The sequence below is a fragment of the Parabacteroides sp. PF5-6 genome (assembly GCF_029504695.1).
In the GTDB taxonomy this organism is placed as follows: Bacteria; Bacteroidota; Bacteroidia; order Bacteroidales; family Tannerellaceae; genus QVMG01.
Genome location: NZ_JAQFIN010000012.1, coordinates 1 through 104,434, shown reverse-complemented (window position 1 = coordinate 104,434; position 104,434 = coordinate 1). Strand labels below are relative to the sequence as shown.

The window sequence follows — 104,434 nt, the reverse complement described above, 5'->3', positions numbered from 1 at the left end:
AGATGACCGCAGATAAAGTTGTAAACAATAATAATCTGCGGTCATCTGTGCTTTATCTGCGTTATCTGTGTGCTATAATAGGATTAAGGGATGAGTTCTTATGAGTTCCTATGAGTTCCTATGAGTTCCTATGAGTTCTTATGAGTTCCTATGAATTCTTATGAGTTCTTAAGCTCTTATGAGTTCTTATGAGTTCTTAAGGGAGGGATTGCTTTTGAGAAATCGGGGGGAGGTGTTGGTGGATTAAAAGAAGATAGTTATATTCGTCCTCTGAAAGAGAGAGAGAATGGAGTCTATAAATACCTGTAATTGTATCTAATTATGAAAGCGTGGATGCTGCCACTGTGTGTAGGATTGATCTTATCAGTAAAGAGTATGGCACAAGAAGTTCCTGTTTTGTTGTTTCCCGGTGGTGCTCCGGGAGAAACTACTTCATTCATAGAGAGAGCGGATAGTGAGGGTGGGCGGACAGGCGGTGAGTCTGTGCTTCGCATCACGAATGTCGGTGAGCCGACGATCACGATTTATCCGGCTCCGGAGGAGTTGTCGAACGGTTCGGCCATGCTGGTCTGTCCGGGAGGCGGTTACAATATTCTGGCTTATGATCTGGAGGGTGATGAAGTGTGCGAATGGTTGAATGAGATCGGCATTACGGCTGTATTGTTGAAGTATCGCGTGCCTCGCCGGGAGGGTTTGGAGAAACATGCCGCGCCATTGCAGGATGCCCAACGGGCGATGAGTTATATCCGTGCGCATGCCGAAGAATATAATATCAATCCGAACAGTATCGGCGTGATGGGTTTCTCTGCCGGCGCGCATTTATCTGCGATGTTAAGCAATACGTTCGAAACGCGCACGTACCCTGCCTCGGATGCGATCGATAAGATCAGTTGCCGCCCCGACTTTTGTCTTTTGGTCTACCCGGCTTATCTGGATGGGGAGAAATTCCAGCTTGCACCGGAGTTGAAGGTGACAGCCGATACCCCTCCGACGATGCTTATTCAGACGGAAGATGATAAATCCTACATCAACAGCAGTCTTTTCTACTATTATGCTTTGAAAGAAGCCGGCGTTCCCGCCTGGATGCATTTGTATAGTTCGGGAGGACACGGTTATGGTTTGCGCGATACCGGTTCTCCGGTGAATGCGTGGCCGGTTCGTGTGGAAGACTGGTTTGTGGAGCTCGGCATTCTGGAAGAATAATTTCAAAGGCGGGGCGTATAAGATAAATATCCGTCATTGAGTTTAAACTGCTCGTCTTCATCGGTCAGAAAGCGGATCGCGGTCAAGACTTTTTCTTCCGTAAAGGAGAGTGTATGCACTATTTCTTTGACTAACCGGGGCGCTTCGGCGAGCGCTTCACTTAATTGATTGCGGATACTGTTGAATTCGTAATGGGTCAGTTCCGGACTTTTCCGGGTTAGGCAGACATCACATATCCCACAGTCATTTGCTTCTTCTTCTCCGAAGTAGCTCAATAACAGCCGGCTCCGGCAATAATTCTCTTCGGCGATATATTCCAATACTTTGTTTATTCGTGTTTCGAAACGTTCCTTACGTTCTTCGTAAGCGGAGCGTTGTATGCGCACGTGTTTGATCTCTTCGCGTGTGTGGGTGTAGATGATCAAAGGCGTTCTCCGTTGTGGGATATAATTGACAATGCGGTATTTGGAGAGCCCCGTCAGGATGTCGTAGACTTGCTGGGGTGTCGCCTGTGCCCGCGTGGCAATTATTTTTTCATCGATATACACATAGTCGGAGAACAGGCCGGTGTAGGAGCGCAGAATGACTTGTATCACATCGTCGGTCAGTTTGTCCTGATGAAGATGTCTATAGAGTTCCTCCCGGGTGGCAACGAATAAGAGGCGGGACGCATTGTCTATTTCTTCGGTATATTCGATATAACCGGAGAGTTCGAGTATCTTAAGCGCGTGGTGTGTCTGCAATTGCGAGAAATGGAATGCGATACAAAACTCCGTCAGGGAGAAGTCGTGCACCGTTTCCAGTCCATAGCCTACCGCGATCTGGTAGTAATTACCCAATGCTTCGTAGACGCGGTAAATAAATTCTTTGTCGGGGAATTCATCCGCCAGTCTTTTCTTTAGCTTCGCGCTATCCATGCCCGAGCAAAGGGCAGTGGCATAGGCTTTCTGTTCGTCGCGTCCGGCGCGTCCGGCTTCCTGGAAGTATTCTTCCAGAGATCCGGGCATATCGATATGCACCACGACGCGCACATCCGGTTTGTCTATCCCCATTCCGAACGCATTGGTCGATACGATGATGCGTGTTTCCCCGCTTTTCCATAGGTTCTGCCGGATATTTTTCTCTTCCCGATTCAGTCCCGCATGATAGAAGTCGGCTGTAAACCCGGCTGCCTGTAGTGCCAGGGCGATCTCCCGCGTGCGTTTGCGGTTGCGCACATATACGATCGCGCTGCCTTCTACGCGTTGCAGGATATAGATCAGTTGATCGATCTTATTGTCCGTTCGCCGGATCGAGTAGGATAGGTTGGGGCGGAAAAAGCTCTTCTTCAGTACGTTTTTCTCTTTGAACTTCAGCTTCTCCTGGATATCATCGATCACATCGGGCGTTGCTGTTGCCGTCAGGGCGAGCACCGGCACATCGGGCAGTTGCTCGCGTATGTCCGCGATTTTTATATAAGAAGGGCGGAAGTCGTATCCCCATTGCGAGATACAATGGCTTTCATCGATGACCAATAGGTTGATTCGCATCGCCTCGAGTTTAGCCTGAAAGATAGGGGTTGTCAGGCGTTCGGGCGAGACATAGAGAAATTTGTAATTGCCGAAGATACAGTTCTCCAGTTGGGTGATGATCTCCTGGCGCGACATGCCGGAATAGACTGCCGTTGCTTTGATACCGATCCGTCGCAGGTTGTCGACCTGGTCTTTCATCAGCGCGATCAAAGGGGTTACCACCAGGCAGGTCCCTTCCATAGCCATAGCCGGCACCTGGAAGGTGATCGATTTACCTCCGCCTGTCGGCATAAGCCCTAATGTATCTTTTCCCGAGCAGACTGCGTGTATGATCTCTTCCTGCAGGGGTCGAAAAGCGGAGTACCCCCAATAGGTCTGGAGTATTTGATGGTAAATGTCCACCTTATTCTGTATCGTCCGTCTTGATATCTTTGATCATCAATTGAATATTGGTATTCCCGTTGTAGGTATTCTCTTCCACGGTATAACAGATATGGAACGGCTGCATGGTTTTGATATAATCGTTGAACGTATGTTTGCCAAAGGCGATCGCGTGGACCGGCGCGTTGGTGGTGTCATCGATTAGTTCAAGTTTAATGTGTTCCATCTCTTTACCGACCAATTTGCTCGTGCCGTAGTCTTTGACCTGGCGTGAGCTGAATACCGGTTTCTGGTTATCCGGGCCAAAAGGATTCATCTTCTTCAGGTCGTTCATCAGTTTCGCGTTGATATCGTTCAGATTCAGTACGGCATCAATGTCGATCTGGGGTGTCATCTGTTCGGGAATGATTTCTTCGGCGGCCAGTTCGAGGAAGCGCTGGGTGAATGCCTCCAGGTTTTCTTCGCGGAGCGAGAGTCCGGCGGCGTAGGTATGCCCACCGAAGTTTTCCAATAGGTCGCGGCAGCTTTCTATGGCTTTGTAGATATCGAATCCGGTGATCGAGCGGGCGGAGCCGGTAATCAGTTCGGACGATTTGGTCAGTACCACGGCTGGCCGGTAGTATTTCTCCGTCAGGCGCGAAGCCACAATGCCTATCACTCCTTTGTGCCAGTCGCGGTTGTAGACTACTATCGCCTTACGGTCTTCAATATCGGTGAATTCATCGATCACGGCATTCGCTTCGTCGGTGATCTTCTTGTCCAGTTCCCGTCTTTCGTCGTTGTATTTGTTGATATTCTCGCTCTTTTCGCGTGCGGCAGCCCGGTCTTTGGCCAATAGGAGGTCGACAGCTTCTTTGCCGTTCTCCATGCGTCCGGAAGCATTGATGCGCGGCCCGATCTTAAAGACAATATCACTGATGGTGATGTCTTTACCGGTCAGTCCGCAGATATCGATGATGCCTTTGAGCCCCAGGCTGGGATTGCTGTTGAGCTGTTTCAGTCCGAAATAAGCCAGTATCCGGTTCTCTCCCGTAATGGGTACGATATCGGACGCAATACTGACGGCCGTCAGGTCGAGCAGTTTCTCCAGATCGGAGAACGGGAAGCTGTTGCTTTGCGCAAAGGCTTGCATAAATTTGAATCCTACGCCACAGCCTGAAAGATGTTCGTAAGGATAGGTCGAGTCGGTGCGTTTGGCATCCAATACGGCGACAGCATCCGGCAGCTGATCGTCGGGCATGTGGTGGTCGCAGATGATAAAATCGATGCCTTTTTCTTTGGCATACTCAATTTTATCGATCGCTTTGATTCCGCAATCCAGCGAGATGATTAATGTGACACCTGTCTCCTTTGCGTAATCAATACCTTTGTAGGAGATTCCATATCCTTCGTCGTAGCGATCCGGAATATAGTAGTCGAGTGCAGAAGTGTAGGTACGTAAATACTTATAAACCAAAGAGACGGCAGTCGTCCCATCCACATCGTAATCCCCGTAAACCAATATTTTTTCTTTATTCCCCAGCGCCATATTCAATCTGCGGACAGCTTTGTCCATATCCGGCATCAGAAACGGATCGTGCAGGTCGTTCAGGTTGGGTTTAAAGAATTTCTTCGCTTCTTCTACAGAAGTGATACCCCGCTGAACCAGCAAGAGGGCAACTACCGGGCTGATCCCCAGCCGGGTAACCATCTCGTCTCTTTTATGTAGCTGTTCTTGTGTAGGGGCTTGCAAATTCCATCTGTTAGTCATTATATATTATTTTTTCTTTTTTTCTCTCTCTGAGCTTCAATTCCGTGTCTTTCTTTCCTCCGGGTTTGAACCGGGACCTTTTACCGGCAAATTAGAATTGAACTCGTAAAAGTAAACAATAATCGGGATATTTCTGCACGATGCCGTTCTTTTTTCGCAAACACCCGCCTGAAATTCCGGAAACACAGGGCGGGATTTTGAGTAAGAGGTATCTCTAAAATATTTATGAGGTACCTCTTAGTCAGTTTTGAGGTACCTCATAATCGATTATGACGTACCTCATATTTTCTTTTGAGGTACCTCTTACCAAAAACTCCTTCCCGTGTTTTGCCAAAGGGAGTGAGAGACCGACAAAATATCACCGGGGAGTTTCCGTTCTATTGCTATAAGTTTCGTACATTTGTGCACCTATCGTCGCATCCGGCTCCTCTGGTTGTTTTTTTGCGGGCCATGGCGGGGCGTTCCGATAGGCTTTAATTATAGAGTAACGGATATGACAGAAGATATTCAAAAGGCTTATGAAGTTTTGAAAGCCGGTGGTTTGATTCTTTATCCCACGGATACGATCTGGGGAATCGGATGTGATGCCACGAACGACGCCGCCGTGCAGCGGGTGTACGATCTGAAGAAGCGGACAGACAATAAAGCCATGCTGGTGTTGATCGATAATGCGGTGAAGCTGGAAACGTATATATCCGAAGTGCCGGAGATCACCTGGGATCTGATTGAGGTGAACGATAAGCCGTTGACGATCATCTTCTCGGGGGCGAAAAATCTTTCCCCCAAGCTTCTGGGCGAAGACGGCAGTGTGGGCATCCGGGTGACACAGGAAACGTTCTCGCGCCGTTTGTGTGAGCGTTTTCGTAAGCCTTTAGTCTCTACATCCGCCAATATAACAGGCGAAGCATTCCCGTCGAATTTTCATGAGATCGCGGAAGAGATCCGCAACGGGGTCGATTATATTGTCAAATACCGGCAGGATGACCGAACGGAGGCACAGCCTTCTTCCATCCTGAAGCTGAGTGCCGGCGGAGTGGTTAAGGTGATCCGATAGCAATGAATAAAAAGACACAGGTAAAGAAGTATATACTGACCGATTTTATTACCGCATCCATCATCTGGGTGTTGTTTAATATAATAAGATACGGGCAGGTAGCCGCCTACGAAGGTTTTACCTCTTTGCAATCTTTCTTATTCTCCTACCAAGTCATGAAAGGGCAGATCCTGATCCCTTTCCTTTGGCTGGCGCTTTATTATTTTTCAGGTTACTACAACAAACCGATCGGCAAATCCCGCCTGGGTGAATTTTTCTCCACTTTTGTTATCGTCATTATCGGCGTTGTCTTTATCTTTTTCGCCATTGTACTGAATGATCTGCCCCGTTCGTTCGAGATTTACTACGAATTGTTTTTCTCGCTCTTGCTCCTGCAGTTCTTTCTGACCTATATTCCCCGGCTCGTTATCACCCAACAAGGCATCGCCAAGATCAAACGAAGAGAATGGTCGCAGCATCTGCTTCTGATCGGTACCGGGAAGAAAGCGCAAAAGACGGCGGAAGATCTTTACAACCTAGGATACACCATTGCCGGGTTTGTGTCGGAGAACGGCACCGACCAGGCAGCGATCGAGATCGACCGCGACCTACTGCTGGGAACGGTTGAGCAGTTGCCCGATATCATGATATCCAACCGGGTGGACGAATTGGTGATTGTCGTCGAGAAACCGGATAATGAGGAATATCTGGCCATCCTTTATTCCCTTTACCGGTATAAACGGCCGATCATGGTTTTGGCCGACAACTCCAATATCCTGAACAAGGTACATATCAAAACCATCCAGGGCATTCCGCTGGTGGATGTGACCGATAATAATTTTTCATCAGCCGAGAAGAATATCAAACTGTTCATGGATAAACTCTTTTCTCTATTGGCCTTGATCCTTTTGTCGCCCCTTTTCCTCGGCATGGCCTTGCGGGTGAAGAAAAGTTCGAAGGGGCCTGTGTTCTTTAAGCAGGAACGGATCGGTTATATGGGCAAACCGTTTACGATCTACAAGTTTCGCACGATGTACACCGATGCGGAAGAGAACGGCCCTTTGCTTTCCGTCGAAAATGATCCCCGCATTACTCCCTACGGCGCCGTTATGCGTAAATACCGATTGGACGAATTACCGCAGTTCTGGAACGTATTGAAAGGCGATATGTCATTGGTCGGACCCCGGCCGGAACGGAAACATTTTATCGATCAGATCGTAAAAAAAGCACCTTATTATTATCTGCTTCACAATGTCCGTCCGGGAATCACCTCGCTCGGTATGGTCAAGTACGGCTATGCTGCCGATGTGGAGCAGATGATCGAACGGTTGAAGTTTGATATGATTTACTATGAAAATATGTCTTTGGAATTAGACTTAACGATATTAGTGTATACGGTAAAGACCGTATTAACAGGAAAAGGTATTTGAAATGGAGCAACAAGGTTGGTTTTATCGGTTTTTATTGTGGCGGGAGAAGAAGATCAAAGAGAAACATTTTATTCTGATCCTTAGCTTTATTGTCGGACTGCTTACGGCGGCGGCGGCTATTGTGCTTAAAAATACGATTCACTTTATTCAACATCTATTGACGGGTAACTTCACGGCCGACGGAGCCAACTGGCTTTATCTGCTCTATCCGGTCATCGGGATCTTATTGGCCGGATTGTTCGTTAAATATATTGTACGCGATGATATCAGTCATGGAGTAACCAAGATCCTTTATGCCATTTCGCAACGGAAAAGCCGGATAAAGCCTCATAATACCTGGAGCTCGTTGGTTGCCAGTTCGGTAACCATCGGTTTCGGCGGATCGGTAGGGGCGGAGGCCCCGATTGTATTGACGGGTGCTGCCATCGGATCGAACCTGGGTCGCCTGTTCCGGATGGAACAGAAGACATTGATGCTGCTGGTAGGATGCGGCGCCGCCGGTGCGATTGCCGGAATCTTCAAAGCGCCGATCGCCGGATTGGTTTTTGTGATCGAAGTATTGCTTTTAGACCTGACGATGACCTCTATCATGCCGTTATTGATCACTTCGGTCACAGCCGCTTCGGTTTCTTATATCTTTACCGGCACGGATGCGATGTTTAAATTCTCGCAGACCGAAGTGTTCGAGCTCGCGCGTATCCCTTACGTCTTATTGTTGGGGGTCTTCTGCGGATTGGTCTCCCTTTACTTCACCCGGGTGATGAATAAGGTGGAAGGCGTCTACCGCCGGCTGGGCAGTTACTGGAAGAAGTTCCTCCTGGGTGGTGCTACGTTGAGTATCCTGATCTTCCTCTTCCCGCCGCTCTATGGCGAAGGCTACGATACGATCGGCTCGCTGCTCAACGGGCAATACGATCACCTGATGGATGCCAGTTTGTTCAACAGTTGGAACGACAGCTACTGGGGAATCCTGGTCTTTCTCTCGCTGATCCTGCTCACCAAGGTGTTTGCTTCGAGCGGGACGAATGCCGGTGGCGGTTGCGGGGGGATCTTCGCACCGAGCTTGTATCTGGGTGGGATCTCCGGCTTTGTCTTTGCCCATACCTCCAATTACTTCCCTTTCACGCAATTCGTTTCGGAGAAGAACTTTGCCCTGTTGGGCATGGCCGGGGTGATGTCGGCCGTTATGCACGCGCCATTGACGGGCGTGTTCCTGATTGCGGAGCTGACGGGGGGGTACGATCTCTTCCTGCCGTTGATGATTGTCTCGATCAGCGCGTACCTGACCATCCTGGTGTTCGAGCCGCATAGCATCTACTCCATGCGTCTGGCACAGAAGGGCGAACTGTTGACGCATCACAAAGATAAGGCGGTATTGACGCTGCTCGACCGCAACAGTGTGATCGAGAAAGATTTCCAGCCGGTTTCGCCGGATATGTCGTTGGGCGATGTGGTGAAGGTAATCGCCAAGAGTAGCCGCAATATGTTCCCTGTTGTAGACGATAAAGGCATCCTGGTCGGGATCGTTTTGTTGGATAATATTAGGAACATCATGTTTCGGCCGGAGCTTTACAATCGTTTCCATGTGACGAAGTTCATGGTGTCGGCGCCGGGGCGTATCGAACTGGATATGCCGATGGAACAGATCATGAAAATCTTCGACGATACCAAAGCCTGGAACCTTCCGGTGGTCGATAGCGAACGACGGTATATCGGCTTCATGTCGAAGTCGAAGATCTTTAATTCTTACCGTGAAGTATTGGTGGATAACTTTTCAGAAGATTGATCATGAAGAAAGAAGAACTACGTATTGTATATATGGGCACCCCGGAGTTTGCGGTCGGGAGCCTGCGTGCCTTGGTGGAAGGAGGCTATCATGTGGTCGGCGTGGTGACCATGCCGGATAAACCCGTTGGGCGACACGGCAGTGTGTTGCAGGCCAGTGAGGTGAAACAATATGCGTTGTCCGTGGGGCTGCCCGTCCTTCAGCCGGTCCGGTTGAAAGAAGAATCTTTTCTCGAAGAGTTGAACGCCTTACAGGCAGATCTGCAGATCGTTGTTGCTTTCCGGATGCTGCCGCAGGTGGTATGGGATATGCCGCCTTTGGGCACATTCAACCTGCACGGCTCACTGCTTCCCCAATACCGGGGCGCTGCGCCGATCAACTGGGCAATTATCAACGGCGAAACAGAAACCGGGGTGACTACCTTCTTCCTGACCCACGAGATCGATACGGGAAAGATCATCCGGCAAAAGACGCTGACGATCGAAGATACCGATAACGCCGGAACGGTTCACGACCGCTTGATGGCGATCGGTGCCGAACTGGTGGTCGAAACCGTTGATCTCATTCTGGACGACCGGATCGAAACGACCGCGCAGGAATCTTTGTTTGCCGATCCGGAAGAGCTGCATGCGGCGCCCAAGATCTTCAAGGAAACCTGCCGGATCGACTGGACGCAATCCTTGAAGCAGATCTATGACTTCGTTCGTGGGCTCTCGCCTTATCCGGCCGCCTGGACCGAACTGACGGATGAAGCGGGGAAAACCTTTGTGTTGAAGATCTATGAAACGAAGAAAAACTTTACACCCCATAATCTGCCGGTCGGCACCCTGCGGACCAACGGAAAGAATATACTGGAGATCGCCGTTGCGGATGGTTTCCTGCAACTCCTGTCTGTACAGCTGGCAGGAAAGAAACGAATGAATACCTCTGATTTCCTGAACGGATTCAAATCGATCGAAACCTGCAAAGTCATCGGATGAATCCGGTAAAGAAATACCTGTATATAGGTTTGGGTACCTTATTCCTCGGATTGGGTACAGTGGGTATTTTTCTGCCCTTGCTTCCGACGACTCCGTTTTGGCTGTTGACCTGCTGGTTTTATATCCGCAGTTCCGAGACGTTGTATAACCGGGCGATGGCGAATCGTTACTTTGGCTCCTATATTCGTGCGTATGTAGAAGATAAATCCATCCCTCTGCGGGGGAAAGTTATCTCGCTGAGTGTGATGTGGCTGACAATGGGGTGTTCGGTATTGTTTTTTGTACATGCCTTGTGGGGGCGAATCCTCCTGATCGGGATCGCTGTAGGCGTCACCTGGCATATTCTTTCTTTCCCGACCCGGAAGGAAGATAATAAAAAGTAAGATTATCCGTTATCTTTATAACTTTCAAATGAATAGGATATGAAACGTGCTTTTGTCATCTTGCTTTTCGGTATGATTGTGTTGTATGCCCGTGAAGGCTACGATACCTGGTTCTCGGCAAATCATATCAAAGAACGGATTACCGGTATCCTGTCGGATATCGCAAAGGAGGTGACCGCTATCCCGCTGCAATCCGCCAATGGTAAACCCATGGAAAAGGTGCGGGATATCAAGAAAGACCGGAACGAACTGTTCCTGATCAGCGAGGATATTCTTTATCACTACAATAAGGATGGACGGTTCGTCTGCCAGGTGACCGATCCGGGAAGTATAAAAGTAGCCGGTTATCTGGTTAATCCCGCCAAAAGCGAATTGATCGTACTGGGCAATGTGGATGATATCTTTTATTATACGTATGAAGGAGAACTGATCGAAACGAAAAAACTGGTCAGCAACCTGCCCGATCGCCGCATCCTTTCCATGGCATTACACAATAATCGCATCCTTTCGATGGAGGAAAATACGTATGTCCATCCGGATACGCAAGAGGTTTGGGTGGAAAAGGAACTGGTGACCTACGATACTTCTTTTCAAAAGATCGAATCGCACAAACTGGCTTTTGCCGATTTGGGACGGACGCAGTATCTGTTGACGCTGTCTCAACCCCAGTTATGTATCGATCCGGATACCGGACAGCTGCTCGTTTACAATTCGCCGAAGGATCATGAATACCTCTTGCAGGACACCCTGCGGCTGGCCTCTTCCCTGAAGCAAAACAAAAAAATAATCGATGAAGAACGTATTCCGGTAGTTCCCATCAGACCGCTCGGACGTTTTTGGTTCTCTTCCTCTTCCAACCCCGAAGATGAAACGATGAATTTCACTTTCTGTTATGACCGGCAGACACAGGCGCATAAGAAATTGAAAGATGGCTTTGCCGATGATTTTTATGAAACGGGAACAGTTGCTAACCTGCAGGCCATGGATCTGTATAGCCAAACCTTTTGTTTCACTCAATCGGGCGAAGGCACAAAAAAAGCATTTCCGGATAATTATCACTCTGGAAATGCTGTCGTTTTTATCGTGAAAATGAAAGAAGCTTAGGCGTTAAGAAGGTCTTCTCCGGGGGTTCCTCCCTCTGCCTTGTCCTTTCGGCGGGATTCGCCGGCCTCTGCCTCTTACCGTATGTTTTTCCGGCTCATAGAGTGGGGCGGGACCGAGGGAAGGATCGATCGGTATCTTATATACTTCTTTTTCCAGGAAATTCTCAATCCGTTTGAACGCTGCCTGCTCTTCGATCGAAACGAAGGTGATGGCCAGCCCGACACCGTTTGTTCCCCGGGCCGTACGGCCGATGCGGTGCACGTAATCTTCCGGATCGTGCGGGATATCATAGTTGACTACCAATTTGATATCGTTGATATCAATGCCTCGGGCAACCACATCGGTGGCAACCAGGATGTCGATGCGTCCGTTCTTGAACTCTTTCATCACCTCTTCCCGTTGGGATTGCTCCAGATCGGAATGCATGGCGGCGACATTAAACTTCAATCGTTTCAGCGTTGCGTTGAGCTCCTTTACTTTCATCTTCGAAGAAGAGAAGATTATCACGCGTTGGGGGCGACTGTCCTTGAATAGCTTTTCCAGGATCTTGATCTTCTGCGGTTCGTAGCAGACATACGCCGTTTGCATGATGGATTCAGGCGGTTTGGAGATCGCGATCTTTATCTCTTCCGGCTCTTTGAGGATCGTCTTGGCCAGCGTACGGATCTTGGGCGGCATCGTTGCCGAGAACATGATCGTCTGGCAGGTCGGCGGCAGCAGTTTCTGGATCATCATGATGTCGTCGTAGAAACCCATGTCGAGCATCCGGTCGGCTTCGTCCAGGATAAAGAAAGAAGCATGGGAGAGGTCGACCGTTCCCATCTTGATATGCGAAAGCAAACGTCCGGGCGTAGCGATCACAATGTCTGCTCCCATCTGCATGCCCCGCTTCTGTTGTTCCCAAGCCACACCATCCGTTCCGCCATAGACGGCTACAGCCGAAACCGGCAGGAAGTAGGAGAAACCTTCGATCTGTTGATCGATCTGTTGGGCAAGCTCGCGAGTCGGAGCCATGATCACCGCATTGACAAAGTTCGCCGGATGGGTCCCTTTGCTCAGTTCATTGATGACCGGCAATACGTACGCAGCCGTCTTGCCCGTACCCGTCTGGGCACAAGCGATTATATCTTTTCCTTCTAAAATAACCGGGATCGTTAGCTCCTGTACCGGAGTCGTTTCCTGGAAGTTCATCGCATCAAGCCCGTCAAGCACATCGTCTTCGAGCTTCAATTCGTCAAATCTCATGTCTATTGTAATTTCACTGTAAAGATAGATAAATCTTAGGACAATTAAGGATTTCTGACTTTTGTCTTCTTAAAAAGCTTATTTTTTTTCAATAAATGCTTTTTTTTGATGATTTGTTTGTTTTTAGGAGAATTAGATAATACCTTTATCGGTAATTTGCAAAGTGAGGTTTTTTAGTAACAGTTTGTGCGTTATGGAAAATAATGAAGAAAAGGATATTCTTCAGTCGGAAACTAAAAATACAATAATGGATAACGGAAATAATCCTCAGGGCCATAAGAATCATAGTGGTACGGAGGAAGACACAAAAGAGGCTTTAAGAAGGCTGCGTCTCCTTTCTAAAATTGCGTTCAAGGCAAATGATATTCATGCTTGTTCATTGAAGATTAATCCGGATACTAAGGATAACTACAGAGACACGATTGTCACGATGTTATACCATTGGGATTCGGAAGAAGAGTTATCGACCTTGGTCACCTGGGATCATTATATTTCCGTGCTCGATCCGGAGAGTTTGCCCGTTTTCTGGGAAAACTTTTATAAGGTCGTTCGGGGTGAGGAACAGGAAGTGAAGTTCGAAGCTTTTGTTAAATTCCCGGAATTCTCCCGCTACTTCTGGCGCGACTATACGATGTCGATCTATGAACGGGATGATCAGGGGCGCCCAACGGTTATCCTGACCTGCTCTTCGGATATTCATGTGCGCAAATCGCATGAATTGAATATGGAAGAGATCATCTCCAATATGGAACGGGCCGATAAGATGAAATCCAAGTACCTGGCGGATATGAGCCATGAGATCCGTACGCCGTTGAATGCTATTACCGGTTTTGCCGAACTGATGGCTTTTACGGAAGACGATGAAGAACGCATGGGTTATTACGATATTATCAAAACCAACAACCAGATGCTGATGCAGCTGATCAATGATATCTTAGACCTTTCCAAGATTGAAGCCGATGTGGTCAAGATCACGTATGAGCCGGTGGATGTCAACGATCTGTTGGATTCGGCGTATGCTTCGACCCGTCTGCGCATGCCGCCGGGAGTGGAACTGATCATGGAAAAAGGCGGGAAAGAATGTATGTTCGGTACCGACCCGGTTCGTTTGCTTCAGTTGATTACCAATCTGGCGAATAACGCGATCAAGCATACCAAAGAAGGTTCGATCACCATCGGATATAAGATCCTTCCGGAGGATAAACTTGAATTTTATGTAAAAGATACGGGCTTTGGTATTCCCGAAGAGAAACAGCGACAGTTGTTCGGCCGCTTTGCCAAGGTAAACGATTATGCCGAAGGCATTGGTCTGGGCTTGGCGATCTGCCAGGGCCTTGTGGCCAAGATGGGCGGTACCATAGGCGTGAAGTCGGAACATGGCGTCGGCTCGGAATTTATCTTTACCTTACCATCACATGAAACCACTTTAGAAGAATAAACGGATTTACCTAATTAGTTTTTATAGTAACGGGTGTATATTTGATTATACAACCCGTTTTCTTTTATCCGGCGGAACCAAGTGTTCAGGCTGTCGCACAGGACGGGAGAGTCTTTGCGCACGACCCACGACTGGAGCTGGGTGAAGCTGATGTCGGTCTGGATATCTATTTCCGGTAGTTGCTGCTTGGCGCGTAATGCGATTTGCTGATCGCAAACGGCGTAGTCGATATCCCCATGCGCCACCATACTGATCAGTTGTTCCGAGGCATAGAGCGGTTCTTCCCGGATATAGATCGTATCGCCTATTTCCTGTTCCAGGTTCCTCAGCCGAAGAAGCGCCGGGGAGTTCTGGGGAATATATAACGTCTTTTGAGCCAGATCCAACTGGTTGCGGATAGGGGGGAGACCGTCATTGTTTGAAGCGTTTCTTTGCACCAATACCTGTTTGTTGAGTACGGTTGGGTCGGTGAAGAGATAAAGATCTTTCAACTCCGTGGTCACCGGGATATTGCGGGCAATGATATCGCAATCCTGCCCGGATAATGCTTCGAAGCTTTTGGAAAGGCTCATCTCCAGGTGGATTTCAACCTCCAGTCCGGTCAGTTCCGAGATCGCCTGAGCCAGTTCGTACTGAAAACCTTCGATGGTGTCGCCGTTGATATAATATCCTGTCTGGTTGTATTCGGTGATCATGCGCAAAACGCCTTCTTGCCGGATCTGTTCAAAGTCTCTCTCCGCCGGAATACTTTTCTTCTGTGTAAATAATAAGATACACATACCCAATACCACGACAAACAGTAAGGCAATATACAGGGAAAGAAGTTTCTTCGTTTTCATCCGGACTTAATTATTGAAATTCACAGAGATACCAAACTTCAATACGAAAGGATTCAATGGGTAATGCGCAAAAGAGAAATGTTCGGGATCGAGGAATTTGGTTCCCAGGTTATAAGCCGTAATGAAGAAGCGGGCTTGTTTCAGGTGTAAGTTCGCATAACCATTGATCAACGGGTAGCCGCCGATCTTTACTCTCCGGTCGTCATCGGCCTGCAATTGGAACTGCTGAGTGGCCGGCTCGTAATAAGGGGCGTAGTAAGAGGAGAAGTAATGCGCGTCGGCACCTAACTGCAAGGTCAACACCTTAGCCAGCTTCACCGTGAAATAGATATTCGTATATAAACTCCATTGCGGCAGCGGGATCACGTCTTCATTGCTGCTGTATTGATAAGCCGCTTCGTTCTCCCAGCCAAAGGCGCGGTAGTATAGATCTTGCTTGAGCCGGGCGCTAATCACCTGAAGGTTTTTCCCGTCATACTGCTCGGGTGTTCCGGCTTTCCCATAGTAGATATGATTCTGAATGCTGTTTACTCCTGCGGAAAGAAGCGTGCGGGTTCTTTCGAGATGGATGCTTCCGCCGGCATAGATTTGCTGTTCGTTCTTGAAATTGTTGTCCCACCAAAAGTAACGCGAATGGTTATGGCGCGTGTAAAAAGCCGGTGTTACGTTCTTGACATATCCTTCAGCCTTTATCACGGCGTCTTTCTTCAAGAAGGGGAAACGGGTTTGCAGATCGCCGGTCAGGCGGAACTCGCCCAAATCATCGCCGACGATACAGAGTTCTCCCCGGGCATTGTAAGTGAGTATGCTTCCCTGCCGCTTGGATAGTTCGGCACCGACGTAGGTCGACAGTTCATCGTACACCGTATAACCGGGATAATACAGGGTGGTCGGTAGCGACAGGATATACATATTTTCATCGTAAGTCATTCCGGGAGGCAGGTCCATCATCTTGAACCGTCTTTTCTCTACGGTGACAAAAGCCGACAAGCCGAACTTCACCCAATCCTGAAAGCCTTCCCTGAGCGATATCGCTAACGTATTCTTTAGATTCCATGCCGAAGGGCGGTCCTGCAATTCTTTGGAAAGGCCATAGATCCGGTCGTAGCTGCCATCCGCAGCCGACTGGTTGCTGGTATAGAAATGCCGCCGGTTGTCTTCATACTCTAACGTATGGATGATGCTGGAGACGGGCACGAACTTCTCGATCGGCTCGCCCTCTTCATCCGTTTCCGCCAGTGTGCGGTAGAATCCTAAATTGTAACGGTGGGTCAGGAAATATTGTTTCCCGCGTATCCGGTTGAATACATTGCTGTAGCGGACGGGGAAACTTTTGGTGTCCAATCCCAGCTTGCCGTCCTGGTGTGCATCCGGATCGGTCACGTAGGTGTCGTCGGTCAGCCCGCCGTTTTCGTGACTGATGAAATTGTAATTGCTCAGATAGCCCCGGAGTTCATAGTTGTCGCTGAGGTAATTGCCGAACAGGCGGTAGCTCAATAATTTATTCCCCGTGGAGTTGTAGTGTCCCCGGCTATAGATATAGTCCATTTCCGCACCGATATTGATCTGCTTCCCGAAGTTGAGGGTGAGGACGCCATTGAGCCGTTCTTCCTTTTTCTGGTCGGAACCTCCCATGGTATAGCTCACATTCGTATAAGGGATCTTTGTGTCATAGAAACAGGCGTTCTCCGGTGTGGTGATATAGTAGTCGTATCCTTCGGCGAAGATAAAGTCGCGCATTTCTTTCCGTTCACTGAAAATGCGGCTCTGGGCGGGTGAACCGATATTGGCGAGATAACCTACGGAGAGCGATCGCCCTTCGACCAGGGTGCTGTTGGCGAAATTCAGGCGGTTGGTATCCATCGGCACGATGTAGGCTTCTCCCAGGCGGGGGCTGAGGTTATAGGCCACAACGCCTTCTCTTTGTACGGAGTCGGTCAGCAGGCTATCCGGTATTTCAATATCCGAATGTGATAATCTGGATAAGGAGAACGAACGTCCGTCGTCACCTCCGCCACCACGGCGGGGAGGTTGTTGGGCCAGAATAGTCATACAGAATCCGGCCAGAAAGAGGCATATAAAGAGACTCCGCTTCATGGGGTGCAAAGATATAATAAAAGGGCGTTCCCACGAAAGAAACGCCCTCTCTTTATAATCTTTTATGTAAATCCGATTTATACTTTTTGTATGATTTCCATCCCTTTTTTGATCGCCGCTTCGTTCATCGGGATCAGTTTGTGATGGCGTTCGGGAAGCGACTTCTTCAATCCCAGCAGTACGTTTTCCAGTTCGACCATCGGAACGATTTTCAATAAACCGCCCAGGATAATCATGTTGAACGCTTTCTCGTTTTTCATCTCCGTGGCCGCGTCCATGGCATCGACCTGGTAGACGTTGATATCGGTCCGTGTCACCGGTTTGTGAATCCCATAGCTATCGTAGATCAGGATGCCTCCGGGTTTCACCTTGCTCTCGAACTTATCCATCGACGGTTGGTTCAATACAATCGCAATGTCGTATTCATTCAGGATCGGCGAGCTGATCGGCTGATCGCTCAGGATCACCGTTACATTGGCCGTTCCGCCCCGTTGTTCCGGTCCGTACGAGGGCATCCAGGTCACTTCTTTACCTTCCATCAAACCGGAGTAAGCGAGTATCTTTCCCATCGAGAGCACACCTTGTCCCCCGAAGCCTGCAATAATTATTTCTTCTTTCATATCCCTATTCCTTCTTCTTTATTTTTTAAGTCTCCTAAGGGGTAGAAGGGGAACATATTTTCCACCATCCATTTGTTGGCCTTGTCCGGCGTGGTTTTCCATCCCGAGGCGCAGGTAGAGACGAATTCAACGACCGAAGTCCCTTTTTTATTCATCGCGTTCTCGAATGCTTTGCGCAATACTTTTTTGGCTTTCTTGACTGCCGCTGCCGTATGCACGCTCTGGCGGGTCACCAGGCAGGTGCCTTCCAATTTGGCCAATAGTTCGCCGATCTTCAGTGGGTGACCGTTCAATGCGATACTGCGTCCGTAGGGCGTAGTCGAGGTCGGCATGCCTTCCAGCGTGGTCGGCGCCATCTGTCCGCCGGTCATTCCGTAGATCGCGTTGTTGACAAAGACAATCACGATATTCTCCCCGCGGTTGGCCGCGTGGATTGTTTCAGCCGTTCCGATCGCCGCCAGGTCGCCGTCGCCCTGATAGGTGAAAACCATCCGGTCGGGATTCAGGCGTTTGGCTGCCGTAGCTACGGCCGGCGCGCGTCCGTGAGCCGCTTCGATCCAGTCGATATTCAGATAGTTATAAGCAAATACCGCACATCCAACGGGGGATATGCCAATGGTTTTTTCTTCCAGTCCCATCTCGTCGATCACCTCGGCAATCAATTTATGGATCACCCCATGACTACATCCGGGACAATAGTGCATCGGGTTGTCATTCATTAATCTGGGTTTGTCGTAAACCAGATTCTCCGGGCTTATTATTTCGTTAAGTTCCATATTCTATTGAATTGAAAGTTGAAAATTGAATCATCCGATGTAACGGAGCACATAGTGAATAAGGCGAAGAACCACCGCTGCTCCCGCCAGTCCCATGAACCAGCCACGCCCATCCAGGGCAAAAAAGCAAACGACAGCCGCAATGGCCAAGATCATAAACAATACGGTTAGTAATTCGTCAAGTCCGCTACCTCGTTTCATCTTTTCAAATTTTATTGATTGATTATCGTTTCTTTTAATGCCTCCAGAATTTCATCCGGCGTGAATATGATACCACCCAGACGACCGTAATGTTCCACCTTTATTTTTCCGTTGACGGCCAGGCGTACGTCTTCCACCATTTGTCCGGCGTTCAACTCTACCGAAAGCATACCTTTGACCTTATCGGCATACGCCGCAATCGCTTTCGTGGGGAAAGGCCAGAGTGTGATCGGGCGCAAAAGACCCAGTTTGATGCCTTCGGCGCGCGCCAGTTCCACTACTTTCTGACAGATACGGGCCGAAGAACCGAAAGCGATCAATAGGTATTCCGCATCGTCGCACTGGAACTCTTCGTAGCGTACTTCATTCTCTTCAATTTTTTTGTATTTGGCCTGGAAACGCAGGTTATTCTCTTCCATCATTGCCGCGTCGAGTTCGAGCGAAGTGATGATATTCGGTTTGCGATCGGCCGTTTTGCCGCGGGCAGCCCAGGGGTTTTCCTGACGGATTTCCTCTTCTGTCTTGCGGGCGCGATAGGGGGGAAGCACCACCTTTTCCATCATCTGGCCCACGATACCATCGGCCAGGATAATTGCCGGATTGGCGTATTTGAAAGCCAGGTCGAAGCCGAGCCCTACGAAATCGGCCATCTCCTGTACGGAAGACGGAGCCAGTGTGATCAACCGGTAGTCGCCATGACCACCACCCTTAACGGTCTGGAAATAGTCTGCCTGGCTGGGTTGGATCGTTCCCAGACCCGGACCGCCGCGCATCACGTTCACGATCAGACAGGGCAGGTCGGCACCGGCCAGGTAAGAGATCCCTTCGAGTTTCAAACTGATACCCGGGCTCGACGACGAAGTCATCACCCGTTTACCTGTAGCCGCTCCACCATAGACCATATTGATGGCTGCCACTTCACTCTCTGCCTGCAGAACAACCATTCCCGTTGTCTCCCAAGGCATTTCGGCCATCAATGTTTCCAGGACTTCCGACTGGGGAGTGATCGGATAGCCGAAATAACCATCCGTACCATAGCGGATTGCCGCGTATGCGATGGCCTCATTTCCCTTAAGTAGTTTTATTTCTTCTGACATTGTCTTTGTCTTTGTTTTGTTGTGTTTGTGTTTTGTGTTTCTCGTTTGTGTTTTTCGTTTTTCGTTCTCGTCTTTGAATTGTCAATTGTTAATTGTCAACCAACGGTCGCTTAGCGAAGCGTAAAGCAATTATCAATTATCAATTCTCTTCTTGTATATGGTCAGGCAACCGTCCGGACAAACCTGTCCGCAATTGGCACAACCGATACAGTTCTCCGGGTTCTTCATGTAGACATAATGATACCCTTTGTTGTTCACTTCACGCGGGTGCAGCTCCAATACGTCCGATGGGCATGCGACAACACAAAGGTCGCATCCTTTACACCGTTCGGTGTTCACCACAACCGCTCCTTTTATTTTCGCCATAACTTAATTGTGTTTTTTTTAACGTTAACTCTATTCGTATCTTTCAAACGCACAAATGTAACGAAATTCTTTAGTATAAACTCCAAATTTTTTGTGACTTTATTTTTATTCTCCGCAGATTTTTGGCGTTTTGATCTGTTTTTACCCTTTCACCTATGGGTTTAACCTTTGTTTGCTTACAAAATGTAATTGAAGCCGGGCTCCAGGGGAGAATTGGGGATTCCTTCCCTATGCGAGGCTTGCCGAGCCAGCTCCCCTCTTGAGAGGGGTTGGGGGTGTGTGACGAGCCGTAGGCGAGCAAAAACAAATCTAAAAGTCCTATTATGCTTTTGAATACCAGATAGGTATTCTGGTTTATTTGTGCTCGCTCCGCTCGTCACACACCCCTAACCCCTCTCGAGAGGGGAAGCGTTCAGGCTTCGCCTTCACGCGGCGCAAAGCGGTAAAACACCTTCACCTTTCTTGCCAAGCGAATGGATTTTGTGGAATTATAAACCATTGAAAATGAAGTATTAATATTCTCTTCAGAAACTTCCGGTAGTTTGCGCGCAAACTACCGGAAGTTTGTCGACAAAATATTAGTAGTTTGTGCGCAAAGTACCGGTAGTTTGAAAAAGGGAGCTGTGGTAGGTTTCAAATCGGGTGAAACTTGAATACCTCGCATGGTTTGGGGCGGATTTGATTTTATCCCTATAGTTCTTATGGGAAAAGTAAGTTTTATTTGAATAATATTTAGTTTCGCTTTGATAATATTAAAAATATACTTACGTTTGTGTAAATAAAATGAAACTAAGATGTTGCCATGTAATTGTCCCAGTTGTCAATCGCAATTGAAGGTGAAAAGCCTGATTTGCGAGAATTGTAAAACGGAGGTGATAGGTCTGTACGATTTTCCGCCTCTGGCGAAGTTGTCGGTTGCCGAACAATCTTTTATCCTGAAGTTTGTGAAAAATAGCGGAAGCCTGAAGGAAATGGCCAAAGAGTTGGGATTGAGTTACCCTACGGTGCGCAATCTATTGGATGAAATAATTAAAAAAATTGAAGGTTATGAACAGTAAACCGATTTGGAGATAAGTTGCTGTCTAAAAAAACACTTTAAATAGATACATTATGAAAAATAAGAGTTTATGCTTTGTCTTGTTACTGTTGGTCTCTTTCTCTGTTTCGGCGCAACTGTTGATTCCGGAAGAGCCGGTTACCTTGCAAACGGCGACCGGTGAGATCAAAGGCACATTGAAAATACCGGTGGCCGATCGGAAGATCCCGGTGGCTTTGTTGATTGCCGGTTCGGGCCCGACCGATCGGAACGGGAACAATCCTCAGATGCAAAATAACTCCCTGTTGATGATCGCCGACGGCTTGTATCAAAAAGGGATCGCCTCATTGGCTTTTGATAAACGGGGCATTGGCGAAAGCCGCGCGGCCGGTGGAGAAGAGAAAGACCTGCGCTTCGAACATTATATTAATGATGTAAAAGAATGGATCGATTTGCTCTCCAGAGATAAACGTTTCTCGGAGGTTGTTGTGATTGGCCATAGCGAAGGTTCACTTATCGGTATGGTGGCCAGCCGGAATAATCCGCGGGTGGACAAATATATCTCTCTGGCCGGAGTCGGTGTCAAAGCCGGTGATATCCTCCGCGAGCAGCTCACGCGCCAATTGGCCACTCAGCCGGAAACCTTGAAAGAGACGGTCTTCAGCTATATCGAGCAGTTGGAAAAAGGCCAAACGATCGACGATGTGCCGGCTTACCTGCATATGCTTTTCCGCCCGAGCGTTCAGCCCTATATGATCTCCTGGTTTCAGTATGATCCGCAGAAAGAGATCGCCCAACTGACGATCCCCATTTTAATCGTGCAGGGAACGACCGATATCCAGGTCGGCATCGACCAGGCGGAGCTCCTGGCCAAAGCCAACCCGAAAGCCCGCCCACTGCTTCTCGAAGGCATGAACCACGTACTCAAAACCTGCGATACGACGGACCAGCTCAAACAAATGCCAACTTATACCGATCCCAAACTGCCTCTGCACAAGGATCTATTGCAAGCGATAACGGATTTTATTGAATAAAATGAAAAACGATCATGAAAAAGCATCTGTGTATTTTGATTTTTGCCTGGCTCGTAGGGGGGCAGGCGGGGGCGGCTAATTATTTGTTGGAGGCTGAGAGTTTTGCCCATAAAGGGGGCTGGGTGGTGGATCAGCAGTTTATGGATCTGATGGGGTCGCCTTATCTGATGGCGCATGGGCTGGGTAGTCCGGTGAAGGATGCGTCGACCGGTATCTCGTTGCCGCAGGCGGGGACGTATTTTGTTTATGTGCGGACCTACAATTGGACTTCGCCCTGGCACAAAGGGGAGGGACCGGGGAAGTTTCAGGTGGTGATCGACGGTGAACCGCTTGCGGCGACGGTTGGTCATCAGGGTAATGCCTGGACGTGGCAGCCGGCCGGACGGATCCGGGTGGACAAGGCGCAGATCACGGTCGGCTTGCACGATCTGACCGGCTTCAACGGGCGCTGTGACGCGCTCTTCTTCACGACGGATGCCCGCGAGCTTCCGCCCGATGAAGCGGAGGCGCTGGCGGCATTCCGGAAGAAGCAGTTGGGCTTGCCGGCGACGACGCCTGTGGCGGGAACGTACGATCTGGTGGTGGTCGGCGCGGGGGTGGCCGGTATGAGTGCGGCCATTGCGGCGGCTCGCCTGGGCTGTCGGGTGGCATTGATCAACGACCGTCCGGTATTGGGTGGCAACAATAGCTCGGAGATCCGCGTGCATCTGGGCGGGCGTATCGAAGCGGGCACTTACAAAGCCTTGGGTGATTTGCAGAAAGAGTTTGGCCCCCTGAAAGGCGGCAATGCACAGCCGGCCAGTCAGTATGAGGATGAAAAGAAAGACCGGATCATCGCCGCAGAAAAGAATATCACGCTCTTTGCCAACTACCGGGCGATCGCCGTCGAGATGAACGGCTCGCGTATCCGTTCGGTTACGGCCAAACATATCGAGACGGGTGAAGAATTGGCCTTCCGCGCCCCGCTGTTTTCCGATTGTACGGGCGATGGCACGATCGGTTATCTGGCCGGTGCCGACTGGAAGATGGGACGCGAGAGCCGGGCGGAATTCAATGAGAGTACGGCGCCCGAAGTCGCCGACCGCATGACGATGGGCTCCTCCGTGCAATGGTATTCGGAGGATGCCGGCGAAGCGACGGGCTTCCCCCGTTTCCAGTATGGGGTGGAGTTCAACGAGAAGAACTGCGAGAAGGTGCCGATGGGCGAGTGGACGTGGGAAACGGGCATGAACCTCGATCAGATCCACGACTTCGAGCGGATCCGCGACTACGGTCTGTTGGTGGTCTATTCGAACTGGAGCTTCCTGAAGAATGGGTTGCGCGAGAATGATCCGTTTCGCAACCGACGGCTGGAGTGGGTCGCCTACGTCGCCGGCAAACGGGAGTCGCGCCGCCTGATGGGCGATCATATCCTGACGGAGAACGACCTGGTCGACTTCGTGAAATACCCCGATGGCTCGGCAGCGACCACCTGGACGATCGATTTGCATTATCCCGATCCGAAGAATACGGAAAACTTTCCCGGCACGGAATTTAAATCGATCGCCCGGCATACACCGATCCATCCCTATCCGATCCCGTACCGTTGCCTGTATTCGCGCAATGTGGACAACCTGTTTATGGCGGGCCGCAATATCAGTGTGACCCACGTCGCGCTGGGCACCGTCCGGGTGATGCGTACCACCGGCATGATGGGTGAGGTGGTCGGCATGGCCGCTTCGTTGTGCCGCAAGCATAACGCCGAGCCGCGCGCGATCTATCAATACCACCTCTCCGAGCTCCAGCGCCTGATGCAACAGGGCGTCGGCAAAGCTCCCCTTCCGAACAATCAAACCTACAACGAAGGCAGTACTTTAGGGGAGAAATAATCTCTTCTCCGCCCGCTTTTTATGCCAGTCCGGCGGAGAACATAAGATAGAGGTACCTCTGATTTTGTTTAGAGGTACCTCTAAATCGTTTTTGACGTACCTCAAAATCATTTTTGACGTACCTCAAAATTGTTTTTGACGTACCTCTTAGCAAAAAAACGAGCCGGACTGCAGATAATTCTTACCTTTATGCGGAAAATGGAAGGAAAGAATCATGAAAAAAGAACGGTTAACCTATTGTATATTCGGAGTTTTGATCCTATCGGTCCTGTGTATGAGTTGCGGGAGCGATCCGGCAGATGAGGTCGTGCCGGAGCCCGACCGGAGCGTGAAGAAAATCGAGACATTTGGTTTTGAACCGGCTGTCAATGCCGGACTGTCCGGCAAGCTGGAGGGCGTTTTCCTGCAGGATGCGAAGGTGATTGCCATTACGACTCCGTTATGGCTGGATAACCTGAAAGCGCTGAAGCCGACATTCAAAGCCGTAGGCACGGTCAAGGTGGATGGGGTGGAACAGATCAGCGGAGTCTCCGTGCAGGACTTTAGCCGGGAGGTGGTGTATACCGTGACGGCCGAAGATGGCTCAACGCGCGCGTACACGATCCTTTTCCGCTCGCCGCAGACCACGGGGCTTCCCGTTCTGCGCATTGAAACGCAAAACCGGCAGGCGATCACCAGTAAAGAACACTATATCGATGCCGACATTCTTCTCTACGATCCCCACGACGAAAAGAACAACCTGCAGACCACAACGGAGATCCGCGGGCGGGGCAACACCACCTGGGGCATGCCCAAGAAGCCTTATCGCCTGAAGTTCCATAAAAAAACCTCCCTGTTCGGGCTTGCCGAAGAGAAGAGTTGGGTGTTGTTGGCCAATTACCAGGATCCGACCCTGATCATGAATACGGTGGCGTTCGAGCTGGGTCAACGCTTGGGATTGCCTTTTACCAATCATTATCATCACGTGGAACTTTATCTGAACGGGACGTATCAGGGCAGTTATATGCTGACCGAGCAGGTACAGGTGAAGAAAAGCCGGGTGAATGTCAGTGAGACGGAAGGTTTCCTGGTCGAGATGGATCAATACTACGATGAAGATCCGAAGTTTCGGACCAACCGGCTGGGACTGCCGATCATGATCAAGTCGCCCGACCTGGGCGATCATCCCGGGCTCGACCTGTCGTTTGTCAGCGCGGCGATCCATGCACTCGAAGCCGCCTTGTTCGACGAGGCTTTTCCGGCAAACAACTACCGGGAGCTGATCGATACGGAGGTGATGATCAACTATATGCTGGTCAATGAATTGATGCGTAACGTCGAAGTCAAACACCCCAAAAGTATCTATTTGTATAAAGACAAAGGCGGCAAGATCGGTTTTGGCCCGCCCTGGGATTTCGACTGGGCTTTCGGCTGGGAAGACAATCATTATCAGTATTTCCAGCTCTCCCAGGCCGGGACGCTCCTGATGCGCCCGGGGTATAGCTGGGACGGCTGGACAGGCCATCAGTTCTTCTGCCGTTTCTTCGACGATCCCGCGTTTCGGGCCGAATACAAAGCCCGGTGGAACGCAGTCTACGCGACACAGATCACCCCGATGGCCACGTTTATTGAAGCCATGGGGCAAAAACTGGAAGGTTCGGCGCTTCAAAACGGCACGGTCTGGGGAGCTACCGATTATCAATCGCAGATCGATCAGATGAAGCGTTTCTGGAACGAACGGGTCAAACAACTGAATACACAGATCAATGCCTTTTGATCGCTTACTCTCGTCTCTTTTGTTTTATTTCAGATACTCTGCCAGGCTTGTCGGCAGATAGAATGTATCATTGGCGTCGACATAGACAATTACGGAGTTCAGACGAATCTCTTCCTGAGCCTTGCGCCCCACCTTCACGATGTTGGTGAACGGGGTGATGGTCAGTTGTTTGTTTTTATTCTTCTTGTTCTTGACAATCAGGGTCGGTGAGTCTTTCTCATGCTTCGATACCATTATTTCGCAGGTGTAATCGCGGAACACATCCGTATGGCGGGCAAAAACCTGGTGGCTCAATTCGTCTAACGTCACCGGAAGGCCGACGGCCTGGCACATATACTGATTGAGCTCCACATTGGTGCGGCGTCCCATCGGCGGTGTGCCTTTCGGATGGTACGAAGCGATGAAAACCTCTTCGCCCGTATGTCCGCCCGTGGTGAAACCAAAACAAGTCTTGGAAGTCAACAGCTTGGCCATGAAAGAAGTCAATGAACCGCTGTAGAGCGACGGCTCGATCCCTTCGGAAGAGCGCTCTTCGGCGGGAACCGGACTGTTTTTGTAATCTTTGATATGCGTCAAAGCGTAGAGTTCATCTTCGGACAGCTCAAAGCCGGCATACGTGCGGAAGATGTTCTGCACCTCGGAATAAGGTTCGCTATTCACTTTCCGGGCGAAGCCTTCAGCCGTCAGTTTGTATTGAGAGAACTGGTGAAACAGTTGATCTTTGGTCAATTTATCGTATCCGCCGCAAGCATATTTGCCCAGGCTGAATCCGCTATTGCCATGATCGGGCACGATAATCACCAGGGTCTCGCCGTCCTGGCGGGCAAACTCCAACGCGGCGCCACAGGCCCGGTCGAAAGCCAGGAAATCGGTACACATACCCACCGGATCGTTCCCATGAGCGGCCCAGTCGACCTTACTGCCTTCAACCATCAGGAAGAAGCCGTTTTCGTTGCGCGAGAGCTTCTCGATCGCTTGGCGGGTCATCTCTTCGATCGACGGTTGCTCGTCCGGATTGCGATCGATATCATACGCCATCTCGCGGTCGCCATACAACGCCCACATCTTATCATTCTTGTCGGCGCGCATACCCTGCAGGTTATTGCGGTACACCTTGTAACCGTTGGCCGTCAGGTATTCCTCCTGATCGTCCGTGAGCAGGGAAACACCACCGCCGATCACCACATCCAGGTCGTTATGCACCATCTGGGGAACGATCCAATGATAATTCCCCCGGCGATAGCTGTGCGCCGAGCAGTCGGCCGGCGTAGCATGGGGAAACTCACAGGTGAAAACCAGGCCGGTAGCCTTCTGCTGGGTCATCTTCATCGCTTCCAGTACGGTCACCAGCGGCTGGTAGGCGCGTGCCGGATCCATCGGGTAGATATCATTCTCCGGATCGGGCAGGGGATGAGTAGATACATAGCCTGTCCGGCTCGGATAACCGGTCATATAACAGGAAGTGGTAGGCGCGGAGTCACCGATGGGCGCGTTCGACGAGAAGGTGCTGACCGTACCCGACAGGTAAGGGTCGATATGCAGATTCGGCTTGTCCGGATTCGTATACCATTGCAGCCAGCGGGATACGGAGACAACGGGCAACGAGCACCCGTCGGGGATCATAACGATCAGGTTCTTGACCGACTTAACCTCTTCCGGTCGGTTGGCCTGTGCCGGCAGAATCACAATCGCCAACAGCAGGAATAATAGCGTTACTCTTTTCATCATACTTGTCTTTATTTCGTTTTTTTATAAGATATTTATTTGTTCGAAAGGAAGTTGAACAATCGCTTCCTCGCAAACCGTCAGTTTCTCCAGCCCCGCTTCCGTCACCCGGAAGCTATTCTCAATGCCCACAGCCCCGACGCCCGGAATTACGAACTTCGGCTCCAAAGCAAAGACCATATTGGGCGCCAACACCTCTTTCGAGCGGGGGGTAAGGACCGGCAACTCATTGATCTGTATCCCGATCCCATGCCCGACAAACTTAGCCTGCTGCCGGGTACCCATAAAGAATTGACTCAACCCCTCTCTCTCCACGATGGCCAATGAGCGGTTGTACAACTCGGCGCACGGGGTGCCGGGACGGCTGATCTCTTCTATCTCCTGTTGGATATTCAGGGCTACCTGATGGGCACGGTAAGCCTCCCCGGGCAGCTTGCCGACGGAGAACACACGGGTCATGTCCGTAATATAAGGTGTGTAATTCCCGGCCATATCCACCATGATGGCTGTCCCTTCTTTCAGGGGGGTGCCGTTTGCCCCGATAGGCAGTGAGGCATTCGGCCCGCCGCCGCCCAACGCAAAGTCGAAAGGGGAGGGGGTCTCCGCATTCTCACCGGCCAATAGGCTCCCCATAAAGATATCCATATTGCTGCCGAACGTACGGAAGAGTCCCATCGAACCGTTCCGGCGCATGCGGGCCTCTATCTCGTATTGCAATTCCAGATCGGTCATTCCCGGACGGAAACAGGCGGGGATTTCGGCATACGTCAGCGCATGTTGCCTGGCTGAAAAACGAAACTGCTCGATCTCCCAGGGCGTTTTGATGCTGCGGATCTGGCGGAGGACTTGCGTCGCGTTCCCGGTCTCCCGGGGCTGGAACGCCGTTTGCAGGCGTATGTACGTATTGTAGGTCAATTCGTCGGCCTCCAACAGCAGCTTTTGTGGCATCGGTATCTGCAGCTCGGCGAAAAGCTCCGGCATCTGTTCCGGTTTGCGTATGTACCTTACCCTTTCGCCCGTCAGCCCGTTCGGACGCAAAACAAAAAACCACGGAGCGCCTTCAGCCGGAAGATAAAAATAACCGTTAAACACTCTTCCTGTCGCATAAAACAGGTTTACATCCATATGTAAAAGGCATCCGTCAGCGTTTATTTTCAACAGGGCCTCTTGCAACCGGCTCCATTTCAGTTGCAGGTCTTCTTTTAACTCTTTTTGTATCATCATCGGGTGTTTGTTTCTACAAGCCCCCAAATTTAGTGCATTTGAATCATAGAAAAGGTTAAGAAAGCTTTCAATACCAAAAAAAGAGGCTGCCCCGCAACCGGAACAGCCTCTTTTTTTGATTTTATCGATTGATTAGAGCGGAAGTGTTCCCCCCACCAAGATCACCACGAGCAATGCCAGGATCGCATACAACTCAGGGAATACAGCCATTACCATCGTTGCACTGAACACATTATGTCCGGCGCCTACCGCCTGGATACCGTTGGCACAAACCTGTCCCTGACGGATAGAAGAGAAGAGAGCGGCAAATCCCATCATCGCGCCGACGCCTAAAATCGCGCAAGCATTGAACATACTCATTTCAGGAATAAGGAACTTCTGCAACATAAAGTAAGCCACGAAGCCATACAACCCCTGTGAGCTCGGCAAGGCGCTGAGCGCGATATACGTACCCATCGCGTCCGGGTTCTTTTTCATCGCTCCTACTACCGCGTTACCACAAATTGTCACACCATAAGCACTACCTATAAAAGATAGTCCCGTCATCAGACCGATACCAATGTAAGCTAATAATACTGGTTCCATAACTAAATCGTTTTAAATTATTTATTGTATTTATATTGTTTCTTAATTCGTAGTCATTCACTCGCTTTGCGACTCTTTTGACTACTTAACTACTTAACTCCTTTGACTCCTTTTAAACTACGCTTTCTTAAAAGGTACGTAGGCCTTGCCTCCGCCTTCAAATTCTGAATTCTTATAATACTCGACAAAGACCAGACGGATCGGATGCACCAGTGAGCTGATCATGCAGAGTCCGAAGTTTAAACTGTGTCCTACCAATAGGATCAACAGCATCGCAATGAACTGTGCCACGCCCGGCAGGCTTTCCGTCATGGAGACCGCCAGCGAGTTGAAGACACCGCCCAGGATCGATCCCGTCAGCCCCACGGCAAACAAACGGATGTACGACAATACATCGCCCAACAAGCCGAAGACCATATTGTAGGTATTCCACAAGCCGGCACCGAAGTTCAAGAGAATGTTCTTGCCCGGCGTATTGTACAAGAGCGCGATCACAAGGCCCAGCGCCGCTATCCCATACAAGGTATAGACAAGCGGTTCCGGCAAATGCACCTCCAGCATCGGAAGGCCGAACACACACGCCAACGCCGCAATCACAAACACCCAGGCAAAAGAAGCCAGGCTATACTTGAAGCCGCGCTGCACCTTTACCTTATACGCGCCGATCGCTTTGGCGTAGACAATATGGATGATCCCGATAATGATCGAGAGGGTCATCAGGTTGTCGCTACTCAGGAAATAGTCCTTCACGGCGGCAAACTGCGGAATATCCACCAGGGCAATACCAAAGAACGAGCCGGTCAATGCACCGACCACTACCGTCATGCCGCCCAACCATTGGAACAATGTCAGGAAAGGCCGGACGCCTTCGCTCGCTTTGCGTTTGAGGAACGTACACAATAACAGGATCAATAAGCCATAGCCGCCGTCGCCAAAACAAAGTCCGAAGAACAGCATAAAGAAAGGCGCCACGAATGGTGTCGGGTCGAACTCCTTGTAATTCGGCAGGGAGTACATCTCTGTAATCGGTTCGAACAATTTCGTATAGCTGTTATTCTTTAGTTTGATAGGGATCTTATCGTCGTCCTGTATCTCGAGCTGTTGATAGAAGAAACCTTCTTTATCCAGCCCTTCTCCCATCGCTACCGCTTTATCTTCGGTCACCCAGCCTTCGAGACACATCAGTTTGTCGTCGGCCTCACGTCCGGTCTGCACAAGCGTATGCGCCAGGTTGAACTCATCCTGCAGGATCTTATCCAGCTCCTTAAGCGTATGGATCTCCGCGGCGGCCATCGCCATCATCTGCTCATCGGCCTGCCGGATCTCTTCATTGATCTGCTCGCGCTGCCGGTGCAACTGCGAGAGTCCCACTTCCGGCATCTTCGCCCGCTCGGCATCGATATCGGCCGGCGCCTTCCCTTGGGTGACGGTCACGAAGTAGGTCACCGACTGGAAGTTATTCACCAGAAAAGCATTATACTCTTCGCCCCACGAAGGTTCGTAACGCGAGGTCGGACAAGAGAAGAACGAAACCACATAGCCTTCTTCGCGCAGCCGGTGAATGGTCTGCATATCGAAGTCGCCCCAGAGCTCCATATAATCGAGGTCTTTCAATACGGCCTGCCGCTTGGCCAGTAACCGTCCTTTCACTTCCTGCTGCTCTTCGATCGCTTGCGCCAACGCCATGCCTTCGATTTTATCGATCTGGCGGGCCGGTGCCGGTATGACCTCTTTCTGTTCACCGTTCAGCTTCTCGAGCATCCGGATCAGTGTACTCACCCGCTTGCGTTCGGCCAGCATCTTTTGCAGATTATCAAAATCGGCAATCGATTGGGTCTCTTTCACATGCACCACACCCAGGTCGCGCAAGACCGTGAGGAAGCGGTCGTATTCCTTATGATACACCATAAAGGCATATTTCTTCATCGGGACAATCATAATACTTCCTCCTCTTTTTGTTGCCGTTTCTCCAGGTTCGTTCGCATGATCTTCTGTGAAGCTTTCGAAAGACTCTCTTCGTCTTCCATGTAACGCTTCACTTTCCGGATCGCATCTTTATATCCCGGGATCTGTACCTTCTCAAAAAGGTTCACTTTCTGAGTAGTTTTCTTCCGGGCGTGTTCTAATAACTCCAGCTTCATCCCCGCGAACTCCGCTTCGATACCTGTGCGGGCCAATTGTTTCAACAATTCGATCCCTTCGGTATACCACGACGGGGTATTGAAAAGGCTATAAGGCTTGATCGCAAACTGAATATCATCCAGTACGGGAACCATCACACCGGCGAATTTGCGAGACGAAAGCGATACATCTTTCACCTCGATCAATTCGGGCGTAAACTCATTCCATAGAGCGACCATACTCTGATAGCCCAATATCTCATTCTCGAGCTGAAGTTCCAATGCCTTCGCTTCATCCTTGGTGCGTTTCACCTCCACACGCAACGCGCTCTCCTTACTTTTGATCGTAGGAAGCGAACGCTCACGCATCTTCAGGTTCTTCTCCAACTGCTGAAGCGATGTTTTGTTATATTGAAACTTTATTGCCATACGTTACAATTTGAAAATGACATTTTCAAATTGACAATTGACAATTGATAATTGACAATTGACAATTAAATGTCCATTTCGTATTTCAACTATTTTGCTCATTTTTATATCCTGTTTCATCTTCCAATACTATTAATTGTCAATTGTCAATTATCAATTGTCAATTTCGACAAGTATTGGAAATGCTTCATTTCCAATACTTGTCAACCAGCTCCTGCTTGATATTCACCTCCGTGGGTTTGAAGTATTCGCCAAACAGACCCCAGGCGACATCCAACATCTCGGTCGTATTGAGGTTGACGTCGATCGCCAACAGTTTATCGGAATATTCTTTGGCGAAAGCCAGCGTACGGTTGTCGTAGTCCGTCAGGTCGAAACCATTCTCCATCTTCGTCTTCGCATTGGCGGCATCGGCATACAGACGTACGGCAGCGTTCATCACCTGCGGATGGTCTTCGCGTGTCTTCTTGCCGGTAACCAGCTGTTTCAAACGGGAGAGGCTTCGGAACGGGTCGACGATTACCTTACCGATATCACTGTCGCGACGCAGATAAAGCTGTCCTTCGGTGATATACCCTGTATTATCGGGCACCGCATGGGTGATATCCCCACCGGAAAGCGTAGTCACAGCAATAATCGTGATCGAACCCCCATCGGGGAACTGCACCGCTTTCTCATAGATCTTCGCCAGATCCGAATAGATAGAGCCCGGCATCGAGTCTTTCGACGGGATCTGGTCCATACGGTTGGATACGATCGCCAAGGCATCGGCGTAGTTGGTCATATCGGTCAGCAAGACCAATACCTTCTCGTTCTTTTGCACCGCAAAATATTCGGCTGCCGTCAACGCCATATCAGGCACCAGGATACGTTCCACCGAGGGGTCTTCCGTGGTATTGATAAAGCTCACGATACGGTCGAGTGCTCCGGCATTACTGAATGTGTTCTTAAAGAACAGGTAGTCGTCATTGGTCATCCCCATCCCGCCCAGGATAATCTTATCCGACTGGGCACGCAAGGCCACCATCGCCATCACCTGGTTGAACGGTTGGTCCGGATCGGCGAAGAACGGGATCTTCTGTCCGGTTACCAATGTATTGTTCAGGTCGATACCCGCGATACCCGTGGCAATCAGTTCCGAGGGTTGCTCGCGGCGTACGGGGTTCACCGAGGGACCGCCAATCTCCACCTCTGTCCCTTCCGGCACAGGGCCACCGTCGATCGGTTCACCATAGGCGTTAAAGAAGCGTCCCGCCAGCTGGTCGCCCACCTTGAGTGTCGGCGCCTTGCCCATAAAGACCACTTCAGCATTCGTACGAATACCTTCCGTGCCGGAGAACACCTGCAAGGTCACTTCATCACCCATAATCTTTACTACCTGAGCCAGCTTGCCGTCGACCGACGCCAATTCGTCATACCCTACCCCTGTTGCCTTCAACGAACAGGTAGCCTTTGTAATCTGGGTAATCTTTGTAAATATCTTTTGAAAAGCCTTCATATAAAAACTTTGTTTTTAAGTTGAAAATTGAAAGTTGAAAGTTGAAAATGAATAGAACTTCACTAAGCATCTTCTTACTTTAATCTCTAATTTTCAACTCTCAATTTTCAACTGAATAAGTTCAGAGAGTTCCTCATTGAACGTATTAAATTTCTCACTCTTAAACTCCGAGTAGTTCATCTGTTTCAGGATATTGATCATCTTCTTGAAGTAGTCGGACACCTCGTTGAAGTTCTCAAAATGGAATTCCTTATTACAGATATCCACGATCTTGTCCAGCATATATTCCTGGCGTTCCAGGGAGGTGACCGAGTCGATCTCATCGAACGCGTCCTGTTGCAGGATCACAAAGTCGATCAATTCGGATTTCCAGAAGATCTCATGGTATTCAACCGGCACACCGTCGTCCCCAAGGATATTGATCTGTTCGGAGATCTCTTTCCCACGCAACATACGGGTCTTACATTCGTTCACCTTATCGATCCAGGTCGGAGAGATATGCTTCGCTATATATTCTTGAAATTCGGGATACTCCAGGTATTTGGAATAACTGTCGATCGGATTTACCGCCGGATAACGCTTCTTGTCCGCACGATCCTGCTCGAGGGCATAGAAACAGCGGGCTACCTTCTTGGTGTTCTCCGTCACCGGTTCTTTGAGGTTACCTCCCGCGGGAGATACCGTACCGATAAAGGTGACCGAACCGGACTTGCCGTTATTCAGTTCCACATATCCGGCGCGCGCATAGAAGTTGGCGATGATCGCCGACAAGTCCATCGGGAACGCATCCGGTCCGGGAAGCTCTTCCAGCCGGTTCGACATCTCACGCAACGCCTGTGCCCAGCGCGAGGTAGAGTCGGCCATCAGTAACACTTTCAATCCCATGCTCCGGTAATATTCCGAAAGGGTCATTGCCGTGTACACGGAAGCCTCACGGGCTGCCACCGGCATATTCGAAGTATTGGCAATAATAATGGTACGTTCCATCAGTTTACGCCCTGTATGCGGGTCGGTCAGGTGTGGGAACTCGGCGAAGATCTCCACCACCTCGTTCGCACGTTCACCGCAGGCGGCGATAATCACGATATCGGCTTCCGCCTGTTTCGAGATCGCGTGCTGCAATACGGTCTTTCCCGTACCGAACGGACCGGGGATAAAGCCCGTACCGCCTTCAACGATCGGGTTCAGCGTATCCATCGTGCGCACACCGGTCTCCAGGAGTTTGAACGGACGGGGTTTTTCTTTATAACAGGTTACGGCTTTCTTCACCGGCCAGCGCTGGATCATATTGACTTTGATGTCTTCACCCTGCGCGTTGGTCAAGACGGCGATATCATCCACAATGGTATATTCGCCTTCTTCCACGACGCTCTTGACCGTGTATGTTCCTTCAAAGACAAAAGGAACCATGATCTTGTGGGGCTGGAAGTTCTCATCCACCTCACCCAGCCAATCACCGGCAATCACCTTATCGCCGGCTTTCGCCAGGGGTTTGAAAGCCCATTTCTTCTCGTTATCCAAGGCGTAAGTATAATCCCCGCGTTTGAGGAATACGCCTTCCATCTTATCCAGGTCGTTCTGCAACCCGTCGTAGTTACGCGAGAGCATACCCGGTCCCAAGGTCACTTCAAGCATGTGGCCTTCAAATTCAGCTTCATCGCCTACCCGCATCCCGCGTGTACTTTCAAAGACCTGAACGAAAGCATTCTTGCCGATCACTTTGATAACCTCCGACATCAGCTTCACGCCATCGACGGAGATATAACAAATCTCATTCTGGGAAACGGGTCCATCTACCTCTACGGTAACCAGATTGGATACGATCCCCTTTACTATTCCTTTCGTAGCCATTTATTATTTATTTAGTATTGTTCTTTTTAAATTCACCTAACGCATTATCACTGCCTTTTTTCATGCCGCCGATCAGTTCGCGGAAAGTCTTTTCACCGGCTGCCCGGTCGAGCGAGGTCCAGCGTTCGATCATCTCCAGCTTCAATATATAGGCAAACACACTCTCGACATCAAAGGTCTTAAAGAATGTCTCGTCGTCGAGCCAATGCCACTTCAGCTGATCCAGCCGCTTCTCCCGCAACAATAGGTCGGTCTCTTCCGCTATGCGCTGCAGTTCGGGCAGATAGTCTACCGCGTCGCCCAGACCGAAATCCCGGGCATTCGACGTGCGCAACACTTGGGCGATCTCATTGTCACCGACAATATACAGTGCTTTATCCAGACCGTACTTACGGGCGGTAATAGCCGTCAATACGTTGTTGATATTCAGGTTCAATTCATACCAATAGGCAATGAAGCGGTTGGCGTTACGCATGGCGTAGTCGTAATAACGCCCCGCCAGACGGTCTTCCCAGGAGATTTGTTGGCCCGCTACCACCTCTTTGTCTTCCTCTGCCAGATAGTCCCGCAGGAAAGCGATCATATAAGGCGGCAAGGCGTTCTTCGCCAACGGCTCCTCTTCGCGCAAGGCGGTAAGCACCGCTTTGAAGTCGGCATCGGCAAACTGTCCGCGCGCGTCCCGTATTTTCTGCGGATGCAACAACAGATCCAGCAGGTTCTGATTGTCGTAGCGCAGGAAGAACAGATCGAGCAGCTTCCGGTCTTTATCCGTCAGCACGTCTTTCAACTCTTCCCGAAATTCATCGACAGAGAAGGGGATCTTGCTATCATCCAGAGAGATGTTAGGAAGTCCCGCTATTAAGTAATAATACTTACCCATATCAGAACAACATTTCAATCAGTTGGGGACGGAGAAATTCGGTAAAGAATGTAACAAACTCTTCTTCTCCAAAAGTAACCTTATACGAACCGTCGGCAGGCACCACCGTGAAAGAGGCGGCTTTCCCACTGACCTGTTCTATTTTAATTCCTTTATTCAGTAGTTCTTTCGCGTTCGCTTCGAAATAGGCGGTCAGTTCCTTGGCATTCGCCGTCTGAACCGTCAACGCGCCGGTCTTGGCCCACTCCCGAGCCATCTCCAGAATAACCTTTTGCATAAAATCTTTATCGGTCACGGCAGCCTTCACGTTCGAAGAGGTGATCTCTCCGGTGATCATATTGGTCACTTCGCTCTTCAAAGCCCCTACGGCCTGGTTGGCAAACAGCTTTAATTCCGCTTCCGTATTCTTTTTCAACTCAGCCGCTTTCTTCTCCGCCTCAGCAAGAATCTGCTTGGCCTCGCTCTGCGCACCGGTAAGGATAGACTCTTTCTGGGATTGGGCATCCTCGATAATGCGTTTCGCTTCTTCGTTACCCTTCTCTACACCCTCACGATAAATCTTGTCAGTCAGTTCCTGAATCTTTGTATCCATCTCGAATATATTAAATGTTATTAGTCGTTTAAAGCTCTTGAGCGCCTTTGTTTTCCTTTCTGCTCTTTCCCAAGCAATTAGAAAGGAAACGCCTACAAAGTTAATCGTTTTCACGAATTAGCCTAAAAATATTATTACTTTTGTTTGGTCAAAAACAACGCAAACATGTTCTCAATTCGAACTGCCGATCCGAATGATCGCTACCTGATTAATGAATTAGCCTCCCAGGTGTGGGGCAACACTTACGGACATATACTCTCCAAAGAGCAATTAGACTATATGTTCAATATGATGTATGCCCCGGAGAGTATAGCCCGCCAGATCACAGAACTGGGGCACCAGTATTTCATCGTTTCCCACGATAATATCCCCTCGGGATACCTCTCCATCGAACAGCAGGATGCCCACACCTATATCTTCCAGAAGATCTACGCCCTGCCCCGGACACAGGGCACCGGCATGGGCCGCTATATGATCGAACAGGGCATTGCCTACCTGAAAAGTATCCATGCCCAGCCTTTCTCGGTCATCCTGTATGTCAACCGGGAAAACCCTGCCTTGGGTTTCTACCGGCACCTGGGCTTCGAGGTGATCGACACGCGCGACCACCCTATCGGCAACGGATATTATATGAACGATTATATCATGTCGATCAATATATCCGAGTGACCACCGGCACATCTTTCGGAATACTATGCGGATTTTAACCTAAAAACCATACGCCTTTGAGGGGAGAGTAAAAGGGTTCAAAAAATTACTCGCGCGAGTAATTTCATTTACCCGCGCGAGTAACTCAAAATATCCCCTGGGCTTTGTTTTCGACTTATGGGAAACATTGGGGATCTGTGGAGTCGAATTATCTGTGACCAATAGTAAACTTACAACATCTCCACCACCTGCCGCTGTTTGTTGAAGAATTGCAGGCGTTCTTTCTCGCCGCTCTCGGAGATCAGGACCGAGGAGGCTTTCTGGGTATTGATCCAGTTTTTCATGCGGGCACAAACCAACGGATCTACGGTGTACATCGACCGCACGACAAACGCATTCAGGAAATACACCCAATGGTCGCCCGAATGCATATACGTATGGGTGGTATGGATATTCATCGAAGCGGTGTAAAACTCAAAATGATTGCCGGTCTCCTGGTATCTGCCTTGCGCCACCTGGGCTTCCAGGTCGTCGAGCAGTTGAAACAAATCATCCCGAAGCAATTGGGTGTCTGTCGAATTGATCAGGTCGATACTCTCATAGTATTTGATGTCGCGCACCAGGTTGGGTATGATCCGGATATCCCAGATGTAGAACGTGTTCTTGAATCTCTGGAGACTTTCGCCTTCGATCCGCTGCAAGGCCTTAAACCGGTCGTTGATCTCAACCGTCTCGAAACGTTTGAAATCATTCAGATCCGTATAATAACGCCCCCATTTGAACAGGAAGAACCGGGCAAGCTGGTCGTAATGGATAAAGAAAGCCCGGTTTAAGATACCCAATGCGGCACCCAATTCCGAGTCTTCCCCATTGACAAACTTCTCCGAACAGAACAACTGCTCTTCCAATAGGTCGTATATGATGCCGTTCTCATCGGTGATAAAAGGCATCTCCAGTTTCATGGTTTTGTAATCTCTCTCTCGGACATTATCGATCAGCTCGTCCAGTGAAATCGCGAACCGTTTGGCTATACTCCCCAACTCATCGACCGAAAAACGGACATCCTCACGCAACCGCCGGTAGATCGACGTCTTATCCGTATCGAGTAAGTCCGCCAGAATATCGGCTAATTCGGATCGGTTGGGGAATCTTTTGTTCAGCGTTTCTAAAAAAATAGTATTTAGCTTCTTATTTTTCATAGCAAAGCACTTTTTATTACACATCCCTTACTGACAAATATAAGTATTATTCTTTTGATAAGCAATACTTTAGTTCTAAATAAATCATAATATGCCACAAAAAAAAATCCCAAGACAGAAAGTGCCACAACTCCGGCCTGTAGCCTTTCACTTTTGTACCCAAGAGGAAAAAAACGGTTGTTTTAAGGCAGTATTTGTATTTCAAACGCTGCAAAAATGCACATTTCAATCTCAAAAGAGGATATCTCCGGATTACCGTTGTTTTTTGCCACAAAAGAAGGTGCATTTTTGTCTTTTTAATGCTTGACTGGCCTCTTACTTCTCTCTAATTTCGCTATGAAAAAGAAAAAGTAATTCGTGATGACGAAAAACAATGAAGTCATAACGCAACCTCTGACCGTGTACTTCATCGCGTAAAGTATAAATAAGAATAGTGCAAACCGGATAGGCTTCAATAAAAAATGAATGCTGTGATCAAAAGATGGAATATACTATTGTTGTTGCTTTTACTCTCCGTCGCCGGAAAGATAGATGCACAAAAGGTAGCCGAAAAAACGAATCTGTTTTACTGGGCGACCGGCACGCCGAATATCGGTGCCGAAGTGGCCTTGTCCAACCGGTGGACTTTTGATTTTTCGACCGGATACAATCCCTGGGAACTGCCCGACGAGATGACCCTGCGCCATTGGATGGCCCGGGTCGAGCCGCGTTTCTGGCTATGGAAACCTTTTATGGGCCATTTCATCGGTGCCCATGCGACATACGCACAATATAATATAGGTAATATCTCCTTTATTCCCGGATTGGAAGAATACCGTTACAAAGGCAACCTCTATGGCGGTGGCCTGACCTACGGATATCACTTGGTATTGAAAGGCCGTTGGGGCTTGGAATTCTCCGTCAGCGCCGGCTATCTGCAGATTGATTATGATAAGTATTCCTGCACCGGATGCAGCGAACTGGTCGATCAGGCCAGCCGTTCGTATATCGGCCCGACTTGGGCGGGGGTGACGCTGGTGTATTTTTTGTATTGAGGAGAGGAGTGGTCAGTAGTTGGTAGTTGGTAGTTGGTAGTTAGGAGATAGGAGATAGGAGATAGGAGATAGGAGGAGAGAAGAATAAAAAAAGATAAGGAGATAATAAAGATAAAAAAAGAAAAAGATGAAACGCTATTACATATATATAATAATAACACTGTTCTGGGTGGTTGTGGCTACGGCCACGGCACAGCAGGAGGCGGAGCCGATCCGGATCACCGATGTGGTGTTTAAGATCGACGACGACAGCCTGCAGCTCAACTGCCGGATCCAGCTGACGGGCATAGAGATCAAGACATACCAGTCGCTCGAGTTAGCCCTGGCCATCGAAGCGGGAGAGAAGAAAGCCCTGCTGCCGCCGATCGTCTATGCCGGACGCCTCCGCCACCGCTACGACGAACGCCGGCGTAACCTCTACGGACAGATAAACGCACTTAAGCCCTACCAGGTCTATACCACGGTCCGAAAAGAAAACGTCTACACGCTGGACTATCAGGCAAAGATCCCCTACGGCCACTGGCTCGACCAGGCCGCCCTCACCTTGCAACAGACATTCGAAAGCAATGGCTATGTGATGAAGGATAAGCAGGTGCTTAGTGATAATTTAAGGAATTAAAGAAAAAAGCAAAAAGCTCTTATGAATTCCTATGAGTTCCTATGAACTCCTATGAATTCCTAAGCCCTAAAAAAAAACAACAATGCCCTCTCGCCCCAACATATTACTCCTCCTTATCGCAGGCCTCTTCTTGACTGCCTGCTCTAACGAGACATTGCTCCATACCGACCTGATCCCCCCCGGCTCATGGGGTGAGGATGTTGCCGGCCTGGTGGTGCACCTGGGCACGGTCCGCACGCGTGCCGACGAGCGTGTGCAGCCGCTCGACGGGGAGAATGCGATCCGCTCCGTCGCCTGCTTCGTGCGCACCCGCGACTACGGCAAGCCGGGCGACGACGACTACCGCCAGGGTGCTTTCCGCTCTTATCTACTGACCGACGACGATATCACCGACAACGGCGACGGCTCCTTCACCACCTCCCTGCGTGTCAAGAGCCCCAGCTTCGCCGGCAAGAGCGAGGTGGCGGTGATCGCCAACTACCGCGAGAACGGTCTCACCGACGCCTTGCAGCGTGTAAAGACCTGGGACGATCTCTATACCCTGGTCTCCGCCGAGACGACCGCCGATGGCGTACAGCCGCCCTTGTTGATGCTCGGCTATAAAGAGGTCACATTGATCCAGGGACTGGCCGTGACCGAGACGATCCACCTGCAGCGCCTGGTCGCCCGGATCGATATCGTCAATGCTGCCGCCAACGCACCCGGTAAGCCGTTCCTGTTGACCTCCGTCGAGCTCATTAACCCCAAGAAATATACCTTTATCGTCGAAGGCAACGAGAACAGTTACGATATCCCCGTGCGTCCGACGGGCAATAAAGAATGGCATTCCGACGACAACATCCATATCCACGGCCTCTACACCTACGAGGCCGCCAATGACGGCTCGGTGCCCCATACCGCCCTGTTGATCAAAGGCACACTGGGCGGCGAGCCCTATACCAAACGCATCGAGATGATGCAGGACGGACAGATCATCCCGCTCACGCGCAATACCTGCTACCGGTTCCGCCTGGCGCCCGCCGACGAAGGGCTCGAGGTGGAGTGGTCGCTTGCCGTCAGCGAATGGTCGGAAGGAACGACCATCCCCGTGCAACCCGTATTCAAACGTCCCGAATACAAAGATATCGCCTTCACCGACGATGAGGGACAGCCCAGCGCGCGCAGTTTCTGGAACGAAGAGACGCAGACCGCCTACCTCGACGACCTCGACGAAGGCTATCGCATCACCTTCGTGGTCAATAATATCCAGAGCACCGAGCCCGAGGTGATCCTGCTCGACGGCAGTTGGGACGAATTGGGACTGGAGACGCCCGAAGCGCGCAAAGCCTTTGTGCAGAAGCTCGAAACTTACCTCGAAGAGGGACAGTTGCGCGAGCTCTACGAAGTGACCTTCCCGCAGAAACCGCTCGAGAACTTCGAGATCGAGATACGTATCGAGAACGGTGCCAAGCCCGAGCTCTTCACGAGTTTCCGCCTGCTCTTCGCCCCCGACTATACGTGTGCGATCGAAGACCTGCATTTTGTCGATGGCTACGGCAACGATATTAGTGCCAATACCTGGTTCCCCGACCGGCTGACCTGCCTGATCGACCACGTGCAGCCCCACGATGCCATCTGGTTTGCCGTACGCTCGATCCAGGGCACGACCTACTACCTGGGCATCACCGAGGACGGACTCGACGACCTGGGTGTCCACTCGGTCGATGACCTGATCTATAAGTACCATACCGAAGTCGACGGTATCTATACCCTCGACTACTACGGGATAGTCTTCCCGCAAGCGCCTGCCGCCGATGTCCATGCGGAATTGCATCTATTGAATGCCGCCAACCTCGACTACGGCACGTCGCTCACGCTGACGACCAACCATACGATCTACCCCGGTACGAACACCCGTGCCGTGCGGATCGACAACCTCTACTGGGCGCCTGTCAACGTAGGGCAGACCCTGCTCGAGACGGATTCGCCCTCGACCGCCTCCACCGGAAACTATTTCCAATGGGGCCGTAACAAAGCATTCACGCAAAACCCCGAACCGGCGAGTTCCTGGGGACCGTTCTCCCTGGCCTACGCGACCACGGGTGCCTACAAAGACAAGTTTATCTATAACACGATGGCACCGTTCGACTGGCTTACGTCGAACTCCACCGACCAGAATATCCGCAACCCCTTCTGGAGCAACGCCGCCAATACCCCCTGTCCCACAGGATGGCGCCTGCCGACACAGGCCGAGTTTATCCGCCTGCGCGACAGCCGCGACGGCTCCGTACAGGGCGAGCACAAGAAGTCGCGCCGGTATATCATCGGCGACGACTACCAACCGCTCTATTTTCCCTATATGGGGAACATCCGTCCCAACGACGGCAAGATCAACAGCGCCCCCCTCTTCCGGGATATCGCCCTCTGGGCTGCCGATGGCAGTGGTAAGCAACAGGGATACGCCCTGCATATTAATAGCGACCTGAGTATCACGGTTACTGCGGACTATCCGGCCTCCGGCTATGGGCTGCGGTGTGTGAGGGAGGTATTGATGGAATAGAGCACCTTATGAACTCATAGGAACTCATAAGAACTCATAAGAACTCATAAGAACTTCTGACTCCTATAACTCCTATGAATTCCTATGAATTCCTATGAGTTCCTATGAATTCCTAAGAACTCCTAAAAAAAAGAAATTATGACCTACAAATTAGCACTCACAAACAACGGCCTACAAGCCCAAAAGCTCCTCCGCCCAGCGAAGGACAAAATAGCTTATGCGTATGAAAAGAGAAAAAAATAGTTTGCAATTATCCCTCTTCCTATGGCCTGTACACCATCGGAACCGCCTGCCGGCCCCGATGCAAAAGCCGCCCTGGAAGATCCTCTGTTGCGAAGGCACGATCCTGATCGCCACTTCGGAGCAGCGAAGAAGACTAAGTAGTCAAAGTAATTAAAGTAATCACTACTTAATTACTAATGAGTAAAATATAAAATAACGACCAAGGTGCAAATTCCTATGAGTTCCTATGAATTCCTATGAGTTCCTATGAGTTCCTATGAATTCCTAACAAAAAAGAAATGCTAAAAAAATGAAACTGTCAACGACATCCTTTCTCCTCTTACTGGTCGGAGCCATCCTTGCCTCCTGCCAGCATGTGTCTATCCACCCCGATACACCGGCTCCCGATCCGTACGGTCCCCACGATGATCTCATCGCCGGGCTGACCTTGCGCTTTGGATCCGTCCGTACGCGTGCCGATGTCGTCGAAGTATTAGACGGAGAGACCGATATCCAATCGATTGCCTGTTTCGTGCGCACGAAAGACTTCGGAAAGCCGGGCGAGCCGACCTACCGCCAGGGTGTGTTCCAATCGTTCTTCTTCAAAGACGACGAGATCACCGACGAGGGGAACGGCAGCTTCTCTATCGACCTGGATATCCAAAGCCCCAGCGTAGCCGGCAAGACCGATATCGCCGTCATTGCCAACTACCGCGAGAACGGTCTGGAGACTGCCTTACAGCAAGTGGCGCAATGGCATGAACTTTTCGAACAGGTCTCCGCCCCGGTGACTGCCGCGGGTATCCGGTCGCCGCTGTTGATGTTCGGTTATAAAGAAGTCGCGCTCTCCCATACCGTGGAGACGACCGTGACCCTGCCCGTGCAACGCCTGGTCGCCCGCTTCGATATCGAGAACAAAGCAGCCGACGCGGCAAAGAGACCGTTCCTGTTGAAATCCGCCGAGATCATTCACCCCAAACAATACAGCTTCTTGATCGGAGGCAACGATGAAGCATACAATATCCCTGTGTTCGATGGTCATTTCCAGGCCGTCGATTGCGCGGACAATAAAAATATCAAAGGGCTCTACACTTACGAGACCGCCAACGACGGCTCCGTCGCCCATACCGCTCTCTTGATCCGCGGCACACTCGACGGCAAGGCCTACAGCAAACGCATCGACCTGATGCAAGACGGCGAGATCATCGCCCTGGCACGTAACACCCGCTACGCGATCACACTCACCCCGGCTGCCGACGGACAAGGGGTCGACTGGTCGTTCACGGTCGACGACTGGTCGGAAGGCACCGTCATCCCCGTCAAGCCCGATTACCAGCAGCCGATCCTGGGAAATTTCACCTTCGAAGATGACAAAGGAGCCCTGACCACGGCAAACACCTGGCAGGAAGACACCCGCACCGCCTTATTGAAACAGATAGCGGCCGGATATAAGATACGGTTCACCGTCGACAGCCCGCAGAACACCCGCGTCTCTATCTCTTTCCCCGAAGGCACCTGGGCACAGATGGGCATCACCACCGATGCCGAAAAACAAGCGTTTGTGCAACGGAGCGCTTCCGCTTCCAACGGTTTATTGATCCAGGAAGAGTATGTGATCGAATTCCCTGCCTTTATCGATGAGTTTGTCGCCGAGGTACGGGTCGAAAGTGCCACCAACCCCCGCTATTTCGAAACCTTCCGCTTGGTTTCCAACCCGACGTATCTCTGCGTCCTGGAAGATGCCTGGATGGAAAGTGCGACAGGCGTACGGATAGAAGATGGCTGGAACAATTCGACGAGAACCTTCCGCTTAGATGACAAGCCCAAGAATAAGATCCGGTTCACGGTCAAAAGCACCGGCAATGCCAATGTCAGCCTCCAGCCCGTTTCCGGTAATATCAATGCCTTGGGGGTGACAGAGACAGATATCCGATTAGTCTCCCAACGCACGACAGGCGACTACACGGTCCAGGAGTTCGAGCTCGGCTTCCCGGCAGCGATCATGGAGGACGTGCAGGCGAAACTAATTATCTCAAGCTCAAATAATCCGCTGGGCTACGATATTGTGATCGTGCTCGATAACCTGCCCGGCCGATATGGCGACGACGGGCTGGCGGGTGTACGCTTCGGCACCACCTATTGGGCGCCGCTCAATCTGGGCGCGACCACCACCGACAATACCAACCCCTCGACCGCTTCCACCGGATACTTCTACCAGTTCGGACGCAATACGCCGTTCACCCAGTATCCGGCGCCGGCAATAGAAGAAGGACCTGTCGGCTGGGATAAACGCCATACCACGATCTTTTATTATACGCCGGAGATTGCTTCCAAGTACGACTGGGTAAGAGATTACGGAAACGAGCGGGCTACCCGCGACGCCTTTTGGCTCAGCCCGGCAAACACCCCTTGTCCCCAAGGCTGGCGATTGCCTACCCGGACGGAAGTCCTTCAGTTTGTAAGCGCGACCAAGAGTAATTACGCGTTGGAAACAGAGCAGAAACGCTGGCGTTTCACCGGCGATGATGGAAAGACATTGTATATCCCCCAGACCGGATGGATCAATTACAAAGACGGAACGGTTAAATCGCCGGAAGAACCCCAGACCCGGTTATGGGCGTGCGAAGCTTACTTAGGCCGATACAACTACGCGTATGTTCTTTTGTTGGAGGGTAGCGATAAGATACAAAATAATAATATCGTTGCGGCGCAGGGCAATGCTGTTCGGTGTGTGAAGAGGGTTGGGGATTAGGGAGTGAAGGATCTTAAGGAGTTTGAGGGGTTTAAGGAATTAGAGCAATTAAGGCAAAAAGATATTACTGAAGTATAGTAAACAATAAGTTCAATTAAAAACAAAAAGAAAATGAAACATTATTTAGTAACATTTCTGCTCCTGGCGGGAGCTTTCCTATCCTCCTGCCAGGACGAGCCACTCGGCCAGGGGCCGGAGGGACCAGTAAGCCCGGTTGGTCCGGGCAGTAATGATATGGCTGGGTTAACCTTGAAGATCGGATCCGTACGTACGCGTGCCGACCAGGTAAATATATTGCCGGGAGAGCTTACGGTGAAGTCGATCGCTTGCTTTGTGCGCACCAAAGACTTCGGCAAGCCGGGTGATACAGGCTACAAACAAGGGGTGTTCCTGCCGTATTTTATCGACGATGAAAACGATATCGAAGATAATGGCGATGGCAGCTTTGAGGTCAACCTCGAGGTGCAAAGCCCCAGCGTAGCGGGAAAGAGTGATGTGGCGGTGATCGCCAACTACAAAGAGAACGGACTGGAGGCAGCCTTGAAAACTGTCACGCGATGGGATGATCTTCTGCAATTGACCACCCCTGCCGCCACCGCCGCGGGCATTAAGCGGCCGCTCTTGATGTTCGGTTATAAAGAGGTGACACTCTCGCATACGGCAAAGACCACCGAATCGATCAGTATGGAACGCCTTGTCGCCCGATTCGATATCGAAAACAAAGCTTTCGACGCGCCGAAGAAACCGTTCCTGTTGCAGTCGGTCGAGGTGATCAACCCCAAGACACAGGCTTACCTGGTTCCGGGCAATGAGGATACGTATAATATCCCGGTTTTGGAGACGGGTTTTACGAAGGTCGACTGCATCGAGCATAAACGCGTCGAGGGCATCTATACCTACGAAGCCGCCAACGACGGATCGGTTGCCCATACGGCATTGTTGATCCGCGGCACGCTCGACGGGGTCGCCTACGCGAAACGCATCGACCTGATGAAAGACGGTGAGATCATCGCCCTGGCACGCAATACCCGTTACCTGATCACGCTCAATCCCGCCGCCGACCAATCGGGTATCGACTGGTCGTTTACGGTCGACGACTGGTCGGAAGGCACCGTCATCCCCGTCAAGCCCGAATACCAGAAACCCGTCGCCAGCAATATGACCTTCGAAGACGCCGCCGGCCAGCCGGTTGCCGCCAATACGTGGGACAATACGATGAAAGCCTGCCTCCTGGGCTCGGTCAATGCCGGCGATAAGATCAAGTTTACGGTCGATAACCTGCAGAACACCAATGCCGTGATCTCCTTTATAAACGGCGACTGGGCAGACCTCGGCATCACCGACCAAGCCGGCAAAGACGCCTTTATCACCAGCAACGCGAGCATTGAGAGCAAAGCCACCGTGGTCAAAGAAGAATATACCATCACCTTCCCGGCGGCACCCACCACCGCTTTCGAGATGGAGATCCGCCTGGAAAGCAAAACCAAACCGGGTTATTACGAAAGCTTCCGCTTAATCTTCCTGCCCGAATTCGATTGTATGATTGAAGCGCCGAAATTATTAAGTGCAGCCGGGGGGGATGTCACAAATGGCAACTGGCATTTACCTTCTAAAACATTCTTTGTCGACCGTCCGGAAGGCAACTTTAAGATCACCTTTAAGGTCAAGACCTTCCATAGTTCGAAGGCGGAGTTAACGGTAACTTCAGGAAACCTAAGCTATCTGGGCATTACCGCCTCGGATATAAAAGTAAAAAAGACAACAAAGGAAGGCAATTATGTGATAGAAGAGTATGAGATTGTCTTCCCCGAAATGGTGAATTTTTCGGTAGAAGCCGAGGTGAAGATTGCCAATGCGATTAAGCCGGAGAAGTTTGATAAGTTTATACTGAAGAGGGTTGTCGAATACTATCCTAGCCCGAGTATACTTGGCGTGCGTATCGGTAATCTCCTTTGGGCACCGGTTAATGTCGGCGCCACCAGCGTGGATAATAGCAATCCGTCACTGGCTTCCACCGGAAAGTATTATCAATGGGGAAGGACGAATAATGGGTTTGATATACATGGGACGTTTACTACAACGCAGGGACCTACCGCCTGGAGCAACCGGGAGAATGGTACTTTTTATTATACTGGCGGCTCTGCCACCCAAAACGACTGGCTTACAAACTCCGGTACCGACCACGCCACCCGCGACGCCTACTGGAGTACCCCGGCCAATACCCCCTGCCCCACCGGCTGGCGCCTGCCGACCAAGGCAGAAGCCGATCAGTTTCAAACGGCAAGACAACGCAAAGCCGTTCGGGAAGACGCGCAAAAACGTTGGAAGGTCACCGGCGACGATGGACAGGCGTTATACTTTCCGCAGACGGGGCGGATCATGAGCAGTGACGGAAGTGTCAGCGACCTGATTAAGTATCCCAATTGTTATTTATGGACCTCCGAGAAGTATCCCGACACCAGCTCACGAGGCCACTTCTTCTCTCTCAATGGTGCGAATAATGTAACCGTCAGCACCTACTACGTCTCTTACGGCTTCGCCCTGCGTTGCGTGAAATCCCTTTAAGGGAATCCCCCGATTCGCTTAGCGAAGCGAATCGATAGCGGAACGGATATCAAACGCATTTCGTTCCAGGCATTTTGACAAGCTGGAACTTTTGTTCCACCCCCTCTTTTTTTGTGGAACTTTTGTTCCTCCCAGGAGAAACTTTTGTTCCACCTAAGAGAAACTTTTGTTCCATGCCGGAGAAACTTTTGTTCCATGTAGGGGAAACTTTTGTTTCATGCAGGGAAATTTGGAGCATGATCTCTAAGGGTGGAAAAAAGGAGGGTATCCTGGGATGATGAAATGATGGTATCTAATGATGGATGAAAGGATGGTATCTAAAGCTCCTCTCCTGGACAGGAGAGGGGGACCGCCGCTTGCGGTGGTGGAGAGGTTGTCTTTGAAATATTGTCTTTGAAAAGTCTTTTAGGAACAACCGCCCCACCGCTGCAAGCAGCGGTCCCCCCCGCCTGACCAGGCGGGGAGCCAAGATAGTCCAATTGATATAAACACAGTAGAGAAACAACTGATTAAAGAAATAACTGATTAAGAAACAAACAAAAAAAATGAAACATACAATATTATTCACCACAATCCTTGCCTTGTTATTGTTGGCTTTTGCCTGCAGCGAAGGGCAGGAAGGCCCGCTCGAGATCCTTCCGGCGGGCGATGGCACGGCATTGCTCTCGATGCGTATCGGCGATATCCGTACCCGTGCCGATGAGAATGACTTCACCGCCGAAGCGGCAGAGAAAGAGATCCGAAGCCTCGCCTGCTTTGTGCAGACATACGGCGTAGGCGACGAAGACGCGCCGGAATACAAGCCGGGTGCTTTTGGCAAATATTTCTCGACCGAAGACCTGCAATCGCCCATGGGCATGGAAGAGGCATTAGTGAAAAAGAGCGAGGGCGTGTATAGCGTCACCGTGCGCGTACGCAGCGAAGGATTTAATACCGAGAAAGGCTCGGATGTGATCTTTATCGCCAACTACCAGCATACGGATCCGGCACTCGACCTGACGGAAGACCTCAAGAAACTCGAGAGCTGGGAAGAACTCGAAGCGATGCTGACCAAGAAGGTGACCCAGTCGCCCGGCGCGCCGCTCCTGATGTTCGCCCAGCAGAACGTGACCCTGGTCGAAGGCAAGAACCATATCAGTACGGCAGCGATGAAACGTATGGCCGTGCGCCTCGATGTGGAATATGTCGAGAAACTGTTGGATCCGGACGCTACGAAGAAATTCAACCTCACCTCGGTACAGCTGGTCAACCCCAAAAACAGCTCGTTCCTCTTGCCACACGATGAAGACGAGGTGGACGCGCTGGAGGTGGCCGCTACCTTCCCGGTGGTGACACCCACGACGGAGAAACCTGATGAGATCAAACAGATCTATCTCTATCCGGCATCGAACCGCAACAATACCGAGCCGACACGTATCCGCGTCAAAGGCACGTACTACAATACGAACCTGCCGATCGACAAGACGATCGACTTTGTGGACGGCGAAGGCAACAGCCTGCCATTGGTGCACAACACACGCTACGCCTTGCAATTGATGCCTACGGGCGACAATAAAGACCTGAACTGGACGTTCACGGCGGTAGACTGGAGCGACGGCCGCACGATCGAAGTCAACGCGGCACAGGATCCGGTGGTATTGAAAGATATTGAGTTCACGCCGGCGCAGACCACACGCTGGGATGCTGCCAAGCGCGCGTTCGATATCAACGACCTGGCGGAAGGTGCCACGATGAAGTTCACCGTCGAAGGCAATAGCCCGACGACCTTCGATGTGACGTGCCTCTATAACAAGACAGCCTCTTCGATCGGTATCACCGACGCGGCAGGTCTGCAGGCGATCGTCACGCAGTCGCCCGCCGAAGCGAAGATCGATCCCGCGACGCAGAAGACGACTTTCTCGCAAGCCTACTCCATCGCTATCCCTTCACAGGAAGGGCGCGAACAGGTGCCTATCGAGATCAAAGTATATATCCGCGACGCGGCAAACTACAACAATGCCGACTCCATCATCTTCACCTCCCTGCCCGACTATAACGGCATCGCCGGCCTGAAACCCGTGAAATTCGCCGGCCAGTATTGGGCACCGGTGAATGTAGGCGCGACAACGACGACCTCAGGGGATAACCTCGCGTTTATGGGGTATACTTTTCAATGGGGGAGGAATGGGACGAAGTTGGAAGTGCCGACTACCGGATCACTAAGCAATATGGTGGAAGGGCCGGTTTCTTATGCGAAGGCGTCCACAGATTATAAGGATAACTTTATTAGCACAGTAGCAGAAAACGACTGGTTGATTGCCGAAGATGCCTACAAACCTACTCGAGATTTGCTCTGGAGTAAGAATGTAAATGATAGTCCTTGCCCGAAAGGCTGGCGATTGCCACGAGTGGATGAGTTAAAGAAGATTGTGGATGCCAAAACACCGGGTGTACATGAAGTGTCTAATCTCCGCTTTGTAATTCAGGGCGATGAGGCAGGCACAGAGCTGATCTTACCATTGGCAGGATGGTGTACCCGAGATGGGGCTTCATTTTCCAGAGGTGCCGGCGGTTTGTACTGGGCTTCGGGCTTATCCGCTAAAGGTAAAGCCGGCCGGATATTAATCAATCCAAACGGTACGACTGTAATTGACTATGGCTTCCCGGTTGCGACACAGAGTATCCGCTGCATCCAGGAATAGCTCCTCTCCCGAGGGAAGAGCATAAGAGATATGCGCAATGATGGTATTCTGGCTCCTTGCCTGGCCAGGCGAGGGGGACCGCTGCTTGCAGCGGTGGAGTGGTTGTTTTTTGAAAAGGTATTTGTGAGGTAGTTTTTAGAGAGACAACCTCTCCACCATCGCAAGCGATGGTCCCCCTCTCCTGTCCAGGAGAGGAGCCAAGATAGAACCTATCCTATGAAGCCATAGGAATATAAAGAAAGAGGGCAGCCCCTCATTGTTAATTGATAATGGATAATTGATAATGGAGAATTATTAATTGCCAACCAACGGTCGCTTAGCGAAGCGTAAAGCAATTATCAATTAACAATTATCCATTATCAAGTTGTCACTGGAGAGAAATTTATAAGAGTATTCGGAACCGGCCGGTAACAGGAAAGGCATTGCCTCCCGTTGCCGAAAAGTTCCCGCGATCATGAAAAGGATAAGATACATAGCTTCACTATGGATTGGGGTGGTAGGGATGATCCTGACACTACCTACTTCATGTGCCGTCGATACAGAGGTATTGACCTGCTCTTATAATGTCGAACTGGAATATTGGTACACCCGCGAATGGACCAAAGAGGAGAATATGGTGGCGAACTATATCTACCGGATCAACGAGTATGTGTTCGACCAGAGCGGACTGCTCTATCAGATCAATGAGTTGCCGGTCGGTAGTGGCAAACGGGCGTTTGTCTCGACCCTGACGCTGCCCGATGGAGAGTACACCGCTGTGGCCTGGGGTAATCTCTCGCGCCTCGAACAGGGGTGGGAGCCGGAGATCGGCACCACCACACTCGAAGAGGCGCGCATCCGCCTGTCGGCACCTTATGCCACCGAACAGGCGGCATGGGGCGATACAGAGGAACACGGCAATATCGATCCGCTCTATTATGGGTACACCACCTTCTCGGTCCGCGGAGACAAGCCGCAGCGCCTGCGCGTGGGCATGACGCACGCCCACCTCTTGTTGGAGGTCGTCGTCAAATGGGCACGCAACGCGCCTGCCAATACACGCGACTTCAGCCTCGAACTGCGCGATGTGCCGGCGGTCTACGGGTTCTTCCCGGAGTATACCGAGTCGAAAAGCGCGGCATCGACCAACCCCATCACCCACCGGATCCCCGAAGTGATGGAGAAGGGCACGGGGCATACGCGCGACTATCGCCTGAAGGCAACGATGGATATCGCGCGCGCGCTCAAAGCGGAGTTTGTCACCAATCGACTGACCGACCAGTCGCACCCGCTCTTTACCGTTTATGCCGGTGAGCAGCAGCTGATCAAAGATCTCGACCTGGAGAAATACTTCCGCACCATGCAGCTCGGCCTCAGCCGTAACCTGCGGCAGGAGTTCCGCATCCAGGTGATGATCTATGACGATCGGGTGGAGGTGTCGCCGATGGTCTTCTCCGATTGGGAGAATGGCGGCACGATTGGGGGGAATGTTTAAGGAATTCTTAAGAGCTCATAAGAACTCCTAAGGACTTCTAAGAGCTCATAAGAACTCATAGGAACTCATAAGAGCTCATAAGAACTCATAAGAGCTCATAAGAGCATAAGAGCTCATAAGAACTCATAAGAGCTCATAAGAACTCATAAGAGCTCATAAGAACTCATAAGAGCTCCTAAGAACTCATAGGAACTCATAAGAGCTCATAGGAACTCATAAGAGCTCATAAGAACTTATAAGAACCTTATGAACCGCCCCTTCTCTTATGAGTTCCTATGAATTCCTATGAATTCCTATGAGTTCCTAAATAGAAAGAAAAGAAAAGAAAGAAAAGAAAAAAAGAAAACAACAATTTCTAATTAAAAACAAAAAGAAAATGAAACAGAAACTTGCATTAATCGCCCTTTCGGGCTTATTATTCGCTGCTTGCAGCAATGATCCGGCAGACCAATTGTTTGTGCCGGATGGGGAGAAAGAACTGGTCTATCAGTTCCCCGGCATCGCCGCGGGAAAGGTGGTGCCCTATACCCGGGCGGATATCGCTACCGAAGCGGAGAACAAACTGGCGACACTCGATATCTATGTGTTCAAAGGCAATGACGACAATGCCGTGTTGGAACGTATCTACCACAGCAAAGAAGGCGACGATGCCGAAGACAATAAATTCGTGATCACCAGCAACGGTGAGGTGGTGAGCGCCAAGATCTCCGTGCCGATGGCCGATGATAACAAAGCGAAAGTGTTCTTCTTTGTCGGCAACGGACGGGATATTATCTCGCTGAATACCGCCAAAGCGAACGTGACCACCCTGGGTGCCTTCAAAGACTTTAGCGTCAACCCGCTGACACCGGCCAAGCCGATCACCGCTCCGCTGTTGATGACCGAGGTACAGACCGTAGCCGATATCACGACCCTGAGCGGCGCGCAGACGGTGAACCTGACCCGCCGCATGGCACGTTTCGACGTGAGCAATATCGCCCGCGACTCGAACTTCGAGATCGAAGAGATCCTGATCTTCGGCGCACGCCCTTCGACACGACTCTTTAAGAACGCTTCGGCAACCGATCAGACGGAGACCATCGCCATGAACGCGATCGACTTTACGAAGATCACCAACGCCAACAAAGGCGAGAGCCAGAGTGTGTTCTATATCTACCCGACGCTGAACCTGGGCGCGGATGGCGCGAGCGAAACGGAGCTCTCCCTGGTCGGTAAGGTGACCGGTACGCAGACACAACAGGTCTATCCCGTGAAGTTTATGGCTCCGAAAGCAGATGATCCCGATGAGATGGAACACCTGAAGATCGCCGCCAACCACCGCTATATCATCGAGATCCAGAAATCGGGTATCTCCGACCTGGCAGCTACGCTGAAGGTGGACGAATGGAAAGAAGGTGCCGGCGTGGTCTCTCCCGTTGAGCCGGGCACGATCCGGGTATTGGACGAAGACGGTCAGGTGATCGCCGACAATAAGATGGCTGTCGACGCGGCAGGCGCTACACTGACACTGAAGGTCGAAGCCACCAGCCGCTGGACGGTCGATGCCGTACCGACGGAGATCGACTGGATCACCGTTTCGGGTGTCGACGCGACCGAGGTAGGCACCGGTTTCACCGTCAAGGTAGAAGCTAATACCACCGGCGCCGCCCGTTCCTATATCCTCTATGTGCGTAACGCCGCGGAGAAATCTATTCTGCAGCCGGTGATCATTATGCAGGAGTAAAGCAGAAGCGGAAGCTTCTGCTAATTATGAATGATGAATTATGAATGATGAGAAAAAGGAAACAACCCAGTTCTCATAATTCATAATTCAAAATTCATAATTGACTAAGGATTACTAACCCTTGAATATCTCTCCAGAAGACGGTTGTCCGGAGTTCGCTCCGGCAACCGTTCACTTCAACCTTCTTACTTCTATCTCCTTACTTCTTACTTCAAAACAACTCACTTCAAACTTCTCACTTATGACTGATCAATCTTCTTTCTCCAGCCGATGGCTAAAATATCTGTTTAGCTTTGTCTTCTTTTTTGCCCTGTTGTTTACCTTTGGCGATGATGCCCATCCGGCTATCGAATACAAAAGACAAAAAATAGACCTTAATCAGGAAGTAGGTGGGCAGGATTTTATTCCACAGCTTAATACATGCCCCAAAGGCCTAAGCCGGATCATGGATTGGGAGGTGCCGGTTTAAGGGAAAGGGGTGTAAGGGGTGTAAGGAAGGGGGTTAAGGCTCGTAATCCAGGGGGAGGGTGTCGCCTATGCGGGTTTTCGACATGCTGCCGGAAACGACAAGGTCACGCACATCGTATATGTTGCCGTAAGCGTCGGAGTGGTAGGTGTTCGATTTGAATTCGAAATAGGTCGGTTCCTGCTTGTGTAAGACTGTGATCACGACAGAGGAGCTGTCGGCATGCGGCGCAAACGTATCCTTATACTCATAGTATTTCGGGTGGATACGGATAATTTTCGTGTCTTCCGCTTGCGGGTCATTGGTTACTATAAAGAGCTTTTCCGGCGGAACGGAAGGGATGGTGTAGGGGGACTTCTTTAGTTTTTTATCAATCAATAAACGAAAGAATTCTTTCGACGAACCATTGTAGGCCCTTTCCCGTCGTTTCTGTATGGCTAAATTCCCCTGGCTGACATCCTGATAGGAGGTAGGGCCGAGGTATAAGACCCGCTTAAAAGCTTTGTTCCACAAACTAACCTCGTAATACTCCGCTTCGAAAACCAACAACTCCATCGAAATGATATAACCCAGGTATTTATTCTCGATCACAACCGGAGCGTCGCAAAAGGCTTTTAAGGTTTTATTGGGCCGGTCGTAATGGAAGTAAATATCGTTTTCGTTACGGATGATACAGGAACGTCCGGCTTTGCTCGTGCCCAGGAACTGATCTTTGAACGCCCGCATCATCTCCTTGCGGCTAAACCTCGGTTTGTCGCCTTTCACCAGGACTTCGCTGATCCGGTTTTCTTTTTCATTCAGTTCGATCACCGCAGGTATGCTTTCGAAAGGTTTCTCGGCGACGAATGAATGATAGGCCACATGACTGATAATCAAGCGGGTGTTTACCCTTTTGTTTACTTTCAATTCGAAATTCCCATCCGCATCGGTAATGGTGAAGTAGGAGGTACCTTCCAGATATACATTGGCATTGATCACCGACTCTTTCGTCTGCTTATCAAAAACAGTTCCCTTTAGTACCTGTGCCGTCACAGATAAGAAAGGGAACAAAAAGAGGACGCAATATATCAGAAGCTTTCTCATATTGCGAATATACACAAATTACTTCTCAATCAAAGCGATAACCGGATTATCTTCTTCATCGACACGTTTGAGGTGTTCGATTTCGGGAGAAAGTTTAGCTGAACCGTGTTTTTCGAACCATTCGACGACTTCCGTTGCTTCGATCAGCCCGCCATATTCGCCTCGCGAAGAGATCGTTTCGGGACGCAGGGGCAGGAAGCCGGTCAGGTCGTCCAGGATGCCTTCTTCGATGCGTCCGATGCGAACCTCACCGGTTGTTTTGTTGTATATGGCGTTGAAGGCTTTCCGTTTGTCGTCGGTATATATATGTTGTACGAGGCGCAGAATCATCAGTTCCCGGCTGTCGAGGATCTGGGTGACCATCAAGGCGTGATCGTGTTCGGTATTGAACCGTTCGGCATAGGGCCAGTGGTACTTACCCAGGTCTAAGACATAAGCCGGTTCGAGGGCATAGTTGTTCACCCGGTAGATCGTATCATTATGTTCGGTCTTGAGATATGCCTGATTATCGACCGCCCACATCCGTTGCAGATTCATGAGATGGATATAGGCCTTGCCCGGCGCATCCTTGAAGTAGATCATAATCACTCCGGCGCCGGTGGAGCCGTACACCTCGCGGTTGTTCTCGCTTTTCAAGACGGAGATCGACGCGATATTGCCGGCATTGTAATCCTGATCCTGCTCGTGCAACACCAGGGTATGCAACACACTGTCTTCGGTAAAGAACTGCACATTCTCCGTGCCTTCGCCCAGGAAATCGCTCGTATGCGCGACGGTGGTTTTTTTATCCAAAGCGACAAACGAACCGCTGGTTGCCATGCCTTCGGGTAAGGTGAATTTGCGCTGGAACTGTCCTTTCAGGTCATACATACACCAGGAACGATGCCAACTGTCCAGGCAGATCGTCCGCGTCAAAGGGTTCACCCAGCCGTTGGCGTTGCGATAGCCTTCGGGATCTTCGCCATGATGTCCGACGGTAGTCAGGAAACGCCCGGTCTGTTTGTCGAACAACAGGCATTGTTTCGCGGTGGTCACCATAATCTGATCGTCCAGGATGGTGATATTCGCTCCGTTACCGATCACACTCTCATCGGTGGTTTCCAACGCCACATAACGTACCTTGGAGAAATAGTCCGAAGCCTTTAACGTCTGCTGATCGGAGAAGGCGGAGGCGATATCGATCCGGTTATCTCCTTGCTCTACTGCCGGAGCGCATGCCCCGAATAATAACACACACAAACCGCTGTTAATCCACTTTTTTAGCTGCATTCTTTTTCGATGTAATTATGACAACCCCATGTTTTCCTTTCTCTCCATAGCTATCTGCTGCCGCCTGATCTTTCAATACGCTTATACTCTCAATCGTTTCCGGGGCGATTGCGTGCACACTTTCCACTTCCACGCCATCCAGGAGGATCAGCGGTTTAGCGTCTTTGTCCCAGAACGGCTGCATTCCTTTTTGAGCTTCTTCGATCGCTATCTGTTTTTCCTTTATCATCTTCTCGATCTCCGGTTGTTTCTCTTTCATATACAGTTCGATCTCTTTTTGTTTTTCCTGGATCAACCTATCGATCTCCGGTTGCTTTTCCTGCATGATCTTTTCGATCTCCGCTTGTTTATCAGCAAACATAAGAGCGATTTCTTTATTAACTTCCTGCAGCTTCTGCCAGTCGGCTTCGGAGATTTTGTTTAATTTTTGCATCCCCATCTTGGTGGTATCGATAGAAAGCAGCGTTCCTTTCAGGTCCAGGGTCACTGCCAGATCATTCAGGTTGGTCTGCAGATTCTCCATTTGCAGATCCAGCTCTCCCCATTGAATATCATCCAACTTGATACCATCCCATTGAATATCATCCCACTTGATACTATCCCATTGAATATCATTCAACTGAAGATCACCCAGTTTGACACCATCCAATGGAATATCGAAGACGATTTGCGGTTGAACGTCGGCTTTTACCGTCACCGTATCCGTCGCCGTGACCGTTGTTTCTACTTTTTTCTGCTCCGGAACTTCTTTAATCGGAACAATTTCACTAATTTTGACCGAAGAAATCTTCTCTAACTCCTGAGAGATTTCCGGACGGGCAAAGGCGGCGACTGCCAGCGCTGCCAACGGGAGTACGAACGCGTACTTCAACCGGGCCCATGGATTGGATTTTTTTTTCATCATCATAAGAATTCGCTTTTTAAGTGATTGGTGATTAAAGCTGTTGGCCATAGAAGTGAAGCGCTGTGAACCAACAGCTTTTTTAATTAATAATAATTGATACCGTTTGGCATCGATGCCTTGTTGTAACACTTTTTCATCGGCTTCGTACTCATGGATGTTCTGCAATTCCTGCTTGAAGAGCCAGATCGCGGGATTGAACCAATGAAACAAAATACAGATCTCCGTGAGTAGGAGATCCAAAGAGTGGCGCGATTGGATATGCGCCATTTCGTGGCTGATGATTTCCCGTCCCCCTTCTTCCCGGTCTTTCCGGGAGATCACAATCCATTTCATCCAACTGAAAGGCGCCACCGGATCGGAGGTAACCACCAATCGGATACCGCCTTCCAGGCGTTCTTCCGTTTTGCCCCGTCGCAGGATGCGGAATATGCTGACACACGAACAGAGAAAAGCGATGCCGCAGATCAGACTGCCCAACAGATAGCCCCACAACACGAGGCGGATCCACAGGGGCGTGACCGTCACCGCCTCTTCCGCGCCCAACATCGTGGCCATCATTAGGAGCGTCTCCAGGTCCAATAAGGATTGTTGCACCACCACCGGCTCTTCGACCGAGAATGTCACCAGCGGGATCACGACCGATAAGAGAATCAAACACAGAATCCCGATCCGGTTGAAACGGTGGAAAGTCTCTTTCGTCACCAACAGCCTGTAGAAGAGGTAAAACAACGCCAGGCAAAACGACGACTTTACGATATAGACAAAAAAGGCACCCATAATTTATTCGTTTCCGCGTTCGACCTCATCCAACAACTGCCGCAGTTCGTCGACCGAAAGATCCTCTTCTTTGATCAACGAAGAAACCACGCCCAGGTAGGAATTATTGAAATATTTCGCAATCACGTTCTTCAGGGTACCTTTGCTGTAGTCGGCCTCCGAGATCGCCGCGAAGTATTGATAGGTATTGCCAAACGTATGGTGCGACAGGAAGCCTTTCTCTTCCAAGCCCCGCACGATGGTCGACAGGGTATTGAAATGCGGTTTGGGCTCGGCATAAAACTCAAGCAGTTGCTTGACAAACATAGGCCCTTCTTTCCAGAACCAACCCATGATCTCCTCTTCTTTTGTTGTTAATCTTTTCATCCGTTGTTGTTGTTTTATCATGTCTTCCGCAAAGAAACTATTTTATTTAGTTTATAAACTAAATTGTTTAGTTAATAATGCTAAAGAAGTGCTTTTTGGGAGCGGAACTCCCCAAAATACCCTCCGAACAGAGTTTTTCGTTTTTTTACTTGCATCATACAGGATTTTATTTCGTATCTGTATATCAGCCATATAGCTGTTTTGGGAAGTAAGAAAAGCACTAAAAATCCTGTAAGTAACTTTCCGAAACCTGTTGGCGAGCCCCGGCAGTGATCCGTTTAACATTGTCGGCTGCCCCGGCTGTATGATGTAAGTAAAAAAACGAAAAACTATGTTCAGGATGATCGGTTTACCCCTGTTTGCTGTTTGCATTTGTTAACATCCTCCCCTTAACGACCAAGCCTCCACCTCTGCTAAAAAAGGCCGCCGGAGTTTTTCCAAAGGCCGGCAGGGTTTTGCAAAAGGCCGTCGGAGTTTTTCCAAAGGCCGGCAGGGTTTTCCAAAAGGCCGGCAGGGTTTTTCCAAAGGCCGGCAAGATAGTCCATTTGCTATTCATTCATTTGGAGATCTTCGAATTTCAAAATATTGGAAGACCCGCCACAGCTCCCTTTTTCAAACTACCGGTACTTTGCGCACAAAATATTAGTGGTTTGTCGAGGAAATACCGGTATTGGGTGGATAAACTACCGATACTATCAGCCTATACGCTCCCCAGCCCATCAGTAGGCCGAAGAGGATGCCGACCAATACATCCAGCGGATAATGTTTCCCGACATAGATCCGGCTGTAGGCCACGGCCATAGCCCAGGCGAAGATAAATATCCCGTACGCTTTATGTTTGAAGTAAAGAAAAGAAAACATCGCCAGGCAGAAAGAGCTGGAAGAATGGGCCGAGAAGAAGCTATAACTGTTTCCCGGATCTTCCAGCTGATTGATCAGTTCTTTCAGAATCTCCTCATGCCCCGGGCGGGGACGCATAATCAGCCATTTGACCAGGTTGTTCAAAAACAACGTCAAGCCCACGCTTAACACCAAATACAACGCGGCGACCTTCCGGTTGGGCCGCTTACCAAAAAAGATAACGAGGAAAACCAATAACGCCACCGCACCCCAGGTGATATAAGAACTCAGGAAAGTCATAACGGAGTCCAGCCACGGTGTATGTTTATTATTGAGAAAAACAAAAAGCTCTCTGTCCCAATCCGGAAAATTCATCTTTAAATAAACTATTAATCTATATAAATAACCCTTTTCATGGCGTAAAGTTACAAAAGAAAGCGTGTACATGTCACAGAATTGTCATACGTATTACATTTTCCTGTAACAATTAGTCCGGTACTTTGTCGAAAAACAAGTACATTTGACGTATGGCTATGATTGATATGAATGCAAACGATAAAACGGCAAAGATCCGCATACTGGTTGTCGACGATGAGGAGGATCTCTGTGAAATCCTTAAATTCAATCTGGAAACCGAAGGGTATGCGGTCGACACGGCGAACAGCGCCGAAGAAGCCTTAGGGTTGGATCTGGAAGTTTATCAGTTACTCCTATTCGATGTGATGATGGGGGAAATCTCCGGCTTCAAACTGGCCAGTCGGTTAAAGAAAAACGAGAAGACCGCCGACATACCCATTATCTTCCTCACAGCGAAAGATACGGAGAATGATATGCTGACCGGTTTTAATCTGGGTGCCGATGATTACATCTCCAAGCCTTTCTCGATCCGCCAGGTGGCTGCGCGAGTGAAAGCGGTATTGCGGCGAACGGCAAACAAAGAAGAGGCGCCGGAAAAAGAATTATTGGTTTACGAAACCTTGTCTCTGGACACGACAAGGATCAAAGCCGCCGTCGACGCTCAGGAGATAGCGTTGACAAAGAAAGAATTCCAGATCTTGCAACTGCTGCTCGAGAACAAAGGCAAAGTCCTTTCGCGTGAAGAGATCCTGGCGCGGATATGGAAAGATGAAGTGTATGTGTTGGACCGGACAATCGATGTCAACATCACCCGGTTAAGAAAAAAGATTGGGGCTTACGGCAAGAATATCGTGACCCGTCTCGGATTTGGTTATTGCTTTGAAGTATGATGTTTCACCAGAAAAAAGAGCGACAAAAGCCAAAGCAAAGAGTTCCTTTCAGCCAAAGGCTTTTCTGGTCGGTATTCTCTATCTTTTTAGGGTTTACGGCCTGCTTTCTGATCTTTCAGTATCAACGGGAAGCCGAATATACGAAAGGTAAACTCGATAGCGTTTTGAGCAACTACAATTACCAGCTTCATAGCCGTTACAAACAGACCGACGATATCCATACGTTAGTCAGGCAGTTTATTGATGAGATCCCGCAAAAAGACCTGCGGGTCACCATTATCGATCTGTCCGGAACCGTCTTGTTCGATAATAGCGGGAAAGAAACATTCGACAATCATATCAACCGCAGCGAAGTGATATTGGCCATACAACATGGAGAAGGCTACGCGATCCGCTCGTCGGGCTCTACGGGTAAACGCTATTTCTACTCGGCCAGCCGCATTGATGATCATATCTACCGCTCGGCTCAACCGTATAACCTATACCTGAAAGATATCCTTACGATCAATAAAGATTTTCTGTTCTTTATGGTGTTCATGCTGGTCTTATTCTTCATCGTACTCTCCCGGTTTAGCTTCAGCATAGGCCATTCAATCTCCAAACTGCGCGACTTCGCCAATAATATAGCCAACCGCGACCTTCAGGAGATCACATACACCTTCCCCAACGATGAATTGGGAGATATATCGCGCAATATCGTCACCTTATATCAACGCCAGCAAGAGATAAAAGAAGACGATATCCGCCGGAAAAGACAACTGACCCAAAATGTGGCTCACGAACTCAAAACCCCGGTCAGCAGTATTCAGGGTTATCTGGAAACCATCCTTTCCAACCCGGACCTGTCGGAAGAGAAAAAGAACTATTTCCTGGAACGCTGCTATGCGCAAAGTTCCCGCCTGACCGACCTGTTGAGGGATATCTCCGTACTCAACCGTTTGGACGAGGCCTCCGGTATGTTCGACTTCTCGGATGTAAACCTATGCAAAATCGTTTCTGAGATTGATGCCGAATGCAGTCCTTCGATGAAAGAAAAAAATATGACCTCGACCATTCTGATTTCAGACGATACCACGATTCAGGGCAACCCTTCTCTGCTCTATTCGATCTTCCGTAACCTTTACGACAATGCCATCGCATACGCCGGTGAAGGCAGCCATATCGAGATTGCCTGCGAATGGCAAGATGCCGACTTCTATTATTTCCGTTTCGCCGACAATGGGGTAGGAGTAGACGAGCAATACCTATCGCGCATCTTCGAACGTTTCTATCGGATCGATAAAGGACGAAGCCGGAAACTCGGAGGTACCGGATTAGGATTAGCCATAGTAAAGAACGGTGTATTCTTTCACAAAGGACAAATAACCGCTACCAGCCAACCGGGAAAAGGCGTAACCTTCCATTTTCACCTGAAAAAGAACCGGTAAAAGGCCAGTCATCAAAGACTGTTGGCCATTCATCAAAGAAATTTGTTTCTATAAAACAAACCTCCCATCTTTGCTCTCAAGAGAAAGAATTAGTAGTACAAGAGAATTCGTGTTGAATTTTATGAAGGTGTGTGTGTTATAGTTTAGGTTATTAATTCTGCGTTTTGAGTAACCGGGCATAAGCCGGATTCGATCTTTCTTATGACTGGTTACTCAAAACAAAAGAAAAACCAAGAGGTTTGCTTACAATAATATTTTACTTTTGTATTCATGAAAGAAAACACAAGAAAACATTTAATAATCACTTCGTATTGGGTATTAATAGGCATTCTTGTCTGGTTTTCTGCAGATAAGGAGATGCCGCTTATGCAGCGTTTCTTTTGCTTTCTTTGTTTCTGCGCCATCACGATCATCATTGCTATCTCTTTCAGTAAAACCCTGTTCCAGAAAACAATCCGTAGTCAGAAGACCGTACCGTTTGTGGTGAAGTTTATCGCTATGGTCACCTTGATGGCTGTCGGGCTTCTTCTTGTGGAAAAAGCATTCTATATACTGGAGATCAAAGGATTCTTCAACTCTACTTATTACTCGGTGGAGAATATCCCCGACATAAAGCGAGTGGGGGATATGATTCCGGGGCTGATAGCCTGCAACCTGGTGTTCTGCGTCGTCCTGTTGTACTATGAATATACCGTATTGCAACAGACCAACCTGGAAGCCCAATTGAAACTCCTGCATGCCCAGATCAATCCGCATTTCATGTTTAATGTATTGAACTACCTGTATGTGTTGATGCAGAAAGATACCGACCTGGCGTCGACCCTCTTGCTTAAATACTCCGATGTATTGCGTTATCAATTGTATAGCGGAGAGAAAGGAACGGTTAAGCTGGATCAGGAGATCCAATTCCTGAAAGACTTTATCGATGTGGAGAAGTTCCGCTGGGAAGATAAGTTGGACGTGGCCTGCTCGTGGACGATGGATAACCCCAACAAGGATATCCCGCCGCTTCTATTGATGCCTTTCGTGGAAAACGCCTTCAAGCATGTATCGCGCTCGCCTTCCAACAAAGGTTTTATCCATATCCTTTTCGAACAGAAAAACAATCAGCTCTACCTCGATATCGAAAACTCCCGGTCGGACAAGCCGGTGAAAAAGAAGAGTACAGGCATCGGGCTGGAGAATGTCAAAGCCCGCCTGGAGATCCTGTATGGCCAGCGCTATTCGCTGACGATCAAAGAGTCGGATGCTCTTTATCAGGTTAAATTAAAATTATATCTATAAATATGATGTCTCCCGAACCCACTTCAACCCCGTCTGTCGTTCTTCGTTGCCTGGTCGTCGACGATGAATCGTTTGCCATCGAAGGCGTGATCAGTCTGATCAACAAACTGAATTTCCTTTCCGTCACAGCGACCTGCTCCTCGGCGATCGAAGCCCAGGAGGTATTGCGCAAGCAAGAAATCGATCTGATGTTTCTGGATATCAATATGCCGGATCTGACCGGATTGGAACTCTTGGAATCGTTAGACAATGCGCCATTGACGATCCTGACCACCGCCTATTCCGAATACGCGTTAGACGGGTTTCGCTTGAATGTAGTCGATTATCTGTTGAAACCGATCGGTTTCCAACGCTTCTTCCAGGCCTGCCAGAAAGCGATGGAGATCTATACCTCGCGTATCTCTTTATATAAGAACGAAGCGGAGATCCCTTCCGATATGTATATCCGCCAGGGGGATTCGTTTATTAAGATTGCCTGGGAAGAGATCCTCTATGTGGAGAGTATGCAAAACTACCTGAAATTGCATTTCAAAGACAAATCGTTTGTGATCCACCAAACGATGTCTTCTTTGGAAGAGATGCTGCCTAAGGATGCTTTCTTCCGGATCCATAAATCATTTCTGGTCAATACGGCGCATATCGAATTGGTCAGCGGAGGGCGTATCTTCGTCAACGGCAAGGAATTGCCGCTATCCAAACACCGGAAAGACGAACTCTTCGATACGGTGATCCTGAAAAAACTGATTAGTAAATAAACGATTCATTTGCCCGGTCGCGGAGCTCCTCCCGCCCGGTTCATGGCAAAGATCCCTTTTTGCTTGGAACGAATATCTTCGACCAGGTAAAAAGCATCCGGATCAAAGGAGTTGATGACCGCAATCACTGCCGGATCATTCTTCCGGCTGATCACCGTTTCTACGATATCGACTTCCGACACCGCGCCTTCTCCCCGGATAAACGTTGAGCCAAATCCTTTCTGATTGAGTAAGCGCGTCAGCTCCGATCCGTCTTTCTTCGTATAGATACGGAAAAGATGGAAGCCGAACGCGATCTTATTCTCTACCAGTATACCGACAAAGTTACCCGCAGCATAACCTCCGGCATACGCCAGGTAAGCAATCAGGCTATTCGCATGCGAAAAGATCTGGGAGATGATCACCACCCAGATAAATACTTCGAAAAAGCCGACGATAGGCGCTTTGTATTTCTCCCCTTTGGAGACAAAGATAATACGCAACGTACCCAGCGTCACGTCACAGATTCGCCCGAAAAAGATAACGACAGGTAATAACCAGGGATGAAGATCGAAAATTTCAAACATAACCTATTCCTTTTAGTACATCCACACGCATGAACGGTGGAGGTGTTCAAGCGACAAAATTAGGGAAATTGTTCTACTCTTTTTTATTTCTTCCGCAAAATATACAGCTCCGCCAGCTCGCCGGTGATCCGCTTGCCGTCCGCGTCGAGCACGAAGAGCAGGTTTTCGCCCACCTGAAATTGCTCCATCTGGTCATTATCAAGGGTTATCGCACTACCCTTTTCATTCCAGCTGAACTTTCCCGATACTTCAAAAGTATTCGCTTCTTCTTTACCCTGATAAACCGTTTTCTTTTTGAAATGATCAGCGGTCAACGTGATCTCGGTGTAAATACCGGAACAATCGGCACAAGGAAGCGTCCCGGTATAGGTACCTTCATAATCCAACGCATTACGCGAATTATGGGCTGTATCCACAACCGAAGAGGTTTGCTCTTCTTTCGGCGTTTCCTTTTTGTTACTGTTACATGCCGTCAATGAGATGGCGCCAATCACCATCAAAACCATAGAAACATTCATAATCTTAGCCTTCATAGTCTTAAATATTTAAATTCTATGAGTATAACACCCGATCGGAATAAATGGTTTTGAAAACGTCAGGCGTTTATCCAGGTCAATTTGTGCCACAGACTCTCCAACGGACCTTGCTTATGACTCTTCAACCACCATTTACAGAAACAGACCTGCAAGGCAAAGAAAAGAAATCCGATCAAAAGGCTAACCGTGAACCCGCAATAAGGAGCCAGGTAGAAACCGATCGGGAAATAAATAATCGCCCCCAAGATCGACTGGGTGATATAATTGGTCAAACTCATTCGTCCGTAGAAACGCAGACTGTCTACCTTTTCCCGGAAAGATTCTTTCTGGTATAACAAGACGAACGAGGCGACAAGCACGAAAGTAAACGCAAACTTCTGCCACATATCCAAAACGACTCCAACCGTTTGTTTGACCATTGCCACCTCCATCGAATCATAAAGTTCGACCTTCAACTGATACAACGGTCCGAAAAGTACAGCAGCGACAATAAGGGCCTTCACCCAGAAGCGTGTATTCTTTTCCGAAGAGAGAAACAACCCTTTTCGTCCGATCAATAAACCCAACATAAACAATCCGGCCGTCTGCAGAAAACGTCCGGCACCTATCGCCCAAAACAAGCTGGCGACCTGTCCGTAGGTCATATTCCGGCTCAGGAAAGTCCATAGATCGCCTTCTTTCGTATACGCCGCGACTTCGGCATACATCGCTCCCACGCCCAGATCCGGCAACGTATACGCCGGATTATACAATGAAGCGATATAATGAAACCATTCCACCGGTTGCAACAACAGGATCACGGCTGTGATGCCGATCGCCTTGTCGCTCCATTTGCGTACGACAAACAGGAATATCCCCACGACAGCAAATAATAACAACACATCTCCGGCAGGGAAGAAAGCCGCATTCAATGTGGCAAATCCAACCAGCAGAAGCAGCCGCCAGAGGAAACGCCAACCGAAATCTTTTCCTTTCTGTTGCTGATTCGTATATTGTATATAAAAGGTGAAGCCAAACAAAAGCGCAAAAATAGCATAAGACTTCCCGGCGAAAAGCGAAAAGACGACACTGAATACCCCCTGATCCAACGCCGCCAGCCAGGCCGGTTGGGTGGCCGGATCCGGATACACCGGAAAGATAAAATGTTCAAGACTATGGACCAGCAAAATGGCCATTACGGCAAAACCGCGAAGGGCATCAACGACTTCGATACGGGAGATTTTCGGAACAGTGTGCATCGGTGAATGTGCATTCATAAGATTCGTATTAGATACATAGATAGACAGGAAGCCAAGCGCATTTGATTCAAGAGATAGATGAAAAATATCAAGAACAAAACAGAGGCTGCTTCATAACGAAGCAGCCTCTTCTCTCTTTCGACTAAACCAGCCTATTCTAATTGAGGATTAGCTAATAGTACATTTCACTCCTTGCCGAATTGATTTCAAAAAACCATTCTCCGTTCTGTTCCGATGCATAGAGTTTACCTTCTCTCAACAGCCATCCTATGGAGAGAAATATATGGGGTTCACGCTTTTGGGTAAGTTCACCAATACCTCTTAATGACAATCGGCCCCTCTCGGAGAGTAATAAATAAATATCACCGGCATTCATTCCAACATCATTTTTTATCATAGTTATCATTTTATAATAGTGAAAAACTCAAGGACAATAAGAAGATCTTGTTAAATCGAATAAGTTATCTCACGAAAGTTATCCGTATTCTCTTTTCTCATTACCACAAAGATATTGCTTCAGCGCATATAAATCATGACGAATAAGCTTTTATATTTGATTTTTTGTGCCTATTTTTGTAAAAGAACAAAACCTGTGAGAGCATTTTGAACCGAAATCGACACAAAATCCTGTAAAATAGGAAAAACAACATCTCTCGCAGCATAACCGAATAAAAGAGAAGATTAATTATGAAAGACGTAAGTTTACACGAGACCTTCGTAAGGGCAATGGAGAAAGAGATTCCCAAGAAAACAAAATTAGCCGATTTTGTAGCAGACTCCTTATGCATCGAAAAAGAAACAGCTTACCGCCGACTTCGCGGAGAAGTTCAGTTTTCCCTCAGAGAGGCCGGCATACTGGCGACCCTTTTAAATATCTCTCTGGACAATTTGATTCATGACCATTCGAAAAGCCTGACATTAGGCTTGCCGATCGATTACCTGACCGGCACGTACGACCGTTCGCAGATCGAAGACATTATCCATTACCTGCATGAGTTCACCCAAGAGCCGGGATGTGAATTCGGTATGGCGTTGTCGGGCATACCTTTTTCGCTTTTTCTTCAATACAAACGTTTGGCTCGTTTCTATCGGCTGAAATACGTGAATCATACCACCAACCGACCCGTCAGTATCCCTTATGAAAAGATAGAAGAGTCCGAAGCAAAAATCGAATACCGGGAAGAGCTCTATCTTTTGTTCCGGCAGATCGCCAATACCTACTATGTCTGGGACCGTCAGATCATTCAGTTGCTGGTCAACGACATCAAATACGCGGCAAGTATCCGGTTGATAGCCGGTTGGGAGGTCGCTGAACTGAAACAAGAGCTCTTCCGTTTCCTCGACGATCTGGAGCAAATAGCGATCAAAGGCATATTTCCGGAAACGGGGAATAAGTGTGAGCTTTATATCTCCGACGCCCATATCGATGTATCCTATGCGTATATGTGTTCCCAAAAGAGGCAGGTCAGCACCCTCTCCGCTTTCGTCATTTTCTCGTCTATCTCGCTGGAAACACAGACCTTTCAGAAAGTAAACAACTGGGTGAAGTCCTTGAAACGATTTTCCACCCTCGTCTCCGGCATCGGTGAAAGAGAGCGTATCCTTTTCTTCGAAGAACAGCGGGAGATCGTTGATACCTTATAACTATTCGATATAAAAAGTAACCGACAGGCTATTCCCTTCCTCATCGACTGCGGTCATGGAATGCTTTCCTTTAGCGGGGGATAGGGTGATTTGATGAAAATCCTGCGTCAGGGTGATATAGGTTTGATCCAGATGCCAGTAGACCGTCATATCCCGGTGGGTATGAACCAGTTCGAAGGTCAGCTGCCCTTGCGTACCGTCAAGCTGACGGGTCGGACGGATACGGGCATTCATCTGCGGATAGATAAACTGCATCGGTTGGCGCGTATCTTCCCCACAACCGGGTTTAAAGGGTGGAAGCGAGCGGTATTCGGGATGATGTTGTTTGTAATACCATTCCCAGGCCGGAGGAAGGGTGAACCATTTGCGTTGTACGGTCGGCTCCGTGTCGATACAACCGGTATAGACCCGCTGCGTCTCGTCCGCCGTCAGATTCACCAGGTGATGATACGGACAGGTTGGCGAGCGCATACCTGCCGGAAGAACCGCCAGTGTATCCGTCTGTTCACAAAAACGTCCTTTCAGATGGCCGGAATGACGGCATACCTCGGCTTCGGTAAACTCCGCATAAGGGGGATCGAACCAGTCGCTTCGGGCTAACAGATTAAAGATATCAAACAGTACAGGCCCTGCCGTCCGGGCGCCGACCAATCCGGCCTTTCCTTCGCCGGAAGCATTCCCTACCCAGACCCCCACCACGTACTGCGGAGTCACCCCCACCGCCCAGGCATCGCGGAAGCCATAGCTGGTGCCCGTCTTCCAGGCGATCGTCTGCATCGACGGAATTACGCGCCAATCAATCTCCTCCGGTCGGTTCACCTCTTTGATCGCTTCGAAGGTTTGCCAGACCGCGCCCTTTTGAAAAGGATTACGCTTCTCTCCTTCCTTTTGCTCTTCACCGGCGATCAGGGAAGGAGATCGATCGGGCAATGCCAACAGGCTGCGGCCCATAGCCGAATAAGCCGCCGACACGTCCCAAAGCGTCGCTTCGGCCCCACCCAGGATCAGGGACAAGCCGTAATGGGAAGCCGGTTGGGTCAATGTTCGTATACCCGCCGATCGGAGGAAGTCATAAAACTTGGGCACGCTGTACTGGCGCAACAACTGTACGGACGGAATATTCAACGAACGGGCAACCACCTCCGAAGCCGCCACCGCCCCTTCGTATTGCATGTTAAAGTTCTGCGGCGAGAAACCGTTTATATTGACCGGGATATCAGCCAGTAAAGTATGGGGCAGGATCTCTCCCTCTTGCAAAGCGGCACAATAGAGAAAAGGTTTCAGGATACTTCCCGTACTGCGGGGCGCCTGTATGATATCCACCTGATTAGCCGAGTTTTTCTCGGAGAAACGCACATTGCCGCAATAGGCCACCACCTCGTTCGTACGGACATCCAACACCACTGCCGCTATATTCCGGATATCACTCCGGCGGAATTCATCGTTCCATCGCTCCAATAGCTCTTCGACTCTTTCTTGTACCCCTTTGTCGATCGTCGAGATTGTTTGTTCTCCTTTTCTTGTGGCATTAAAATAAGTCACCAGATGCGGTGCGGTCTGAGGCAAAGGAAGCGGCTCATCGGGTAAGGGTTCGCTAAATGCCAAGGTGTAGGTTGAAAGATCGATCTTCTTCGTGTCGAATAGATAGGCCAACAACCGGTTTCGTTTTTTCAACAGCGCATCCCGGCTCTTCGAGAGGTGGATCATCGCCGGCGCGTTAGGCAATACAGCCAATGTGGCTGCTTCCGCCCACGAGAGCTGATCGGCCGAATGACCGAAATAACGCCAGGCGGCAGCATCCAGTCCCACCACATTCCCGCCAAAGGGTGCATGGGAAATATAAAATGCCAGGATACGCTCTTTCGAATAACGAAACTCCAGGCGCGTAGCCAGGATCATCTCGATCAGCTTTTCTCCGACCGTGCGCGACTCTTTACGCGAAAGGCGGATCGTCTGCATCGTCAGCGTACTGCCGCCGCTCACCACCCGTCGTTCTTTCAGGTTCTGCCGTATCGCCCGGCCTATAGCCAACGGATTGACTCCCCAGTGCCGATAGAAATGCCGGTCTTCGAACGCTATCAGACAAACCCGCATCTTCTCCGGCACCGTCTCCCGCTGCTGGAAGCGCCATTGTCCATCCTGCGCAATCCGGGCACCCAACAGCTCTCCCTGCCGATCGGTCACCACCGTCGAATAAGGCGCATCAAAAAGTTGCCGGGGAAGACAGAACAGATAGAGTAGGAATAAAAGGGCAATCACAAGAATGATCAAAGTCTTAAATCTCATCTAAAACCAGCTTTTCAATTGTGCTGATAAAGCCTTTTGCCTGATTGTATCTTTTAAGGGCTGTTTCTTCATCAAAATAAACAAAATCTTCATAATCGCTGCTTTGCCGCTCATCAAACAGAGCATTATAAAACAGGCTAAGAGACTTATCGACTTTGCCGGTCAAGACAAAATGCAATCCAAACATTTGCTTTACCCCAGCATGTGTTTGCGCATTCAGGTGCGACTTCACCATCAGAGCTGTAAGGCTATAGAAACAAGCATAATAGATGCGGTTGATCGCTGTATTATAATACTGCTCTTTGATCAAAGTTTCTACCTCACCCAAGGTTTCTTCGGCTCTATTGATCCGGTATTCAATCAAAGCTTTACGGCTGCTATCGTCTAAAATATCCGTCATAACATTATTCCTTCTTTCATTACATTGATATAAAACGGAGTTTTGAAAGGACGATTAGCCCATTCTTTCTGGGTATAGATCAGAGGGCTGACATGAACCCCCGTCTCCAGTTCCAATTCATAAATAGGATAACGGATTTCGTCCTTGTCCAGAATACTCAGCTTATCCTTATTCAACAGTATCAGCAAATCAATATCCGAGTTTGCGCGAGCTTCGCCACGGGCTTCACTTCCATACAGAATAATGGTTGCATCCGGCGCAGTCCGGCGGATAATCTTTCTCACTGTTTGTACGATCTCCGAGCGTTTCATTTTCACTTCTATCTTCGGTTCTATTCAAAACAAAGATAACAAAAAAATCTTTGTATTTACCTCCATTATCTTCGGAAAAGAAACCTACGAACGAAATATGATGAAAAATTAGTATTAGACTACACCATCGAAGCCATCGCCCTCGACTCCGGGTTCGGCAGCCTACACATAAAAGTTTGACACCCCCCTTCCACCTTTCACCCGGTCGCCAGATCCCTGTATTGATCGGCTTTTCGGGTGAAGGCTTGGTAAAGAATTTCCCAAAGTGTATCGTCCTGAAAAAGGTTGACTGTTTTGGTTCCCAAAAAGGCCGGCAGGGTTTTCCAAAAGGCTGCCGGCCTTTTTTAAAGGGCTGCCGGAGTTTTCCAAAAGGCCGGCGGCTTTTTTGGGGAAGCTCTCGTTTTTTTTGGGGTATTATTTTATCTTTCACCTGAAATGCTGATCAATACAGGGATCTGGCGACCGGGTGAAAGGTGAAGACCGGGGTGTAAACTTTTATGTGGTAAGCTATCGGTAGTTGCTGAGGTGCTGAAGGGGTTATCGGATGATGTCGTTGAGAATTTTGTCGGTGGCGCCGGTATTGTTTTTGACGAAGTCGCCGGCGGCCCGGCCGGCCTCTTCCAGGAGGTGGGGGTAGGAGAGGAAGTCGTTGACGCGGGAAGCGAATTCATCGGCGTTGGGGATCGAGAAGCCTCCGCCGACGGCGATCAGGTCTTTGGCTTCTTTGAATTTCTGGTATTTGGGGCCGAAGATCACGGGAATGCCATAGACGGCGGCTTCCAATGTGTTGTGAATGCCCGCGCCGAAACCTCCGCCGATATAAGCGATATCGCCATAGCGGTAGATCGATGAGAGCAAGCCGAAGCTATCGACGATGATACAGTCTTTGTCGGACGAATCTTTACTGAACGCTTCGGAGAGGCGGATCGAGGGGCGTTGCAGTTGCGCTTCGATCTGCATGAGGTGTTCGCGGTGGATCTCGTGTGGCGCGATGATCAGTTTGAGGTCGGGATGGGCATTGAAATAGTTGATCAGGATCTCTTCGTCGGCGGGCCAGGAGCTTCCGGCGATAAGTATCCGCGCGCGTTCCCCTTTGGTATTGTGCAGGAACGTGTCGATGCCCGGGATATCGCGGCGGTGGTTATAGACGTCGAACACCCGGTCGAAGCGGGTATCGCCGGCCACGGTCACCGCGGTGATGCCAATGGATTGAAGCAGGTCGAGCGATTGCTTATCCTGCACAAACAGGTGATCGAAATACTGCAGGAACCGGCGGTAGAGCATCCCGTACCATTTGAAAAAGAGCTGTTCCTTGCGGAAGATGGCGGAGACGATATAGGTCGGGATACCTTTGCGGTTGAGCTCACCCAGGTAGTTGCCCCAAAACTCATACTTGATAAAGATCGCCATGCAGGGGTTGGCCAGATGAATGAACTTACGCACCTTGAAAGGTGTATCGAAAGGCAGGTAGCAGATCACATCCGCCAGTTCGTAGTTCTTGCGCACCTCGTAGCCCGAAGGGGAGAAGAAGGTCAACAGGATCTTATATTGCGGATATTCCGCTTTGATCTTCTCGATCATCGGGCGTCCCTGTTCGAACTCGCCCAGTGAAGAGGCGTGAAACCAGATATATTTCGCGTTCCGGTCGATCTTTTCCCGAAGAATACCGTTGGTTTTCCATTGCCCCCAGCGCATCAAGCGGGCTTTCTTATGAAAAGGAGAAGCCAGTTCGATCAACAGGGCATAGAGGTGGATCAATAAACTATAGAATATCATACGCTTTTCAACTATCGCTTAGCCAAGTGATGCGATCGCCCGGTTGATGCGATGGATTGTTTCTTCTTTTCCCAATGTCTCGGTGATATCAAAGATATGCGGGCCTTTGCCTTCGCCGACCAGTGCCAGACGGGTGGCGTTCATCAGGTTGCCCAGATGGTATCCTTTACTTTCGATCCAGGCTTTGACCACTTCTTCCGTGCCGGCACTATCGAACGGTTCGCGTTGGCGTAGGACGTCGGCCAGTTCGGCCAGTTGAGCGGCGGAGTCGGCTTTCCAGCGTTTCTTGACGGTCTTTTCGTCGTATTGTTCAGGCGCTTTGAAGAAGAAAGCGGAAGCGTCCCATAATTCTTTCACGAAGTTGACGCGCTCTTTCATCAGGCCGGCAACTTTGGCGACATAAGCCGGGTCGGGGTTGGCGATGCCCTGTGTTTCCAGTATGGGGATAAACATCGTGGCGATCTCGGCATTGCTTTTCTTTTGCAGGTATTGGTGGTTGAACCATTTGCCTTTCTCGTAATCGAACTTTGCACCGCTCTTGCTGCAATGCGAGAGGTCGAACAGACGGATCATCTCTTCCATCGCCATCATTTCCTGATCGTTGCCCGGGTTCCATCCCAGAAGCGCCAGGAAGTTGACCACCGCTTCCGGCAGGTATCCGCTTTCGCGATAGCCCGACGAGATCTTTCCTTCGGCATCTTTCCATTCCAACGGGAAAACAGGGAAACCCAGGCGGTCGCCATCGCGTTTGCTCAGCTTGCCGTTTCCTTCCGGTTTCAACAAGAGAGAGAGATGGGCGAACTGCGGCATGGTGTCGGTCCAGCCGAAATAGCGGTAGAGCAATACGTGCAAGGGGGCGCTCGGCAGCCATTCTTCGCCACGGATCACATGGGTGACCTCCATCAGGTGGTCGTCGACGATATTGGCCAGGTGGTAAGTGGGCAGCTGGTCGGCCGATTTGAAAAGCACCTTGTCGTCCAATACGGAGGAGTTGATCACTACCTCGCCGCGGATCAGGTCGTTCACGATGACCTGTTCTCCCGGTTCGATTTTGATGCGGACAACATACTGCGCGCCGTCGGCAATCAATTGCTCCACTTCCTCCCGGGATAAGGTCAAGGAATTACGCATCTGCATACGGGTAGAGGCGTCGTATTGGAAATTGGCTATTTCGTTTCGTTTGGCTTCCAGCTCCTGCGGGCTGTCGAAGGCGATATACGCCAGTCCTTTGTCCAGGAGTTGGTCGACATATTCTTTGTAGATGGAACGGCGCTCGCTCTGGCGGTACGGCCCTTTGTCGCCACCGAAGCTGACGCCTTCGTCGAAGCGGATACCCAGCCAGGTCAGGGCTTCGATGATATATTCTTCCGCTCCGGGAACAAAACGTTGGGAGTCGGTATCTTCAATACGCAGGATAAAATCGCCGTCGTGTTGACGGGCAAACAGATAATTGTATAAAGCGGTGCGGACGCCACCGATATGTAGAGGCCCGGTTGGGCTCGGGGCAAAACGTACTCTTACTTTTTGTCGCATCATAGGGGTATATATTATAGATAATGCGGCAAAAGTAGGCCTTTTTTTTCTCATGGTAAACTTTTTTGTATACATTTGGTGGTTATTATCGTTAGTAGTAGCTTGTTTATTACTCATTCCTAAAAAGAAAGATTATGAAACTAAAACGACTAAACATAAAATCAACGGTTTACTTTGTGTTGGCTGTCATCCTGATGGCCTATTTCTTCCCCCGTGAAGGAAAGTTCCGTTATCTGTTTTTTGAAGGGAAACCCTGGCGCTATCAGTTGTTGACGGCTCCGACCGATTTCCCGATCTATAAGGCAGACGAGGAGGTGAAAGCCGAGAAAGACAGTGTGATCGAACATTTCGAACCGTATTACCGGATGGATCCTTTGGTGGAAGCGACACAGATCGATGAGTTGCGCAGTGAGTATGCGGCCAACATGAAAGATAAAGTGCCGCATGCCTACCCGCAATATATCGAAAGTGCCCTGATCCGCCTGTACAAGAACGGGATCATCTCTCCCCAGGCGCTGGAAGAGCTGAAAAGAGATAAGGTGGAACGGATCAATCTGGTCGAGAACAATATGTCGCAATTGCAGTATGTCTCCGATATGTTTACCGTGCGTACGGCCTACGAGTTTATCCTCAACAATAGTCCGCAAAGCCTGGATAAAGCCCTTCTGCAATCCTGCAATATCAATAATTACCTGGCGGAGAACGTGATGTACGACAAAGCGATGTCGGACCGTATCCTCGATGAGAAACTGAACAGCGTAGCCATCTCGAACGGAATGATCCAGGCCGGGGAACGGATTGTCGACCGGGGAGAGATCATCGATCATCATACCTATAATGTATTGCGTTCGCTCAAGATTATCCATGAATCCAAGTCGGGAGGGACGCAGATCCAATGGGTGCAGTTTGCCGGGATCTCGGTTTTACTGATCTCTCTGTTGTTTTGTTTCTGGCTTTACCTCTGGTCGTTCCGTCCGAAGATATTCTATAAAAGGAAAAATGTACTTTTCTTATTGTTGCATATCACGGTGTTCTGTGTTATGACGGAGTTGTGTGTGACCTATAATTGGTTTAATGTCTATATCATTCCTTTTGCGATGGTACCGACGGTGGTGCGGACCTTCTTCGATTCGCGAACGGCCTTGTTCACCCATCTGATTGTTGTCTTGATCTGTTCATTGATGGTTCCTTATCCGCAGGAGTTTGTCTTGTTGCAGGTGGTTGCGGGTATGGTGGTGACCTTTAGCCTGAAAGATCTTTCCGAGCGGTCGCAGTTGATCCGTTGCGCCTTTTTTATCTTGCTTTCTTATTCCATTACCTATACCTGTCTGACGGTCTATCAGGAATTGGATTTTACCAAATTGAACTGGACCATGTTCCTTTATTTCGGGATCAGCTTTATCCTGTTGATGTTTACGTATATCCTGGTTTATATGCTGGAAAAGGCTTTCGGTTATGTTTCTGCCATCACCCTGGTCGAACTGTCGAACATCAATACACCGATATTGAAGAAACTTTCGGAAACCGCGCCGGGAACGTTCCAGCACTCCCTTCAGGTGTCGATCCTGGCGTCGGAAGCAGCGACAAAGATTGGAGCCAATGCCGCGTTGGTCCGCACGGGAGCGATGTATCATGATATCGGTAAGATGGAAAATCCGGCGTTCTTTACCGAGAACCAGAAGAATTTCAACCCGCACGACCAGTTACCCTTTGAGCAGAGTGCACAGATTATTATCAGCCATGTGACCGACGGAGTACAGATGGCGGAGAAAGCGAAATTGCCTCAGGCGATAATCTCGTTTATCAAGACCCACCACGGGCGCGGCAAAGTGAAGTATTTCTACAACTCCTTTAAGAATAAATACCCGGATCAGGAGATCGACGAAGCCAAATTCACTTACCCGGGACCCAATCCTTTCTCCAAAGAGACAGCGATCCTGATGATGGCCGATGCGGTCGAAGCCTCTTCGCGCAGCTTGAAAGAGTATACGGAGGAAGCGATCAGCGAATTGGTCAACCGGATCATCGACAGTCAGATCGACGACGGATTGATGAAGAATACGCCATTAACCTTCCGCGATGTGTTGACCGTGAAGCAAGTCTTTATCGATAAGCTCAAAACGATGTATCATACCCGGATCAGTTATCCCGAACTGAAGGCGTAACTACATAAAAAGAGGCAATGGTTGAAATAACTTCCCGGAGGAACCCCGCCCTTTGATCTTCAAGTCCTCCATTCTTCCCCGTAAGAAAACAAGGGAACTCCTTGTTTATTAGCGATTTATTCTGTATCTTTACCTCAGAGAAATAACAAAAACCAACGCTATGGGAAGATACATAAACCCCTTACTCGATTTTAGCTTCAAGAGGCTATTCGGGCAGGACGCCAGCAAAGAGTTGCTGATCGATTTTTTGAATATCTTGCTCGAAGGAGAACGAAAGGTGGAAGATATTACGTTCTATTTTTTCGATCGGGCGCTGTTCTATCTCTGTCGGATGATCAGCAGTCAGGGGCAGAAAGGAGGGGATTGGACATTTGAGGTCTGTCCCGTGTATGGGATTTACTTCTTGAACTTTCGGCTGCCGGGGTTGAATAAGCTACGAACGGATGTGATCCTGGCCGACCGGGATACAGGGCTTCAGATCGACGGGAGGTTGCGACAGATCTTTATCTCGTTGCCGCACTTCGAGTTGACGGCCGATGAATGCCAAACAGATTTTGAACGATGGATTTATTTATTCAAATATATGGATACGTTAGAAAGAATACCATTTGAGACCAAGAAAGCAACCTTTAGGAAGTTGCTTAAGGCCGCCGAGATAGAAAGTCTCTCCTCGGGTGATCGCCGACACTATGATAAGGTCCTCAAAGACTACCGCGACTATGTCAATACTGTTGAATACGCCAAAGTAGAAGGAATCGAGATCGGAATGGAGAAAGGAAAAGTAAAAGGAATCGAGATCGGAATGGAGAAAGGAAAAGTAAAAGGGATCGAGATCGGGATGGAGAAAGGAAAAGCCGAAGGAGTGAAGACTGTAGCCCTTCGCTTGAAAGAATCAGATGTTTCGCTGGATTTGATTATACGAAGCACCGGCTTGTCGCCCGAAGATATCGAGAAGCTTTGATCTATATTACCCTGCCGTACATCTGCTAACAACCCAAACGACCCAAAAAGATCTTTAGAAATCAACGATCAATCGGACGTTTATCTGGCGACCGGTGAGGTAGTTGGGCACGGCGTACTGGGTGCTGTACACATCGGTAATCCAGTAGTAGGAATTGGTATTTTTAATATCGAAGAGGTTAAAGACATCCAGACCAAGCCAGATATTCTTCAGGTTGCGGAAGAAGCCTCTTTCCATAATCGCATCGGTGCCCCCCGCCAGTTGGTAGGAGAGGCCGATATCGACCCGGCGGTAGGCCGGTAGCCGGAAGGTGCCCCCATTTTTTCCTTCGGTGTATCCTACATTAGGGACTGTGATCGGTAGGCCTCCGGCAAGCACACCTTTGAGATTCATTTTTATCCGTTCGTTTCCGGGGAAATAATCCTGGAAGAAGAGCGACAGGTTGTAACTCTGGCTATTGGGCATTGGCGCCTTGATAACCTTGTCGTTGAGCGTGATGGTCTGCTCGGCTTTCATCAATGACAGGCTGATCCACGAGTCGGTGCCGGGAACAAATTCGCCGAAGAACTTCATATCGAGCCCCATCGCATAACCCGTTGCACAGTTTTCGCCATAATAGCGAAGCTTGACATTATCTAAGGTATAGGGAATCAGATCGTCCATCTTTTTGTAGTACACCTCGGTAGTCAGTTTGAAGTTCCGGTCTAACGCTTTGAACGTATAGTCGCTACCCAGGATGAAGTGGATCGATTGTTGTGCTTTGATGTCTTTATTCAATTCAACATGTTCATTCCCGTAATCGTCTCTGACCACTTTGCGTATTTCTTTATAGAACGGTGACTGATAGTAGAGTCCGGTGGCAAAGCGGAACGTCAGGTTCTGGTTGAAGTTGGGAATGAAACCCAGAGAAACGCGTGGGCTGAAAATAAATTCACTGTTGTAATCCCAGTAGCTTCCCCGGATCCCGCCGACCAGGCTGAAGAGCCCTTTGGAGGTGCGGAATTTGAATTCGTCCTGCAGGTATGCCGATATGCGGTTGCTGTTTAGTTTTTCATTGGAATAGAGATTGGAGATGACACTGACGAATTCGCTGTTCTGGGGCAGGGAGTAGCCGGAGGAGTCGCGCTTTTCCCATTCGCTGATCTTGTCTTCGATCTTTTCCCGTTGGAAGGTCATTCCCCACTGGAGCGTATGCGCTTTGATGCGGGTTCTTCCGTAATGATTTACGTTGAATATATCGGAATGGAGCTGGTTGCGTGCATGCTCATGGTAGCGTCCGACGGTCATGCCCTGGCTCATTTCACCGGAATTCGGGTCGGAAGCGCCGTCTTCGCTCATCCAGTATTCGCCGCTGATATCATACGATTCTTTCTCGCGGCTGTTGAAACCGGAGACCTGGAATCCCAATTCGGCGTTTTCGTTCGGTTTATGTTTTAAGGTGAATGCGCCGAACAGGGTCTGGAATTTATCTTTTTCCTGACCGTCGAAAAAGACGATAAAGTTTTGCGGGTTGTCTATCGTGCCAAAGGTGGTTTCCCTGTTGTAAGGGGTGAACGTATAGTTGTTGACCGCCACGTTACCCATCAGGTTGATCTCCCATTTGGGCAGGAATTCGTAGGTCATATAGGTTTGCAGGTCGATGAAATTCGGATCGTATTCAGCGTCGGTATCCATGGTTTTCAACAGCGAACGCCCGGTTTTGTAGCGCAGGCCGGTCACTTGGGTGAACTTGCCCGAGGAACTGCCGACGTATGCGTTGGCGCCCAATAGGCTGGCGGAAGCGGAACCTTCGAATTTCTCCGGTTTTTTGTATTTGATATCCAGGACCGAACTCATCTTATCGCCGTAGCGGGCTTCGAAACCGCCGGCGGCGAAGTTGACCGATTCGGTCATGTCCGGATTGACGAAGCTAAGCCCTTCCTGCTGGCCCGAGCGCACCAATAAGGGGCGATAGACCTCCAGTCCGTTCACATAGACCATATTCTCATCGAAGCTGCCGCCGCGCACGGAATACTGCGAGCTTAATTCATTATTGGAAGATACGCCGGCATAGGTGACTACCAGGCTCTCGATGCTGCCGCCAGCCGGGTCGGGAAGGAACCGGACTTTATCCGCATCCAGGGCCTCCAATGTGGTGGTTTGCCGCCGGGTAGCGGTGACGACCGCTTCACCCAAGACGATACTCAGCGGGTTCATCTGCACGTTCAGACGCAGGTCGGCAACCGGCTTGGGCAGGATACGCTCCGCTTTGTTGTAGCCCAGACAGGAGAAAAGGACCGTCAGTGAATCGGCCGGAGCGACAGTCAGGGAATAGTACCCTTTTTCATTGGTCATCGTACCGTTCAGCGTATTCTTGACCATGATATTGACCAGATCTAACGGGTTCCCATCAGCATCATGCACATAACCGGTGATCTTGATCCGATCCTGTGCGAAAGCGTTAAAAGAGATAAATATAAATAACAGTGCGACTGCAGCGCGAATCTTCATAACATCAAATTTATATTCTACTAACGTAAAAAAAGCATTAAGCGTATATCGTTTACCGAAAAGGTAGTGTTTTTTTCTCTATATTTGCTCCGCATTTCGATAAAACGGATAGATATGGAAAGTTTTTCAGCACTGATTAAACAAAGAAGAAGCACAAGAAAGTTCACGGAAGAGGCATTAACGCCGGAGCAGGTGGAGATGATCCTGAAAGCCGGATTGATGGCGCCCTCCTCGAAAGGTAAGAATCCCTGGGAATTTATAGTGGTTGAAGATAAAGATATGTTGCGGCTTCTGGCCGGCAGCAAAGAACATGGTGCCGGCTTTCTGGAAGGCTGTGCCTTGGCAGTGGTCGTCTTGGCCAACACGATGGAGAGTGATGTCTGGATCGAAGATGCGGCTATCGCTTCGATCTATATGCAATTGCAAGCCGAAGAGCTGGGATTGGGCAGTTGCTGGTGCCAGATTCGGAACCGCGTGACGGCGGAAGAAGCCGATTCGAATGAATTAATTCGTCGCTTACTGAACATTCCGTACCAGTTAGATGTTTTGTCCATAATCGGCTTGGGCCACAAGGCACAAGAGCGGAAGCCCTTGGATGAAGAAAAGCTCCAATGGGAGAAAGTGCACATAGGGAAATACGAGTAAGACAGGATGAAGGTTGTATTTGTTGGTGCCGGGAATCTGGCGACGCGTTTGTCGATAGAGATGCACAGGGTAGGCATGACGATCGGGCAGGTTTATAGCCTGACGGAAGAGAGTGCCCATCTGCTTGCGTCAAAGTTGAATGCGCCGTGGACCACGGATATCGTTGAGATCATCGATGATGCCGACCTTTATATCTTCTCGGTGAAAGATGCTGTACTGGAAACGGTGTTGGCGCAGATGAAACCCAACGGCGGTTTGTGGGTGCATACAGCAGGCAGTATCCCGATGGATATCTTCAGTTCCTATACTTCCCGATACGGTGTTTTTTATCCTTTGCAGACTTTCTCAAAAGGGCGGGTGGTTTCTTTTGATAAGATACCGGTTTTCCTGGAAACAGCGAAGGAAGAAGATCAAGCGGTCTTACTCACGGTGGCAAATGCACTGACGGATACCGTTTTGTTTTTGTCGTCGGAGAAAAGGAAACAAATTCATCTGGCGGCGGTCTTTGCCTGCAATTTTGCCAATCACATGTATGTGATTGCGGAGAAGATATTGGAAGAACAGGAGATTCCTTATAAGATGTTGTTGCCTCTGATCGAGGAGACTGCGTCGAAATTGCAGGATCTGTCTCCTCTGTTAGCTCAGACGGGACCGGCAGTCCGCTACGATGAGAATGTGATTGAGATGCAATCGGATTTGTTGACCAATGAGCGATACCGGGAACTCTATCGATTGATTAGTCAAAGTATACATATAGAAACGGGAAATGAGTAGTATTAATTTTGATTTACGGAAGATAAAAGCCTTTGTCTTCGATGTGGATGGGGTGCTTTCCTCTGATGTGATCCCGTTGCATCCGAATGGAGATCCTATGCGCACGGTGAATATAAAGGATGGGTATGCGATGCAACTGGCTGTCAAGAAAGGCTACCAGGTGGCGATCATTACCGGGGGATATACGGATTCGGTGGAGCTTCGGTTCTCCCGTTTAGGCGTTGAACATATTTATATGCGCAGTGCGGTGAAGATGAAAGATTTCCTTCATTTTCTGGAAAAGACGGGACTCTCTCCGGAGGAAGTCATGTATGCCGGTGATGATATTCCGGACTATGAAGTGATGAAGATGGTCGGACTGCCGGTCGCTCCGGCCGATGCTGCTCCTGAAATAAAAGAAATTGCGGTTTATGTTTCTCCCCGTCGAGGCGGAGAAGGGGTGGCTCGCGATATTATCGAACAAACAATGAAAGCCCAGAATGCCTGGATGGGGGAAGAGGCATTCGGCTGGTAATATTTATAATGTAGAAAACAGTTGCTTTATGGAAATGATGCTTCCGAACTTAAAGAAATACAAGGTGATTTTGGCTTCAAACTCTCCTCGAAGGAAGAACTTGCTTGCCGGGTTGAATATTGATTTTGAAGTTCGGGTAATTGATGATATCGATGAATCCTATCCTTCGGACTTGGATATATATGATGTGGCGGAATATATCGCCTGCAAGAAAGCAGAAGTCTATAAAGCCAGTATGGCGAGTGATGAATTGTTGATCACGGCCGATACGATCGTTTCCCGCTTTGATAAGATATTGGGCAAGCCGGAAGGGAAAGAAGATGCGGTTAAAATGCTGCAGGAATTATCCGACCGGGTGCATGAGGTCGTTACCGGAGTTTGTCTTCTGGCCCAAGACAAGAAAGTCTCTTTCTCGGAATCCTCTGCTGTCAGCTTCTCCAAGCTGTCGGAGGAAGAGATCGAATACTACGTTGAAAAATATAATCCGATGGATAAAGCCGGCGCTTACGGTATCCAGGAATGGATCGGCTATGTCGGGGTTGAGGCGATCAACGGATCCTTTTATAATGTGATGGGTTTGCCTATCCAAAGGCTCTATCAGGAGTTGAAGAATTTCTGATGCACTTTACTGCATCAGGTACTTACGCATTCCTTCCGAATACTTGGTTTTGTAGTTCCCTTCTTCATCGGTATAGATAAGAAAGTATTCCACATTGGGCAGCGCATCCCCGATTCTGGAGGCTTCTTTGTCGTTCAAGGCCGTAAATGCGGTCGATAAACCATCACTTGTCATGCTGTCGTCTGCAATGATTGTGCTGCTCAGGATATTCTGTTCGGCAGGATAACCCGTCAGCGGGTTGATCGTATGGGCATGTTTCCGTCCTTCCTTTATATAATAGGTATGGAAATTACCGGCAGTAGCTACTCCTCCTTTTTTCTTCAATTGAATAACCTGTTCAATATTGAACGTACGCTCTTCCGTCGTTTCCGGCTTGCGGATCGTGATCCGCCAGGGATCACCCTGGGGATTGACTCCCCGCGTGACGATCACACCACCGATATCAATCTTGTAATTCTTTACTTTATTGTCTTCCAATAACTGAGCCAGACGGTCGGCGGTGTATCCTTTGGCCAGGGAGGTCAGGGTCAATTGGATGCGCGGATCTTCTTTTTTCAGTTGACTGCCTTCCAGGTGTATCTTCCGGTACCCGACAAACTGGCGGATACTGTCGACGACATATACGGGCACGTTCTCCGGATTCTCGTATGCGCCCGACCATAATAAAACCAAAGGGAAGCAGGTGATGTCAAAGATCCCTCCGGTCTCTTCGGATATGATTCTTGCCCTTTCCACGACCGTGATAAAGTGGGTATCGACCACTACCGGTTCGTTACGGTTTACTTTGGCCACAATCGACGCCGGGTTATAGGCATTTAAGGAGTTGTTCAACGACTCCATCTCTGCATCGATCAATGCGGTCAACTGCTTAGGCGCCTGATACAACAAGGTGTAATTGCGGTTGTAGATAACCCCTTTCTCTTCAAAATAGGTATTATTCAATGAGCAGGAGGGAAGTAAAGCGATAATTCCCAAGAATAGGGTGGTATAGAGCAGAATTTTTTTCATTTGTCTCAGGGATTAGAGCTTTCCAGTACGGCTAATTCCTTACGGTTCGGGAGGTAAGGGATCATTCCTTCGGAGTATTTGATTTTATGGCTTCCCTTTTCATCCATATAGATCAGGTAATACTCGAATTTCTTCAGTGTATCGGCAATGCGGATGGCTTCTTTCATGCCCGAAGCCATCAGGGCCGTGGCATATCCGTCGGCGGTCATGCAGTTCTCGGCAACGATCGTGCAGCTCAGGATATCCTGTTCGGCGGGATATCCGGTAACCGGACTGATCGTATGGGCGAATTTCTTACCGTCTTTGATGTAATAGTTCTGGTAATCGCCCGAAGTGGCAATCCCTCCTTTTTTATTGAGTTGTATCACTTCTTCGATGGTAATGGCTTTGCCGGGCGTCACTTCTTCCGGTTTGCGGATCCCTACGCGCCAGCCTTGTCCTTTCGCATTTACGCCATTGATTGTCGATTCGCCGCCGATATCGACCATATAGTTCTTTATCCCGTGGCTTTCCAACATGGCGGCGACCACATCGCAGGCATATCCTTTGGCGATAGCCGAGCAGTTCAGTTGGATGCGCGGATCGTCTTTGATCACCCGGTTGCCTTCGAGGCGCACTTTCCGGTAACCGACAAATTGTTTGATGCTATCGATAAGTTGGGGAGAGACGACATCGTTCTTGGTGGTTCCGAATCCCCAGATATTGATCAATGGTCCGCTGGTGATATCGAACATACCCTCCGTATGGACGGAGATCTCCATCGCTTTATTGAATACGGTCCGGAAGTGTTCATCCGTTTCCACCTCCTCGTTGCGGTTGACTTTGGCAATGATGGCGTTCGGGTTGAAGGGGTTCAGCGACAGATTGACCTCGGCAAGCGCGGCATCGATTTCTTCCGTCATCAGTTTAGGCGCTTCATACTTGATCTGATAGAGTGTATGGAACACCGACCCGCTCTCTTCGAAATAAGAGGTGTTGCTTTGGCAGGATATAAAGAACAGGACCGATAGTCCCAGGTATACAATCTTTTTCATTTTATTACAGCAGTTAATTTGGGCAAATATCGTGAAAGCCGAACACAAAGCCAAGCTTATGTAAGCTCTGTTGAGGCGCATCCGATATGTTGCAAATGTACATAATAATTACAACATATATCCCCCTTCCATTGGAGATGTACTGTTACGGGTATAAATATCCAGGATGCCGGATGTCTTAACCGGCTCAGGCTTTATCCAGTGTTGTTTTCTTTCTTCCAGGATCCGGTTTATCTCTTCCGGACTTCTTTCTTTTTCATTCAAGCCGATGAGCTCTAACCGACGGGCGGGAATATCGATACGTATCAGATCGCCGTTTTCCACCAGCGCGATGGGTCCTCCTTCACTGGCTTCCGGCGAGACGTGGCCGATAGCGGGGCCTCTTGTGGCGCCGGAGAAGCGGCCGTCGGTGATTAATGCAATGGTTTCGATCAGTTCCGGATCGGAAGCGATTGCCTCGGTGGTGTAGAACATCTCCGGCATACCGCTGCCTTTCGGCCCTTCATAGCGGATGATGACGGCTTCGCCCGGGTGGATCTCTTTCCGGAGTACAGCTTGCAGCGCATCTTCTTCTTTGTTGAATACGCGGGCGATCAATGTCGTTTGTAAAAGCTTCGGAGAGATAGCGGCATGTTTGACTACGGCACCACCGGGAGCCAGATTCCCTTTCAGGATCGCAACAGCCCCCTGTTTGTTTATCGGATTGTGGACGGGACGTATGATATCGGATGCGTTCACGTTTAGTCCCGTCAGGTAATTATGGCAGTCGGCATAGAAGGTTCCCTCTTTCAGTTTGTCTAAGTTCTCACCCAGGCTGTGGCCGGTGACGGTCATCACGTCCAGGTGCAGGAATTCGCGGATCTCTTCCATCACCGCCGGAACACCACCGGCGTACCAGAAGTATTCGCCCGGCCAGTATCCGCTCGGACGTATATCTAATAGGTAAGGGATCTTTCGGTGGATCCGGTCGAAGAGGTCGGGCTTCAGTTCCATTCCCAACTCATGGGCTATCGCCGGCAGGTGAAGTAGGCTGTTGCTGGATCCGGCAATGGCGGCATGCACCATGATGGCATTCTCAAAAGCTTCCGGAGTCATGATATCCGAGGGCTTCAGATCCAGCCGGATCAGTTCGAGGGCCTGCTCGCCTGCGCGCCGGGCAAAGGAATTGAGGTGAGGCAGGTGAGTCGGGATCAACGCCGATCCCGGCAGGGCCATGCCCAATGCTTCGGCCATGATCTGCATGGTCGAGGCCGTACCCATAAACGAACAGGCGCCGCAACTGGGACAGGCATCCCGTTTGTACACCATATATTGCTCTTCGGTAATCTCTTTCCGGGCATACTGGGCACTGTACTTGCCGATCTGTTCCAATGTGAGCAGGTTGGGACCGGCTTTCATGATACCACCCGGAACAAACAATGCCGGCATATTCAGCCGTGCGATAGCCATCAGGTGGGCAGGCACGGATTTGTCGCAGCTGGAGATAAATACGCCGGCATCGAAAGGTGTCGCTTTGACATGGATCTCCATCATGGCTGCCATGATATCACGGGAGACCAGCGAGTAGTTCATGCCGTCGTGTCCTTGTGCTTCCCCGTCGCAGATATCTGTGACGTAGTAGTTGGCGGCTTTCCCTTTGCGATCGGTTATACCCCGGTCGACCTGTTCGACCAGCCGGTCAAGGTGGGCGCTGCCCGGATGACTATGTCCGTAACTGCTTTCTACAATCACCTGGGCTTTATTTAGCTCTTCCACGCTCCACCCACTCCCTAATCGCAGGGAGTCAAGCTCCGGCGCTATCCGGCGCAATTCCTGGCTTTTCATATCTCTTCCTCTATCGTATAATTGTTACGTTGCGGAGAGTCGCGCGCAATTAGTTCGCCGATAAAACCGGTAAGGAATAATTGGGTGCCAATGATCATCGAGGTCAGCGAGATATAGAAATAGGGGGAGCTGGTGACCAGCGGGCGCAATTCTCCGTTTCCGATGATAGACACAAATTTCATCGCCAATACAATGATCAATGCAATGAAACCGATCAGGAACATCAATGTGCCCAACAGACCGAAGATATGCATCGGTTTCTTTCCGAAGCGGGAGGTAAACCATAAAGTCATCAGGTCCAGATAGCCATTGAAGAAGCGGCTGATGCCGAACTTAGTGGTTCCGTATTTACGTGCCTGATGGATGACTACCTTTTCCGTAATCTTGTTGTATCCGGCGTTCTTGGCCAGATAAGGGATGTAGCGGTGCATATCATTATAGATCTCAATGCTTTTGATCACCTCTTTCCGGTAAGCTTTCAAGCCGCAGTTGAAGTCATGCAGTTGCACTCCGGAGAATCGCCGGGCGGTGGCGTTGAATAACTTGGTCGGGATGGTTTTCGACAAGGGATCGTAACGTTTTTTCTTCCAGCCGGAGACCAGATCATAGCCCTCTTCTTTGATCATCCGGTAAAGTTCCGGTATCTCATCGGGGCTATCCTGCAGATCGGCGTCCATGGTGATGACCACATCCCCCTGGGCGCGTTGGAAGCCGCAATGCAAGCCGGGCGATTTGCCGTAGTTGCGTTTGAATTTGATCCCGTGCACGTTGGGATTCTTCTCTTTCAGTTCCTCAATGATTCTCCAGGAATCATCCGTACTGCCATCGTCTACATAGATGACTTCATACGCGAATCCGTTCTGACCCATTACCTGCTCGATCCAGGCATTCAACTCGGGAAGCGATTCCGCTTCGTTATATAAAGGAATAACTATTGATATATCCATGATATTAATTGTTTTCGTCTGTCGTTTCCGGCGGAGTGGGAGGCAGGAATGTCTCCTTTCTGCGGCTGATCACCCAGGCCACAGGCAAGGAAAAGATAATGCCATAGAAGAGATTGTTGATAATACCCTGGATCGCCATTTGTATCGGGCTGATATGGGTATTGCCGATAGCCTCCAGCATCTTCTCGTCGGCATTGGCCATTCTCAACACCTCCATCGTCTGTTCCAGTGTCTTAGCCAGGAACCCGGGCGGAGCGATATGTTGGTAAAAGAAATAATGTTCGAGTGAGACGATCAATGCCGCGAAGAAATAGACCAATACGCCAAATTGCCAGGCATGGAAAAAGCGGATGGAACCGCCGATCTCCATCTTGTATCGCCAGGTCTGATAGAAAGCCAGGATAGGCACCAAAAAGGTCAGGGTCAGATAAATGAAATTCATGAAAGCGGAAGAAATGCCAAACATGAAAAATATATACTTAAAGCACCAGAATATCCCCATCGAGAGTCCACTGCCCATCGCGATTTTCAGAAGTTCACTTCTACTTTCACTCATATTGTTTCTTTGTTTTTCAGTCTACAAAGTTACTTTATAATCGGAAGAATAACAAACGTGGAGAAGAGCAATCATGTGTCAACCGTCGGTATTTGCTGATCCAGATCTCTTATCTTTCGGAAAATACAAACAGGAGATTCAACGCCATACAGAATCTCAGATGAATTGTATCCTAGAAATTTAAGGTACTGAATAATCAAATTGAAAATTTCCTCTGCATAATCCACATTAATTTGCCTTTGAGGATTGAAGCAGATCGGTTCGTGATGTGCTATCCGATTTCGGAACACGCGTATTTTATCAAGATCTTTATATATTTGCTTTTGATTCAAGCCATGAGCCTTATTGGGGAATATTTGCAATAATGTTTTGCCTCCTAATCTATATAAATGTTTGGAAAACATAATTGTCCATGCTCCAAAACTTAACGAAGCAACCAATTTCTCATGTGTGTAAGTATTCATTCGAAGCAACTTGTCTCTTTCTCTGAATATATCATTTTTAGATGAATGTAAAAACCCATTGGTGGCTTGAGTAATTAACCAATCATTATCGAGAAATAGAGTCTTGTAATGTTCGTCGATTGCATTCCGTAAAATAATTTCTAACACTCCTAATACACCATGAAATTTCTGGCATAACTTTATGTTATACCGATACAATATCAGCGTTTTGTTTTTGTTGCCTTGACAGGCAACTTTATACTTGTTTAGTCGTGGTATAGATAATGCTTTCTCGTATTCGCTGTATTTCATGTTTTTTCGTTTTATATTCTGCGAATATAAAAATAAAGTTGTATATTTGCATTGTAATACCTCGTTGTCCCTGTTAGCAATAGCATACTTCGGGGTTTTGTTTTTTATATACAAAAAAAGGATCACCCCGTATTATTTACCACATAAAAGTTTTTACCCCGGTCTTCACCTTTCACCTCTTTACCAAGTTCCCTGTATTGATCAGCGTTTTGGGTGAAAGGTAAAGGAATACTTTAAAAAAAACGACAGACCTGGCGGCTTCCCGAAAAAGGCCGCCGGCCTTTGGAAAAACCCTGCCGGCCTTTTGGAAAACTCCGGCAGCCTTTTGGAAACGAAAACAGTCCATTCTTTTCAGGACGATACCCTTTGGGCAGTTCTTCCCCAAGCTTTCACCCAAAACGCTGATGAATACAGGGATCTGGCGACTGGTGGAAGGTGAAAGGAGGGGGTGAAACTTTTATGGGGTCAGTCTGAAAACCTGGTTGCAACAACTTAGCTCTAAGCACATAATTTAGTAAGTCTAAATAGGAAGAATGGTATGTCTGTTACTCCTCTGAATTGACTTCTAAAAGCTTTGACTTTTGCATTAAATGATTCCGCTGAGGCGTTTGTTTGCCGACTCACAAAGAAGTTCAATATAGTGTCATAATGATTAGTGAAGGTGTCAATAACAGTCTGGAAAGCATTCCCTACCAACCGACTTACCTTGTCAAACCATTTTGCCAAATTCAGTCTTGCTGCATTCTTACTACTTTTCTTATTGTAGATATTGGTCAGTTCCATGGCTACATCGTATGCCTGTTTCAATTCCGGATAAAATTCAAAGATGATATCCGCCCTCCATCTCTGTGAGGGTGTCCATTTAGTTTCATGCCTGGTTAGAATGAACTTTGCCCGTGCCAAAAGTTGTTTGCGTGTATCTCCATTAGCATACCGGAAAGGAATATATTGTTCTTTCTCTTCTCTACATTTTTTTATTTCTGCATTCTCCAAATCTCTGGCCATCCAACGGTAAGTTATGCGCAAGTCATCTAGCGCATCGTAATAAAGCTTTTGTACATGAAAACGATCGTTGGTAATGCGTGCTTTTGGGAACACCGAACGGGCTATGAGCATCATAGCAGAGGAAAGATCCAGAGTTATCTCTTCCACAAGCAGGCGTTTGTTTCGGTTAATCTTCTCAAGTACAGCGATTACCGTTTCTGCTTTTGTGCCGTGGACAGCGGCCACAAGAGTACCAGGGCCACCATGTCCATCTTTGTTGGTTAGAAAAGTGTAGACCTCACCGCTACTCAGACAGGTCTCATCCAAACTTAAATTAGGACCGATATTTTCAGGAAATAGCAGATATTCAGAGGCATGTGATAATTGATTCCACTGTCGATAATCGCTGAAATGTTCTTTATATTGACTGCTGAGTAACTTACCATTGACACCATAATGTTCGGCGATGCCTTTGATACTTTCGGCAGTACTCTCAATCCTCTTCTTTTAAAAAAGCAACGAACTCAGGGGATAATTTAGAGCCGTCTTCAGTCAAGTCATCAAAGTTATAAGTGAATATTTCACCCGTAGAGCGATCAACCCATTTACGGCGACGAATATGAAGATAGACACTACGACCGCGAATCGGAAAGTCTTGTATCGTTTTAGGTTCGGTAAAACCATAAGGACGAACAGTGCCTTTCTTATAGTCCTCACGCGACATATACTCACTCTCGTCTAACCAATACTCTAAAGTGGAGTCACTCTCACGATAATCTACAAAATTAAAATTATCGGTGATCACTTTAGGAAAAATACTTCGTAATATCTGATATTGTTTCATGCTATCAAAGGTAGTGATTTTTTAGAAATGCGGTATTATTCAGGGGATTGAACTATTGAAATTTAGCGATAGGTAATGATTTAGAAACTACTTAACCGCTTTACCCCGCTTCATTTTTCACCACTTCAAATAACTCGTTTACAAAGATAATACATTTTTCTGTATCTGCTTTAAATACACTGTTTTTGTGCTTCAAGGTTGAAAATTAATCCCTGCTTTCCGAGCTTGCGAGTGTTGCAACCGACGATTGATATTATATAACTTTCCTTCTTTGACGAATTTGGCTCCCGTTTGTTTGAACCAGAAAGATACGTTTTGCTCTACACATAAATCATGTAGCTCCATAATCCAATCGAAATTACAGGGACGGGCATCGTAGCCGGATTCTCCACCGACAACCACTTGCTCTACCCACGAGCCTATCTCATACGAGCTGAGGTCGATGCGTTCCAGAAGCGGCTCGCAAATAAGAATCTTATGCTTTATCGGGGCTTCTTTATAGATAGGCAGGCGGTAATCAGTCCGGTCTTGGTTCTCGATGGTACAACAGATCGTTACATTATCATAGCCTTCGCCCCAATCGTCGGGTAAGGATTCATTGAAGCGGTCGATACGTTTGGTAATCATCATAAATTGCAAATCGCTCCGAAGGCGTATCATCTCCCATGCTTCCTTGCGCCACTCATCGGCATCTTCGACAAAGAAGTCGGAGGTAAAACAAGTATAGACCAACGAACCCGAAGGTATCTTGTATTCGCCGTTACGCTTCTTTTGTATAGGTAGGTCGAAGTTTTTGGTTTTTGCAATAATACTGCTGTCAATACCCCGCTTTGAGTCGCCCCGATAGACGTAGCAATGCTGGCAACCTGCACTCAGCTTATGACAGCCGTGCCACAGATTCCACATCTTCGATTTCGACTCAATAATGTTTTTAGGCATATATATGGGCATTTATTCCAATCCCATCAGCATAATATAATCCTCTTCATTCTCATCAATTACCTTGAAACCTAACCGTTCATACAAACGAATCGCCGGATTTCCTTTGGTGATGCTTAATGAAACTTGTCGATAGCCATTTTCTTTCATTAGTGTTATCATTTGTTGCATCATTTCTGTGCCAATACCGTGATTGCGATATTCTTTGAAAAGGGCAATCGCTATTTCGGGTGTATGTTCGTTAATATAACCACAACCTTTCAGTTCGCCCGGAAACGTTCGTGTCCAAACCGCACCGATAGGTTTATCATCCATCAAAGCAAGCAGGCAATGGTCATCTTTCTCCGTCCCCCAATTGTTCCAATAAACCCGAACTTGTGGATAGTAGATTACCTCTTTCGGATAAGGATTCATAGGGTCGGGATGATAAATGGCTTCGTACATGAAGTCCTCCATCAAAGGGTGCTCTACCGAACGAATCGTTCTGATTAATACCTTATTTTTCAATTTTGGTGAAAATTACTGTTTTCTCTTTAAGGGATATTTTCTCAACCTCGTAACCATACAAAGTCAACTCCTTCTTGTATTTTAAGAAAGAGTGGTCTATCTTAACCCCAGAGATAGCTTCTATTTCATCAAAAGCCAGTTTAATCGTTTGTTGCCCGTCCTTTTGAATGTATTCCCAAAGCGGGCTGTATTTACTCATATTCATTTTCATACCTATAACTTATTCTTTGCCGTAACACTTCTGCTTCATCGCAAGCCTATCCAGCGTTTTTGCGATTCGTTCGACTTTCGTTTGCTCTGCCTTGGCAGAGAATATCCACTTGACGTAGTCTTGCTGTTCGCTTTCGTTGAGCGACTGATAGAATTGCAAAGCCTCCGGTTCATCGTGCAAACATAATAGAAAGTCTTCGGGAGTAACAAGCGGTTCGTCATTCGAATATAAGATAATATGTACCCAATCGCCTGCTTGTTTATTGATAGCTTTCCGAATTTCGGTTTTAACAGGAATCATCAAATTACCGTTGCCCAGAGGCATTAAATGGGAGTTGGCAACCTCAAAACCATCAATGCTACCTTTCACTTTCAGCATTCCGAAGGCTCTGTTTCCTACTTGAATATCGGGGATTTCGGCATACGTCCAACCGGATTTGCCGGAGAACTTTTCGAGTAAGTATTGTTTGTCTACTAATGGTTTCTCCATTACTTCTATTTCAACTGATACTTATCTTTCAGGGCTTGCTTCTCACCCTCATCCAACGAACGGATATAGCCTTTCAGCCGGGACAGAAGTTGATGTGCCAACGCCAGAATCTTCCAATCAACGACTTGGGAGCTTGGTCATATTTGGCTCTTATGGAGCAATTTTCACAATTATGTTGTGCCATAGTTCTATTATTTTAGATTTTCGTCTTGTGGTACAATCAGTTATTCATACCTTTTGCCGGTTGCTTCCACAATCTCTATTTCAATAACGCCTGTCGCTTTCAACATATTGTCGGGGAATGGTATTCCTGCCAGATGGGGAGTATACTTATTTACAACAGCTTTCAGCGCATTAATTTTCTTCTCGCCTTCTACTAATTTGGCATTTCCTATTATAATTACACTTTTATAGGCGGTATTCACATCGCAAGGTTTCTCGTCCAATATCAATCCTAACATCTCTTCCGTTTCAAAACAAACCTTCGGATTATTGTTGGTATTACCAATCTTCTGCCCCTTTGATAAACCATGAATGCAAATGCGATTGTTTTCATAAACGAAATGAACTGGTGTTACATACGGGTATCCATCGGAATTCTGGGTAGCCAATCTCCCTACTTTTTGCTCTTTCAAAATCTCTTCTATCTCAGAAAAAGAGATTTGATATTTTTTCATTCTTCCTTGCATATTCTGCATAATATGTATTATCTATACTCTTAGAACTGCCAACAAATTTAGTAAATCTCTGGCAAACAGCATTGATTATCTTCGAACAACACACAAAATTCCCACTTTCGTTCCTCTTTCCCATTCCTCATTTCCGGAGGGCATCCTGATCGGCTGTTCTTTTTTCGATTGGCAAAGGTATCCCAGAGATGCGATACGCCAAATTCAAGCCCTAAAGGGTTTTGCCCGAAATCTTCCTCTTTCCCTCCGGGCGAGTGTATTTAGTGCAAAAAATTTGTCTTCATCACCTCTCTGACCTTTTGCCGCCAATACGAAACAAAAAACAGCCGATCTGACGGATGCCGCAAAAAATAAAAAAAAAGTCATGGAAAAGAGAAACGATAGAACGAAACAAAAGAACAACCTCGCCTCGGGAATTAACATAAAATTGGTGCTTAGGTTAGTGTGTACGGTAGTGTGTGTATGGTTACTGACGAAAGTGAGTGCTGTTGTATGGTCGCTCATTGCTACGGTAGTTGTGTACCTGTTTGTCCGCTTACTGATTAAATGTGTCTTCCGACTTATCGGGTTGGTTATATCGGTTTTCCTTTTCCTGCTTATCGCTTCATTAATCGTAGTATTCATATTCTAAAACTTACCATCATGAACAAAGTATTTTTATTAGGTGCAAACCGTGAAATCAACAGAGACAAACAAGTAGTAGAGGTAAACCAAGTTATCCAAATGGAGGGTTACAGCTTTGACAGGTATGTAGTGTATGAAATCCGTAAGAACGATTGGGGATTGGCTTACAAACTGATTAACCTACGGACGAAGGAGTTTTTTACGACTGATATTATTCGACCTCTCAAAGAGAAATTCGGTATCGGCTACTATTACGACAGCGAGAACCCTCAGTTTATGGGCGCTCTTGAGGTGGCTAAACTTCTGCAAGAAGCAAAAGACCAAAAACAAGCGGAGGAATACGAAGCGGAACAGGAACGTTATCGCAGAGAAGAAATAAAAGCTATCGGACGTAAAAGATTAGCTGAAATTCTCCCCGACGATGCAAAGGCAGTTATTGTGGCACAGTTGAGACAGGACGATTCAGATTCATATACCGACTACTACTCATATTCAACACAAAGGGTCGTGATTTTAGGCTTTTCCAAACATACACGGGACTTGTTTTCCGAAATGCGTAAGTATGCAGCCAACTTTGAAGAAACCGCACATTTAGCAGAATACAACGAAGATTACGAACATCGGGAAAAACACAGCATGGGGGACGGTTACTATTTGGGCAAAAGTAAATACCGAGGTTGGGTAATTGAGAAAGAATCTATATATAATCGGGAACAAATTATTGAAAACTTTTCCTATACGGCAGGACAAGAGGATAATATCCGTATCAAGGGATTGCAATCCAAATCAGAGAACCCAAGTATAACAAAACAAATACAGAAAGCCGACAGCCTACAATTTGAAATCGTGGATTATTCCGAGAAAGCAATCGCCGTATTTGGAGAAACGAGACCGATTAAAGACCAACTCAAAGCATTGGGAGGGCGTTTCAATCCGAGATTATCCTATAAGGGAGGTAAAAGAGCAGGGTGGATTTTCGCCACCACTAAGAGAGCAGAATTAAACAACGTATTAAACCTAAAATAATTAGAGCCATGAAAGGAACAGATATTTTCAAGAGAACGATACATACCTATTTGGTACAACGAGCCGCAAGTGATGAACTGTTTGCAGAAAAGTATTCAAATCCACAAAAGACGATTGACGATTGTGTTACATACATTCTGAACACCGTACAGAAAAGCGGTTGCAATGGTTTTGCCGATGATGAAATCTATTCAATGGCGGTACATTATTACGATGAAGATAACATTGAAGTAGGCAAGCCGATGAATGCCCATGTAGCAGTAAACCACGTTGTGGAATTGACCGAAGAAGAAAAGGAACAGGCTCGTAAAGATGCTATACAGCGTGTGCAGAACGAAGCTTACAACAAGATGACACAACAACCCAAAAAGAGAACCAAGCAAGTAGTAGTAAATCAACCCTCTTTATTTGATTAAGTTATGAAACCGAAGAATAAATACCAAGCACGAGTTTTTGAACTAAGTAAAAAACTATCTCCCCTTACCAAAGCACAGGTAAAATGGGGTTATAAGAACTGTATCGACCATATCGGGCGACGGACGAAAAAAGGGGTTATATCTTGTTTGGAATGCGGTCATACATGGACAGATAAGACAACAGAAACACATTGCACCTGCCCGAATTGCAATACAAGGCTGATTATCAACGATACAACAAAACGAGTATTCGATGATTACCAATATTTCTGTATTGTTACCGCATCCGAAGAATTCCAGGTACTCCGTTTCTTTTATATCGACTACAAAGCCAAAGCAGGAGAAAAAGCCAGATATTTTCATTCGGAAGTAATACAACTTTGGATTGACAATAAAGGCAAGCATACAACTATTGCAAAATTAAGACCCATATTTTGCTTTAATAATACATGGAACTTTAGCAGTAACCTCGAAATACGTCCGAACAAGAACTTTTACAACGCACTCCCGACAGCTACCTACCCACGTATGAAGTTAATCCCCGAAATAAAACAGAGTGGATTTACAGGCGACTTTCATAAACTGACACCGTTTGACTTGTTCCATTATATCGTAACCGAGAACAAAGCGGAAACCCTGTTAAAAGCAAAGGAAGTGAAGTTGTTACAATACTTTGCCTACCATACCTCACGGAGTATTGCCGATTATTGGGCATCTATCCGTATTTGCATCCGAAACGGATACAACATTGATGATGTTACGATGTGGTGCGATTACATTGATTTACTCCGCTTTTTTGGTAAAGACCTGCATAATGCGCATTACGTTTGCCCTACCGACCTTAAAGCCGAACATGATAAATATGTAGAGAAGAAAAGAGCGTATATCGAGCGGGAACGCAAGGAAGAAGCCAAACAGCAAGCTTTAAAAGATGAAGCCGTATTCCAAGAACTGAAATCTAAATTCTTCGGCATTCAGTTTACGGACGGAGTAATCCAAGTTAGGGTACTCGAAAGCGTTACCGAAATAATGCAGGAGGGCGATGCGCTACATCACTGTGTCTTCACAAATGACTATCATTTGAAACCCGATAGCCTTATTCTATCCGCTTGCATTGATGGAGAACGAATTGAAACCGTTGAATTATCCTTATCCAAATTAAAGGTAGTTCAATCGAGGGGCGTATGTAACAAGAATACGGAACACCACGATAGGATTATCAAACTTGTAAATAAGAATATATCACTCATTAATAAAAGAATAGCAGTATGAAAACAACAGAAGTAAACGAGAATTTAATCGGCAAGTATTGCCACATTTTGGGCGACTTAGAAAATGGCTTTTTTAACGGAAAGCCATATATCTGCCACGAAAGTATCACACGAGTTATCACTCGCATAACTGATACCCATGTCATTTGCGAATGTGGCAGGAAATTCTTGAAAAACGAAAACTTAGAGATTGTTGAACGATAGTAACCATAGGGCGGAGCAATCCGCCCACAACATCCAAAGCAATGAAATTGAAAATAAATAAAGCAAACACAACCTGCACAATCAGCGGACTGACTCCTCTTGAAGTAGATGTAATGTTGGCAGTTGTTGATACCGCCAACAGGCGATGTTTTCGGGAGCAGGAAAATAGCGGAGAATGGTATAGCAACGATGATTTTATATTACTCCTTACCAATGAACAACGCAAAGCGTTGGCAAAGATAGGCGAAGAAATACAGCGGATTTATAACAGCTAATAAGTAATATCATGGCACAGGAAAAAATGGACGATTGGATGCAGTATGCGAAAGACCTTGCAAAAGCGGAACGAGAACTGGGTATTGAACATTGGGTATATATCACTTTTGAAATTCGCCACGAGGACAGAAGCCGGGAAGTCTTACACAAAATAGACATCCCCCGTGATATGTTAGACCGTTGGCGGTGGCTTATAGAATGGCGTAAGGCAAAGTTAGTGTGCAAATATCCGAGAAAAAGAGTTCAGATATGTCATTGTTATTATGACAAGCGTACAGGCTTACAGACTGGTTTTGATTTTTTGTTAGGTAAAGTCGCATCGGCAAAAGCACAGATTACCAAAGTCGAAAGAGCCATTGCCCGATATATTGACTACAAAAAACACAATGACCTGTTTTTCAATATAGATACGGACGAACAGTTATTGAAGGCTTACGGCAAATTAGAACAGAAGAAAGTAAATTATCAAAAAATGTATGCCATGTTACAGGAAGAAGTTAAGAAACATAAGGAGAACAGCAATAGATACAAACTATTTATCGGCTTCAATAAATTAGGCGAGTTCGGCACAATCAGCGAAGCCAAGAAACACGCCAACGATAGCGGATTATCAGGCGTTTTTAACCTGATTGGCGACAAGTATCAAGACAGTTGGTATGTCTCCGAAATAAAGTAACCAAAGGGCGGATTTTTCCGCCCGACTTCTTTTTACAGTGAGCCTGAGCGGTCAAAAAAGAAGCAAAAAACCAAAAGAAAAACGATAGTTTTTCTCATACTTTTCCTAAAATAAAGCTTATCACCTGATGTGATATACATTCAGTTTCTACTCCTTTACCCTTTAATCATAGTAAGCAACATCTTAAACTGTTTGCTTGCATACAAAGCATGAGGAATACCCGCAGGCATAATTACATACTGACCTGTAACCAGCACTAACGGTTTGCCTGCTATTGAAATTTCAGCTTCTCCATCTAAAATTTCTACCATAGCATCAAACGGTGCAGTATGTTCGCTTAATCCCTGTCCTTTATCGAACGAAAAGAGGGTTATGTTTCCAGCATCATTTTTCAATACCTGTTTACTGATAACACCACCGGTTGAGTATTCAACCATTTCTGCCATATTTAGGATGGCTCCTTTTTCAAATAACTCATTCATAACCTATTGTTGTTTTTATTCCCATTCGCCGGAGCAGGCACATTTAGGCATTTCTTTTTTTAATATCTGTGTAATGTAAAATTCGGAAAACTTATTCTTAATCTCAAACCTCGTTCGGAGAAACTGGTCTTTAATAAATTCCGGTGTACCTTCCGCTTTCGACGGATCACGAAAGCCGAAGTGCAAGCGTTGTTCCACCTTTCCAATAAAAACAGGACAGGTTTCATTGGCTTCATCACAAACGGTTATTACATAATCCCACGCTTGATTGATATACTCCCTGACATCATGCGGAGTATGGTTACTAATATCCACTCCGGCTTCAGCCATTACTTCGATAGCCATCGAGTTTACTTCCTTTGCAGGTTCTGTTCCCGCTGAATAAACTTCAATCCCTTTATCAAACGATTGTAGGAAACCGTGAGCCATTTGGCTGCGACAGCTATTTCCTGTACATAAAATCAATATTTTCATTGTGTTGTATTCTTAAAAAAATGTTCCATAAACCAGACCGGAGATAGTAGCCATAATGATTACCAATGTTACATAGACAACCGTCTTTTGCGTACCCATAACACCCCGTATAACGAGCATATTCGGTAAAGAAAGCGAAGGGCCTGCCAGAAGCAGAGCTAATGCCGGTCCTTTTCCCATACCGGAAGCAAGCAAGCCTTGAATAATCGGTACTTCGGTCAATGTGGCGAAATACATGAACGCTCCTGTAAAACTGGCAAAGAAGTTCGACAATAGAGAGTTTCCACCAACTGCCCATTCAATCCATTCATTGGGTATCACACCCGCAATCGCAGTATTATCGTGGGTAGAACCAAGCAGGAAACCTGCCGTAACCACTCCGATAGCAAGTAACGGCATTATCTGTTTGGCGAATCCCCAAGCTGATAGTGTCCATTCTTTGTTTTCGGGATCGCGTTTATCGAACAACGTCATAAGTGATAGTGAAACAATACCGACTACCATCGGAACAAGCGGAACCAGTTTTGGGTTCGGCACGAATTGATATGCCAGAAACGCAGATAACCCAGTAACTAAAGTACCTGCCACTACCCATTGCCATTTAATCTTTAATATGGCTATCAGGGAATAGGCAAGCATAAGAGCCAATAGCCCTGTGATATACCATTTATAAGTAAAGATATAGAACCATATACTTGAAGTATCATCGGCAGCTGGAGCGCCCCAATTAGCAAAGACAAGGATAAATACCAACGTAAAGAAATGAAACATAGTTTTCGACATCGGGCGTTTAGCAGGAGGAGCTTCGATATTCATTAGTTCTTCTTTTTTCGCTTTTTCCTCTTTACGATAGATAAACGACATCACCAGTCCGATAATAACCGAAAATGTAACTGCCCCAATCATACGGGCAATGCCCATTTCCACCCCAAGAATACGCCATGTGAGAATAATAGACAGAATGCTGATTGCTGGTCCTGAATACAGGAATGCAATAGCAGGCCCTAATCCGGCTCCACGTTTGTAGATACTGGTAAACAATGGCAGAATAGTGCAGGAGCATACCGCCAGAATAGCACCCGAAACGGCAGCAACTGTGTAGGATAACCATTTTTTAGCGTTTGCTCCAAAATACTTCAATACCGCACCCTGACTGATAAAAACGGCTATCACGCCTGCGATAAAGAAAGCAGGCAGAAGGCACATGACAACGTGTTCCTGTGCGTACCATTTCGATAAGTCGAGTGTCGAATCAATTGCTGTCATAAACCGCTCACTTCCCAACGGCAGGAAAAATACTCCGGCAAAAATGACAACCATCCAAAGAAGGATTTTCAACTCTTTTTTAGTTTCCATGTGTAACGTTGTTATACTCCCAATAACTTGCGGATTTCGCTTTCGGAAGGTACATGACCTTTGATTTTCACTTCGCCGTCGACAACTATGCCCGGCAAACTCATCACGTTATATTTCATGATTTCCATAATATCTTCCTGCTTAGTAAGATTTATGTCCAGATTGTTTTCTTCAATTACTTTCTTTACTGTTTCGTAGGTTGTTTTACATTTGGCACAACCTGTACCCAATACGATGATTTCCATATCTTGATATATTAAAATTGTTCCTAAATACTTGTTATGACGTAATAAATCCCAACCATGATAAATACGGCAGCGACTATACGCTTAAACCATTTTTGAAAGACATTCATTTTATTGTAGAACTTCCCAACATTGCTGACACTGTATGCCAATAGCCATGCTATGATGATAACGGGTAATCCTGTCGCTATGGCAAATACAGGAGGAAGTAATAGCCCTGACGGACTGGCGATAGTTATAGGAATCAGACCGCCGAAATAAAGTACCCCGCTATAAGGGCAAAAGGCGAGTGCAAATAATAATCCGAGTAAAAAAGCATCAAGATAGTTTTTCTTTCCTTCTTTCTTTTCAAGTTTAGAAGTGAGCTTCCCCATTCCCGGAATATTCCATTTGATTACGTCAAGCATCAAAATTCCGATTACTATAAGTGCTATACCCAACCACATACCACCGATATTTTGTAATAGCCGTGCTATCTGAAACTGGCTCGCACCAAAATAAAATATAAGTCCGAGTGCTGTATAAGTGAACATCCGTCCAAGCGTATAGAACAATCCGTTGAATAACACACGGTGTTTCACTCCTATATCTTTGCTCAAATAGGCGGTTGCTGTGATGTTCGTCGCCAACGGACAAGGACTAATGGCGGTCATTAAGCCTAATACGAACGCTGTTAGTATCGGCCAGTTTGATCCATCGACAAGATTTTGTAAAAACTCCATCATAACCTTTTATCGACTTCGGTTTTAATAAGGTCTTTAAGGTTTTCAGGACTATTCACAGCGTTGGCAAATGCCTTGTCGGTAATATCGATGGAGTTGTCCCCTTTAGTGATTATGAGGGCATTCCACGTTACTTCATACTTTTCTACGAGCGAAGCATTTTGTTCTTCATCAGTCTTTACTTCAATGAATTTTACATGTGAATTGTCTGCATAAAGTTCTTTAATGGTCTTTTCCGTTACATCACCAACTGCAATACAGGTTTTACAACGCTGTTTACCGTGGAAATAGTAAACATTTACAGTGGAAGCATCAGCAAACTGCGTTTTGGTTTCCGTTACACCGGATGATTCCTGATTGTTTTTTTGTGTTTTACCACCACAAGCGGTCAGTAATAAGACCAGTAATCCGAATAGAATACTTTTTTTCATGTTGATTGTTTTTTGAATTATCGTTTAACTTTATATCTCCTGTTCGTAGTTCGTAATTCAACGAATATTTCAGGCAAAAAAATAGCTGTCAACAGCCACCTTTCGATGTGGCGACACTTTCTATAAATCCGCCTAACAGTTCTTTTACCAAAGCCCAATTTTCTTTATTGATACAATACTTAACTGTTGGAGGTGTAATCTCTCCCTGTATCAATCCCGCATCTTTCAGTTCATTCAAATGTTGCGATAGGGTACTTTTGGCAATAGGCAGTAACTCCGACATATCTCCGTGAAAACAGCATGTCTGGCTGGCAAGCATCTGGAGTATCGCAATCCGTATGGGATGTCCCATTGCTTTAGCAAAACGTGCTATCTGTTCCTGTTCCTTTGTAAGTTCTTGCTTTTGCATTGCTTTATTATTTTCAGTTCGCAAATATACGAATAGATTTTTAATTCGCAAGATTACGAATGGTGTTTTTGCTATTATGAGGTTTTCATGAGTTGAATTATAAATGTAGGTCATACAAAACGGAGATATGCTGCTAATAGTTATTCGGGAAAGAAATAGTATCTTTACACAAAGTTTATCCCATAAAACTATGGCTGAAGTATTTTACGATATAACCCATCTGAGCACTGATGAACTTCGGGAGCTGTTTACCTCCTACCGTAAACTTGGTTGGATAGATTATGAATACGAAGTATTAGATGAGAATAACCCTCCGGTACAGAAGCTTTCGGATGTCGAGATTATTTTTAATATTGAAGCCGATAAAGAAGGGAACTATTTCGTCTTTATGCTCAACCACGAAGATGAGGAAGACGGTGTGATGATTGGTTTCCGGCTAAGTTATCATGAAAATCTATTCGCTTACCTGCATCTTCCTCCTAAATACCTGAAAGAACTTATCGATAAATATGCACTGGTAAGTAAGGGTACGAATGTAGAAAACTTGACTATTGAGCAGTTCCTGATAAAGCAAGCAACGAGTGGTAGTTCATTGAATTAGGAAATCTCCACTGTCAATATGTCAATTACTTTGTTTGGCATATACTTTGTTACATCAACTGTAATATCTAATAATGTCATTAGATTGTAAAACAATAATATTATGAGAAACATAACGTTGATTGAAGGAATCAAAGGAGCAGGTGGAAAATCCTCTCCTCGTTGACCCCTGTTCGCCAATCAAAACTGATCCTCTCTGCCAATTGAAATTGCCCCCGTTTGCCAATTGAAATTGCCCCCTCGAAAGAGTCATTTGTTAGTTGTTATTGAGCCTTCTTAAAGTTGTTCCTTTAAACAGATTTTAAGAAAACATGATTTATGGCCAATAAACAAATTAGTATGCAAAAGATTCGACAAGTGCTGCGTTGTTATGCACAAGGAAAAGGGACTAAAGCCATGAGTAGTATGCTCAGTATGTCCCGTAACACAATCAAAAAGTATCTTCAAAAGTTCCAGACATTGGAATTGAGCTATGAAGAAGCATTGGAACTTAGCGACAGTGAACTGGCAGAACTATTCCATGAGAAGCCCTCAGAGGAGATTGTATGTAAACGTCAACAGGATTTGGAGAAACTGCTTCCATCTTACTGTAAACGTCTTAAACGAAAAGGAGTTACCCGTGAGATGCTACACGCGGAATACCTCACTCTTCACCCTGACGGCTACGCCCGTTCCCGCTTTAACAGTTACATTCAGCGTTATGAACAGCGTTCCCGCCCCATCATGCACCTGGAACATAAAGCGGGCGATAAAGTCTTCATTGACTTTGCCGGCAAGAAGCTTTCTCTTGTGGACCGTTCCACCGGTGAGATTAGCGAAGTAGAGGTTTTTGTAGCCATTCTCCCTTGTAGCCAGCTCACTTATGTAGAAGCGGTCCATAGCCAAAAGAAGGAAGATTTGATTACAGCCTGTGAGCATGCATTCTTCTATTTTGAAGGTGTACCTCAAGCCATTGTGCCGGACAACCTCAAGGCGGCCGTGACTAAGAGCAGTAAGTATGAAGCGATTATCAATGATGACTTTGCATCCTTCGCCGAACATTACGGCTGCACAGTTATCCCCACACGTGCTTACAAACCACGTGACAAAGCACTGGTAGAAGGGGCCGTAAAACTCATCTATCGCAGTATCTATACTCGACTTGAAGACCGGGTGTTCCATGATCTGACTTTAGTACTGATGCGTTAAAAATTTGAATTAAATAAATCCAATTGCTCTTTGACATTTTGTTTTGAATTGACTTGAAATTCGGTAAGCAGTTCTCT

Annotated in this window: 98 protein-coding genes; 42 read left to right on the top strand and 56 right to left on the bottom strand. The window is 48.1% G+C overall.

The annotated features are described in order from the left end of the window. The first annotated feature begins 318 nt into the window (after window positions 1-318). Entirely contained in the window at window positions 319-1,203 is an 885-nt protein-coding gene (locus M2133_RS13040; RefSeq protein WP_277466615.1) for an alpha/beta hydrolase, read from the top strand. Window positions 1,204-1,205: 2 nt separating this feature from the next. Here the strand turns inward: M2133_RS13040 and M2133_RS13035 are convergent, their stop codons facing one another. Then, a complete protein-coding gene (locus tag M2133_RS13035) occupies window positions 1,206-3,116 on the bottom strand; it encodes an ATP-dependent DNA helicase RecQ (protein WP_277466608.1) in 1,911 nt (636 codons plus the stop codon). A 1-nt stretch (window position 3,117) separates the two neighbouring features. After that, on the bottom strand, window positions 3,118-4,845 hold the full coding sequence (gene recJ, locus M2133_RS13030) for a single-stranded-DNA-specific exonuclease RecJ (RefSeq protein WP_277466607.1): 1,728 nt from the start codon (window positions 4,843-4,845) through the stop codon (window positions 3,118-3,120). Window positions 4,846-5,338: 493 nt separating this feature from the next. Here recJ and M2133_RS13025 point away from each other — a divergent pair, with 493 nt between their 5' ends. Genes M2133_RS13025 through M2133_RS13000 form a run of 6 tightly spaced genes read left to right on the top strand, consistent with a single transcriptional unit; the run spans window position 5,339 to window position 11,561 of the window. Further along, window positions 5,339-5,899: an L-threonylcarbamoyladenylate synthase gene (locus tag M2133_RS13025; RefSeq protein WP_277466606.1), complete on the top strand. Its 561-nt coding sequence runs from the start codon at window positions 5,339-5,341 to the stop codon at window positions 5,897-5,899. A gap of 2 nt (window positions 5,900-5,901) precedes the next feature. After that, entirely contained in the window at window positions 5,902-7,308 is a 1,407-nt protein-coding gene (locus tag M2133_RS13020; protein WP_277466605.1) for a sugar transferase, read from the top strand. Between the two features lies 1 nt (window position 7,309). Then, complete coding sequence (locus M2133_RS13015; protein ID WP_277466604.1) at window positions 7,310-9,094, top strand: chloride channel protein; 1,785 nt, start codon at window positions 7,310-7,312, stop codon at window positions 9,092-9,094. A gap of 2 nt (window positions 9,095-9,096) precedes the next feature. Continuing rightward, window positions 9,097-10,074, top strand: coding sequence for a methionyl-tRNA formyltransferase (fmt, locus tag M2133_RS13010; protein ID WP_277466603.1), 978 nt, complete (start codon window positions 9,097-9,099; stop codon window positions 10,072-10,074). Further along, window positions 10,071-10,457, top strand: coding sequence for a YbaN family protein (locus tag M2133_RS13005; protein WP_277466601.1), 387 nt, complete (start codon window positions 10,071-10,073; stop codon window positions 10,455-10,457). Before fmt ends, M2133_RS13005 begins: the two co-directional genes overlap by 4 nt. 39 nt (window positions 10,458-10,496) lie before the next feature. Then, window positions 10,497-11,561: a 6-bladed beta-propeller gene (locus M2133_RS13000; protein WP_277466600.1), complete on the top strand. Its 1,065-nt coding sequence runs from the start codon at window positions 10,497-10,499 to the stop codon at window positions 11,559-11,561. Between the two features lie 3 nt (window positions 11,562-11,564). Here the strand turns inward: M2133_RS13000 and M2133_RS12995 are convergent, their stop codons facing one another. Continuing rightward, window positions 11,565-12,806, bottom strand: a complete 1,242-nt coding sequence (locus M2133_RS12995) for a DEAD/DEAH box helicase (RefSeq protein WP_277466599.1) — start codon at window positions 12,804-12,806, stop codon at window positions 11,565-11,567. A gap of 193 nt (window positions 12,807-12,999) precedes the next feature. Between M2133_RS12995 and M2133_RS12990 the strand changes: the two genes are divergently transcribed. After that, on the top strand, window positions 13,000-14,244 hold the full coding sequence (locus tag M2133_RS12990; RefSeq protein ID WP_277466598.1) for an ATP-binding protein: 1,245 nt from the start codon (window positions 13,000-13,002) through the stop codon (window positions 14,242-14,244). Between the two features lie 14 nt (window positions 14,245-14,258). On the opposite strand, the gene M2133_RS12985 is transcribed toward M2133_RS12990, so the two are convergent. The 7 genes from M2133_RS12985 to M2133_RS12955 form a co-directional block, all read right to left on the bottom strand. Continuing rightward, entirely contained in the window at window positions 14,259-15,083 is an 825-nt protein-coding gene (locus M2133_RS12985; protein WP_277466597.1) for a transporter substrate-binding domain-containing protein, read from the bottom strand. Window positions 15,084-15,089: 6 nt separating this feature from the next. Further along, entirely contained in the window at window positions 15,090-17,180 is a 2,091-nt protein-coding gene (locus M2133_RS12980) for a putative porin (protein ID WP_277466596.1), read from the bottom strand. Window positions 17,181-17,257: 77 nt separating this feature from the next. Then, the gene (locus tag M2133_RS12975) at window positions 17,258-17,800 is read right to left on the bottom strand and encodes a 2-oxoacid:acceptor oxidoreductase family protein (protein ID WP_277466595.1); all 543 of its coding nucleotides are present in this window, start codon (window positions 17,798-17,800) and stop codon (window positions 17,258-17,260) included. Then, window positions 17,797-18,576 (bottom strand): thiamine pyrophosphate-dependent enzyme, encoded by a 780-nt coding sequence (locus M2133_RS12970; RefSeq protein WP_277466594.1) that lies wholly within the window; start codon window positions 18,574-18,576, stop codon window positions 17,797-17,799. Before M2133_RS12970 ends, M2133_RS12975 begins: the two co-directional genes overlap by 4 nt. 30 nt (window positions 18,577-18,606) lie before the next feature. Beyond that, the gene (locus M2133_RS12965) at window positions 18,607-18,777 is read right to left on the bottom strand and encodes a hypothetical protein (RefSeq protein WP_277466593.1); all 171 of its coding nucleotides are present in this window, start codon (window positions 18,775-18,777) and stop codon (window positions 18,607-18,609) included. An 11-nt stretch (window positions 18,778-18,788) separates the two neighbouring features. Further along, window positions 18,789-19,874 (bottom strand): 3-methyl-2-oxobutanoate dehydrogenase subunit VorB, encoded by a 1,086-nt coding sequence (locus tag M2133_RS12960; protein ID WP_277466592.1) that lies wholly within the window; start codon window positions 19,872-19,874, stop codon window positions 18,789-18,791. Between the two features lie 132 nt (window positions 19,875-20,006). Next, window positions 20,007-20,240, bottom strand: coding sequence for a 4Fe-4S binding protein (locus M2133_RS12955; protein ID WP_277466591.1), 234 nt, complete (start codon window positions 20,238-20,240; stop codon window positions 20,007-20,009). Between the two features lie 794 nt (window positions 20,241-21,034). Here M2133_RS12955 and M2133_RS12950 point away from each other — a divergent pair. The 4 genes from M2133_RS12950 to M2133_RS12935 all read left to right on the top strand — a co-directional run bounded on the left by M2133_RS12950 (window position 21,035) and on the right by M2133_RS12935 (window position 25,934). Next, window positions 21,035-21,298: a DUF2089 family protein gene (locus M2133_RS12950; RefSeq protein WP_277466590.1), complete on the top strand. Its 264-nt coding sequence runs from the start codon at window positions 21,035-21,037 to the stop codon at window positions 21,296-21,298. Window positions 21,299-21,350: 52 nt separating this feature from the next. Next, window positions 21,351-22,310 carry an alpha/beta fold hydrolase gene (locus M2133_RS12945; protein ID WP_277466589.1) on the top strand — a complete coding sequence of 320 codons (960 nt, stop codon included), beginning with the start codon at window positions 21,351-21,353 and terminating at the stop codon, window positions 22,308-22,310. A 14-nt stretch (window positions 22,311-22,324) separates the two neighbouring features. Continuing rightward, window positions 22,325-24,178: an FAD-dependent oxidoreductase gene (locus M2133_RS12940; protein WP_277466588.1), complete on the top strand. Its 1,854-nt coding sequence runs from the start codon at window positions 22,325-22,327 to the stop codon at window positions 24,176-24,178. A gap of 214 nt (window positions 24,179-24,392) precedes the next feature. Then, window positions 24,393-25,934, top strand: a complete 1,542-nt coding sequence (locus tag M2133_RS12935; RefSeq protein ID WP_277466587.1) for a CotH kinase family protein — start codon at window positions 24,393-24,395, stop codon at window positions 25,932-25,934. A gap of 24 nt (window positions 25,935-25,958) precedes the next feature. On the opposite strand, the gene M2133_RS12930 is transcribed toward M2133_RS12935, so the two are convergent. From M2133_RS12930 to M2133_RS12890, 9 genes are all read right to left on the bottom strand, one after another. Next, complete coding sequence (locus M2133_RS12930) at window positions 25,959-27,659, bottom strand: alkaline phosphatase (protein WP_277466614.1); 1,701 nt, start codon at window positions 27,657-27,659, stop codon at window positions 25,959-25,961. 24 nt (window positions 27,660-27,683) lie between these two features. Beyond that, on the bottom strand, window positions 27,684-28,880 hold the full coding sequence (locus M2133_RS12925) for a Xaa-Pro peptidase family protein (protein WP_277466613.1): 1,197 nt from the start codon (window positions 28,878-28,880) through the stop codon (window positions 27,684-27,686). Window positions 28,881-29,015: 135 nt separating this feature from the next. Continuing rightward, window positions 29,016-29,468 carry an ATPase gene (locus M2133_RS12920; RefSeq protein ID WP_277466586.1) on the bottom strand — a complete coding sequence of 151 codons (453 nt, stop codon included), beginning with the start codon at window positions 29,466-29,468 and terminating at the stop codon, window positions 29,016-29,018. 117 nt (window positions 29,469-29,585) lie between these two features. After that, window positions 29,586-31,406: a V-type ATPase 116kDa subunit family protein gene (locus M2133_RS12915; protein WP_277466585.1), complete on the bottom strand. Its 1,821-nt coding sequence runs from the start codon at window positions 31,404-31,406 to the stop codon at window positions 29,586-29,588. Beyond that, window positions 31,403-32,017, bottom strand: a complete 615-nt coding sequence (locus M2133_RS12910; RefSeq protein WP_277466584.1) for a V-type ATP synthase subunit D — start codon at window positions 32,015-32,017, stop codon at window positions 31,403-31,405. The genes M2133_RS12915 and M2133_RS12910 overlap by 4 nt, the downstream gene beginning before the upstream one ends. A 187-nt stretch (window positions 32,018-32,204) precedes the next feature. After that, complete coding sequence (locus M2133_RS12905) at window positions 32,205-33,515, bottom strand: V-type ATP synthase subunit B (RefSeq protein WP_277466583.1); 1,311 nt, start codon at window positions 33,513-33,515, stop codon at window positions 32,205-32,207. 93 nt (window positions 33,516-33,608) lie between these two features. Then, window positions 33,609-35,366: a V-type ATP synthase subunit A gene (locus M2133_RS12900; protein WP_277466582.1), complete on the bottom strand. Its 1,758-nt coding sequence runs from the start codon at window positions 35,364-35,366 to the stop codon at window positions 33,609-33,611. 7 nt (window positions 35,367-35,373) lie between these two features. Further along, the gene (locus M2133_RS12895; protein WP_277466581.1) at window positions 35,374-36,246 is read right to left on the bottom strand and encodes a DUF2764 domain-containing protein; all 873 of its coding nucleotides are present in this window, start codon (window positions 36,244-36,246) and stop codon (window positions 35,374-35,376) included. A gap of 1 nt (window position 36,247) precedes the next feature. Next, complete coding sequence (locus tag M2133_RS12890; RefSeq protein WP_277466580.1) at window positions 36,248-36,838, bottom strand: hypothetical protein; 591 nt, start codon at window positions 36,836-36,838, stop codon at window positions 36,248-36,250. 165 nt (window positions 36,839-37,003) lie between these two features. Between M2133_RS12890 and M2133_RS12885 the strand changes: the two genes are divergently transcribed. Further along, the gene (locus M2133_RS12885) at window positions 37,004-37,507 is read left to right on the top strand and encodes a GNAT family N-acetyltransferase (RefSeq protein WP_277466579.1); all 504 of its coding nucleotides are present in this window, start codon (window positions 37,004-37,006) and stop codon (window positions 37,505-37,507) included. A 209-nt stretch (window positions 37,508-37,716) separates the two neighbouring features. On the opposite strand, the gene M2133_RS12880 is transcribed toward M2133_RS12885, so the two are convergent. Beyond that, complete coding sequence (locus tag M2133_RS12880; protein WP_277466578.1) at window positions 37,717-38,685, bottom strand: hypothetical protein; 969 nt, start codon at window positions 38,683-38,685, stop codon at window positions 37,717-37,719. 461 nt (window positions 38,686-39,146) lie between these two features. Here M2133_RS12880 and M2133_RS12875 point away from each other — a divergent pair, with 461 nt between their 5' ends. The 10 genes from M2133_RS12875 (at window position 39,147) to M2133_RS12830 (ending at window position 54,763) form a co-directional block, all read left to right on the top strand. Further along, on the top strand, window positions 39,147-39,719 hold the full coding sequence (locus tag M2133_RS12875) for a DUF3575 domain-containing protein (protein ID WP_277466577.1): 573 nt from the start codon (window positions 39,147-39,149) through the stop codon (window positions 39,717-39,719). A gap of 127 nt (window positions 39,720-39,846) precedes the next feature. Next, window positions 39,847-40,338 carry a DUF3868 domain-containing protein gene (locus M2133_RS12870; protein ID WP_277466576.1) on the top strand — a complete coding sequence of 164 codons (492 nt, stop codon included), beginning with the start codon at window positions 39,847-39,849 and terminating at the stop codon, window positions 40,336-40,338. A gap of 82 nt (window positions 40,339-40,420) precedes the next feature. Further along, window positions 40,421-42,877 carry a hypothetical protein gene (locus M2133_RS12865; RefSeq protein WP_277466575.1) on the top strand — a complete coding sequence of 819 codons (2,457 nt, stop codon included), beginning with the start codon at window positions 40,421-40,423 and terminating at the stop codon, window positions 42,875-42,877. A 223-nt stretch (window positions 42,878-43,100) separates the two neighbouring features. Next, complete coding sequence (locus tag M2133_RS12860) at window positions 43,101-43,274, top strand: hypothetical protein (protein WP_277466574.1); 174 nt, start codon at window positions 43,101-43,103, stop codon at window positions 43,272-43,274. 135 nt (window positions 43,275-43,409) lie between these two features. Continuing rightward, window positions 43,410-45,851 carry a hypothetical protein gene (locus M2133_RS12855; RefSeq protein ID WP_277466573.1) on the top strand — a complete coding sequence of 814 codons (2,442 nt, stop codon included), beginning with the start codon at window positions 43,410-43,412 and terminating at the stop codon, window positions 45,849-45,851. 111 nt (window positions 45,852-45,962) lie between these two features. Beyond that, window positions 45,963-48,416 carry a hypothetical protein gene (locus M2133_RS12850; RefSeq protein WP_277466572.1) on the top strand — a complete coding sequence of 818 codons (2,454 nt, stop codon included), beginning with the start codon at window positions 45,963-45,965 and terminating at the stop codon, window positions 48,414-48,416. 545 nt (window positions 48,417-48,961) lie between these two features. After that, the gene (locus M2133_RS12845) at window positions 48,962-51,097 is read left to right on the top strand and encodes a hypothetical protein (protein ID WP_277466571.1); all 2,136 of its coding nucleotides are present in this window, start codon (window positions 48,962-48,964) and stop codon (window positions 51,095-51,097) included. A gap of 454 nt (window positions 51,098-51,551) precedes the next feature. After that, on the top strand, window positions 51,552-52,571 hold the full coding sequence (locus M2133_RS12840; protein ID WP_277466570.1) for a FimB/Mfa2 family fimbrial subunit: 1,020 nt from the start codon (window positions 51,552-51,554) through the stop codon (window positions 52,569-52,571). Between the two features lie 376 nt (window positions 52,572-52,947). Continuing rightward, the gene (locus tag M2133_RS12835) at window positions 52,948-54,294 is read left to right on the top strand and encodes a BACON domain-containing carbohydrate-binding protein (RefSeq protein WP_277466569.1); all 1,347 of its coding nucleotides are present in this window, start codon (window positions 52,948-52,950) and stop codon (window positions 54,292-54,294) included. A gap of 241 nt (window positions 54,295-54,535) precedes the next feature. Then, entirely contained in the window at window positions 54,536-54,763 is a 228-nt protein-coding gene (locus M2133_RS12830) for a hypothetical protein (protein WP_277466568.1), read from the top strand. Window positions 54,764-54,796: 33 nt separating this feature from the next. Here M2133_RS12830 and M2133_RS12825 read toward each other — a convergent pair whose 3' ends face one another. From M2133_RS12825 to M2133_RS12800, 6 genes are all read right to left on the bottom strand, one after another. After that, window positions 54,797-55,843, bottom strand: a complete 1,047-nt coding sequence (locus M2133_RS12825; RefSeq protein ID WP_277466567.1) for a carboxypeptidase-like regulatory domain-containing protein — start codon at window positions 55,841-55,843, stop codon at window positions 54,797-54,799. An 18-nt stretch (window positions 55,844-55,861) separates the two neighbouring features. Beyond that, window positions 55,862-57,112 carry a DUF4934 domain-containing protein gene (locus M2133_RS12820; RefSeq protein ID WP_277466566.1) on the bottom strand — a complete coding sequence of 417 codons (1,251 nt, stop codon included), beginning with the start codon at window positions 57,110-57,112 and terminating at the stop codon, window positions 55,862-55,864. After that, entirely contained in the window at window positions 57,090-58,793 is a 1,704-nt protein-coding gene (locus M2133_RS12815) for a M56 family metallopeptidase (RefSeq protein WP_277466565.1), read from the bottom strand. Before M2133_RS12815 ends, M2133_RS12820 begins: the two co-directional genes overlap by 23 nt. Window positions 58,794-58,796: 3 nt before the next feature. After that, window positions 58,797-59,159, bottom strand: a complete 363-nt coding sequence (locus M2133_RS12810) for a BlaI/MecI/CopY family transcriptional regulator (protein WP_277466564.1) — start codon at window positions 59,157-59,159, stop codon at window positions 58,797-58,799. Window positions 59,160-59,572: 413 nt separating this feature from the next. Then, window positions 59,573-59,704, bottom strand: a complete 132-nt coding sequence (locus tag M2133_RS12805) for a hypothetical protein (protein WP_277466563.1) — start codon at window positions 59,702-59,704, stop codon at window positions 59,573-59,575. Between the two features lie 97 nt (window positions 59,705-59,801). Then, window positions 59,802-60,374 (bottom strand): phosphatase PAP2 family protein, encoded by a 573-nt coding sequence (locus M2133_RS12800; RefSeq protein WP_277466562.1) that lies wholly within the window; start codon window positions 60,372-60,374, stop codon window positions 59,802-59,804. A gap of 152 nt (window positions 60,375-60,526) precedes the next feature. Between M2133_RS12800 and M2133_RS12795 the strand changes: the two genes are divergently transcribed. From M2133_RS12795 to M2133_RS12780, 4 genes are all read left to right on the top strand, one after another. Beyond that, window positions 60,527-61,246, top strand: a complete 720-nt coding sequence (locus M2133_RS12795; RefSeq protein ID WP_277466561.1) for a response regulator transcription factor — start codon at window positions 60,527-60,529, stop codon at window positions 61,244-61,246. Continuing rightward, window positions 61,243-62,673, top strand: a complete 1,431-nt coding sequence (locus M2133_RS12790; protein ID WP_277466560.1) for a HAMP domain-containing sensor histidine kinase — start codon at window positions 61,243-61,245, stop codon at window positions 62,671-62,673. Before M2133_RS12795 ends, M2133_RS12790 begins: the two co-directional genes overlap by 4 nt. A 366-nt stretch (window positions 62,674-63,039) precedes the next feature. Then, window positions 63,040-63,957: a histidine kinase gene (locus M2133_RS12785; RefSeq protein ID WP_277466558.1), complete on the top strand. Its 918-nt coding sequence runs from the start codon at window positions 63,040-63,042 to the stop codon at window positions 63,955-63,957. Window positions 63,958-63,962: 5 nt separating this feature from the next. Then, a complete protein-coding gene (locus M2133_RS12780) occupies window positions 63,963-64,712 on the top strand; it encodes a LytTR family DNA-binding domain-containing protein (RefSeq protein WP_277466612.1) in 750 nt (249 codons plus the stop codon). Between the two features lie 5 nt (window positions 64,713-64,717). On the opposite strand, the gene M2133_RS12775 is transcribed toward M2133_RS12780, so the two are convergent. From M2133_RS12775 to M2133_RS12760, 4 genes are all read right to left on the bottom strand, one after another. Next, entirely contained in the window at window positions 64,718-65,278 is a 561-nt protein-coding gene (locus M2133_RS12775; RefSeq protein WP_277466557.1) for a DUF2179 domain-containing protein, read from the bottom strand. A gap of 83 nt (window positions 65,279-65,361) precedes the next feature. Beyond that, window positions 65,362-65,811, bottom strand: coding sequence for a copper resistance protein NlpE (locus M2133_RS12770; protein ID WP_277466556.1), 450 nt, complete (start codon window positions 65,809-65,811; stop codon window positions 65,362-65,364). Window positions 65,812-65,873: 62 nt separating this feature from the next. Next, window positions 65,874-67,070: a DUF418 domain-containing protein gene (locus M2133_RS12765; protein ID WP_277466555.1), complete on the bottom strand. Its 1,197-nt coding sequence runs from the start codon at window positions 67,068-67,070 to the stop codon at window positions 65,874-65,876. 154 nt (window positions 67,071-67,224) lie between these two features. Continuing rightward, window positions 67,225-67,449, bottom strand: a complete 225-nt coding sequence (locus tag M2133_RS12760; protein ID WP_277466554.1) for a winged helix-turn-helix domain-containing protein — start codon at window positions 67,447-67,449, stop codon at window positions 67,225-67,227. 290 nt (window positions 67,450-67,739) lie between these two features. On the opposite strand from M2133_RS12760, the gene M2133_RS12755 reads away from it, so the two are divergent. Then, the gene (locus M2133_RS12755; RefSeq protein WP_277466553.1) at window positions 67,740-68,696 is read left to right on the top strand and encodes a hypothetical protein; all 957 of its coding nucleotides are present in this window, start codon (window positions 67,740-67,742) and stop codon (window positions 68,694-68,696) included. On the opposite strand, the gene pbpC is transcribed toward M2133_RS12755, so the two are convergent. The 5 genes from pbpC to gltX form a co-directional block, all read right to left on the bottom strand. Then, complete coding sequence (gene pbpC, locus M2133_RS12750; protein ID WP_277466552.1) at window positions 68,697-70,982, bottom strand: penicillin-binding protein 1C; 2,286 nt, start codon at window positions 70,980-70,982, stop codon at window positions 68,697-68,699. Beyond that, window positions 70,972-71,382 carry a HEPN domain-containing protein gene (locus tag M2133_RS12745; protein WP_277466551.1) on the bottom strand — a complete coding sequence of 137 codons (411 nt, stop codon included), beginning with the start codon at window positions 71,380-71,382 and terminating at the stop codon, window positions 70,972-70,974. Before M2133_RS12745 ends, pbpC begins: the two co-directional genes overlap by 11 nt. Further along, window positions 71,379-71,693, bottom strand: coding sequence for a nucleotidyltransferase domain-containing protein (locus M2133_RS12740; RefSeq protein ID WP_277466550.1), 315 nt, complete (start codon window positions 71,691-71,693; stop codon window positions 71,379-71,381). The genes M2133_RS12745 and M2133_RS12740 overlap by 4 nt, the downstream gene beginning before the upstream one ends. Before the next feature lie 537 nt (window positions 71,694-72,230). Continuing rightward, the gene (locus M2133_RS12735; protein ID WP_277466611.1) at window positions 72,231-73,466 is read right to left on the bottom strand and encodes a glycosyltransferase N-terminal domain-containing protein; all 1,236 of its coding nucleotides are present in this window, start codon (window positions 73,464-73,466) and stop codon (window positions 72,231-72,233) included. 21 nt (window positions 73,467-73,487) lie between these two features. Next, entirely contained in the window at window positions 73,488-75,005 is a 1,518-nt protein-coding gene (gltX, locus tag M2133_RS12730) for a glutamate--tRNA ligase (RefSeq protein ID WP_277466549.1), read from the bottom strand. A 131-nt stretch (window positions 75,006-75,136) separates the two neighbouring features. On the opposite strand from gltX, the gene M2133_RS12725 reads away from it, so the two are divergent. Together M2133_RS12725 and M2133_RS12720 are read left to right on the top strand one after the other, a co-directional pair. Beyond that, window positions 75,137-77,167, top strand: a complete 2,031-nt coding sequence (locus M2133_RS12725; protein ID WP_277466548.1) for an HDIG domain-containing metalloprotein — start codon at window positions 75,137-75,139, stop codon at window positions 77,165-77,167. A gap of 160 nt (window positions 77,168-77,327) precedes the next feature. Beyond that, complete coding sequence (locus M2133_RS12720; protein ID WP_277466547.1) at window positions 77,328-78,128, top strand: Rpn family recombination-promoting nuclease/putative transposase; 801 nt, start codon at window positions 77,328-77,330, stop codon at window positions 78,126-78,128. A 54-nt stretch (window positions 78,129-78,182) separates the two neighbouring features. Here the strand turns inward: M2133_RS12720 and M2133_RS12715 are convergent, their stop codons facing one another. Further along, window positions 78,183-80,618 carry a TonB-dependent receptor gene (locus M2133_RS12715; protein WP_277466546.1) on the bottom strand — a complete coding sequence of 812 codons (2,436 nt, stop codon included), beginning with the start codon at window positions 80,616-80,618 and terminating at the stop codon, window positions 78,183-78,185. Between the two features lie 114 nt (window positions 80,619-80,732). On the opposite strand from M2133_RS12715, the gene M2133_RS12710 reads away from it, so the two are divergent. From M2133_RS12710 to M2133_RS12695, 4 genes are read left to right on the top strand one after another with little or no spacing between them, the layout of a single operon-like run. Continuing rightward, window positions 80,733-81,263 carry a nitroreductase family protein gene (locus M2133_RS12710; protein WP_277466545.1) on the top strand — a complete coding sequence of 177 codons (531 nt, stop codon included), beginning with the start codon at window positions 80,733-80,735 and terminating at the stop codon, window positions 81,261-81,263. Between the two features lie 6 nt (window positions 81,264-81,269). After that, window positions 81,270-82,037: a Rossmann-like and DUF2520 domain-containing protein gene (locus M2133_RS12705; RefSeq protein ID WP_277466544.1), complete on the top strand. Its 768-nt coding sequence runs from the start codon at window positions 81,270-81,272 to the stop codon at window positions 82,035-82,037. After that, window positions 82,030-82,551 (top strand): HAD-IIIA family hydrolase, encoded by a 522-nt coding sequence (locus tag M2133_RS12700; RefSeq protein ID WP_277466543.1) that lies wholly within the window; start codon window positions 82,030-82,032, stop codon window positions 82,549-82,551. Before M2133_RS12705 ends, M2133_RS12700 begins: the two co-directional genes overlap by 8 nt. A 37-nt stretch (window positions 82,552-82,588) precedes the next feature. Then, the gene (locus M2133_RS12695; RefSeq protein WP_277466610.1) at window positions 82,589-83,170 is read left to right on the top strand and encodes a Maf-like protein; all 582 of its coding nucleotides are present in this window, start codon (window positions 82,589-82,591) and stop codon (window positions 83,168-83,170) included. A gap of 6 nt (window positions 83,171-83,176) precedes the next feature. Here the strand turns inward: M2133_RS12695 and M2133_RS12690 are convergent, their stop codons facing one another. The 13 genes from M2133_RS12690 to M2133_RS12630 all read right to left on the bottom strand — a co-directional run bounded on the left by M2133_RS12690 (window position 83,177) and on the right by M2133_RS12630 (window position 93,945). Continuing rightward, entirely contained in the window at window positions 83,177-84,178 is a 1,002-nt protein-coding gene (locus tag M2133_RS12690; protein WP_277466542.1) for an FAD:protein FMN transferase, read from the bottom strand. Between the two features lie 5 nt (window positions 84,179-84,183). Further along, a complete protein-coding gene (locus M2133_RS12685; protein WP_277466541.1) occupies window positions 84,184-85,212 on the bottom strand; it encodes an FAD:protein FMN transferase in 1,029 nt (342 codons plus the stop codon). Between the two features lie 108 nt (window positions 85,213-85,320). Further along, window positions 85,321-87,036, bottom strand: a complete 1,716-nt coding sequence (ilvD, locus tag M2133_RS12680) for a dihydroxy-acid dehydratase (protein ID WP_277466540.1) — start codon at window positions 87,034-87,036, stop codon at window positions 85,321-85,323. Then, window positions 87,033-87,983 (bottom strand): glycosyltransferase, encoded by a 951-nt coding sequence (locus M2133_RS12675; RefSeq protein WP_277466539.1) that lies wholly within the window; start codon window positions 87,981-87,983, stop codon window positions 87,033-87,035. Before M2133_RS12675 ends, ilvD begins: the two co-directional genes overlap by 4 nt. A gap of 4 nt (window positions 87,984-87,987) precedes the next feature. Next, on the bottom strand, window positions 87,988-88,539 hold the full coding sequence (locus tag M2133_RS12670) for a DUF4199 domain-containing protein (protein ID WP_277466538.1): 552 nt from the start codon (window positions 88,537-88,539) through the stop codon (window positions 87,988-87,990). A gap of 71 nt (window positions 88,540-88,610) precedes the next feature. Beyond that, complete coding sequence (locus M2133_RS12665; RefSeq protein ID WP_277466537.1) at window positions 88,611-89,294, bottom strand: hypothetical protein; 684 nt, start codon at window positions 89,292-89,294, stop codon at window positions 88,611-88,613. Window positions 89,295-89,792: 498 nt separating this feature from the next. Further along, complete coding sequence (locus tag M2133_RS12660) at window positions 89,793-90,605, bottom strand: transposase (protein WP_277466536.1); 813 nt, start codon at window positions 90,603-90,605, stop codon at window positions 89,793-89,795. Between the two features lie 166 nt (window positions 90,606-90,771). Then, a complete protein-coding gene (locus M2133_RS12655; RefSeq protein WP_277466535.1) occupies window positions 90,772-91,122 on the bottom strand; it encodes a transposase family protein in 351 nt (116 codons plus the stop codon). A gap of 192 nt (window positions 91,123-91,314) precedes the next feature. Continuing rightward, window positions 91,315-92,061, bottom strand: coding sequence for a DUF5131 family protein (locus tag M2133_RS12650; protein ID WP_277466533.1), 747 nt, complete (start codon window positions 92,059-92,061; stop codon window positions 91,315-91,317). Between the two features lie 12 nt (window positions 92,062-92,073). Beyond that, a complete protein-coding gene (locus tag M2133_RS12645) occupies window positions 92,074-92,505 on the bottom strand; it encodes a GNAT family N-acetyltransferase (protein ID WP_277466532.1) in 432 nt (143 codons plus the stop codon). A gap of 52 nt (window positions 92,506-92,557) precedes the next feature. Further along, window positions 92,558-92,767, bottom strand: coding sequence for a hypothetical protein (locus M2133_RS12640; RefSeq protein ID WP_277466531.1), 210 nt, complete (start codon window positions 92,765-92,767; stop codon window positions 92,558-92,560). 21 nt (window positions 92,768-92,788) lie between these two features. After that, the gene (locus M2133_RS12635; RefSeq protein WP_277466530.1) at window positions 92,789-93,268 is read right to left on the bottom strand and encodes a YdeI/OmpD-associated family protein; all 480 of its coding nucleotides are present in this window, start codon (window positions 93,266-93,268) and stop codon (window positions 92,789-92,791) included. Window positions 93,269-93,492: 224 nt separating this feature from the next. Continuing rightward, the gene (locus M2133_RS12630) at window positions 93,493-93,945 is read right to left on the bottom strand and encodes a pyridoxamine 5'-phosphate oxidase family protein (protein ID WP_277466528.1); all 453 of its coding nucleotides are present in this window, start codon (window positions 93,943-93,945) and stop codon (window positions 93,493-93,495) included. A 654-nt stretch (window positions 93,946-94,599) separates the two neighbouring features. Here M2133_RS12630 and M2133_RS12625 point away from each other — a divergent pair. Genes M2133_RS12625 through M2133_RS12600 form a run of 6 tightly spaced genes read left to right on the top strand, consistent with a single transcriptional unit; the run spans window position 94,600 to window position 98,450 of the window. Beyond that, on the top strand, window positions 94,600-95,607 hold the full coding sequence (locus M2133_RS12625) for a fusion protein (protein ID WP_277466527.1): 1,008 nt from the start codon (window positions 94,600-94,602) through the stop codon (window positions 95,605-95,607). An 8-nt stretch (window positions 95,608-95,615) separates the two neighbouring features. Continuing rightward, window positions 95,616-96,023: a PcfK-like family protein gene (locus M2133_RS12620; RefSeq protein ID WP_277466525.1), complete on the top strand. Its 408-nt coding sequence runs from the start codon at window positions 95,616-95,618 to the stop codon at window positions 96,021-96,023. Window positions 96,024-96,026: 3 nt separating this feature from the next. Next, complete coding sequence (locus M2133_RS12615) at window positions 96,027-97,295, top strand: PcfJ domain-containing protein (RefSeq protein WP_277466524.1); 1,269 nt, start codon at window positions 96,027-96,029, stop codon at window positions 97,293-97,295. Next, the gene (locus tag M2133_RS12610) at window positions 97,292-97,498 is read left to right on the top strand and encodes a hypothetical protein (RefSeq protein WP_163307271.1); all 207 of its coding nucleotides are present in this window, start codon (window positions 97,292-97,294) and stop codon (window positions 97,496-97,498) included. The genes M2133_RS12615 and M2133_RS12610 overlap by 4 nt, the downstream gene beginning before the upstream one ends. 41 nt (window positions 97,499-97,539) lie before the next feature. Beyond that, window positions 97,540-97,773, top strand: a complete 234-nt coding sequence (locus M2133_RS12605) for a hypothetical protein (protein ID WP_277466520.1) — start codon at window positions 97,540-97,542, stop codon at window positions 97,771-97,773. An 11-nt stretch (window positions 97,774-97,784) separates the two neighbouring features. Beyond that, the gene (locus M2133_RS12600; protein WP_277466518.1) at window positions 97,785-98,450 is read left to right on the top strand and encodes a hypothetical protein; all 666 of its coding nucleotides are present in this window, start codon (window positions 97,785-97,787) and stop codon (window positions 98,448-98,450) included. A 155-nt stretch (window positions 98,451-98,605) separates the two neighbouring features. Here the strand turns inward: M2133_RS12600 and M2133_RS12595 are convergent, their stop codons facing one another. From M2133_RS12595 to M2133_RS12565, 7 genes are all read right to left on the bottom strand, one after another. Further along, on the bottom strand, window positions 98,606-98,932 hold the full coding sequence (locus M2133_RS12595) for a cupin domain-containing protein (RefSeq protein WP_277466517.1): 327 nt from the start codon (window positions 98,930-98,932) through the stop codon (window positions 98,606-98,608). A gap of 15 nt (window positions 98,933-98,947) precedes the next feature. Then, a complete protein-coding gene (locus tag M2133_RS12590) occupies window positions 98,948-99,406 on the bottom strand; it encodes an arsenate reductase ArsC (protein ID WP_277466516.1) in 459 nt (152 codons plus the stop codon). A 12-nt stretch (window positions 99,407-99,418) separates the two neighbouring features. Then, complete coding sequence (locus tag M2133_RS12585; protein ID WP_277466515.1) at window positions 99,419-100,762, bottom strand: permease; 1,344 nt, start codon at window positions 100,760-100,762, stop codon at window positions 99,419-99,421. A gap of 11 nt (window positions 100,763-100,773) precedes the next feature. Next, window positions 100,774-101,007, bottom strand: a complete 234-nt coding sequence (locus M2133_RS12580) for a thioredoxin family protein (protein WP_277466513.1) — start codon at window positions 101,005-101,007, stop codon at window positions 100,774-100,776. Between the two features lie 23 nt (window positions 101,008-101,030). Beyond that, window positions 101,031-101,729, bottom strand: coding sequence for an aromatic aminobenezylarsenical efflux permease ArsG family transporter (locus M2133_RS12575; RefSeq protein WP_277466609.1), 699 nt, complete (start codon window positions 101,727-101,729; stop codon window positions 101,031-101,033). Next, window positions 101,729-102,160, bottom strand: coding sequence for a nitrophenyl compound nitroreductase subunit ArsF family protein (locus M2133_RS12570; protein WP_277466511.1), 432 nt, complete (start codon window positions 102,158-102,160; stop codon window positions 101,729-101,731). The genes M2133_RS12575 and M2133_RS12570 overlap by 1 nt, the downstream gene beginning before the upstream one ends. An 88-nt stretch (window positions 102,161-102,248) precedes the next feature. Continuing rightward, window positions 102,249-102,569 (bottom strand): winged helix-turn-helix domain-containing protein, encoded by a 321-nt coding sequence (locus M2133_RS12565; RefSeq protein WP_163318288.1) that lies wholly within the window; start codon window positions 102,567-102,569, stop codon window positions 102,249-102,251. Window positions 102,570-102,759: 190 nt separating this feature from the next. On the opposite strand from M2133_RS12565, the gene M2133_RS12560 reads away from it, so the two are divergent. Then, window positions 102,760-103,170 carry a hypothetical protein gene (locus M2133_RS12560; protein ID WP_277466510.1) on the top strand — a complete coding sequence of 137 codons (411 nt, stop codon included), beginning with the start codon at window positions 102,760-102,762 and terminating at the stop codon, window positions 103,168-103,170. A gap of 317 nt (window positions 103,171-103,487) precedes the next feature. After that, a complete protein-coding gene (gene istA / locus M2133_RS12555) occupies window positions 103,488-104,357 on the top strand; it encodes an IS21 family transposase (RefSeq protein WP_277466509.1) in 870 nt (289 codons plus the stop codon). Window positions 104,358-104,434 lie beyond the last annotated feature (77 nt).

Bases quoted from the DNA above. Each gene is read 5' to 3' on its own strand.
- recJ (WP_277466607.1), bottom strand. From the start codon at position 4,845: ATGACTAACAGATGGAATTTGCAAGCCCCTACACAAGAACAGCTACAT.
- M2133_RS13025 (WP_277466606.1), top strand. From the start codon at position 5,339: ATGACAGAAGATATTCAAAAGGCTTATGAAGTTTTGAAAGCCGGTGGT.
- M2133_RS13020 (WP_277466605.1), top strand. From the start codon at position 5,902: ATGAATAAAAAGACACAGGTAAAGAAGTATATACTGACCGATTTTATT.
- M2133_RS13015 (WP_277466604.1), top strand. From the start codon at position 7,310: ATGGAGCAACAAGGTTGGTTTTATCGGTTTTTATTGTGGCGGGAGAAG.
- fmt (WP_277466603.1), top strand. From the start codon at position 9,097: ATGAAGAAAGAAGAACTACGTATTGTATATATGGGCACCCCGGAGTTT.
- M2133_RS13005 (WP_277466601.1), top strand. From the start codon at position 10,071: ATGAATCCGGTAAAGAAATACCTGTATATAGGTTTGGGTACCTTATTC.
- M2133_RS13000 (WP_277466600.1), top strand. From the start codon at position 10,497: ATGAAACGTGCTTTTGTCATCTTGCTTTTCGGTATGATTGTGTTGTAT.
- M2133_RS12995 (WP_277466599.1), bottom strand. From the start codon at position 12,806: ATGAGATTTGACGAATTGAAGCTCGAAGACGATGTGCTTGACGGGCTT.
- M2133_RS12990 (WP_277466598.1), top strand. From the start codon at position 13,000: ATGGAAAATAATGAAGAAAAGGATATTCTTCAGTCGGAAACTAAAAAT.
- M2133_RS12985 (WP_277466597.1), bottom strand. From the start codon at position 15,083: ATGAAAACGAAGAAACTTCTTTCCCTGTATATTGCCTTACTGTTTGTC.
- M2133_RS12980 (WP_277466596.1), bottom strand. From the start codon at position 17,180: ATGAAGCGGAGTCTCTTTATATGCCTCTTTCTGGCCGGATTCTGTATG.
- M2133_RS12975 (WP_277466595.1), bottom strand. From the start codon at position 17,800: ATGAAAGAAGAAATAATTATTGCAGGCTTCGGGGGACAAGGTGTGCTC.
- M2133_RS12970 (WP_277466594.1), bottom strand. From the start codon at position 18,576: ATGGAACTTAACGAAATAATAAGCCCGGAGAATCTGGTTTACGACAAA.
- M2133_RS12965 (WP_277466593.1), bottom strand. From the start codon at position 18,777: ATGAAACGAGGTAGCGGACTTGACGAATTACTAACCGTATTGTTTATG.
- M2133_RS12960 (WP_277466592.1), bottom strand. From the start codon at position 19,874: ATGTCAGAAGAAATAAAACTACTTAAGGGAAATGAGGCCATCGCATAC.
- M2133_RS12955 (WP_277466591.1), bottom strand. From the start codon at position 20,240: ATGGCGAAAATAAAAGGAGCGGTTGTGGTGAACACCGAACGGTGTAAA.
- M2133_RS12950 (WP_277466590.1), top strand. From the start codon at position 21,035: ATGTTGCCATGTAATTGTCCCAGTTGTCAATCGCAATTGAAGGTGAAA.
- M2133_RS12945 (WP_277466589.1), top strand. From the start codon at position 21,351: ATGAAAAATAAGAGTTTATGCTTTGTCTTGTTACTGTTGGTCTCTTTC.
- M2133_RS12940 (WP_277466588.1), top strand. From the start codon at position 22,325: ATGAAAAAGCATCTGTGTATTTTGATTTTTGCCTGGCTCGTAGGGGGG.
- M2133_RS12935 (WP_277466587.1), top strand. From the start codon at position 24,393: ATGAAAAAAGAACGGTTAACCTATTGTATATTCGGAGTTTTGATCCTA.
- M2133_RS12930 (WP_277466614.1), bottom strand. From the start codon at position 27,659: ATGAAAAGAGTAACGCTATTATTCCTGCTGTTGGCGATTGTGATTCTG.
- M2133_RS12925 (WP_277466613.1), bottom strand. From the start codon at position 28,880: ATGATACAAAAAGAGTTAAAAGAAGACCTGCAACTGAAATGGAGCCGG.
- M2133_RS12920 (WP_277466586.1), bottom strand. From the start codon at position 29,468: ATGGAACCAGTATTATTAGCTTACATTGGTATCGGTCTGATGACGGGA.
- M2133_RS12915 (WP_277466585.1), bottom strand. From the start codon at position 31,406: ATGATTGTCCCGATGAAGAAATATGCCTTTATGGTGTATCATAAGGAA.
- M2133_RS12910 (WP_277466584.1), bottom strand. From the start codon at position 32,017: ATGGCAATAAAGTTTCAATATAACAAAACATCGCTTCAGCAGTTGGAG.
- M2133_RS12905 (WP_277466583.1), bottom strand. From the start codon at position 33,515: ATGAAGGCTTTTCAAAAGATATTTACAAAGATTACCCAGATTACAAAG.
- M2133_RS12900 (WP_277466582.1), bottom strand. From the start codon at position 35,366: ATGGCTACGAAAGGAATAGTAAAGGGGATCGTATCCAATCTGGTTACC.
- M2133_RS12895 (WP_277466581.1), bottom strand. From the start codon at position 36,246: ATGGGTAAGTATTATTACTTAATAGCGGGACTTCCTAACATCTCTCTG.
- M2133_RS12890 (WP_277466580.1), bottom strand. From the start codon at position 36,838: ATGGATACAAAGATTCAGGAACTGACTGACAAGATTTATCGTGAGGGT.
- M2133_RS12885 (WP_277466579.1), top strand. From the start codon at position 37,004: ATGTTCTCAATTCGAACTGCCGATCCGAATGATCGCTACCTGATTAAT.
- M2133_RS12880 (WP_277466578.1), bottom strand. From the start codon at position 38,685: ATGAAAAATAAGAAGCTAAATACTATTTTTTTAGAAACGCTGAACAAA.
- M2133_RS12875 (WP_277466577.1), top strand. From the start codon at position 39,147: ATGAATGCTGTGATCAAAAGATGGAATATACTATTGTTGTTGCTTTTA.
- M2133_RS12870 (WP_277466576.1), top strand. From the start codon at position 39,847: ATGAAACGCTATTACATATATATAATAATAACACTGTTCTGGGTGGTT.
- M2133_RS12865 (WP_277466575.1), top strand. From the start codon at position 40,421: ATGCCCTCTCGCCCCAACATATTACTCCTCCTTATCGCAGGCCTCTTC.
- M2133_RS12860 (WP_277466574.1), top strand. From the start codon at position 43,101: ATGAAAAGAGAAAAAAATAGTTTGCAATTATCCCTCTTCCTATGGCCT.
- M2133_RS12855 (WP_277466573.1), top strand. From the start codon at position 43,410: ATGAAACTGTCAACGACATCCTTTCTCCTCTTACTGGTCGGAGCCATC.
- M2133_RS12850 (WP_277466572.1), top strand. From the start codon at position 45,963: ATGAAACATTATTTAGTAACATTTCTGCTCCTGGCGGGAGCTTTCCTA.
- M2133_RS12845 (WP_277466571.1), top strand. From the start codon at position 48,962: ATGAAACATACAATATTATTCACCACAATCCTTGCCTTGTTATTGTTG.
- M2133_RS12840 (WP_277466570.1), top strand. From the start codon at position 51,552: ATGAAAAGGATAAGATACATAGCTTCACTATGGATTGGGGTGGTAGGG.
- M2133_RS12835 (WP_277466569.1), top strand. From the start codon at position 52,948: ATGAAACAGAAACTTGCATTAATCGCCCTTTCGGGCTTATTATTCGCT.
- M2133_RS12830 (WP_277466568.1), top strand. From the start codon at position 54,536: ATGACTGATCAATCTTCTTTCTCCAGCCGATGGCTAAAATATCTGTTT.
- M2133_RS12825 (WP_277466567.1), bottom strand. From the start codon at position 55,843: ATGAGAAAGCTTCTGATATATTGCGTCCTCTTTTTGTTCCCTTTCTTA.
- M2133_RS12820 (WP_277466566.1), bottom strand. From the start codon at position 57,112: ATGCAGCTAAAAAAGTGGATTAACAGCGGTTTGTGTGTGTTATTATTC.
- M2133_RS12815 (WP_277466565.1), bottom strand. From the start codon at position 58,793: ATGGGTGCCTTTTTTGTCTATATCGTAAAGTCGTCGTTTTGCCTGGCG.
- M2133_RS12810 (WP_277466564.1), bottom strand. From the start codon at position 59,159: ATGAAAAGATTAACAACAAAAGAAGAGGAGATCATGGGTTGGTTCTGG.
- M2133_RS12805 (WP_277466563.1), bottom strand. From the start codon at position 59,704: ATGGACTATCTTGCCGGCCTTTGGAAAAACCCTGCCGGCCTTTTGGAA.
- M2133_RS12800 (WP_277466562.1), bottom strand. From the start codon at position 60,374: ATGAATTTTCCGGATTGGGACAGAGAGCTTTTTGTTTTTCTCAATAAT.
- M2133_RS12795 (WP_277466561.1), top strand. From the start codon at position 60,527: ATGGCTATGATTGATATGAATGCAAACGATAAAACGGCAAAGATCCGC.
- M2133_RS12790 (WP_277466560.1), top strand. From the start codon at position 61,243: ATGATGTTTCACCAGAAAAAAGAGCGACAAAAGCCAAAGCAAAGAGTT.
- M2133_RS12785 (WP_277466558.1), top strand. From the start codon at position 63,040: ATGCAGCGTTTCTTTTGCTTTCTTTGTTTCTGCGCCATCACGATCATC.
- M2133_RS12780 (WP_277466612.1), top strand. From the start codon at position 63,963: ATGTCTCCCGAACCCACTTCAACCCCGTCTGTCGTTCTTCGTTGCCTG.
- M2133_RS12775 (WP_277466557.1), bottom strand. From the start codon at position 65,278: ATGTTTGAAATTTTCGATCTTCATCCCTGGTTATTACCTGTCGTTATC.
- M2133_RS12770 (WP_277466556.1), bottom strand. From the start codon at position 65,811: ATGAAGGCTAAGATTATGAATGTTTCTATGGTTTTGATGGTGATTGGC.
- M2133_RS12765 (WP_277466555.1), bottom strand. From the start codon at position 67,070: ATGAATGCACATTCACCGATGCACACTGTTCCGAAAATCTCCCGTATC.
- M2133_RS12760 (WP_277466554.1), bottom strand. From the start codon at position 67,449: ATGATAAAAAATGATGTTGGAATGAATGCCGGTGATATTTATTTATTA.
- M2133_RS12755 (WP_277466553.1), top strand. From the start codon at position 67,740: ATGAAAGACGTAAGTTTACACGAGACCTTCGTAAGGGCAATGGAGAAA.
- pbpC (WP_277466552.1), bottom strand. From the start codon at position 70,982: ATGAGATTTAAGACTTTGATCATTCTTGTGATTGCCCTTTTATTCCTA.
- M2133_RS12745 (WP_277466551.1), bottom strand. From the start codon at position 71,382: ATGACGGATATTTTAGACGATAGCAGCCGTAAAGCTTTGATTGAATAC.
- M2133_RS12740 (WP_277466550.1), bottom strand. From the start codon at position 71,693: ATGAAACGCTCGGAGATCGTACAAACAGTGAGAAAGATTATCCGCCGG.
- gltX (WP_277466549.1), bottom strand. From the start codon at position 75,005: ATGATGCGACAAAAAGTAAGAGTACGTTTTGCCCCGAGCCCAACCGGG.
- M2133_RS12725 (WP_277466548.1), top strand. From the start codon at position 75,137: ATGAAACTAAAACGACTAAACATAAAATCAACGGTTTACTTTGTGTTG.
- M2133_RS12720 (WP_277466547.1), top strand. From the start codon at position 77,328: ATGGGAAGATACATAAACCCCTTACTCGATTTTAGCTTCAAGAGGCTA.
- M2133_RS12715 (WP_277466546.1), bottom strand. From the start codon at position 80,618: ATGAAGATTCGCGCTGCAGTCGCACTGTTATTTATATTTATCTCTTTT.
- M2133_RS12710 (WP_277466545.1), top strand. From the start codon at position 80,733: ATGGAAAGTTTTTCAGCACTGATTAAACAAAGAAGAAGCACAAGAAAG.
- M2133_RS12705 (WP_277466544.1), top strand. From the start codon at position 81,270: ATGAAGGTTGTATTTGTTGGTGCCGGGAATCTGGCGACGCGTTTGTCG.
- M2133_RS12700 (WP_277466543.1), top strand. From the start codon at position 82,030: ATGAGTAGTATTAATTTTGATTTACGGAAGATAAAAGCCTTTGTCTTC.
- M2133_RS12695 (WP_277466610.1), top strand. From the start codon at position 82,589: ATGCTTCCGAACTTAAAGAAATACAAGGTGATTTTGGCTTCAAACTCT.
- M2133_RS12690 (WP_277466542.1), bottom strand. From the start codon at position 84,178: ATGAAAAAAATTCTGCTCTATACCACCCTATTCTTGGGAATTATCGCT.
- M2133_RS12685 (WP_277466541.1), bottom strand. From the start codon at position 85,212: ATGAAAAAGATTGTATACCTGGGACTATCGGTCCTGTTCTTTATATCC.
- ilvD (WP_277466540.1), bottom strand. From the start codon at position 87,036: ATGAAAAGCCAGGAATTGCGCCGGATAGCGCCGGAGCTTGACTCCCTG.
- M2133_RS12675 (WP_277466539.1), bottom strand. From the start codon at position 87,983: ATGGATATATCAATAGTTATTCCTTTATATAACGAAGCGGAATCGCTT.
- M2133_RS12670 (WP_277466538.1), bottom strand. From the start codon at position 88,539: ATGAGTGAAAGTAGAAGTGAACTTCTGAAAATCGCGATGGGCAGTGGA.
- M2133_RS12665 (WP_277466537.1), bottom strand. From the start codon at position 89,294: ATGAAATACAGCGAATACGAGAAAGCATTATCTATACCACGACTAAAC.
- M2133_RS12655 (WP_277466535.1), bottom strand. From the start codon at position 91,122: ATGAAACAATATCAGATATTACGAAGTATTTTTCCTAAAGTGATCACC.
- M2133_RS12650 (WP_277466533.1), bottom strand. From the start codon at position 92,061: ATGCCTAAAAACATTATTGAGTCGAAATCGAAGATGTGGAATCTGTGG.
- M2133_RS12645 (WP_277466532.1), bottom strand. From the start codon at position 92,505: ATGTACGAAGCCATTTATCATCCCGACCCTATGAATCCTTATCCGAAA.
- M2133_RS12640 (WP_277466531.1), bottom strand. From the start codon at position 92,767: ATGAGTAAATACAGCCCGCTTTGGGAATACATTCAAAAGGACGGGCAA.
- M2133_RS12635 (WP_277466530.1), bottom strand. From the start codon at position 93,268: ATGGAGAAACCATTAGTAGACAAACAATACTTACTCGAAAAGTTCTCC.
- M2133_RS12630 (WP_277466528.1), bottom strand. From the start codon at position 93,945: ATGAAAAAATATCAAATCTCTTTTTCTGAGATAGAAGAGATTTTGAAA.
- M2133_RS12625 (WP_277466527.1), top strand. From the start codon at position 94,600: ATGAACAAAGTATTTTTATTAGGTGCAAACCGTGAAATCAACAGAGAC.
- M2133_RS12620 (WP_277466525.1), top strand. From the start codon at position 95,616: ATGAAAGGAACAGATATTTTCAAGAGAACGATACATACCTATTTGGTA.
- M2133_RS12615 (WP_277466524.1), top strand. From the start codon at position 96,027: ATGAAACCGAAGAATAAATACCAAGCACGAGTTTTTGAACTAAGTAAA.
- M2133_RS12610 (WP_163307271.1), top strand. From the start codon at position 97,292: ATGAAAACAACAGAAGTAAACGAGAATTTAATCGGCAAGTATTGCCAC.
- M2133_RS12605 (WP_277466520.1), top strand. From the start codon at position 97,540: ATGAAATTGAAAATAAATAAAGCAAACACAACCTGCACAATCAGCGGA.
- M2133_RS12600 (WP_277466518.1), top strand. From the start codon at position 97,785: ATGGCACAGGAAAAAATGGACGATTGGATGCAGTATGCGAAAGACCTT.
- M2133_RS12595 (WP_277466517.1), bottom strand. From the start codon at position 98,932: ATGAATGAGTTATTTGAAAAAGGAGCCATCCTAAATATGGCAGAAATG.
- M2133_RS12590 (WP_277466516.1), bottom strand. From the start codon at position 99,406: ATGAAAATATTGATTTTATGTACAGGAAATAGCTGTCGCAGCCAAATG.
- M2133_RS12585 (WP_277466515.1), bottom strand. From the start codon at position 100,762: ATGGAAACTAAAAAAGAGTTGAAAATCCTTCTTTGGATGGTTGTCATT.
- M2133_RS12580 (WP_277466513.1), bottom strand. From the start codon at position 101,007: ATGGAAATCATCGTATTGGGTACAGGTTGTGCCAAATGTAAAACAACC.
- M2133_RS12575 (WP_277466609.1), bottom strand. From the start codon at position 101,729: ATGGAGTTTTTACAAAATCTTGTCGATGGATCAAACTGGCCGATACTA.
- M2133_RS12570 (WP_277466511.1), bottom strand. From the start codon at position 102,160: ATGAAAAAAAGTATTCTATTCGGATTACTGGTCTTATTACTGACCGCT.
- M2133_RS12565 (WP_163318288.1), bottom strand. From the start codon at position 102,569: ATGCAAAAGCAAGAACTTACAAAGGAACAGGAACAGATAGCACGTTTT.
- M2133_RS12560 (WP_277466510.1), top strand. From the start codon at position 102,760: ATGGCTGAAGTATTTTACGATATAACCCATCTGAGCACTGATGAACTT.
- istA (WP_277466509.1), top strand. From the start codon at position 103,488: ATGGCCAATAAACAAATTAGTATGCAAAAGATTCGACAAGTGCTGCGT.